The 115343-nt window shown below is 71.1% G+C and carries 99 protein-coding genes and 1 pseudogene (2 of these 100 running past the window's edge); 45 read left to right on the top strand and 55 right to left on the bottom strand.

Annotated features, from left to right (window positions below; genetic code table 11):
• The 4 genes from ACFY12_RS19995 to ACFY12_RS19980 form a co-directional block, all read left to right on the top strand.
• Positions 1 to 81, top strand: the 3' end of a protein-coding gene (locus tag ACFY12_RS19995) for a hypothetical protein (RefSeq protein WP_390717134.1). 456 nt of this gene lie to the left of the window's left edge; the window shows 81 of its 537 coding nt (coding positions 457-537); its start codon lies beyond the left edge, outside the window; its stop codon occupies positions 79 to 81.
• A gap of 81 nt (positions 82 to 162) precedes the next feature.
• On the top strand, positions 163 to 1398 hold the full coding sequence (locus ACFY12_RS19990) for a PLP-dependent cysteine synthase family protein (RefSeq protein WP_390717133.1): 1236 nt from the start codon (positions 163 to 165) through the stop codon (positions 1396 to 1398).
• Between the two features lie 5 nt (positions 1399 to 1403).
• On the top strand, positions 1404 to 2690 hold the full coding sequence (locus ACFY12_RS19985) for an MFS transporter (protein WP_390717336.1): 1287 nt from the start codon (positions 1404 to 1406) through the stop codon (positions 2688 to 2690).
• Positions 2691 to 2917: 227 nt separating this feature from the next.
• Positions 2918 to 4975: a phosphocholine-specific phospholipase C gene (locus ACFY12_RS19980; RefSeq protein ID WP_390717132.1), complete on the top strand. Its 2058-nt coding sequence runs from the start codon at positions 2918 to 2920 to the stop codon at positions 4973 to 4975.
• 179 nt (positions 4976 to 5154) lie between these two features.
• On the opposite strand, the gene ACFY12_RS19975 is transcribed toward ACFY12_RS19980, so the two are convergent.
• Positions 5155 to 5394, bottom strand: a complete 240-nt coding sequence (locus ACFY12_RS19975; RefSeq protein WP_390717131.1) for a hypothetical protein — start codon at positions 5392 to 5394, stop codon at positions 5155 to 5157.
• A 196-nt stretch (positions 5395 to 5590) separates the two neighbouring features.
• On the opposite strand from ACFY12_RS19975, the gene ACFY12_RS19970 reads away from it, so the two are divergent.
• A complete protein-coding gene (locus tag ACFY12_RS19970; RefSeq protein WP_390717130.1) occupies positions 5591 to 5815 on the top strand; it encodes a DUF397 domain-containing protein in 225 nt (74 codons plus the stop codon).
• A 334-nt stretch (positions 5816 to 6149) separates the two neighbouring features.
• Here the strand turns inward: ACFY12_RS19970 and ACFY12_RS19965 are convergent, their stop codons facing one another.
• Positions 6150 to 7328 carry an Ig-like domain-containing protein gene (locus ACFY12_RS19965; RefSeq protein ID WP_390717129.1) on the bottom strand — a complete coding sequence of 393 codons (1179 nt, stop codon included), beginning with the start codon at positions 7326 to 7328 and terminating at the stop codon, positions 6150 to 6152.
• 173 nt (positions 7329 to 7501) lie between these two features.
• Positions 7502 to 8719 carry a DUF6777 domain-containing protein gene (locus tag ACFY12_RS19960; protein ID WP_390717128.1) on the bottom strand — a complete coding sequence of 406 codons (1218 nt, stop codon included), beginning with the start codon at positions 8717 to 8719 and terminating at the stop codon, positions 7502 to 7504.
• A 231-nt stretch (positions 8720 to 8950) separates the two neighbouring features.
• Between ACFY12_RS19960 and ACFY12_RS19955 the strand changes: the two genes are divergently transcribed.
• On the top strand, positions 8951 to 10255 hold the full coding sequence (locus ACFY12_RS19955; RefSeq protein WP_390717127.1) for a streptophobe family protein: 1305 nt from the start codon (positions 8951 to 8953) through the stop codon (positions 10253 to 10255).
• A gap of 6 nt (positions 10256 to 10261) precedes the next feature.
• On the opposite strand, the gene ACFY12_RS19950 is transcribed toward ACFY12_RS19955, so the two are convergent.
• Genes ACFY12_RS19950 through ACFY12_RS19940 form a run of 3 tightly spaced genes read right to left on the bottom strand, consistent with a single transcriptional unit; the run spans position 10262 to position 14247 of the window.
• Positions 10262 to 11329, bottom strand: coding sequence for a serine/threonine-protein kinase (locus tag ACFY12_RS19950; protein ID WP_390717126.1), 1068 nt, complete (start codon positions 11327 to 11329; stop codon positions 10262 to 10264).
• Positions 11326 to 11886, bottom strand: coding sequence for a hypothetical protein (locus tag ACFY12_RS19945; RefSeq protein WP_390717125.1), 561 nt, complete (start codon positions 11884 to 11886; stop codon positions 11326 to 11328). Before ACFY12_RS19945 ends, ACFY12_RS19950 begins: the two co-directional genes overlap by 4 nt.
• Before the next feature lie 15 nt (positions 11887 to 11901).
• The gene (locus tag ACFY12_RS19940; protein WP_390717124.1) at positions 11902 to 14247 is read right to left on the bottom strand and encodes an FHA domain-containing protein; all 2346 of its coding nucleotides are present in this window, start codon (positions 14245 to 14247) and stop codon (positions 11902 to 11904) included.
• Positions 14248 to 14835: 588 nt separating this feature from the next.
• On the opposite strand from ACFY12_RS19940, the gene ACFY12_RS19935 reads away from it, so the two are divergent.
• Both ACFY12_RS19935 and ACFY12_RS19930 read left to right on the top strand, forming a co-directional pair.
• Positions 14836 to 17223, top strand: a complete 2388-nt coding sequence (locus ACFY12_RS19935; protein ID WP_390717123.1) for a glycosyltransferase — start codon at positions 14836 to 14838, stop codon at positions 17221 to 17223.
• On the top strand, positions 17220 to 18407 hold the full coding sequence (locus tag ACFY12_RS19930) for an acyltransferase family protein (RefSeq protein WP_390717122.1): 1188 nt from the start codon (positions 17220 to 17222) through the stop codon (positions 18405 to 18407). Before ACFY12_RS19935 ends, ACFY12_RS19930 begins: the two co-directional genes overlap by 4 nt.
• Here the strand turns inward: ACFY12_RS19930 and ACFY12_RS19925 are convergent.
• Positions 18383 to 19222 carry a TetR/AcrR family transcriptional regulator gene (locus ACFY12_RS19925; protein ID WP_390717121.1) on the bottom strand — a complete coding sequence of 280 codons (840 nt, stop codon included), beginning with the start codon at positions 19220 to 19222 and terminating at the stop codon, positions 18383 to 18385. The two genes, ACFY12_RS19930 and ACFY12_RS19925, sit on opposite strands and share 25 nt — an antisense overlap.
• A 167-nt stretch (positions 19223 to 19389) precedes the next feature.
• Here ACFY12_RS19925 and ACFY12_RS19920 point away from each other — a divergent pair, with 167 nt between their 5' ends.
• On the top strand, positions 19390 to 19611 hold the full coding sequence (locus ACFY12_RS19920) for a hypothetical protein (RefSeq protein WP_390717120.1): 222 nt from the start codon (positions 19390 to 19392) through the stop codon (positions 19609 to 19611).
• Between the two features lie 134 nt (positions 19612 to 19745).
• On the top strand, positions 19746 to 22514 hold the full coding sequence (locus ACFY12_RS19915; RefSeq protein WP_390717119.1) for a SpoIIE family protein phosphatase: 2769 nt from the start codon (positions 19746 to 19748) through the stop codon (positions 22512 to 22514).
• Positions 22515 to 22558: 44 nt separating this feature from the next.
• On the opposite strand, the gene ACFY12_RS19910 is transcribed toward ACFY12_RS19915, so the two are convergent.
• A complete protein-coding gene (locus ACFY12_RS19910; RefSeq protein WP_390717118.1) occupies positions 22559 to 23809 on the bottom strand; it encodes a hypothetical protein in 1251 nt (416 codons plus the stop codon).
• A gap of 90 nt (positions 23810 to 23899) precedes the next feature.
• The gene (locus tag ACFY12_RS19905; RefSeq protein ID WP_390717117.1) at positions 23900 to 25180 is read right to left on the bottom strand and encodes an OmpA family protein; all 1281 of its coding nucleotides are present in this window, start codon (positions 25178 to 25180) and stop codon (positions 23900 to 23902) included.
• 155 nt (positions 25181 to 25335) lie between these two features.
• Here ACFY12_RS19905 and ACFY12_RS19900 point away from each other — a divergent pair, with 155 nt between their 5' ends.
• A complete protein-coding gene (locus tag ACFY12_RS19900; RefSeq protein WP_390717116.1) occupies positions 25336 to 25887 on the top strand; it encodes a hypothetical protein in 552 nt (183 codons plus the stop codon).
• 17 nt (positions 25888 to 25904) lie between these two features.
• Here ACFY12_RS19900 and ACFY12_RS19895 read toward each other — a convergent pair whose 3' ends face one another.
• Genes ACFY12_RS19895 through ACFY12_RS19885 form a run of 3 tightly spaced genes read right to left on the bottom strand, consistent with a single transcriptional unit; the run spans position 25905 to position 29696 of the window.
• Positions 25905 to 26795, bottom strand: a complete 891-nt coding sequence (locus ACFY12_RS19895) for a hypothetical protein (protein ID WP_390717115.1) — start codon at positions 26793 to 26795, stop codon at positions 25905 to 25907.
• Complete coding sequence (locus ACFY12_RS19890) at positions 26792 to 28954, bottom strand: hypothetical protein (protein ID WP_390717114.1); 2163 nt, start codon at positions 28952 to 28954, stop codon at positions 26792 to 26794. The genes ACFY12_RS19895 and ACFY12_RS19890 overlap by 4 nt, the downstream gene beginning before the upstream one ends.
• A 13-nt stretch (positions 28955 to 28967) precedes the next feature.
• Complete coding sequence (locus ACFY12_RS19885) at positions 28968 to 29696, bottom strand: hypothetical protein (RefSeq protein ID WP_390717113.1); 729 nt, start codon at positions 29694 to 29696, stop codon at positions 28968 to 28970.
• A 16-nt stretch (positions 29697 to 29712) separates the two neighbouring features.
• Between ACFY12_RS19885 and ACFY12_RS19880 the strand changes: the two genes are divergently transcribed.
• Positions 29713 to 29847 carry a hypothetical protein gene (locus ACFY12_RS19880; RefSeq protein ID WP_390717112.1) on the top strand — a complete coding sequence of 45 codons (135 nt, stop codon included), beginning with the start codon at positions 29713 to 29715 and terminating at the stop codon, positions 29845 to 29847.
• A 94-nt stretch (positions 29848 to 29941) separates the two neighbouring features.
• Here ACFY12_RS19880 and ACFY12_RS19875 read toward each other — a convergent pair whose 3' ends face one another.
• From ACFY12_RS19875 to ACFY12_RS19860, 4 genes are all read right to left on the bottom strand, one after another.
• Positions 29942 to 30658 carry a Crp/Fnr family transcriptional regulator gene (locus tag ACFY12_RS19875; protein ID WP_390717111.1) on the bottom strand — a complete coding sequence of 239 codons (717 nt, stop codon included), beginning with the start codon at positions 30656 to 30658 and terminating at the stop codon, positions 29942 to 29944.
• Between the two features lie 437 nt (positions 30659 to 31095).
• Positions 31096 to 33153, bottom strand: coding sequence for an iron ABC transporter permease (locus ACFY12_RS19870; protein ID WP_390717110.1), 2058 nt, complete (start codon positions 33151 to 33153; stop codon positions 31096 to 31098).
• Positions 33153 to 34154 carry an ABC transporter substrate-binding protein gene (locus ACFY12_RS19865; protein ID WP_390717109.1) on the bottom strand — a complete coding sequence of 334 codons (1002 nt, stop codon included), beginning with the start codon at positions 34152 to 34154 and terminating at the stop codon, positions 33153 to 33155. Before ACFY12_RS19865 ends, ACFY12_RS19870 begins: the two co-directional genes overlap by 1 nt.
• A 181-nt stretch (positions 34155 to 34335) precedes the next feature.
• Positions 34336 to 35148 carry an ABC transporter ATP-binding protein gene (locus ACFY12_RS19860; RefSeq protein ID WP_390717108.1) on the bottom strand — a complete coding sequence of 271 codons (813 nt, stop codon included), beginning with the start codon at positions 35146 to 35148 and terminating at the stop codon, positions 34336 to 34338.
• Between the two features lie 509 nt (positions 35149 to 35657).
• On the opposite strand from ACFY12_RS19860, the gene ACFY12_RS19855 reads away from it, so the two are divergent.
• Genes ACFY12_RS19855 through ACFY12_RS19845 form a run of 3 tightly spaced genes read left to right on the top strand, consistent with a single transcriptional unit; the run spans position 35658 to position 36746 of the window.
• The gene (locus ACFY12_RS19855; RefSeq protein ID WP_390717107.1) at positions 35658 to 36299 is read left to right on the top strand and encodes a DUF2470 domain-containing protein; all 642 of its coding nucleotides are present in this window, start codon (positions 35658 to 35660) and stop codon (positions 36297 to 36299) included.
• On the top strand, positions 36296 to 36463 hold the full coding sequence (locus ACFY12_RS19850; RefSeq protein ID WP_390717106.1) for a hypothetical protein: 168 nt from the start codon (positions 36296 to 36298) through the stop codon (positions 36461 to 36463). Before ACFY12_RS19855 ends, ACFY12_RS19850 begins: the two co-directional genes overlap by 4 nt.
• Before the next feature lies 1 nt (position 36464).
• Positions 36465 to 36746, top strand: a complete 282-nt coding sequence (locus tag ACFY12_RS19845; protein ID WP_390717105.1) for a hypothetical protein — start codon at positions 36465 to 36467, stop codon at positions 36744 to 36746.
• 39 nt (positions 36747 to 36785) lie between these two features.
• Here the strand turns inward: ACFY12_RS19845 and ACFY12_RS19840 are convergent, their stop codons facing one another.
• The 17 genes from ACFY12_RS19840 to ACFY12_RS19760 all read right to left on the bottom strand — a co-directional run bounded on the left by ACFY12_RS19840 (position 36786) and on the right by ACFY12_RS19760 (position 55340).
• A complete protein-coding gene (locus ACFY12_RS19840; protein ID WP_390717104.1) occupies positions 36786 to 37010 on the bottom strand; it encodes a helix-turn-helix domain-containing protein in 225 nt (74 codons plus the stop codon).
• Positions 37010 to 37642, bottom strand: a complete 633-nt coding sequence (locus ACFY12_RS19835) for a DUF2975 domain-containing protein (protein ID WP_390717103.1) — start codon at positions 37640 to 37642, stop codon at positions 37010 to 37012. The genes ACFY12_RS19840 and ACFY12_RS19835 overlap by 1 nt, the downstream gene beginning before the upstream one ends.
• A gap of 95 nt (positions 37643 to 37737) precedes the next feature.
• Positions 37738 to 39045 carry an SPFH domain-containing protein gene (locus ACFY12_RS19830; RefSeq protein ID WP_390717102.1) on the bottom strand — a complete coding sequence of 436 codons (1308 nt, stop codon included), beginning with the start codon at positions 39043 to 39045 and terminating at the stop codon, positions 37738 to 37740.
• A complete protein-coding gene (locus ACFY12_RS19825) occupies positions 39042 to 40742 on the bottom strand; it encodes an SPFH domain-containing protein (RefSeq protein ID WP_390717101.1) in 1701 nt (566 codons plus the stop codon). The genes ACFY12_RS19830 and ACFY12_RS19825 overlap by 4 nt, the downstream gene beginning before the upstream one ends.
• 236 nt (positions 40743 to 40978) lie before the next feature.
• Positions 40979 to 41899 (bottom strand): 2-hydroxy-3-oxopropionate reductase, encoded by a 921-nt coding sequence (locus tag ACFY12_RS19820; RefSeq protein WP_390717335.1) that lies wholly within the window; start codon positions 41897 to 41899, stop codon positions 40979 to 40981.
• A 73-nt stretch (positions 41900 to 41972) separates the two neighbouring features.
• The gene (locus tag ACFY12_RS19815) at positions 41973 to 43175 is read right to left on the bottom strand and encodes an NAD(P)/FAD-dependent oxidoreductase (RefSeq protein WP_390717100.1); all 1203 of its coding nucleotides are present in this window, start codon (positions 43173 to 43175) and stop codon (positions 41973 to 41975) included.
• Positions 43172 to 44722: an NAD(P)/FAD-dependent oxidoreductase gene (locus ACFY12_RS19810; protein WP_390717099.1), complete on the bottom strand. Its 1551-nt coding sequence runs from the start codon at positions 44720 to 44722 to the stop codon at positions 43172 to 43174. Before ACFY12_RS19810 ends, ACFY12_RS19815 begins: the two co-directional genes overlap by 4 nt.
• Positions 44719 to 46839, bottom strand: a complete 2121-nt coding sequence (locus ACFY12_RS19805) for a molybdopterin oxidoreductase family protein (protein WP_390717098.1) — start codon at positions 46837 to 46839, stop codon at positions 44719 to 44721. Before ACFY12_RS19805 ends, ACFY12_RS19810 begins: the two co-directional genes overlap by 4 nt.
• Positions 46832 to 48211 (bottom strand): nitrate/nitrite transporter, encoded by a 1380-nt coding sequence (locus ACFY12_RS19800; protein ID WP_390717097.1) that lies wholly within the window; start codon positions 48209 to 48211, stop codon positions 46832 to 46834. The genes ACFY12_RS19805 and ACFY12_RS19800 overlap by 8 nt, the downstream gene beginning before the upstream one ends.
• A gap of 132 nt (positions 48212 to 48343) precedes the next feature.
• Positions 48344 to 49165 carry a PAS domain-containing protein gene (locus ACFY12_RS19795; RefSeq protein ID WP_390717096.1) on the bottom strand — a complete coding sequence of 274 codons (822 nt, stop codon included), beginning with the start codon at positions 49163 to 49165 and terminating at the stop codon, positions 48344 to 48346.
• Between the two features lie 136 nt (positions 49166 to 49301).
• Positions 49302 to 50042 carry an SDR family NAD(P)-dependent oxidoreductase gene (locus ACFY12_RS19790; RefSeq protein ID WP_390717095.1) on the bottom strand — a complete coding sequence of 247 codons (741 nt, stop codon included), beginning with the start codon at positions 50040 to 50042 and terminating at the stop codon, positions 49302 to 49304.
• On the bottom strand, positions 50042 to 50278 hold the full coding sequence (locus ACFY12_RS19785; RefSeq protein WP_390717094.1) for an acyl carrier protein: 237 nt from the start codon (positions 50276 to 50278) through the stop codon (positions 50042 to 50044). Before ACFY12_RS19785 ends, ACFY12_RS19790 begins: the two co-directional genes overlap by 1 nt.
• Positions 50279 to 50293: 15 nt before the next feature.
• The gene (locus ACFY12_RS19780; RefSeq protein ID WP_390717093.1) at positions 50294 to 51451 is read right to left on the bottom strand and encodes a cytochrome P450; all 1158 of its coding nucleotides are present in this window, start codon (positions 51449 to 51451) and stop codon (positions 50294 to 50296) included.
• Positions 51439 to 51861, bottom strand: a complete 423-nt coding sequence (locus ACFY12_RS19775) for a hypothetical protein (protein WP_390717092.1) — start codon at positions 51859 to 51861, stop codon at positions 51439 to 51441. The genes ACFY12_RS19780 and ACFY12_RS19775 overlap by 13 nt, the downstream gene beginning before the upstream one ends.
• An 81-nt stretch (positions 51862 to 51942) precedes the next feature.
• A complete protein-coding gene (locus tag ACFY12_RS19770) occupies positions 51943 to 53478 on the bottom strand; it encodes an amino acid adenylation domain-containing protein (RefSeq protein WP_390717091.1) in 1536 nt (511 codons plus the stop codon).
• Between the two features lie 41 nt (positions 53479 to 53519).
• Positions 53520 to 53888, bottom strand: a complete 369-nt coding sequence (locus tag ACFY12_RS19765; protein WP_390717090.1) for a cupin domain-containing protein — start codon at positions 53886 to 53888, stop codon at positions 53520 to 53522.
• Between the two features lie 207 nt (positions 53889 to 54095).
• Positions 54096 to 55340, bottom strand: coding sequence for an MFS transporter (locus tag ACFY12_RS19760; protein WP_390717089.1), 1245 nt, complete (start codon positions 55338 to 55340; stop codon positions 54096 to 54098).
• Between the two features lie 244 nt (positions 55341 to 55584).
• On the opposite strand from ACFY12_RS19760, the gene ACFY12_RS19755 reads away from it, so the two are divergent.
• Positions 55585 to 56448: a hypothetical protein gene (locus ACFY12_RS19755; RefSeq protein ID WP_390717088.1), complete on the top strand. Its 864-nt coding sequence runs from the start codon at positions 55585 to 55587 to the stop codon at positions 56446 to 56448.
• Positions 56449 to 56588: 140 nt separating this feature from the next.
• Here the strand turns inward: ACFY12_RS19755 and ACFY12_RS19750 are convergent, their stop codons facing one another.
• Entirely contained in the window at positions 56589 to 57395 is an 807-nt protein-coding gene (locus tag ACFY12_RS19750; RefSeq protein ID WP_390717334.1) for an ABC transporter ATP-binding protein, read from the bottom strand.
• Entirely contained in the window at positions 57392 to 59182 is a 1791-nt protein-coding gene (leuA, locus tag ACFY12_RS19745) for a 2-isopropylmalate synthase (RefSeq protein WP_390717087.1), read from the bottom strand. Before leuA ends, ACFY12_RS19750 begins: the two co-directional genes overlap by 4 nt.
• 197 nt (positions 59183 to 59379) lie before the next feature.
• Here leuA and ACFY12_RS19740 point away from each other — a divergent pair, with 197 nt between their 5' ends.
• Positions 59380 to 60069: a FadR/GntR family transcriptional regulator gene (locus tag ACFY12_RS19740; RefSeq protein ID WP_390717086.1), complete on the top strand. Its 690-nt coding sequence runs from the start codon at positions 59380 to 59382 to the stop codon at positions 60067 to 60069.
• 367 nt (positions 60070 to 60436) lie between these two features.
• A complete protein-coding gene (rsgA, locus tag ACFY12_RS19735; RefSeq protein WP_390717085.1) occupies positions 60437 to 61612 on the top strand; it encodes a ribosome small subunit-dependent GTPase A in 1176 nt (391 codons plus the stop codon).
• Positions 61613 to 61656: 44 nt separating this feature from the next.
• On the opposite strand, the gene ACFY12_RS19730 is transcribed toward rsgA, so the two are convergent.
• Complete coding sequence (locus ACFY12_RS19730) at positions 61657 to 62139, bottom strand: DUF456 domain-containing protein (protein WP_390717084.1); 483 nt, start codon at positions 62137 to 62139, stop codon at positions 61657 to 61659.
• A 670-nt stretch (positions 62140 to 62809) separates the two neighbouring features.
• On the opposite strand from ACFY12_RS19730, the gene ACFY12_RS19725 reads away from it, so the two are divergent.
• Both ACFY12_RS19725 and ACFY12_RS19720 read left to right on the top strand, forming a co-directional pair.
• Positions 62810 to 64195, top strand: a complete 1386-nt coding sequence (locus tag ACFY12_RS19725) for a protein phosphatase 2C domain-containing protein (protein WP_390717083.1) — start codon at positions 62810 to 62812, stop codon at positions 64193 to 64195.
• Between the two features lie 279 nt (positions 64196 to 64474).
• Positions 64475 to 64852: an ATP-binding protein gene (locus tag ACFY12_RS19720; protein ID WP_390717333.1), complete on the top strand. Its 378-nt coding sequence runs from the start codon at positions 64475 to 64477 to the stop codon at positions 64850 to 64852.
• Positions 64853 to 64892: 40 nt separating this feature from the next.
• Here ACFY12_RS19720 and ACFY12_RS19715 read toward each other — a convergent pair whose 3' ends face one another.
• Positions 64893 to 65993 carry a DUF2637 domain-containing protein gene (locus ACFY12_RS19715; protein ID WP_390717082.1) on the bottom strand — a complete coding sequence of 367 codons (1101 nt, stop codon included), beginning with the start codon at positions 65991 to 65993 and terminating at the stop codon, positions 64893 to 64895.
• 195 nt (positions 65994 to 66188) lie between these two features.
• The gene (locus ACFY12_RS19710; protein WP_390717081.1) at positions 66189 to 67028 is read right to left on the bottom strand and encodes a (2Fe-2S)-binding protein; all 840 of its coding nucleotides are present in this window, start codon (positions 67026 to 67028) and stop codon (positions 66189 to 66191) included.
• Positions 67029 to 67216: 188 nt separating this feature from the next.
• Here ACFY12_RS19710 and ACFY12_RS19705 point away from each other — a divergent pair, with 188 nt between their 5' ends.
• On the top strand, positions 67217 to 67912 hold the full coding sequence (locus tag ACFY12_RS19705; protein ID WP_390717080.1) for a GntR family transcriptional regulator: 696 nt from the start codon (positions 67217 to 67219) through the stop codon (positions 67910 to 67912).
• A gap of 61 nt (positions 67913 to 67973) precedes the next feature.
• Here the strand turns inward: ACFY12_RS19705 and ACFY12_RS19700 are convergent, their stop codons facing one another.
• From ACFY12_RS19700 to ACFY12_RS19690, 3 genes are all read right to left on the bottom strand, one after another.
• Positions 67974 to 68849 carry a hypothetical protein gene (locus ACFY12_RS19700; RefSeq protein ID WP_390717079.1) on the bottom strand — a complete coding sequence of 292 codons (876 nt, stop codon included), beginning with the start codon at positions 68847 to 68849 and terminating at the stop codon, positions 67974 to 67976.
• A 547-nt stretch (positions 68850 to 69396) separates the two neighbouring features.
• A complete protein-coding gene (locus tag ACFY12_RS19695) occupies positions 69397 to 70254 on the bottom strand; it encodes a hypothetical protein (protein WP_390717078.1) in 858 nt (285 codons plus the stop codon).
• Positions 70255 to 70580: 326 nt separating this feature from the next.
• A complete protein-coding gene (locus tag ACFY12_RS19690) occupies positions 70581 to 72332 on the bottom strand; it encodes a PucR family transcriptional regulator (RefSeq protein WP_390717077.1) in 1752 nt (583 codons plus the stop codon).
• Between the two features lie 379 nt (positions 72333 to 72711).
• Here ACFY12_RS19690 and ACFY12_RS19685 point away from each other — a divergent pair, with 379 nt between their 5' ends.
• The 7 genes from ACFY12_RS19685 to ACFY12_RS19655 all read left to right on the top strand — a co-directional run bounded on the left by ACFY12_RS19685 (position 72712) and on the right by ACFY12_RS19655 (position 84694).
• On the top strand, positions 72712 to 73605 hold the full coding sequence (locus ACFY12_RS19685) for an FAD binding domain-containing protein (RefSeq protein WP_390717076.1): 894 nt from the start codon (positions 72712 to 72714) through the stop codon (positions 73603 to 73605).
• The gene (locus ACFY12_RS19680; protein ID WP_390717075.1) at positions 73605 to 74189 is read left to right on the top strand and encodes a (2Fe-2S)-binding protein; all 585 of its coding nucleotides are present in this window, start codon (positions 73605 to 73607) and stop codon (positions 74187 to 74189) included. The genes ACFY12_RS19685 and ACFY12_RS19680 overlap by 1 nt, the downstream gene beginning before the upstream one ends.
• 5 nt (positions 74190 to 74194) lie before the next feature.
• A complete protein-coding gene (locus ACFY12_RS19675; RefSeq protein WP_390717074.1) occupies positions 74195 to 76576 on the top strand; it encodes a xanthine dehydrogenase family protein molybdopterin-binding subunit in 2382 nt (793 codons plus the stop codon).
• 173 nt (positions 76577 to 76749) lie between these two features.
• Positions 76750 to 78237 carry an NCS2 family permease gene (locus ACFY12_RS19670; protein ID WP_390717073.1) on the top strand — a complete coding sequence of 496 codons (1488 nt, stop codon included), beginning with the start codon at positions 76750 to 76752 and terminating at the stop codon, positions 78235 to 78237.
• Positions 78238 to 78276: 39 nt separating this feature from the next.
• The gene (locus tag ACFY12_RS19665; RefSeq protein WP_390717072.1) at positions 78277 to 79488 is read left to right on the top strand and encodes an XdhC family protein; all 1212 of its coding nucleotides are present in this window, start codon (positions 78277 to 78279) and stop codon (positions 79486 to 79488) included.
• A gap of 593 nt (positions 79489 to 80081) precedes the next feature.
• Entirely contained in the window at positions 80082 to 82859 is a 2778-nt protein-coding gene (mgtA, locus tag ACFY12_RS19660) for a magnesium-translocating P-type ATPase (RefSeq protein ID WP_390717071.1), read from the top strand.
• A 293-nt stretch (positions 82860 to 83152) separates the two neighbouring features.
• Positions 83153 to 84694 carry an AMP-binding protein gene (locus ACFY12_RS19655; protein ID WP_390717070.1) on the top strand — a complete coding sequence of 514 codons (1542 nt, stop codon included), beginning with the start codon at positions 83153 to 83155 and terminating at the stop codon, positions 84692 to 84694.
• A gap of 152 nt (positions 84695 to 84846) precedes the next feature.
• Here ACFY12_RS19655 and ACFY12_RS19650 read toward each other — a convergent pair whose 3' ends face one another.
• Complete coding sequence (locus ACFY12_RS19650) at positions 84847 to 86157, bottom strand: MFS transporter (RefSeq protein WP_390717069.1); 1311 nt, start codon at positions 86155 to 86157, stop codon at positions 84847 to 84849.
• Positions 86158 to 86595: 438 nt separating this feature from the next.
• Between ACFY12_RS19650 and ACFY12_RS19645 the strand changes: the two are divergent.
• Positions 86596 to 88241 (top strand): annotated as a pseudogene (locus ACFY12_RS19645) (AMP-binding protein).
• Between the two features lie 100 nt (positions 88242 to 88341).
• Here the strand turns inward: ACFY12_RS19645 and ACFY12_RS19640 are convergent.
• The 6 genes from ACFY12_RS19640 to ACFY12_RS19615 form a co-directional block, all read right to left on the bottom strand.
• Positions 88342 to 88722 (bottom strand): MmcQ/YjbR family DNA-binding protein, encoded by a 381-nt coding sequence (locus tag ACFY12_RS19640; protein ID WP_390717068.1) that lies wholly within the window; start codon positions 88720 to 88722, stop codon positions 88342 to 88344.
• A 63-nt stretch (positions 88723 to 88785) separates the two neighbouring features.
• Positions 88786 to 89334, bottom strand: a complete 549-nt coding sequence (locus tag ACFY12_RS19635) for a GNAT family N-acetyltransferase (RefSeq protein WP_390717332.1) — start codon at positions 89332 to 89334, stop codon at positions 88786 to 88788.
• A 25-nt stretch (positions 89335 to 89359) separates the two neighbouring features.
• A complete protein-coding gene (locus ACFY12_RS19630; protein ID WP_390717067.1) occupies positions 89360 to 90133 on the bottom strand; it encodes a hypothetical protein in 774 nt (257 codons plus the stop codon).
• 270 nt (positions 90134 to 90403) lie between these two features.
• Positions 90404 to 91870 (bottom strand): catalase, encoded by a 1467-nt coding sequence (locus ACFY12_RS19625; RefSeq protein WP_390717331.1) that lies wholly within the window; start codon positions 91868 to 91870, stop codon positions 90404 to 90406.
• 125 nt (positions 91871 to 91995) lie between these two features.
• Positions 91996 to 92958 carry a 2-hydroxy-3-oxopropionate reductase gene (locus ACFY12_RS19620; protein ID WP_390717066.1) on the bottom strand — a complete coding sequence of 321 codons (963 nt, stop codon included), beginning with the start codon at positions 92956 to 92958 and terminating at the stop codon, positions 91996 to 91998.
• Between the two features lie 116 nt (positions 92959 to 93074).
• Positions 93075 to 93914, bottom strand: a complete 840-nt coding sequence (locus ACFY12_RS19615; RefSeq protein WP_390717065.1) for a TIM barrel protein — start codon at positions 93912 to 93914, stop codon at positions 93075 to 93077.
• A gap of 136 nt (positions 93915 to 94050) precedes the next feature.
• Between ACFY12_RS19615 and ACFY12_RS19610 the strand changes: the two genes are divergently transcribed.
• The 7 genes from ACFY12_RS19610 (at position 94051) to ACFY12_RS19580 (ending at position 100203) form a co-directional block, all read left to right on the top strand.
• Entirely contained in the window at positions 94051 to 94320 is a 270-nt protein-coding gene (locus tag ACFY12_RS19610; RefSeq protein ID WP_390717064.1) for a hypothetical protein, read from the top strand.
• Positions 94317 to 94700: a helix-turn-helix domain-containing protein gene (locus ACFY12_RS19605; protein ID WP_390717063.1), complete on the top strand. Its 384-nt coding sequence runs from the start codon at positions 94317 to 94319 to the stop codon at positions 94698 to 94700. Before ACFY12_RS19610 ends, ACFY12_RS19605 begins: the two co-directional genes overlap by 4 nt.
• A 250-nt stretch (positions 94701 to 94950) precedes the next feature.
• A complete protein-coding gene (gene uraD, locus ACFY12_RS19600; protein WP_390717062.1) occupies positions 94951 to 95538 on the top strand; it encodes a 2-oxo-4-hydroxy-4-carboxy-5-ureidoimidazoline decarboxylase in 588 nt (195 codons plus the stop codon).
• Positions 95535 to 95930: a hydroxyisourate hydrolase gene (gene uraH / locus ACFY12_RS19595; RefSeq protein WP_390717061.1), complete on the top strand. Its 396-nt coding sequence runs from the start codon at positions 95535 to 95537 to the stop codon at positions 95928 to 95930. Before uraD ends, uraH begins: the two co-directional genes overlap by 4 nt.
• A gap of 6 nt (positions 95931 to 95936) precedes the next feature.
• Positions 95937 to 96884 (top strand): factor-independent urate hydroxylase, encoded by a 948-nt coding sequence (gene pucL / locus ACFY12_RS19590; protein ID WP_390717060.1) that lies wholly within the window; start codon positions 95937 to 95939, stop codon positions 96882 to 96884.
• A 160-nt stretch (positions 96885 to 97044) separates the two neighbouring features.
• Positions 97045 to 98430 (top strand): 8-oxoguanine deaminase, encoded by a 1386-nt coding sequence (locus ACFY12_RS19585; RefSeq protein WP_390717059.1) that lies wholly within the window; start codon positions 97045 to 97047, stop codon positions 98428 to 98430.
• A gap of 345 nt (positions 98431 to 98775) precedes the next feature.
• Positions 98776 to 100203 carry a nucleobase:cation symporter-2 family protein gene (locus ACFY12_RS19580; protein ID WP_390717058.1) on the top strand — a complete coding sequence of 476 codons (1428 nt, stop codon included), beginning with the start codon at positions 98776 to 98778 and terminating at the stop codon, positions 100201 to 100203.
• A gap of 326 nt (positions 100204 to 100529) precedes the next feature.
• Here the strand turns inward: ACFY12_RS19580 and aceB are convergent, their stop codons facing one another.
• The 3 genes from aceB to ACFY12_RS19565 all read right to left on the bottom strand — a co-directional run bounded on the left by aceB (position 100530) and on the right by ACFY12_RS19565 (position 103365).
• Positions 100530 to 102176, bottom strand: coding sequence for a malate synthase A (gene aceB, locus ACFY12_RS19575; protein ID WP_390717057.1), 1647 nt, complete (start codon positions 102174 to 102176; stop codon positions 100530 to 100532).
• 224 nt (positions 102177 to 102400) lie between these two features.
• Positions 102401 to 103012 carry an NTP transferase domain-containing protein gene (locus tag ACFY12_RS19570; protein WP_390717330.1) on the bottom strand — a complete coding sequence of 204 codons (612 nt, stop codon included), beginning with the start codon at positions 103010 to 103012 and terminating at the stop codon, positions 102401 to 102403.
• 134 nt (positions 103013 to 103146) lie between these two features.
• On the bottom strand, positions 103147 to 103365 hold the full coding sequence (locus tag ACFY12_RS19565) for a hypothetical protein (RefSeq protein WP_390717056.1): 219 nt from the start codon (positions 103363 to 103365) through the stop codon (positions 103147 to 103149).
• A gap of 225 nt (positions 103366 to 103590) precedes the next feature.
• Here ACFY12_RS19565 and ACFY12_RS19560 point away from each other — a divergent pair, with 225 nt between their 5' ends.
• Complete coding sequence (locus ACFY12_RS19560) at positions 103591 to 103926, top strand: DUF5955 family protein (protein ID WP_390717329.1); 336 nt, start codon at positions 103591 to 103593, stop codon at positions 103924 to 103926.
• Between the two features lie 31 nt (positions 103927 to 103957).
• Here the strand turns inward: ACFY12_RS19560 and ACFY12_RS19555 are convergent, their stop codons facing one another.
• Positions 103958 to 104761: an IclR family transcriptional regulator gene (locus ACFY12_RS19555; RefSeq protein ID WP_390717055.1), complete on the bottom strand. Its 804-nt coding sequence runs from the start codon at positions 104759 to 104761 to the stop codon at positions 103958 to 103960.
• Between the two features lie 458 nt (positions 104762 to 105219).
• Between ACFY12_RS19555 and allB the strand changes: the two genes are divergently transcribed.
• Together allB and alc are read left to right on the top strand one after the other, a co-directional pair.
• Positions 105220 to 106563, top strand: a complete 1344-nt coding sequence (gene allB / locus ACFY12_RS19550) for an allantoinase AllB (protein WP_390717054.1) — start codon at positions 105220 to 105222, stop codon at positions 106561 to 106563.
• Positions 106560 to 107723 (top strand): allantoicase, encoded by a 1164-nt coding sequence (alc, locus tag ACFY12_RS19545; protein WP_390717053.1) that lies wholly within the window; start codon positions 106560 to 106562, stop codon positions 107721 to 107723. The genes allB and alc overlap by 4 nt, the downstream gene beginning before the upstream one ends.
• A gap of 157 nt (positions 107724 to 107880) precedes the next feature.
• On the opposite strand, the gene ACFY12_RS19540 is transcribed toward alc, so the two are convergent.
• From ACFY12_RS19540 to ACFY12_RS19530, 3 genes are all read right to left on the bottom strand, one after another.
• Positions 107881 to 108108 (bottom strand): DUF6126 family protein, encoded by a 228-nt coding sequence (locus ACFY12_RS19540; RefSeq protein ID WP_390717052.1) that lies wholly within the window; start codon positions 108106 to 108108, stop codon positions 107881 to 107883.
• Positions 108109 to 108128: 20 nt separating this feature from the next.
• Entirely contained in the window at positions 108129 to 108752 is a 624-nt protein-coding gene (locus ACFY12_RS19535; protein WP_390717051.1) for a helix-turn-helix domain-containing protein, read from the bottom strand.
• Between the two features lie 85 nt (positions 108753 to 108837).
• Positions 108838 to 109290, bottom strand: a complete 453-nt coding sequence (locus tag ACFY12_RS19530; RefSeq protein WP_390717050.1) for a VOC family protein — start codon at positions 109288 to 109290, stop codon at positions 108838 to 108840.
• 195 nt (positions 109291 to 109485) lie between these two features.
• Between ACFY12_RS19530 and ACFY12_RS19525 the strand changes: the two genes are divergently transcribed.
• From ACFY12_RS19525 to ACFY12_RS19500, 6 genes are all read left to right on the top strand, one after another.
• Complete coding sequence (locus ACFY12_RS19525) at positions 109486 to 109953, top strand: ribonuclease domain-containing protein (RefSeq protein ID WP_390717049.1); 468 nt, start codon at positions 109486 to 109488, stop codon at positions 109951 to 109953.
• A 306-nt stretch (positions 109954 to 110259) separates the two neighbouring features.
• A complete protein-coding gene (locus ACFY12_RS19520) occupies positions 110260 to 110925 on the top strand; it encodes a bifunctional 4-hydroxy-2-oxoglutarate aldolase/2-dehydro-3-deoxy-phosphogluconate aldolase (RefSeq protein ID WP_390717048.1) in 666 nt (221 codons plus the stop codon).
• Positions 110926 to 111145: 220 nt separating this feature from the next.
• On the top strand, positions 111146 to 112024 hold the full coding sequence (locus ACFY12_RS19515; protein ID WP_390717047.1) for a transporter substrate-binding domain-containing protein: 879 nt from the start codon (positions 111146 to 111148) through the stop codon (positions 112022 to 112024).
• Between the two features lie 201 nt (positions 112025 to 112225).
• The gene (locus ACFY12_RS19510; protein WP_390717328.1) at positions 112226 to 112945 is read left to right on the top strand and encodes a GntR family transcriptional regulator; all 720 of its coding nucleotides are present in this window, start codon (positions 112226 to 112228) and stop codon (positions 112943 to 112945) included.
• 511 nt (positions 112946 to 113456) lie between these two features.
• Positions 113457 to 114431, top strand: coding sequence for a sugar ABC transporter substrate-binding protein (locus ACFY12_RS19505; RefSeq protein ID WP_390717327.1), 975 nt, complete (start codon positions 113457 to 113459; stop codon positions 114429 to 114431).
• A gap of 137 nt (positions 114432 to 114568) precedes the next feature.
• Positions 114569 to 115343, top strand: partial view of an ABC transporter permease gene (locus ACFY12_RS19500; protein WP_390717326.1) — the 5' portion only. It continues 200 nt past the right edge of the window; only the first 775 of its 975 coding nucleotides appear in the window; the start codon lies at positions 114569 to 114571; its stop codon lies off the right edge, out of view.

Below are 115343 nucleotides of genomic sequence, written 5' to 3'. Positions count from 1 at the left end.
GGCCGGAGCACCGGCGCACGCCGTGGCCGGGCGGGTAGCGGCCGGTCCGTCCTCGCCGCTCTGTGCCGGTGCCGGATATAGGAGTTCGCGGCCGTGCCCGGCCACCCGGCCGGGCCGAGATGAGCGTCCGACACCCTCCATCCCCCACGAAGAGAGCGAGTCATGCACGCCGTTCCCGCCGTTCACGCTGTTCCCACCGCTCCGGCCGTTTCCACCGGCGCCCCGGCCACCGGTATCCCCGGCCTGGTCGGCAACACCCCGGTACTGCACATCTCCGAACCGCTCACCCCGTCCGGGCGCGGCTTCTGGGCGAAGCTCGAAGGCCGCAACCCGGGCGGCATCAAGGACCGGCCCGGCCTCCACATGGTGGAACGGGCCCGCACCAGGGGCGAGTTGCGCCCCGGCGCGCGGATCATCGAATCCACCAGCGGCACCCTCGGCCTCGGCCTGGCACTCGCCGGCATGGTCCACCGCCATCCGGTCAGCCTGGTCACCGACCCCGGTCTGGAGCCCTCGATGACCCGGCTGCTGACGGCCTACGGCGCCCGGGTCGAGCTGGTGCCCGAACCGCATCCGGACGGCGGCTGGCAGCAGGCCCGCCGCGACCGGGTGGCCCAACTGCTCGCCGCGCACCCCGGGTCGTGGTGCCCGGACCAGTACAACAACCCCGACAACACCACCGCCTATCTGCCGCTCGCCCTGGAACTCGCCGCCCAGCTGGGGCATATCGACGTCCTGGTGTGCAGTGTGGGCACCGGCGGGCACTCCGCCGGTGTGTCCCGGGTGCTCCGCCAGCTCTACCCGGAGCTGCGGCTGGTCGGCGTCGACACCATCGGCTCGACCATCTTCGGCCAGCCCGCCCGGCCCCGGCTGATGCGCGGGCTGGGCTCCAGCATCTACCCGCGCAACGTCGCCTACGACCAGTTCAGCGAGGTGCACTGGGTCGCGCCGGGCGAAGCGGTGTGGACCTGCCGCCGGCTGGCGTCCTCGCACTACGCGACCGGCGGCTGGAGCGTCGGCGCGGTGGCGCTGGTGGCCGGCTGGTTCAGCCGTAACGAGCCGGCCGGCACCCGTATCGCGGCCGTCTTCCCGGACGGACCGCAGCGCTATCTGAGCACGGTGTACGACGACGAGTACTGCGCCGCACACGGTCTGCTCGACGCCCCGCCGGCGGACGGCCCGCAGACGCTGAGCCGCCTGGGGGAGCGGGAGGTCACCTCCTGGACCCGGTGCGCGGACGTGGTCGATCCGCTGAGCCTTCCGGGCGCGTCCGAGACCGGACGCCCGGGACGCCCCGGAAGGCCCGGCGCGCCGGTCCGGGCCGACGCCACCGCCAACGGCACCGTCGACACCACCGCCAACGGCACCGCCGATATCCCGCAGGAGGTGGCCCGGTGACAGGCATGATCGCGCAGGTGCGCTCCTACGAGCGCAGTGCCCAGCTGCTGATGGCCAATCAGTTCACCATCAACCTGGGCTTCTACATGCTGATGCCGTACCTGGCCGCCCACCTGTCCGGGACGCTGGGGCTGGCCGGCTGGCTGGTCGGACTGGTGCTGGGCGTGCGCAACTTCAGCCAGCAGGGGATGTTCCTGGTCGGCGGCACACTGGCCGACCGGTTCGGCTACAAGCCGCTGATCGTGGCCGGCTGTGTGCTGCGTACGGCCGGATTCGCCATGCTCGGGCTGGTCGACTCGCTGCCCGCGCTGCTGGCGGCGTCCGCGGCCACCGGGCTGGCCGGGGCGCTGTTCAACCCGGCGGTCCGGGCCTATCTGGCCGCCGCCGCGGGGGAGCGCAGGCTGGAGGCGTTCGCGCTGTTCAATGTGTTCTACCAAGCGGGCATCCTGCTCGGCCCGCTGGTGGGGATGGTGCTGACCGGCGTCGGTTTCCGGGTCACCTGCCTGGTCGCGGCGGGCATCTTCGCGCTGCTGAGCATCGTGCAGATCCGCGCGCTGCCGGGCCAGGCGGGCGGGGCCGCGCGGGCGGACGGTGCCGGCCCGCCGGCCGGTGTGCTGTCCCAGTGGCGCCAGGTGCTGGCCAACCGGCCGTTCCTGCTGTTCTCCGGAGCCATGATCGGCTCGTATGTGCTGTCCTTCCAGGTCTACCTGGCGCTGCCGCTGGAGGTACGGCGGCTCGGCGGCGACGGGCCGTCCGGTACGGCGGCGGTGGCGGTGCTGTTCGCGGTGTCGGGGCTGAGCACGATCCTGGGCCAGACCCGGGTGACCCGCTGGTGCAAGGAGCGGATGCCGGCCGGACAGGCGCTCCCCTGGGGCCTGCTGACCATGGGTCTGTCCTTCCTGCCGCTGCTCGTGGCCAGTGTGCTGCCGGTGCCGGCCGAGGGTCCAGGGCGCTGGGCGCTGGCGGCCGTCCCGCCCGCGCTCTGTGCGCTGCTGCTCGCCCTCGGGACGATGATCACCTACCCGTGCGAGATGGACACCATCGTCCGGCTCTCCGGTGACCGCCTGGTCGCCACCCACTACGGGCTCTACAGCACCATCTGCGGAGTCGGAATCACCCTCGGGAACCTGCTGACCGGCGGCGCCCTGGACGCCTCCCGGGCGGCCGGTCTGCCCGCCCTGCCCTGGCTCGCGCTGCCGGCCCTCGGTCTGGCCTGCAGCGCGGCCCTGTACGGGCTGCACCGTACCGGGCGGCTGAACCGGGCCGGCGAGCCGGCGCCGGTGACGGGCTGAGCCCGGAGGCGGCCGCCCCGGTGCCTCGTCCACCGGGGCGGCCGCCCTTCCGGCGCCGGCGAGTTCGACGCGTGGCACCGGCGAATTCGACGCATGGCTCCAGCGAGTTCGACGCGTGTACCGCGACACGTCACACATCCGACACCTGGCCTTCCCTGACGCTCCTTCCTCTTGGAACACTCTGCTGAACGCACTGCGAACCCCCCACCCGAAGAGGTAACGGACCCATGCCTGAACTGAATCGCCGGCGTTTCCTCCAGATCGCCGGCGCCACCGCCGGCGTCTCGGCCCTGTCCGGCAGCATCGCCCGGGCCGCGGCCATCCCCGCCGCGCGGCGCTCCGGCTCCATCAAGGACGTGGAGCACATCGTCGTGCTCATGCAGGAGAACCGTTCCTTCGATCACTACTTCGGCACGATGAAGGGCGTACGCGGCTTCGGCGACCCGCGCCCCGTCACGCTGCCGAGCGGCAAGTCCGTCTGGCACCAGCAGGGCGGTGGCAAGGAGGTCCTGCCCTTCCGGCCGGACGCCGAGGACCTCGGCATGCAGTTCATCGCGGGCCTCGACCACGACTGGGCGGGCGGGCACAGCGCGTTCAGCAACGGCAGGTACGACAACTGGATACCCGCCAAGTCCGAGCGCACCATGGCGTACCTGACCCGGAAGGACATCCCCTTCCATTACGCGCTCGCCGACGCCTTCACCCTCTGCGATGCCTACCACTGCTCCTTCCTCGGAGCCACCGACCCCAACCGCTACTACATGCTCACGGGTCACGTCGGCAACGACGGCAAGGGCGGCGGCCCGGTCCTCGGCAACCAGGAGGCGGGCTACGGCTGGACGACGTACGCCGAGCGCCTGGAGAAGGCCGGGATCTCCTGGAAGGTCTACCAGGACATCGGCGACGGCCTGGACGCGGCAGGCCACTGGGGCCTGAGCGACGACCCCTACCGCGGCAACTACGGCGACAACTCGCTGCTCTACTTCCACAACTTCCGCAACGCCAAGTCCGCTGATCCGCTCCACGAGAAGGCCCGTACCGGTACCAACGTCAAGGCGGGCGACGGCTACTTCGACGCCCTCAAAGCCGACGTCAAGGCCGGCAAGCTGCCGCAGATCTCCTGGATCGCCGCCCCGGAGGCCTTCTCCGAGCACCCCAACTGGCCCACCAACTACGGTGCCTGGTACATCGCCCAGGTCCTGGACGCACTCACCGCCAACCCGGACGTATGGGCCAGGACGGCCCTGTTCCTCACCTACGACGAGAACGACGGCTACTTCGACCACGTCGTGCCGCCCTACGTCCCGGCCTCCGCCGCGCAGGGCAGGTCCACCGTCGACACGGCCCTCGACCACTTCCCGGGCAACCTGCAGTACGCGGCCGGGCACTACGGCATGGGCGTCCGCGTCCCGATGATCGTCGTGTCGCCGTGGAGCACCGGCGGCTACGTCTGCTCCGAGGTGTTCGACCACACGTCGATCATCCGGTTCATGGAGGAGCGTTTCGGTGTCGAGGAGCCCCAGATCTCGCCCTGGCGGCGCGCCGTCGCGGGCGACCTCACCTCCGCCTTCGACTTCCGCGGCAAGGACACCGCCCCCGCGCACCTGCCGCCCACCGACGCCTATCAGCCGCCGGACCACGAGCGCCACCCCGACTACGTCCCGCACGCGCCCGCCGACCCGGCCCTGCCCAAGCAGGAGAAGGGCTCCCGGCCCACCCGTCCGCTGCCGTACGCGCCACTGGTGGACGGCAAGGCCGACCCGAAGGCAGGGACGTTCACGCTCACCTTCAGCGGCGGCCCCGACGCGGGCGCCTGCTTCCACGTCCGCTCCGGCAACCGCACCGACGGCCCCTGGACGTACACCGCCGAGGCGGGCAAGAAGCTCTCCGACACCTGGAACTCGGCGTACTCGAAGGGCAGCCACGACCTGTCGGTGTTCGGCCCGAACGGCTTCCTGCGCGTCTTCCGCGGCCCCGGCGGGACCGCGGGCCCCGAGGTCACCGCACGCCACGTCAAGGCCGGCGGCAAACTCAAGCTCACCCTGACGAACGCGGGTTCCGGTGACGCCCACCTCACGGTGACGAACGCGTACGGCGGCACGGACGAGACGTTCAAGGTGAAGGCGGGCGCCACCGTCGAGCACACCATCGACCTGCGGGCCACCAAGCGCTGGTACGACCTGTCGGTCACCTCCGACACCGACCGGACCTTCCTGCGCCGGTTCGCCGGCCACGTCGAGACCGGAGCGCCGGGCGTCAGCGACCCGGCGATCCTCACCTCCTGAGGTCCCGCGCACACCGCCTCCGCCGCGCACTCCGCTGCGCCGGGCTCGCTTCCCACGTTGTCGGCTTCCCGACGCCCGTAACGGGTACTTCTCCGTGACGGGCCTGAGAGTGCCCCGCCCGGGAGCGAGCCCGGACGGGGCCGTCGGTCGATCACTGCACGCACTGGTTGCCGGGAAAGCTACCCGGTCGACGATTCACCACCGATGGTCACCCCCGTGCCGCCGCACGCGTCGCATTCCGCCGTGGCGTACATGTACGGGCGGGTGCTGCCAAGGTCGTAGCGCTCCGTGGAGAGGAATCCGTGACCTTGGCATGTCGGGCACGGGTTCTCCCGCTCGACTTCCATGACGGACTTCAGCTCGAACTGCGCCTCGTAGAGGTCATGTCGGGCTGCACACACTTCGCACAGTGCGTTCATGCGGCCGTCCGGTCCTACCGGGCGTTCTCGTTCTTCGCACACACAGAGCGTCATCGGGCTCCCTACATGGGCATCTGGCTACCGCATGTCCAGCACCGCAGGTACCTGCGGCCGTTCTCTTCCATATCACGTGGCGTCCCTCCGTGATCACGGATTCTCCGGCCCGTTGCCGGTCACGCTATGAAGGAGTACACCCATGAGCACGCCCCCCAATCTCTCCGCCGTGGAGTGGGTCAAGAGCAGCTACAGCCAGGGGAACGGCGGAGACTGCATCGAATGGGCCCCCGCGTTCGTAGCTTCCGGCGTCGTCCCCGTCCGGGACAGTAAGGACCCGCACGGCCCCGCACTGGCCTTCCCCGCATCGTCCTGGTCCTCGTTCGTGACCAGCGTCAAGGGCGGCGTGCTCCCCACCATCGTCTGATCTCACACGACACCCCCGGCCCCGCTGCCTCGCAACAGGTGGCGGGGCCTTCTGACGCCCGGACATACCCAAAGCCCCGCACCCGCCCAGCAGTAGGACGGGCACGGGGCCAGCGCTTCGGATCGGATGGGGGGGGGTGTACGTAAGCGATCACCTGCCCGCAGGGGACCACTCACGCACGCCCCCACCCACCGTTTTTCCTCCCACTCCCGGGAGGGGCCGCTCCGCAGGACGAAGTCCGGAGGAGCGGACCCGCACCCGACAAACCCACGCCCGCCGCAGGCGCAACGGCGAAACGGAGGTACGGCGGGAAAGCCGAAAACGTGGGAAGCAGCTAGCGCAGCGCAGACCGCTTCTGCCACTCCGGCCAGGTCTCCTGCCAGACCTCCAGGCCGTTGCCGACGTCCGTCTTGACGGTGCTGGAGGTGCCCTTCACCTCGACCCTGGAGCCGATGGTCAGGAAGTCGTAGACCTTCTTCGCGTCCGAGGTGGTCATGCCGAAGCAGCCGTGGCTGTTGTTCTCCACGCCGAGGGACTTGTTCCACGGGGCGGAGTGCAGGAAGGTCCCGGAGGCGGTGAGGTGGGTGACCCACTGCGAGTCCAGCTTCCACTGGTCGCCGTAGCCGATGGTGGCGGAGTCCATCGTCTCGGCGGCGTTCTTGCTGCGTACGGTGTGGATGCCGCCGCGCGTGGGGTCCGTCGACGAGCCCGCGGAGCCGGTGACGCTGCCGACGTTCTTGTCGTTCTCGTACATGGTCAGGGTGTGCGAGGGGACGTCGATGACGGCCTTGCGGTCGTCGCCGATCTTGAAGTCCCAGTCGTAGTTCTTGGCGAACCAGCCGCTGTCCGTGCCGGAGTTGATACCGCCCAGTGAGCCCTTCACCGAGACCTTGGTGCCGGCCGGCCAGGGGTCCTTGGGGCGCCAGTCGATCCGGTCGTCGCCGCTCCAGTCCTTGACCCAGCCCCAGGCGCCCTCGACCTTCGGCTCGCTGGTGACCTTCAGCGCCTTCTCGATCTCGGCGCGCTTGTCCTTGTCGATCTTGTTGTCGAAGCGGATCGATATCGGCATACCGGTGCCGACGGTCTGGCCGCCGCTGGGGGTGTTGGTGAGCTTGTTCACCTTGTCGGCCTGCTCGGTGGTGAAGTTCGAGGTGGCGGAGGATTCCTTGCCCTGAGTCGACTTCGCGGTGGTCTTCACCGTGTAGGTGGTCTTCGGCAGGAGCTTGCCGTCCGACTTCCATGAGGTGCCGTCACCGGCGAGCCGACCGGTGACCTGGGTGCCCTTGTCGTCCTTGACGTCGACCGCGGTGAGCTTGCCGCCGGAGGCCTGGACGGATATCTGGGAGCCGAGTTTGACCGACTTGCCACCCGCGGCGGGGTTGACGGTCACCTTGGTCGCCGGTTCCTCCGCCTTCGAGGAATCGGCGCCCGTTCCACACGCGGTCAGCAGGCCGGCCGACGCTATCAGGGCGGGTATCAACCGGGTGGTGTGGCGACGGGGTGCGGCGTGCACGGGGTCCCTCCAATGCAGAACGACTGGCATTGGCGGAGGCCAGGCCCGGTGAGGCCGTAACCGTCAGAAGGCCACCCATGCCCCCGCCGCATAATCAGAGGGTTTGTCCGCGCTGATGGTTGTGCGGTGCATGGGATATTAAGGACACAGTTCGGTATCGGAGGCGGTGAGCGTCAGGACGGGGGTGCCGGCGTTTCGGTGGTCTCCTCGGTGGGCGGGGTCTCGCCGCCGGGGGTGTACCCGCCGGTGGTGTCGGTCGGGCCGACGGGGGTGGTGGGGACTTCCGGGGTCTCCGACGGCGGGGATTCGGTGGGGGGCGCACCGGGGGTCGTCGGCCCGGGCGAGGTGCCGGTGGAGCTCTCTCCGGGCGAGGTGCCGGTGGGCGGGGGCTGGGATGACGGGGGGCCGCTGGGGGTGTCGGTCGGCGGGGCCGTCGGCCGGTCGCTGGTGGGGCCGTGGTCGCCTTTGGGGCGTTTGAACCATTCGCCGGTTCTGGGGTTCCGTAGGGTGAATTCACGGACCGGGGTGCTGGATCGTTTCACGACGACCGCGTTGCCGGGCTGGTACCCGGGCCACTTCTGGCCGCGGGTCTGCCAGCCTTCCTTGAGCTCCTGAGGGTCCGTCAGCGGGTTCCCGCACATGCAGCGCACCTTCGGCTGCCCGAACGAGTCGACCATGACCGCGGTGCCGGCCTGGAGTACCGACTGGAAGGAGTAGGCCTTGCCGTCCTTGTAGCCGTGGTTGGTGACCCGGGTGTCATAGGCCAGTTGTACGGACGTGAGTGACCGCAGGTAGCCGGGGACCTCTCCCGCCTTCAGGCCCAGGACGCCGGCGAAGGCCTCGTTCCTGGCCGGGGCGCTCCGGAGGTAGCGGATCTGCTTCTCGGTGTCGCAGCTCGCCTCGTTCTGGGTGCCGCCGTAGAGGCCGGCCGCCGAGCCCCGGACGACGCTGGTCGCGTTGCCGGACTTCCTCGGGGTGGCGGACGGGACCGGGGTGGTGCCGTTCGCCGCGGAGGTGGTGAACGGATGCGGGCCGGTCGCCGCGGCCGGTTCGGCGAACAGTTCGCCGGCGGCCGCGCCCTCCGGCCGGGTGAGGACGAGGGTGACGATCACGGCCGCGACCACCGCGGCCGCGATGATCGCGATCCGGGGCGCGGACCTCCACCAGGGCTCGCCGCCCTCCTCGCCGCCGCCCCCGCCACCGCCCCGGCCCCCGGGGCCGCCGGGCGGGCGGGGCGGCCCGGGAGGAGTGGGCCGCCGCCGTCCCGGCGGGGCGCCCGTCCGTGTCGGCTCGCCCGGGGGAGGGGTGGGCGGAGCGCCGGACGGGGGGCCGGCGAGCGGGCCCGCGGGCGGCCCGGTGGGGCGGCTGTCCGGCGGCGGGGTGGCTGTCACGGGTCCCCCTTCCGGCGCTGAAGGGCCATCTGGTGAGAAAAGTGCCGGTATGTGGTGAGGCGATACGCCATTGTGTGCCCGTGATGGGCACTGTCCGCAAGCGGAGTGGCACACCCCGTGCTTACGGTGGAACGTGCCCGCGGGCACTCCGGCCTCCGTGACCGTGCTGCCGTGCCGCGTGCGTACGCCGGACCCGCGATGCCGTCCCCGTCCCGCGAGGAGACCGTTCAGATGCCAGGCCACGCGCCCACCGAGCCGCCGGGGCCGGTACGTGCCCCCGGCCTCCCGCCCGCCGTGACGGCCTGGGCGGAGGCGCTCGGTACGGCCCTGGCGGGGATCGTCACCATGATCGTGGTCGCCGCGCTGGGGCTGTGGGCGGCCGGTGCCGGGGATCTGCCCGGCGGGGCGTTCCCGTCGGTGGTCGCGGCCGCCGTGGTGGTCGCAGCCGGCGGCTCGCTCCGGCTGTCCGGCGAGGCCGGGGTCTTCGGGGAGGCGGACGCCGGGCTGGACGCCGTACCGCTGTCGGTCACTGTGGCCGGTGCGCTGGTGCTCGCCGCCGTCTTCCTGCTGCCGCTGCGCCGGCATGCCGTGGTACGCACCTCGGAGCTGCTCGGCCGGATCGGCCGTACGGCGGTGTGCTGGCTGGTGCTCCTGCTGGTGGTCGCGCTCGCCGCCCGGCACGACTTCCGGATCCTGGTGGGCGACGACCTCGTCGACCAGATCGGCGCGGAGCTGGGCAGCACCCCCACCGTCGGGTTCCGCGCCGATGTGGGCGCGACGCTCGGCTTCGGGCTGCTGTGGCTGCTGGCGTTGCTGGTGCTGGTCTTCCTCGTCTCCCGCCGTGCCCCGCTCTCCTCCCCGCTGCTGCGCTTCCAGAACTCGTTCCGGCCGCCCGCCTTCGCGATGGTGCTGACCCTGCTGGCCTATGTGGCGATCGCGCTCGTCATCGGCGTCATCGAGCTGATCACCCGGGACCGTCCGGCCGAGACCCTTGCGGTGCTGCTCCTCGGGCTGCCGAACCTGGCCTGGATGGCGCTGGGCGTGGGCACCGGCGGTGGCTGGGTCGGGCATGCCGACAAGGCCATCGGCCTTCCGCTGCCGAACGTCCTGGACCTGGTGCTGCGCAGGGACGGGACGCAGACCCTCGACTTCGGCTCGGTCGCCGAGCGGGACGGCCGGGCCTGGCTGCTGGTGGCGGTGGCGGCCGTGGTGCTGCTGACCGCCGCCTTCACCGCGGCGGTCCGCTCGCCGGCCCGGCTGCCGGCCTGGCGGCACGCGGTCGGGATGGCCGTGGCGCTCGGCCTCACCCTGCTCGCCGTCGGACTGCTCACCCGGATCACCGCCCACTACGGGATCTCCCTGATCGGCGTCGGCGACCTCGGCGGGAACCTGGGCGGCGAGGTCGTCGTGCGGCCGCAGCTCCTCCGCCTGGTGGCGGCGGGCCTCCTCTGGGGCCTGGTCACCGGCTTCCTCGGCAGCCTGCCGGCGCGCCGGGTACGGCATCCCGGGCAGGTGTCCCCGGGGGACGTCCAGTAGTGCTCCTCAGCCCTGGCCGCTCTCCGGTCTTCCCGGGCGGCCGGGGAACACCGCGGTCGCCCAGTGCGGCGGCGGTGGGGGAGCGGCGCTGCGGCGGCGGGCGGTCCGGTCCGGGCTGGGTGTCACCTGGGTCGGCGGGTGGGCCGGAGCGGTGGCGGCCGGTGGCTCGGGCGCGGGGGCGCGGCCGGCCGCGCGCAGCGCCTCGACGAAGCCACGGCAGGTCTCGTAGCGCTGGTCGGGCGCCTTGGCCAGGGACCGGGCGAAGACCTCGTCGACGGCCGGTGGCAGGTCGGGGCGCAGCTCGGTGAGGGCCGGCGGCGGGTCGTACTGGTGCGCCCACAGCAGCGCCATATCGTCCTCGCGCCGGAACGGCGGTCCGCCGGTGAGCATCTCGAAGAGCACACAGGCCAGGCTGTAGACATCGCACCGGCCGTCCACCGGGCGGCCCGAGATCTGCTCGGGTGCCACATAGTCCAGCGTGCCGACGAACTGTCCGGCCCTGGTGAACCCGGTCGGTGACAGCGACTTCTTCGTCAGCCCGAAGTCGGTCAGGTAGACGTGCTCGGGGCGGTCGGGGTCGGTGCCCTCGGCGATCAGGATGTTGCCCGGTTTGACGTCCCGGTGCACCAGGTCGTGGGCGTGCGCGGCGTCCAGCGCGGAGGCCACCTGTGCGGCGATCCGGCAGGCGGTGTCCAGGGGCAGCGGCCCGTCCCGGTCGAGCAGCGCCGCCAGATCCCGCCCCTGTACGTAGCGCATCGCGATGTACAGCAGCCCTTCGGCTTCACCGGCCTCGAAGACCGGCACGATGTGCGGATGGTCGATGGCCGCGGCGACACGTGACTCATGGGCGAAGCGCCGGCGGAAGGTGTCGTCCCGGGCGAGCTCGGGTGCCAGCAGCTTCACCGCCACGGTGCGGCCGAGCCGGAGGTCCTCCGCCCGGTAGACCACCGCCATCCCGCCCCGGCCGATCTCGTCGTCCAGCCGGTACCCGGCGATCCGGCGGCCGCGCAGCCCGGAGGAGTCGGGCGCGGTGGAGCGCTCCCGGTGGGGAGGTTCGCCGTTCGCGGGGTTCACGGGACCTCACCCGGCGGTCCCGACGGCCTCGGCGGGTACGCCGGCGGCGATTCCTCTCCGGAGCCCCGGGACGACGGCCCCGACCCCACCGCGTACGTCTGGAGCGACACCCCGTCGCAGTAGCACCACCGCTCGTGCCGCGTGTCGTAGAGCCAGACCGCGTCACCGTCCACGACCACGCCCAGCCGGGTGCCGAGGGTCCGCTCGGCGAACGCCTCGCCGTCGAGCTGCCCGGCGGCCAGCTCCTCGACCAGCTGCCGGTACCTGGCCAGTTCGCCCTCCACCTCGCCCAGCAGCGGCCGGGGGTCCGCGGCGCGGGCGGCGGGCTGTGCGGCGGCCGGCGGTTCGCGCGGTACGGACAGCAGCAGCCGGCCGTCCACCCAGGCCGACCAGCCGTTGGAGCACAACGCCTGCGCCCAGTCGCCCCGGCGGTCGATGACCTGGACGGGCAGCAGCGGATCGAGCGGTGAGCTGGGCAGGGTCGCGTCCGGCGCCGGCCAGGACGCCATACCTCGCGGCGGGACGATATGGCTGGGGAGGAATTCTGGTGAGGTCACAGGCGGCTCCTCGGGCTACTTGCGCATGATTTCCGGCTCGTGCCGCCGCAACAGCCGGGCCACCAGGAATCCCGAGACCAGGGAGAGCACCACCAGCATGCCCATGTCGAGCAGCCAGATCCCGGGGGTGTGCTGGAACAGCGGATCCGCGGTGAGGTTCTCCGGCATCAGCCGGTGCAGGTCGATGGTGCCCGCCATGGCGCCGAACGCCCACCGGGACGGCACCAGCCACGCCAGCTGCTCCAGCCCCGGTACGCCGTGCAGGGAGAGCAGCGCGCCGCAGAACACGACCTGGATGATCGCGACGAGGACCAGCAGCGGCATGGTGGCCTCCTCCTTGCGTACCAGCGCGGAGACCACCAGGGCGAGCATCATGGCGGTGAACGCCAACAGGGCGACGGCAAGGGTGAGTTCGAGCAGCGGCGGCAGCAACACGCCTTTGCCGCCGGGTGCGTTCAGCCGCACACCGCCCAGCCCCACCATCGTGAGGACGACGGCCTGCACCACCGTGATCAGCCCCAGCACCAGCACCTTGGACATCAGGTACGCCGTACGGGACAGGCCGACGGCTCTCTCCCGCCGGTAGATCGTCCGCTCCTTGACCAGCTCGCGCACGGCGTTGGCGGCGCCGGTCAGTACCGCCCCGACGCTCAGGATCAACAGTGTGTTGAGCGTCGAGTCCGGTGTGAGGGCGGAACCCGCCAGGGCGCGCGCCATCGCGCCCATCACGAACGGCAGCGCGACCATGATGACCAGGAAGGTGCGGTCGGAGCCGAGCGCCGCCGCGTACCGCCGGACCAGGGTGCTCAGTTGCGCGCCCCAGCTCTGCGTGGCGGGCGCCTCCACCGGGGCCTTCGGCGGCTCCGGGGCGCGCGGAGGCTGGTGGGAGTCCATGGCGATATAGCGCTGGTGCAGCGGTGAGGCGCGGTACCGGCCCGCCCAGTCCTGGCCGCGGTCGTTCTCGAAGGCCTCGAACGCCTCCGGCCACTGCGCGTACCCGAAGTACGGCAGCGCGTGCTCCGGCGGCCCGTAGTACGCGACCGACCCGCCCGGCGCCATGACCAGCAGCCGGTCACAGACGTCCAGGCTCAGCACGCTGTGCGTGACGACGATGACCGTACGGCCGTCGTCCGCCAGACCGCGCAGCATCTGCATCACCGACCGGTCCATACCGGGGTCCAGACCGGAGGTCGGCTCGTCGAGGAAGAGCAGCGAGGGCTTCGTCAGCAACTCCAGGGCCACGCTCACCCGCTTGCGCTGGCCACCGGAGAGACTGTGGATCGGCTGGTTCACCCGCTGGTCCAGGCCCAGTTGGTGGACCACCTCGTCGACCCGTGCCTGCCGTTCGGCCTTCGCGGTGTCCTCGGGGAAGCGCAGCCGTGCCGCGTAGCCGAGGGCCCGGCGCACGGTCAGCTGCTGGTGCAGGATGTCGTCCTGCGGCACCAGGCCGATGCGCCGACGCAGCTCCGCGTAGTCGCGGTAGAGGTCGCGTCCGTCGTAGAGCACCGTGCCCTCGTCCGCGGGGCGCAGCCCGGTCAGCGCGTTGAGCAGCGTCGACTTGCCCGCGCCGCTCGGCCCGACCACCGCCAGCAGCGACCGCTCGCCCACCGGGAACGACACCCGGTCCAGCAGCGTCCGGCGGCCGCCGTCGACCCGTACGGCCAGGCCCTGTACGTCCAGCGACACCTCGCCGGTGTCGAGGAATTCCTGTAGTTCGTCGCCGACCAGGGCGAACGTGGAGTGGCCGATGCCGACGATGTCACCGGCGGACATCGGGGCGCGGTCGACCGGCCGGCCGTTGAGGTAGGTGCCGTTGTGGCTGCCCATGTCGACGATCTCCAAACCGTCGGGACCGGCGTGCAGCTCCGCGTGCCTGCGGGAGACAGTGAGGTCGTTGACGACCAGGTCGTTGTCGGGTGCGCGGCCGATTCTGGTGGTCCGGGCGGCCGGTATCGGCCGTACGGCGCTCGGTTGACGGAAGGTGTGGGTGCCGGCGGGGTGCGAGACGGCGGAGGGCTGCTCGGCCCGGGACGGCCGGGGTGCGGAGGAGAGCACCGCGCACGGTCCGTCGGCGGGGTTTCCGAACCGGATGACGCTGCCCGGCCCGACCCCGGTCTCTTCCGTGATCCGCCGACCGTCGGCGAAGGTGCCGTTCGTGCTGCCCTCGTCCGCCACCAGCCAGTGGCCGCCCTCCGCGCGCAGTACCGCGTGATGCCAGGAGACCCTGGCATCACGGAGGACGACCTCGCTGGTGGGGTCCCGCCCCACGTGATAGACGCGGCCGGGGCTCATCACCTGAGTGCCACCGTCGGACTCGACGACGAGTTCCGGCGCGGTGGGCGTCTCCGGCCGCTCAGCCATATTCAGAATGTTACGGCGCGGAGCCGGGCCCCGCCTGTTGTCGCGGCCTCGCCGCAGCGCACAAAGCCCCTGCTCAAAACGGTATTTCGAGCCCTGCGCGGTACGGCGGTCCGGGACCACGGGTCGTGTTCCGGGCGAACACGGGGCGTTACCCGCGAAAGGCGGCAGACGGCACAGGGGGCCAGGGGTGGCGGAACCGCCCGGACGATTCGCCGTAATGACAGCGTTACCCCGATGTAGGTGTGGTGTCACAGAGGGCGTCGAGGGTGGTGTTGCCGACCGTCCCGTTTCGCGGGAGAGTCGGCACCCGAACCTTCGGTCCGCCCCCACGATCCGATTCAGGATGGGACCTTCCTATGCGACCCATGCCGGAACGCCCTTGTGCGTTCCCCGACTTGGTGCCCGTTTTAGTGCCCGTGCGCCCGTGCGCCGTCGTCCGTCCCGCGGAGAGACGGAGAGCGAGAGCGACCGCGACTTGTTATCTGTCATGTAACTGACAGAAACCCGGCTCGGCTGACGGTCCGGAAGCCCCTGCGCGGCCTCCGGACCCGCTTTCGCATGTCTCCCCGCACGAAAGGACCTTCCCAGGTGCTCACTTCGCACCACGACCCTGCCCAGGGCTTCCCCGCGGCCCTGCTCGACACCACGGACCACTCCGCCCTCGACAGCTCGCCCAGCGACCTCCGCACCGGCGGCCATGTGCTGGTCGCCGGCGCTCCGGGGCCGCGCCTGGAGCGGCTCACCCGGACCCTGCGCGCCACCGGCCACGAGGTGAGCCACGCCCCGCCCGGCGAGATCGGCCGGCGCATGGGGCAGACCCGCCCGGACGCCGTCGTCGCCCTCGACGCCCACCGCGCGCCCGGCGAACGGCACGACAGCGGCCTCGACCTGATCCAGGAGGTGCGCACCGCCCCCGCCGGACGGGCGCTGCCGCTGCTCGTGGTCACCCCGGCGCCGGAGCCCGCCGGGGTGGTGAACCTGCTGCGCCACGGGGCCGACGACTGCGTACCCGAGGCCGCCGACCCGGACGAGCTGTCCGCCCGTATCGAGGCCAAGCTCCGCCGGGTCCCCGTACCGGTCGAGAGCCTGCCGCGCGACCCGCGTACCGGGCTCTACTCCCGGCCGCACTTCCTGGACGAGCTCGGCCGCGAGCTGCGGCGCCCCGAAGCCGCCCGGCGCGGCGGGGCCGTCGCCGTGGTCGGGGTGGCCGAGATGGCCGCCCTGGAGGCCCGCCTCGGGCAACGGATCCGCCGGGAGGTCGCCGAGCGGCTGGCCGGGGCCGCCGAGCAGCTGGGCAGTGTCTGCGACCGGCTCGGCTGGGACGACGACGGCCGCCTGCTGATGCTGCTGCCCGGCGTCGACGAGGAGACCGCCCGCCGCGGCCTGGAGAAGTTCGCCGGGGCCGTGGCCGGTACCCGGTTCGTCGTCGCGGACGAGAACGTCCGCCTCACCCCGGCGATCGGCTGGCTGCCGCTGACCGGCTGCACCGAGGGCACGCAGGCCATCGGCCAGGCCCGGGACGCCGTCCGGGAGGCGCTCCGGTACCGGGACCTGCGGCCGGTCAGATACGCGCCCTGGATGCGCGGCGCACCGCACCGCCACCGGCGCCCGCCACTCAGCAGGCTGATCCGCCCCGTCCTCTCGGCGCTCTCGCCGGTGCTGGCCCTGCTGCTCGGCGTCGGCGCCCCGTTCGTGCTCTACCAGCAGGCGTACACGCTGGGCTGGGACCTGGCGTCGGCGATGTACTGGGTGGTGGTCGCCGGGCTGGTGCTGTCCGCGGTGCTGATCGTGCTGGAGTGCCTGTTCTCCCTCGACGCGGCGGACCGGCCCGAGCGGCCCGGAGCGCCGTACCCGCCGGCCAGTGCCGTGATCGCCGCGTATCTGCCCAATGAGGCCGCGACCATCGTCGACACGGTCGAATCCTTCCTCCGCGTCGACTACCCGGGCGAGCTGGAGATCGTGCTGGCGTACAACACGCCGCACCCGCTGCCGGTCGAGGACACCCTCCGCGAGATCGCCGCCCGCGACCCGCGGCTGGTTCTGCTGCCGGTCGCCGGCTCCACCTCCAAGGCGCAGAACATCAACGCCGCGGTCACCCGCGTCCGCGGTGAGTTCGTCGGCATCTTCGACGCCGACCACCACCCCGCCCCCACCGCCTTCCGGGACGCCTGGCACTGGCTGTCCAACGGCTACGACGTGGTCCAGGGCCACTGCGTGATACGCAACGGCGAGAGCTCGCGGATCGCGAAGCTGGTGGCGGTGGAGTTCGAGGCGATCTACGCGGTCAGCCACCCCGGCCGGACCCGGCTCTACGGCTTCGGCGTCTTCGGCGGCTCGAACGGCTTCTGGCGCACGGACCTGCTCGCCCGCACCCGGATGCACGGCTCGATGCTCACCGAGGACATCGACTCCACCCTGCGCGCCCTGGCCGAGGGCGCCCGGTTCGCCGTCGACCGCACCCTCATCTCGCGCGAGCTGGCGCCCACCACCCCGAAGGCGCTGTGGAACCAGCGCTCCCGCTGGGCACAGGGCTGGCTGCAGGTCTCGCTCAAGCACCTGTGGCCGGGGCTGCGGTCTCCGGTGTTCACGGCCCGTCAGAAGCTGGGCCTGCTCGTCCTGCTGGGCTGGCGGGAGGTGCAGCCGTGGCTGACCCTGCAGATCCTGCCGATCCTGCTGTACTCGGTCTGGAAGGCCGGCGGTCCGCAGCACCTCGACTGGGCGGTACCGGTGTGCGTCCTGGCCCTGCTCGTCACCCTGGCGGCCGGGCCCGTACAGGCGCTGTTCGCCTGGCGGCTGGCGGTCCCCGAACTCCGCTCGCGCCGCCGGTGGTTCTGGTCGTACTTCGTCGTGTCGACCGTCTTCTACAGTCACTTCAAGAACATGGTGGCCCGGCAGGCCCATCTGAAGGAGGCGCTGGGCGACCGGCAGTGGCGGGTCACCCCCCGGACCGCCACGAAGGCGGTGGCCCGCCGATGAGCACGGCCGCCGCACCGGCCCGTAGCCGAGCCGGTGCCATCGACGGTCTGCGGGGACTGGCCGCGCTGAGCACCGTCGTCTTCCACGTCTGGCAGCAGTACGTCCGCCACGACGCACAGGGCAGCCATCCGCCGATCGACAATCCGCTGGTCGGCGCGGTCCTCTCCCTGGAGGTCATCGACCTGTTCTTCGTGCTGTCCGCGTATCTGCTGACGCTGCCGTACGCGCGGGCCGCCCTCGACGGCGGCTCGGTCCGGCCCGCCCGGCTGTTCCTCTTCCGGCGGGCGATCCGGATCCTTCCGCTGTACTTCGTGGCGGTCCTGGTCGTCTGGGCGAGCCGCAATCCGACCCTGCCGGGCAACTGGCGGGACCTGGTCGAGCACCTCACCTTCACCCATGTCTTCGACCAGCAGCGGATCTTCTACACCATCGGCCCGACCTGGTCGCTCTCGCTGGAGGTGCTGTTCTACCTCGTCCTGGTGGCGCTGGGTCCGCTGGCGGTCCGCGCCTGCCGCCCGCTGCGGCGGCGCGGCAGCCGGGTGGCGGTGTGCGCGGCGGGCTGCGCGCTCCTGTTCGTGGTGCCGGTCGTCTGGCTCGCGGTCGCCCGCTACGGGCTCGGGGTGCCGTACACCGACTGGGTGGCCTACTTCGGCCCGCAGGCCCGCTTCGGGGGGTTCGCGGCCGGGATGGGGCTGGCCGTGGCGACGGCCGCGCTCGGGGACCGGGGCCGCCTCGGCCCGCGCGGCGCGCTGCCGTTGGCGGCCCTCTCCCTGGCCGGCCTGCTCGCGCTCGCCATGCCCTCCGGGCCGGAGAGCTTCGCCGCCACCTTCTACCACCCGATCGCCTCCGCCCTCTGGACGGTGCTGGTCTTCAGCACCGTCCACCTGCGACGGCCGCACGCCGTGCAGCGCCTGCTGACGGCCCGTCAGCTCACTGCCGTCGGACTGATCAGCTACAGCCTCTTCGTCTGGCACGAGCCGGTGATGCGCCAGCTGTACCAGGCCGGGGTGCTCCCCGCCGGCCCGTCGGGCTTCCCGGTCGCGCTGCTGATCGTGTACCTGGTGGCACTGCCCGTGGCGACGGTGAGCTACTGGCTCCTCGAATACCCGGCCGGCCTGCTCGGCCGGCTCAGGGACCGCCGCGGCCGGCGGCGCGAGTTCTATCCGGAGCCCGCCGCCCGCTGAGCGTCCGCGCCCGCCGCCCGCTGATCGTCCGCGGCGGTCCGGCGGTCTTCGCCGGGGACTCGTGCCGTGCGCACCGGGTCCCCGGCGAAGATCTTGTCCAGGTGGTAGTCCAGGGTGCGCCGTACGTCGTCCAGCGTGCGGCGCCCGTGCAGTACGTCGGTGCCCAGCCCGACCGCCCCCGCGACCAGGAGATCGGCCTCGCACCGGGCGTCGAGGCCGGGCGCGGTGCACCCGGCCGCCTGCGCCGTCTCGATCAGCCCGGCCACCATCCGCTCCAGGTGCTGCTCGGCGGAGAGGAAGACCTCGGCGAGTGCGGGGTCGGTCAGGCTCCGGACGTAATAGGCCGTGAACACCCGGAGTGCGGTGGTGCGTTGGGCGTCCACCGGGAGGAACTCGTCCAGCACGGCGCGCAGCAGAGCGCGCGGATCCGAGAGGTCGTCCGTGATGCGCGAGCGGGCGATCCGTTCGTTCTCCTCGTGGAGCAGATGCAGCGCGCCCACGAGCAGCTGATGCTTGTTCTCGAAGTGGTACTGCACCGCCCGCAGCGACACCCCGGCCTCCGCCGCCACCTCCCGCAGACTGGCCGCGTGCAGTCCCCGCTCGGCGGCGATCCGCCACAGCGCCTCGGCGATCTGCCGGCGCCGGCGGGCCTGGGCACCGCTCGCCGCGGCCGGCCGTCCGGCCGCCGGGGGAGGCGTCTGCTTGCGCCGCCGGTAGGCCTTGGCCTGGCAGCCGCGCGAGCAGTAGAGGGCCGGCCGGCCGCGCCCCGCGGGGGTGAGGGCGGTACGGCACATCCGGCACACGGGGCCGCTCACGGACTTCCTTCCCGCTTTCTTTTCCTCACGCACATTTCCCCTTTTCAGCACCTGAATTTGTGTGACGTAAATCGAATTTACTGCGGCATTCGGTCATATTCCGTAACTCCCCAATGATACGTTCGTAACGTCCCGACGAGGGATTCGGAGACCATGAAGGGGGACCAGTGAAGTACGACGTCCTGCAGATCATCGGCGCGGTCATGATGGTGTTCTTCGCCCAGGGGGCGGTCCGGCTGCTCTTCGACCACGACAACACCGGAGTCCTCGGCTGGCTCGGCGGTGGCTTCGGGGTCGTCCTGGGCGCCCACGCACTGCTCGTCGCCGTCGGAGTGCTGCTGACCGGCTGGTCGCACACCCGCGCCAAGGCCCTGGGCCGACGGAACTGACGCTCCCGGCATGTCGCGAGGTCTCGGCATGTCACGAGGGCGGTGCCGCTCCGAGCCGTGAACCCGTCGTATGGTCATGCGATATCCGGCGTGGTGCGTATCGGACGCGCGGGGGCGCGGGGTACACATGGGGTATGGCCCGAATTCCCGGCCGCTTTCCGTGGCCACCTTCGGGGCGCTGGTTCACCGGTCGGCGCCCGGGCCGCAGCAACCGGCGTGAGCGGGGTGACGGCTCGCCGCAGCGCTCCGCGCGGCGCCTGCGCTCGATGGCGGGCGGCCGCAGTGTCGCCGGCCAGATGTTCGTCCTGCAGATCCTGATCGTGGCACTGCTGGTCGTGGCCGCGGTGACCACGCTGCTCTTCCAGTCCCGGAGCGACCGGTTCGAGGGCGCCCGCGCCCGCTCGCTCGCCGCGGCCGAGACCTTCGCCCACAGCCCCGGCCTGGTGGACGTCCTGCGCGGGCCCGACCCCAGCGCGGTGCTCCAGCCGCTGACCGAGGCCGCGCGCAAGGCCGGCGGCGTCGACTTCATCGTCGTCATGAACCGGGACGGCATCCGCTACACGCACCCGCAGCCCGGAGAGATCGGGCGGCACTTCGTCGGCACCATCAAGCCCTCGCTGGAGGGGCGCGTCACCATCGAGAGCGTCCACGGCCCGCTGGGGAACGAGGTCCAGGCGGTCGTCCCGGTCAGGGACGCCAAGGGCGCGATCGTGGCCCTGGTGTCGTCCGGCCTGAAGGTCTCCCGGGTCAGCAGCGCGGTCGACCGCCAACTCCCGGTCGTCCTCGGCGCCGGCGCCGCCGCGCTCGCCCTGGCCACGGCCGGAACGGCACTGGCGGTCAGACGGCTGCGCCGGCAGACCCACGGACTCGGCCCGGCCGAGATGACCCGGATGTACGAGCACCATGACGCGGTGCTGCACGCCGTGCGCGAGGGCGTGCTCATCGCCGACGCGGACGGACGGGTCGTCCTGGCGAACGACGAGGCGCGCCGCCTCCTCGGCCTGGCACCGGACGCGGAGGGGCGCCGCGTCGCCGACCTCGGGCTCTCCCCCCGGATGGCCGATCTGCTGATCTCCGGCCGGGTGGCCACCGACGAGGTGATGCCGGTCGGGGACCGCCTGCTGGCCGTGAACAACCGGCCCACGGACCGCCGGGGCGGCCCGCCCGGCAGCGTGGCCACCCTGCGGGACTCCACCGAACTGCTCGCCCTCGCGGGCAAGGCCGAGGCCGCCCAGAGCCGGCTGCGGCTGCTCTACGAGGCGAGCATGGGGATCGGCACCACCCTCGACGTGCAGCGCACCGCCGAGGAACTGACCCAGGTCGCCGCCGTCTGGTTCGCCGACTACGTCACCGTCGACCTCTCCGAACCCGTCCTGAGCGGCGGGGAGCCACCGGCGGGCTCCTACCGCGAGGCGCCGGAGCTGCGCCGGGTGGCCCTCTCCGGCATCCGCGACGACCACCCCCTGTACCGGGTGGACGAGGTCCACACCTACCCCCCGCCCACCCCGATGGCCAGGGGCTTTGTCACCGGACGGTCCGTGCTGGTCAGCGATCTGACGGTGGACGACGACTGGCGGGCCCAGGATCCCGAGCGCTTCCACCTGGTCGAGACCCACGGCTGCCGGTCCCTCATCACCGTCCCCCTCCAGGCGCGCGGCGTGCTCCTGGGCGTGGCCAACTTCTGGCGCACCCGGGAGCGGCCGCCCTTCGAGGAGGGGGATGTGTCCCTGGCCGAGGAGATGGGTGCCCGCGCCGCCGTCTGCATCGACAACGCGCGCCGCTACACCCGCGAGCACGCCATGGCCGTCACCCTCCAGCACAGCCTGCTCCCGCGCGGCCTGCCCGAACAGAGCGCCCTCGATGTCGCCCACCGCTACCTGCCCGCGCAGACCGGGGTGGGCGGTGACTGGTTCGACGTGATCCCGCTGCCCGGCGCCCGCGTCGGCCTGGTCATCGGCGACGTGGTCGGCCACGGGCTGCACGCCGCCGCCACCATGGGCCGGCTGCGTACCGCCGTGCAGAACTTCTCCACCCTCGACCTGCCGCCCGACGAACTCCTCAGCTATCTCGACGAGTTGGTCAACCGCATCGACCAGGAGGCCGCCGCGGGGAACGAGGAGGCCGTCCTCGCCGGCGCCACCTGCCTGTACGCGATCTACGACCCCGCCGCCGGGGTGTGCAGCCTCTCCCGCGCCGGCCACCTCCTCCCGGCGCTGGTCCGTCCCGACGGCACCGTGGAGTTCCCCGAACTCCCCGCCGGACCGCCGCTCGGGCTCGGCGGACTGCCCTTCGAAGCGCTGGACGTGCGCCTGTCCGAGGGCAGCAGCATCGTCCTGTACACCGACGGTCTCGTCGAGGACCGCGACCGGGACATCGACACCGGGATGCGCACCCTTGCCACCGCGCTGGGACACCCCGGGCGCACCCCGCAGGAGACCTGCGAGGCCGTCCTCGGCGCCCTGCTCCCGGACCGCCAGCGCGACGACATCGCCCTGCTCGTCGCCCGCACCCGCCTGCTCCCGTCCGACCGCATCGCGGAGTGGGAGGTCCCCTCCGACCCGGCGGCCGTGGCCGACGCGCGGGCGGACCTCTCCCGGCAACTGACGCGCTGGGGCCTGGACGACATGGCCTTCACCACCGAGCTCGTCCTCAGCGAGCTGATCACCAACGCCATCCGCTACGCCACCGGCCCGATCCAGGTACGCCTCCTGTACGTCCGCACCCTGATCTGCGAGGTCTCCGACACCAGCAGCACCTCCCCGCATCTGCGCTACGCCGCCGACGAGGACGAAGGCGGCCGGGGCCTCTTCCTCGTCTCCCAGCTCACCCAGCGCTGGGGCACCCGCTACACCCCCGACGGCAAGATCATCTGGGCCGAACAGGCGCTGGGGCGCACGTGGTAGAGCCGTCCTCGTGCCAGGGCTTGTCCGTGAGCCTGTCTGTGGGCCTACACCGCCGCCTGCCGGTCGATCTGGGTGATCAGTTCGGTACGGCGGGCCCGCAGTTCGGCCGGGGCGCAGGTGACGGAGATCCGGTGCGCCTCGATCAGCGGACCGAGCTCCGGCGGGGGTTCGACCACACCGGAGAAGAGTGGCGCCGGCCAGGCAGCCATGGGTGTCTGCGCCGCCTCGCCGCCCGGAAGAGCGGCCGGGGTGGGCGGCGTGGGTCCGGCCTGGCCGTGGAGCATCCGGGCGGTGAGGATCGCCGCCTCCCAGACGCGCATGCTCTCCAGGCGGACGTGTGAGGCCAGTTCGTCGCGGAGTGCGCACAGATCGCTCCAGGCCTGCTCATGGTCGCGCAGGGCCGCGCCGCTCCTCCGTACCAGCCAGGCGTAGGTGCCCCGGGCGCGCAGTACGGCGCGGCGGGCCTCGGCGGCGCTGTCCGCGTAAGGGTTGTGGGCGACGACCTTCATCGCCACCGCGGTGATCGCGAGGACCAGCATCAGCACGGCCACCCAGCCGGGTGCGTACCGGGCGCCCTCGACCTCCCCTTCCCCCACTCCCGTGTCGCGCGCTCGCAGCATCGCCCACACGGTGACGGTGAACAGTACGGCGGCGAGGTAGAGGACGGGCAGCGCGAGCGAACCGAGCAGGGCGAGCGCGGGACGGCGCTCACGGAGCGCGTGCAGCCGCTCGCGTATCCCGTGCAGCGGCGCGGCGATGGCGTGCCCCGACAGCATGAGCGCCAGGGCCAGGACGACACCGGGCAGGAAGGAGACCGTCTGCTCGATCAGGGAGACGGATTCCTCGCTGACGGTGAGGTACTGGAAGACCCGCATGAAGTACCACGCGTCGAACACGGCCATCGCGGCGATGACCGGCCAGCGCAGCACCCGGATCCACATCTCGCGGCGACGGCGGTCGTGGGCCCCGTCCTCCGCGTGGCGGGCCGCGACCTTCGCCCGCTCCGCCACGGCCGACCGGAGTGTGGCGGCGGCCTCGAAGCGCGCCAGGAACTCGACCGCCTCCTCCGACCGGGCGTGGGCGGTGATCGTACGGGCCCGCGCGGCGGCCAGCTGCTCGCGGTTGTGGCTGACGAGTTCGGCGACCTCGCGGGCCGCGCGCAGCAGCATCCGCATCTCGCCGTTGTCCAGGTGCTCGGGGTCCCGTTCGGGGCCCTGCTCGGCGCTCTTGACCAGGTGCCGGATGTCGCATCCGCATCCGTGGTGGCAGGGAGTGCCTTGGTGGTTCCGGTACATGAACGCATCCTTCGCTGCGATATGTGGGGCGGAGAGAGGTGTGGGTCGGATGGAGAGGTGTGGGTCGGAGGTATCGGTATGCGCGTCCGGTCAGCGGCGCACCGTCACGGCGATCTCCACCCGGCGGTTGCAGGCCATGGCCGCGTAGTCCGGAGTGCCGTTCCGGTATTCGGGGGCGCAGCTGGGCCGGTCGTCCGAGTAGCCGCGGGCGGAGGTCACGCTGATCCCGCGCCGGACGAGAGCGGACCGGACGGCCTGGGCGCGGGCCGAGGAGAGCTGCCTGCCGTGCTGTTCGCTGCCGCGCGAGTCGGTGTGCCCGGAGACGGCGACCGAGAGGGGGCGGAGCTCCTTGATGCGGCGTGCGACGTCGTCCAGCGTGCTCTGTGCCGTCGGGGAGAGCTCCGCACTGTCGGTCGTGAAGAGGACGGAGCCGGGGAGCGTAAGGGTGGTGACCTTCCCGGCCGGCCGTTCCGAGACGGCCGGGAAGGCCACCGCGGGTTCGGCCTTCCCGGTCTCCCCGGCCTTGTCGTCCCTCCCGGCCTCGGCGGGTTTTCCGGCCTCACGGGTGCGGGCGGTGGCGGACACCGTGCACCGCGCGGCCCCCGACGCCTCGCACAGCCCGGTCCAGAGCGAGGTCAGCCACGCGGTCTGCGGGGACGATGGCGCCGTGCCCCGGGCAGCGCGGCCGATACCTGCCAAGGTCACCTCGGCGCCCTTCAGAGGGGGAAGCTCGCCCGCCGTGCGGCAGCGCCGTACCACCGCCTCGATCTCCGCCGTGCCGTCGAACCCGGCGGAACGCAGGTCGGCACAGCCGGTGTTGGCCAGTCCGTCGGTCGCCACGACGATCCGGCGGCGGCCGCGACCCGGGCCGAGCTGGTCGGCGGCCGCGGCGAGGGCGCCGAGCACATCCGTACGGGCGGTGCCCGGCGCCGTGACGGACAGCTGCCGCAGCCGCTTCTCCAGGCAGCCGCGCCGGACGTGCCGGCGGTCCTCGCGCAGCGTGTCGTTGCCCTTCACCGGTGTGACGGAGACGCGGTCCACCGCCCAGTCGACGGTGGCCCGGGTGCCGTCGAAGCCGGCGGCGGAGAGCCGGCCGCCCTCCAGCTCCGGCAGCGCGAGTCCCGGGGTGGCGAGCAGGGTGGCCGCCCAGTCCGGTACCCGGGCCCCCGGTGCGGTGGCCGGGTCCGGGCGGGTGGACGAGCTGCGGTCGACGAGCACGACGGTCCGCGCCGGGGCGTCGCGTGCCGCGTCGGAGGCACCGTCCAGCCAGGTGCAGGGCCGGGCCTGGGGCATGTCGAACGCGCCGCAGCCGCCGGCTGCCATGACGGCGGCCAGCGCCATGGCCATGGCGAGGAGTCGACGGGGAGACACTCGGGTCTGGTGGCTCACTGGGCTCACTGGGCTCTCCAAGGGAAGGGAATCCGCTGAACGGAATCCGCTGAACGGAATCCGCATTTGTGACTGTTCTCGGGCAGCGCCGGGGGAGTTACTGGGGGCCTTCGACCACTCGGTGTCAGGAGGTTCCCGTGTCCCGCTCCATCCCCGTCACCCGCAGCACCGCCGGAGGTTCCGCCGCGGACGAGGAGACCGCCATCGGCCTTGGATCAGGGCTGGCCGTCTACACCTCGCTCCAGGCGTCGGCCCAGTTCGCCGACACGAAGGTCGGCATCCTCGGCGCCGCCCAGGCCGCGCTGATGGCCACGGCCGTCCCCCAGGGCGGTGTGGTACGCGAAGCCTGGGCGCGCGGCGGGCCGGCGGCCTGGATCGCGGTCGCCCTGCTGGTGCTGCATGTGACGGCGTTTCTGCCCGGTGTGTACTGCGTCGTCCAGGCGCTCCGCCCCCGGCTGGCGCCGCCCCCCGCCCCGAACCGGTTCAGCCTGCCCCTGCTGGCCGCGGCCGACGGCACCCCGCCGCCGGCGGACGAGAACAGCGAGCGGGAGGAGATCTGGCAGCTGATTCCGGTGCTGGCCCGGGTGGTGATGGCCAAGCACCGGTACATCGCCCGGGGGGTGGTGTGGACGGGGCTGATGGCCGTGGCCGCCGGGCTCTCCTTCCTCGCCGGGCCGCTCCTGGCCTGAGCCGTCGGAAGGGCCGTTCAGTTCCGGGCCGGCCGCGGCAGCGGTCCGGCCGGCCCGTCGCCGGAGCCGTCCTCGCCCGGCAGGGACAGGCCGAAGAGCCGCATGGCCTGGCCGAGTTGCTGCTCGTTCTTCGCGACGAACTCGAACAGGTCCCGCGCCTCGTACTCCTTGTGCTGCCGTCCCAGCAGCTTGACGTACCGGTCGAAATGCTCCTGGCGCAGCCGGAACATACTGCCGACCTCGGTGGCCGCCTTGTCCGGCTGCTCGGCCAGCAGCACCGCCCACGGCGTGAGCCAGGAGCTCGCCTCGTCGTCGGGCCGGACACCGGCCAGACCCCCGGCGAGGAACGCCCGCCACTGCTCGGACACCTCGCTCAGCAGCCGTACCTGGAGCGCCGACTTGGCGTAGCGGTGCTCGATCTCCTGGAGTTCCAGGGCCGCCCTGCGCTGCTGTTCCAGCACCTCGGGCGCGGGCCGGAGAAAGGCTGTGGTGCGGCACCTCACCAGGCCGTTCTCGAAGCATTCGCCCTTGCCCAGCTCCTGGTTGACGGCGTGCTCGGCCTCCGCCACGCGGAACGGCTCGTAGCGGCCGGCGATGGCACGGACCCGCTCGGTGAGCAGCTGCGGCAGGGCCGAGCGGTAGCCGTCGATGGCGCGGCTCAGCGCGGAGTGGTCCAGCCGCCCCTCGGCACACCACTCGCAGCGGATCTCGACCTGGAAGTCGAACCCGCCGCCGGCGGCCGGGGTTTCGAACGCGACGGTGGATTCCTGGTGCACCGCCGTCAGCTCCGGAACGTTCACGTTGACGTTCACCTCGGCGGACTCGAAGAGCGGTGCGGCGGCCTGCGGCTCGCGGCCGAGGAGGGCGCGCAGCCAGACGAGCGGGCCGCGGCGCGAGGTGCTGGTCATGTCGTCGACCACCTTTCCCGTACGTGGGTTTCGATCTGTGCGGCCGCGTCGGCACCGATGCCCTGGTGCGCCCACAGCGGCAGGTAGAAGAGGAACCGGCTGCGGAGCTCGTCCGACCGGGCGTCGTCCCCCGGCGGCAGCTCGGCCACGAACGCGGCCAGCGCCCCGTCGAGCCCCGGCTCGTCCCCGGCCCGCTCCACCCACAACCGCAGGGTGTCCCAGCCGCGCCGCCAGATGGCGTGGTCACCGCTGAGCAGGACGTTCCGGGTCAGCCGCAGCAGGTGCGAGCGCGGGACCGGCTCCTTCAGGAAGCCGGTGATCGCCAGGTCGCCGCGGAACCTGCTGAGCTGCTGGAGACACATCGCGGCATCCTCGCGCAGCAGGTAGTGCGGTGAGAGCGACCAGTCCGCCAGCCGTTCCAGGGTCTGGGTCCGCGACCCCGCGGCGTAGATCTCATGGACGGCGGCTCGTACGCTCTTCCGCTGCGACTGCGCGATCCGCTCCAGATTGTCCAGCGCCTCGGCGGGGAACAGGACACCGATCGCGGTGCCGTACGCCGCCTCGGCGCAGGCCTGGTAGTCGCGCCTCCTGGACCAGTTCCGGAGCAGCCGCTGCACCCGGGGAGCGAGCAGGGCGTCGTCCGCCGCCCGTTCCAGCGCCCACGCCGCGGCGAACCGCCGCCGGGCGGCGTGTTCACCCTTGTCGGTCGCCCAGCGGACGAGCGGCTCCTCCTGGACATAGGTCCAGTCGAAGGTGGCCAGCAGGCCGACCGTCTGGGCCGCCGCCACCCGGATGTCCTCCTCGCCCCGGGTCACCAGGCTGTCCAGCCACTCCAGCAGCGGCCTCCGCGCCCCGCTGTGGTCGTGCCACAGCACCTCCAGCACCGCCTCGCCGAGGCCGCGCTGGCTGACCCGTACCCGGCACTCCGGATGCCGGGCCTCGACCGGGTTCCCCTCGCGGTCGGTGAACCCCACGTCGGAGTCGTCCAGCCAGTCCTTGAGGCTCTCCTGGAACAGCGGCATCTCGGGTACGGAGGACGGTGAGCGCACACCGTGCAGCAGCTCCGCCAGCCGATGGGACTCCCGGCTGACGCGGCTCAGGGGCGTGCCGTCGAGCACCACACAGGCCAGCAGGAACGCCCGGGACCACAGGGAGACCTGCAGCGTCCCCGCGGTGCCGTCCCCGGACGGCGCCGGCGGGCGGAGCAGCCGGTCCGCCCTGGCGCGCAGCCGGGCCTTCAGCCCCTGGACGATCCGGTCGGTGTCGTGGCCGTCCCGCTCGCCCTGCGCCAACTGCCGGGCAAGGCCGGCGATTTCCGCCATGGAGGTGCGTCCGCGCAGCTCTTCGCGCAGGGCCTCGTGCTCCAGCAGCTTGCGGCAGCTCTCCGGCCGGTCGTCGAGCAGGGCCGTCAGATGACGGCTCAGCACCTCGAACCGCAGCTCCTCCGTGTTCCGGTGCTCGACGACATGATCGTCCAGGCCGTCGACCGGCACCTGGTCGTCGACGATGATCACCAGCGGGGACCGCCCGTAGGTCTCCCCGCGCAGGAGGTTGAGGAGCTGCCCGCGCAGCGCGGACGCCCAGGGCCGGCCGTCGCCCTCGACGACATGACCCCGGCCGGACTGGAGGCCGCCGTGCCGGAGGTCCTTGTTCAGCAACCGCTTCAGGTCCGCTTCCGGGTCCAGGTAGACGACCTCGGCGTCCATCACCTCCTGCGCGGCGAGCAGCGCCGTGGTCAGGCGCCCGGAGCCGGGAGCCCCGCGCAGTACCGCGACGCCATGGCGGATGAGGTGCCTGCTCAGTTCACCGTGGGAGCCGGGCTCCACGTACAGCTCGCGCAGCCGGTCCAGGTCGGCGTCCGAGATCCGTCCGTCGGCCGGGTCGGCCTGAGGAGCGGCGCCGTAGTAGTAGGTCTTGTGCATCGTCCCGGCGGCGTCCCCGCTGCCGAAGCCGGTGACGCCGCCGGAGAGCAAGGGCACGCGCAGGCCCTGCCGGCGCAGCCGGCGGATATGGTCGGCCTGCTCGGCGAGTTCCTCCTCCGCCTGCTCGTGCCCTTGCCGGTTCTCCTGGTCCTCGAAGCCGGCGGACGGGCCCAGGGACGGGTCCTCCGCCAGCTCGTTCACGGGCTCGTCGACGGAGCCGGTCGTGTCGTCGTCCACGCCTGACGCTCCGTCACCCGTAGTACTTCTTGTGGATGGTCCTGGCCGCGTCGCCGCTGCCGAAGTGGACGACGCTGTCGTCGATCCGTCCCACGGTGCTCGTGTTCGTGGGTGTGCCGGCCGGTGCGGGCGCGGCGTCGCCGCCCGGGCCGCCGTCCGGCTGCGGGCCCGTGACGAGCGGCCGCAGCTCCTCCGCATCGTGCTCCGGTACGTGGATCCAGCCGTAGCCGGTGAACTCCTTCTGCCGGATGTGCGCCCTGACGTACCGCTGCGGGTCGAGGCCCTGCCCCCGCAGCCGGACGACGTCCTGGTAGAGCCGGTCGGAGATGATGACCACGAGGTCGGTGGAGTCCATGGCCTCCAGCACCCGCTTCAGCTGGGGTGCGTTGAGGTAGCGGGCCACGGCTATCGGGGCGGGGCCGGAGTAGCCCAGGGCGGCGGTGCGCGCCACACCGGTGTCGATCGCCAGCCGGAGCCGCATCCGGTCCCCTTCGGCCCGGTTGGCGTTGCGTTCGCCCAGCCGGACGGCCAGGTGCCGTACGAAGTCGCCGAGGACCACGGCCTCCGGGGTGTCCGGCGGCAGTACGGCGAACTCCTGGTCCCCCTGGGCTTGGCGGGACCAGGCCGTCCGGTCGAGGCCGCTGAGCTCTGCCGACTCCTCCAGCGCCTGGACCAGGTCGGCCTGGATCACCTCCTGACCCGGAGTATCGAGGCGGCTGTACTTCTCCACGTCGGCCGCCATGCACAGATGACGGGTGATGATCTCCCGCGAGGAAGACGAGGAAGACGAGGGGGACGAGGGGGACGAGGAAGACGGTGAAGACGATGAAGAGGAGAACGGGGAGGGGGAGGGGGGCTGTGCGGCCATGGACTCGGTCACCTGCCTGCCGTAGTTGAGCGGGTTCGGGCGTCAACTGTGCTGCCAGAGGCGGGAAATACCGAGCGGATCGTAGAAATACGGGTTTCGGCCGTAGTGGCCGGTCCGGGTCAGGGAACGGGTGCTTCCATCCGGGCGACCTCCCTCAGCCGGGCCACGTCGAGCACGGTGGTGCGCCGGTACCCCGTGGTGATCAGGCCGTCCCTGCGCAGTTCGGCGAGCGCCTTGTGGATCGTCACCTCCGCGGAGCCGGTGAGCGCGGCGAGTTCCGGCTGGGTGAGGTCGACGCCGATGACCAGTCCGCGGGGCACCCGATGGCCGTACGAGCCCGCCAGCTCCGCGAGTACGCGGGCGAGCCGCACCTTGACCGGATAGCCGCCGAACTCGATGCGTCGGCGGTTGGCCCAGCGCAGCCGCTGGGCGACGATGCCCGCTATGGCCAGCGCCGCGTCGGGATGAGTACCGAGAAAGAACCGCAGGTCGGCTTCGCGGACGATGCTGGCCACCACCTCTCCGCACGCGGTGACCGTGGCCGACCTCGGAGCGTCGTCCATGGCCGCCATCTCGCCGACGATGTCGCCGCCCACCCGGATGGCGAGCAGCGCCTCGTGGCCGTTGTCCAGGCGAGCGGTGACCTTGACGAATCCGGAGCGCAGGAGCACCACATGGTGGGAGCGGTCGCCCTCGCGTATCAGGATGTCCTGGGGCAGATAGCGGCAGCGGGTACCGAGCCGGAGCAGCTCACCGCGCGCCTGCTCCGGCATGCCGCCGAGGAAGCTGCGGGCCGGCCACTCCTCCCGGCCCTGCGTTTCGTGCTGTGTGCTCAAAGGCGCTTCCCTCTTCTCCTCAGCTGCCACCGTGATCCGCGATCCGTGATCCGTGATCCGTGAACGTGATCCGTACGAATCGCCGGACCCAGAAGAGCAGTTGGGAGGGGAACAGGGCAGAGTGCGCGCACGGCCGACTTGATGCGCTGGGCGCGCGCTGGGGCGCACACCGCACCGGTGAGCCCCCAGCGCCGTGGTACCCGCCTACGACGTCCGCCGTGGGGCCTCCGGGTCATGCTCCTGCGTGAAGAACACCTCCAGGTCGGCTGCTCTGACATCTCTCAAACGCACCTGGTCACTCATGCCACGGAGTCTGCCACCGGCTGCTGACAATCCCGGGACGACTACTCGCCGCCCACGCCCATGACTGAAGGGCGGCTGCCCGGCAGCGAGGACGTCACGCTCGAAGTTCTGGCTCGCCGTTCCGTCAGGGGTTCTCAGGCGTCCCGCGTCCGCCGCAGCAGCCACACCAGATACGGAGCACCGACCAGCGCGGTCACGATGCCCACGGGAATCTCCGTCGGCGCCAGCAGCCAGCGGCCCAGCGCGTCCGAGGCGACGACCAGGACGGCACCCAGCACCGCGGCCATGGGCACCATCCGGGCCGTACTGTTGCCGACGATCCGGCGTGCCAGGTGCGGGGCGACCAGCCCCACGAAGCCCACCGCGCCGACCGCCGCCGCGGTCCCGGCCGCCAGTACGGCGCCCGCACCGAGGACGAGCAGCCGGGCGCGGCCCAGCTCCAGACCGAGGGCGCGGGGCAGTTCGTCACCGAGCGACAGCATGTTCACCGGCCGGGCCGCCGCCACCAGCAGCACCGCGACCGCCACCGGCAGGGCCAGCCAGCCCAGTGCCGAGAAGTCACGGGCGTAGGTGCTGCCGGCCAGCCAGGTGAGCGCGGCGGAGATGTTCATCTGCGCCCCGACCACCATGATGTGCACCAGCGCCATGGTCGTGGCGTGCGCACCGAGGCCGACCAGGACCACCCGGGTCGGGTCGAGGCCGGTGCGGCTCCCGCCCCTGGTTCCCCTGGCCACCAGCACCACCAGGCCCAGCATCACCACGCCCCCGACGCCCGCGGCGATCGGCAGGGCGACCAGCGGAGCCGAGGGAACGACGAGGATGACCAGCGTCGCGGCCACGGACGCACCGCCGGTCACCCCCACAAAACTCGGCTCGGCCAGCGGATTGCGCACCACCGCCTGGACCGCCGTCCCGGCCACCGCCAGGCAGCCGCCCGCCACCGCCGCCACCAGGATGCGCGGCAGCCGGTACGACACCACCGCATCGGTCATCTCCTCGCCCGAACCGAGCAGAGACGCGGCGAGCTGCTCCCAGCCGATCCGGACATCGCCGATCCGCAGCCCCACCGCGACCGCCACCACGAGGGCGAGCAGCCCGACGCCCAGCGCGACGGCGTAGCCGGGCCCGCGGCGCTGCTCGGCGACGACGACCGCCGCCCCCGTGTCGGCGTCTCCGGTGCTCACCCGGCGGGCGAGCGCCATGAACACCGGCCCGCCCATCAGGGCGGTGACGACCCCGACCGGAATCTCCGCGTACCCGGCCGACGGCGGCAGCGTCAACTGCGCGGCCGCGTCCGCGGCGAGCACGAGGGTGGCCGACAGCAGCGCCGCCGTCGGCAGGAGCGCCGCATGCCTGCGGATACCGAGCATCCGCACCGTCACCGGAGCGATCAGCCCGACGAAGCCGATCGGCCCGGCGAGCGTGACCGCCGACGCGGACAGCAGCACCGCGACCAGGAACGCCGCGGGACGGATACGTTCCACCCGTACGCCCATGGATTCGGCCGTCTCGTCACCGAGCGCCATCATATCCAGCGGGCGCGCCAGCGCCGGGGCGAGCAGCGCGCCGACGGCGATGACGACCCCCAGGGTGAGCGGCCGCGTCAGACCGGACTGCATCAGCGTGCCGTTGCCCCAGAAGAACAGCCCGCGGGTCGCCTGCACATCGAGCATCTGCAGGAACTCGGCCGCCGACGTACACGCCAGCGCGACCGTCGCCCCGGCCAGCAGGACCCGGCCGGGAGTCAGTACCCCGCCACTGCTCAGCAGATGAACGAGAGCGATCGCGAGCAGCCCGCCCAGGAACGCCGCGCCCCCGGCGGGGACCGGGCCCAGGCTCACACCGGTGAACGCCACCAGCACCACGGCCAGATACGCGCCGGCGTTCACCCCCAGCGTGTCGGGAGCCGCCAGCGGATTGCGGGTCGCCCCCTGGACGAGCACTCCAGATACCCCGAGCGCGACACCGACGACCAGCCCGGTGAGGGTACGCGGCAGCCGCGAGCCGAGCAGGACGTCCGCGGTGTGGGGATCGCCGTGTCCGGTCAGCAGGTCCAGGATGTCCCCGACCCCGACCCCGGAGGCACCCAGACCGAGGTGGACCACCCCGACCAGGAACAGGACGAGCGACAGGGCGCCGCCCACGAGCAGGGCCCGTGGGCGGCGCCGGAGCAGATCGGTGGACGCGGGCATCAGACCTTCAGGGCCTTGCCGGTCTCGTCGAGGACCTGGACCGCCGACAGCGGGCCGCCGAAGAGCCAGGTGCCGGGGTCGAGCGGGAGGGCCTTGTCCTTCTCGACGAAACTCAGGCCCTTCCAGACCGCGTTGCCGGCGAGCTCGCCGGTGAACGGGTTGTCCTTGGCGGCGGCCACGTACAGGAAGGTCGCGTCCGGCTCGACCTTGGTCAGACCCTCGACCCCGACCGTGGTCATGCCCCAGGCGTCGGGCTTGCCCCGCCACCCGTTCTTCAGGCCCGCCAGGTTGAGGACCTGCGCGGTGTACGCGTCATCGGCCAGCACCCGGATCGAGGCCGTGCCGTTGGCGGTGAACCCCTGGGCGACCGCGTACTTCAGGCCCGCCTTGCCGGCCTTCCCCAGCCGCTGCTTCAGATCCGCGGCCTTGGTGTCGATCCGTCCGAGGACCTCGGTGGCCTTGTCCTCCTTGCCCACCGCCTTCCCCAGCTCGGTGAAGTTCTTCTTCACCGTCGCCAGCTGCGGCTTGGTCGTGTACTTGAACGACAGCACCGGGGCGATGTCCTTCAGCGGCTTGAGGTTCGCCTTCGACCGGTCGTCGTCGACCACGATGAGATCCGGCTTCAGCGCCCTGATCTTCTCCAGGCTCGGCTCGTTGCGGTCACCCACGTCGGTGACGTCCTTCGGCAGGCCGGCGCCCTTCGCGGTGATCCAGGTGCCGTAGCCCTTGCTGTCGGCGTTGCCGACCGGGGTGACACCGAGCGCGACCAGTTCCTCCGTGTACGTCCACTCCAGCGTCACCACCTTCTTCGCCGGCTTGTCCAGGGCGACCTGCCCGCGCGCGGTCTCGACGGTGATCTTGCCGCTGCCGCCGGTGTTCCCTCCTGTCTGTCCGGTCTTCTCCGCTGTCTCCCCGACCGTCCCGGACCCACAGCCGGCCGCGGTCAGCACGAGCGCCACGGCCGTACCGCCCGTGGCGAGAACGCGAAGCAGTTTCTGCATGGTGCGATGTCTCCTTCGTGCCGGTGAAGCGCATGACGTGAACGAGGTGCGTGACGTGAATGAGGTGCGTGACGTGAACGGCGAACGACGCGTGGGGGGTTGCCGCGTACGACGTCTCGGGGGCCGGGAATCGGAGTGTGGGGGCCGGGAATTCGGGTGGTGGGGGGGGCCGGGACGCGGATCAGGACGCGGCGGCATCCTGTTCCGACTCGGGCCGCCGAGGGAAGCAGGCGAGGTAGCCGGTCGCGGGATCGCGGACGACGTCGACCCGCAGACCGAAGGCACGGTCGATGGTCTCTGGCGTCAGCACGTCCTCCGGCGGCCCGTAGGCCGTGACCCCGCCGTCGGCCACGACCACCACGTCATCGCCGTACGCCGCCGCCTGCATCAGGTCGTGCAGCACCACACCGCAGGCGATGCCGTGCTCGCGGGCCAGCCGCCGGACCACATCGAGCACCTCGAACTGGTGCCGCAGGTCGAGGTAGGTGGTCGGCTCGTCCAGCAGCAGCACGCCCGCTCGCTGCGCCAGCACCGTGGCCAGCCAGGCGCGTTGCCGCTCGCCGCCCGACAGTTCGTCCAGGCGCCGGTCGATCAGCGGGGCGGCGTCGGTGACCCCGAGCGCCCAGTCGATCGACTCGACGTCCTCACGGGTGTGCCGGGCGAACGCCCCCCGGTGGGCGTACCGGCCGTGCCGCACCAGCTCACGAACCGTGACCCCGGCCGGCACCAGCGACGACTGAGGAAGGAACGCCAGCCGCTGGGACAGCTCACGCCGGGGGAGTGAAAGCAGCGGCGCGCCGTCGATGCGTACCTCGCCGCGGAGCGGCGGCAGCAGCCCGGCCACGGTGCGCAGGAGGGTGGACTTACCACAGCCGTTGGGGCCGACCAGGACGGTGATCACACCTTCCCGCAGCGAGAGGCCGACCTCTCTGAGCACCTGGCGTCCGCCGTGCCCGACGTCGAGGTCCTCGGCCACCAGGCGGACGTCGCCCATGGACACCACGCTCCTTCCCCCGCCGCCGGATTGACGGCGCCACCATACAACTGAGGTAAGGCACACCTAAGGGGTGTCGCATCGATCCTCCGGTTCGCGACCGTGTCGAGATCTCACACACCACCATGCACCCCCTGCGCACACTCAACACCTCTTGCACATCCGGCACTTGAGGGTATGCCCACGATCCGGCCGGCCATTAGCCGGCCATTATCGGGGCCGGGGGCCGTGACGGCCCGATCGGGCGGCCGTGCCGCGGCTTTTGCGCCAAGGTCGGCCGCGGGGTTGGCTCTCGGCTCCGGAGTTCGCTAACTTAGGCAAGCCTAACCTAATGAACCTCGACGGGCTGGAGGTCCGATGAGCCCTGCCGACACCTCTGCCACCGAGCCGGCCACCGATTCGGCTGCCGAGCCGACCGCCGCGGAGCGGATCCGCTCGGTGCTGAGCCGTGCCGGGTCGCTGACCCTCACCGCGGACGGCTACCGCTGCGATCTGGTCGGCCGGGCCGGTTGCGGATCCGGCTGCCGGCCGACAGCCCGCTGGCCGCACGGGTCATATGCGCCCCACGTGGCACCCTGGCCGTACTGCTGGAGTTCACCGATGTCGCCCCTGCCGCGGTCCGTGACCGGGTACGGGCCCGGGTGACGCTCTCGGGATGGCTGACTCCGGATGCCGCCTCGGGGCGTGGCGCCGACGGCGAGGCCGGCGCCGGCGCCGATGGCGAAGGCGGCGGGGGATGCGGAACCGACACCCCCACCCTCCGTCTCGACGCCGTCCGCGCCACCCTCGAAACGGCCGACGGCACGGTCGCCGTCGGCCTCGACCAACTCGTCCTGGCCGCACCGGATCCCCTGGCCGCCGACGAAGCGGCGATGCTCACCCACCTCGCCGACTCCCACGAGGACGTGGTGGCACAGCTGACCCGGCTCTCCGACCCGCGGCTGCTGCACAGCGTCGTCCGCGTGCGTCCGCTCTCCCTCGACCGGTACGGCATCACCCTCCGCTACGAGTACGCCCGCGGCCACCGCGACATCCGCGTCCCGTTCCCGAGGCCGGTGCGGGAGCCCGCCCAGGCCGGCGAACAGGTTCAGCGCCTCCTCGCCGCCGCCCGAACCTGCCCGCGCCGCCGCCGCGCGTCCTCCCGGCCATGACCCCGCACCGTGCGACGCACCCGCCCACTGGCCCGCCCGCCGACCCGCCCGTCCCGTACGACCTCGTGGCGGCGATCATCCGCGCGGCGCCACGGGCGGCCGCCCTCTACACGCCACCGGAGGAACCCGTGCTCACCGTGCCCACACCCCGCCAGGCCGCCTGACATGACGGCGTTCCACGAGGAGGAGGCGGCGGACCGGCGCCGGGCCGAGGTGTTCCTGGAGGCGTTACGGGCCGGCGAGACCGTGGCGCACGCGGCGGCCCGGGCCGGTGTGTCCACCACGGCCCTCTACCGGCACAGAAAGCGCAATGCGTTGTTCGCCCAGCTGATGGAGCAGGCGCAGAAGGCGGGGCGGGAGACCCGGGCCCGCGACCGTGAGCGCAGGCGAGCCCCCTTCCGGGCCATGCGCTATCGGCTGGTCCCGCGAGATCCGCAAGACCCGTGACGCCCGGATGATCCGGGCGAACCGGAGGCCCCGTGCGCCTCACTGAGACGTGAAGGTGAGCAAGTCCCCTGGCTGGCAGCCCAGTTCGCGGCAGATGGCGCTGAGCGTGCTGAAGCGGATCGCTTTCGCGCGGTCGTTCTTCAGGATGGAGAGGTTGGCGACGGTCACCCCGACCCGTGCGGCCAGTTCGGCCAGGGTCATACCGCGTGCCTCCAGCAGACGGTCCAGATGGCACTCGATCTGATGCGGTTCCTCCGGCGGCATCAGACCAGTCCTTCGGTGTCGGCACGCAGGCGGGTGCCGCTGCGGAACGCCCCGGCCATGGCGCCGATGAGGAGCGCCAGGAACACCGGCTCGATCGCATAGGTCTTGGCGGGTGAGATCGCTTCCGCCATCGGCGTCCCCCGGGCCAGGAGATTGGTGGTCATCATGTCCGCCAGCGGGACGAGGAAGCCCATCAGGAAGAGGGCTCCGGCGACGACGGCGAGGCGCTGGGCGTTCTTCGGCATGAAGAAGTCGCCGTCCCGGAAGGTGCGGGCGATCCGGAGGACGGCGGCGAGGATCACGACGATCAGCAGGCCGTTCAGGAGCCCCGGAAGGACGAGGAGCACGCGCTGTCCCAGGCCGGGGGCGGTGAAGGTCAGCTCGGCGAGGCTGGAACTGCGCAGCGTCACGGCTCCGGACAGCGCGGTGCCGGGCGGCTGCGCGGCGGCGTCGACGTGCACTTCGCGGGAGGTGAGCGGCGACAGGGGGCCGGTCACCTGGAGGACCGGGAGCAGGATGTGGAAGAGGCCCACGAAGAGCAGGGCCAGTGCGACGGCTGCTACCGGTATGTAGCTGTCCGCCTGCGTCCACCAGGACCTGTATTTCCGCGCCCACCAGGATGTGTACGTCATGGCCTCGAACCTTTCAGCGGCATATCGTTTTTCGATGCTATCGAAAAACGATATGCCGCTCAAGGTGGGCGGCGACGTCCTCGCCGGTGCCCGGCCTACTCGCCGTCCGCCGGCCGGAGCGCCGTGCTCACCGGCGGCAGGGCCGTCAGCCGCGGCAGCAGCTGGGCGGTGAGCAGGGTGGCGAGCGCCGAGGTGTCGGTGCCCGTGCCGGTGCCGTCCGTGCGGACGACCACCGGCTGCGGGGCCTTGCCGGCGAGGATCGCACCGACTTCGAGCCGTCGGCGGGCCAGTTCGTACTGGAGCACCGCGCGGTTGTCGCGGTACGCCTGCGCCAGGCGGCGCTGGGCACGGGCCTCGTTCTCGGCGGAGATCAGACCGCTGCGGCCGCGGGTCTCGATCTCGAAGCGGACCTTCTGCGCATTGGTCTCCTGCTCCTCCAGGAGCTGGGCCACCTCCTCACGGGCCTTGTTGAGCGCGGCCTTCACCTCGACGATGCGCGCGTCGCGCACCTTCTTCGCCCGCTCGATGTCCATCTGCAGACTGTCGATGCGCCGCTTGCGCGTCAGCCCCCACTCCTGCTCGTACGCGGTCCGCTCCTTGGCGACCCGTTCCCGGGTGGCGAGGTGCTGCTGGTACTGGGCGGGCAGCTGGACGTCGGGGATGTTGGAGCCGGTGATGCGCACCCCGTAGCGGGAGAGCTGACGGTTGAGCAGCTCCTGCATATCGTCCACGTCCGAGCCGCGCAGGTCGTACGCGCGCTCGGTCCGCACCTGGCGGCCGCGCTGGCGGATGGCGTCCTGCACCGCGCTGGAGAGCACCAGGTCGAAGTTGCCCGCCCCGATGCTCCGGACGAACAGCACCGCGTCGGTGATCTTGAACTTCAGGAAGAACTCGATCGAGCGGAGCGGTACGTTCTCCCGGGTGGGGCAGGCCACCACCGGCGCCGAGTAGGGGATCTCGGTGGCGGTGTCCACCACGAAGTCGACCCGCGACCACGGGTGCCACAGGTAGTGCCGGCCGGGCTCCAGGGTGCGGGTCACCGCCCCGTAGCGGGTGAGGACGCCGGTCGTGCCCTGCTCGATCTCGGCGATGGACGAGCGCCACCACCACAGCAGACCGGCCGGCACCAGAACCGTACCGAAGGCGTAGCCGACGGTGGCCAGCACGCCCCGGGTCAGGCCGGCCAGGCCGTCCGACGCGCCCAGATCCAGCATCACGCCGGTCAGCAGCGCGAACACGCCGAGCCACAGCAGCAGCATCCACCACAGCCGGCGCCGGTGGTGGCGGGGGATGATGACGGGCACCAGCTTGCCCGCCTCGCCGCTGCGCAGCAGCTGGCGGATCTCACTCCAGGGGGCCACCTCCTCGGAGATGACCGACCTGCGGTTCTGTGCGGTGCTCACTCGCCGCCCTCCTCGGTTGCGTCGTCTCCGTACCCCGGTGCGGTCGGTTCGTGCCCCGTCTCCGGCTGCCCGCCTCCGGCAGCGGCGGCGGGTACGGTCGGCCGTTCGGCCTCCAGCAGAGCGGCGATCTCCGCCTCGCGCCCGGAGATCCGGTCGGCGACCTCCGCCAGACGTGCGCGCACGGCGGCCATGTCCTCGTCCGAGAACAGCTCCGTGCCCCGCTCGCCGACCAACTCCCGTGCCAGCGCCAGGAAGTCGACCCCGGCGGCGTCATCGGTCCCGGACGAGCCGCCGATCCGGACGAGCCGGGGCAGATGGTCCGCGACCTCTTCCAGCGTGTCCAGCACCTGCTGCTGGTAGCGGTACTCCAGGATCTCCGGGGCCTCGGCCGCGGTCACCGCGCGGATGTCCAGCGCCTGCGCCTCCAGCAGCGCCGCGTTGGCCTTGGCCTCCGACTCGGCCTGTACGTACCGCTGCCGGGCGAGCGCCTCGGCCCGGTTGGTCTCCCGCTCCACGGCGGTGTCCATCTGCGCCTGGTACTGCGCGATATCCGCCATGATCGCGGAGAGCGTCTCCTGACGGGAGGCCAGCTCCTTGGTCAGGTCACCCTCGTCCTGTTCCTTGCGCAGGTGGAGCGCGTACTCGTGGGTGTAGGCGTCCTTGGCGACCCGCACCATCTCCGGTGCCGCCAGGTCCATGCGGTAGCCGCGGTCGGAGGGCTCGGCGTGCGTGATGTTGGCGTTGGTCAGCTCCACCGCGGGCCGGAACTGCTGGTTCAGCTGCTCCAGCAGCCGGCCGGTGTCCTCGCCCACCATGTCGTAGATCCCCGCGGCCTCCTGCTCGTAGATGAGGCTGCGGATGGTCTCGCTGACCGCGTTGCTCAGCTTCTCGTCGAAGCCGCGCACCGCGCCCAGCGTGTAGACGAACTCCACCGGGTCGCTGATCCGGAACTGGATGAACAGGTCGATGGACGCCTTCACCCCGCCCTTGGTCGGCGCTTCGCGCACCGGCGCGTTGAACGGGTACTCACGGGTGGTGTTGATGAGGTACGACACCCGCTTCCAGGGATTGAGCAGGATCACCCGGCCCGGGCCGACCACCTGCTCCAGCTTCCCGAAGCGGGTGATCAGCGCCTGGCAGCCGTCCGGCACCATCACCATGCCCTGCCGCCACCACACGAAGGCGACCGCCGCCAGCGACAGCACCCAGTAGTGGATCCCGAAGAGCGGGTGGGTGACCACGTCGCCGCCGGCCGCGGCGACGACACCGCTTCCCACCACTCCCACGACCAGCAGCAACAGCACCGGCAGCATGCTCAGCAGCGAGCGGCCGCGCGGCATCACCATCGGGCAGATCGCATGGACCTGCCGTCCGTCCTCGCGCCGCTGCTCGCTGCGGTTGAGTGCCTCCCGCGCCTCGTCCAGCGGCACGGTCTTCTGCGTCATGATCGTGTCGATGCTGCCGCCCTGCTCGCGGGCGGCGGGGAAGTCGGCGGGGTCCATACTGTCGCCCGTCGACTCCCGCGCCTCGCCGTGGCCTCCGGCTGCCCCGCCGGCCCCGGCCGCCGCCTGCTCCGCCGTCAGCCGGCCGGCATCGATTCCGGTACGGCGTCGCAACTCCTCCTCGGCGGCACCGCGCAGCCGGGGGTTGTCGGACACCGCCCGTGCGAACTTCCGCACGCTCTGGCTACCTGCCACAAATTCCCCTTTGTTCCCTGTTTCTTCGTTTCTTCCGTGGCCTGCGGATGCAGGGCCCGTGCTTCCTTCTTCCTGCCCATCCCATCGCACGGGGGCGCTCAGGGTCGAAGCGGGGGCGAGTCCACGGACGCGGCGGGGGCGGCGAGCGGCAGGGCGCGAGCAGTGGGTGGCGCGGTCCGGGGCCACCGGGGCCACCAGGGCTACCGGGGCCACCGGGGCCACGGGGACGACCGGGGTTACCGCTCGCGGTCGTATCCGCTGAGGAGTTCCACGCCGCGGAGCACGGCGGAGTGATCGAGTTCCGCGTCACCACGGGCCACCGAGGAGGAGATGAGCTGTGCGGCGGTGCTGCCGAGCGGCAGGGCCGCGCCGATGGCGCGAGCGGTCTCCGTGACGATGCCCATGTCCTTGTGGTGCAGTCCCATCGTGAAACTGGGCGTGTAGTCGCGTGCCACGAAGTTGTGCTTCTTGCGGGCGAGGACCTGGGAACCGGCGAGCCCGCCGCCGAGCACGTCGAGGGCCGCCTCGAGCGCCACACCCGACTTCTCCAGGAAGACCACGGCTTCGGCGCAGGCCTGCATATTGATCGCGAGGATCAGCTGGTTGGCGGCCTTCACGGTCTGGCCGACACCGTGCGGCCCGCAGTGCACGACCGTCCTGCCCAGGGCTTCGAAGACCGGCCGGGCGTCCTCGAAGTCGGCGGCCTCCCCGCCGACCATGATCGACAGAATGCCTTCGACCGCCCCCACCTCACCACCCCCGACCGGGGCGTCCAGGACGCGGATGCCGTGCGCGGCGGCCCGCTCGGCCAGTTCCGCGGAGGTCCGCGGGGCGACGGTGGACATATCGATCAGCAGCGTCCCGGGCCGGGCCTGGGCCAGAACCCCCTCGGGGCCGTAGGCGACCTCCTCGACCTGGGGGGTGTCCGGAAGCATGGTGATGACCACGTCCGCCTCGCGGACCGCCTCGCCGATCGACGCCACGGCCCGGCCGCCCGCGGCCAGCAGCGGGCCCTGCTTGCCGTCCGTGCGGTTCCAGCCGTGCACGGTGTACCCGGACCGGGCGAGGTTGACGGCCATGGGGCTCCCCATGGTGCCCAGACCGATGAAGCCGATCGTCTTCAACGCGAACTCCTTGCTGTGCTGTGGTGTACGGATGCGCTGTGGTGTACGGAGCCTGCGGGGGGCGCGGTCGTCCCGTCTCCGGGGACAGGGATCGAGGGGGCGGGGATCAGGAGAGGAGGAGCTGTTCCAGGTCCGCGGGGGGCTGCCGGCCGACGAAGGACGCGAGGGTGCGTGCGCAGCCGGTGCCTCCGGCGAGCATCCCGCCGAGGAGCACGCCGGTGTCCGGTCGCAGGAAGACCTTCGCGTAGTGGGTGCCGCCCTCGGCGAAGACGACGTCGAGCGCCTGGTCCTCCCCGGGGCGGGTGGCCCCGAAGGCGGCCACGTTCACGCCGAAGAGCTTCAGCGCGGTGAAGGTGTCGGCGCCGTCGAAGGGCTCGGTGCGGCGGCCCGTCAGCTGGTCCGCCACGTTGTCCGCCATCCGGTATCCGGGGGCGACCAGACCATGGCAGCGTCCCTGGACGGAGGCGCACTCGCCGATGGCCCAGATGTGCTCGTCGCGGGTGCGGCAGTGGCCGTCGACGGCGAAGCCGCCGCGTTCGCCGCGTTCCAGCCCCATAGGGGCCGCCAGGTCGTCCCGGGGGCGGACGCCCGCGGCGAAGACCACGAGACCGGTCTCCAGGCGGGTGCCGTCGGAGAGTGTCACCCCGCGAACCGTGCCGTCGGCCCGGGCGTCGACCGACGCGGTGGCGGTGCCGCAGTGCAGCCGCAGGCCGAGGCCGGTGACCTGCTCGTGGAGCACGTGTGCCGCGCCGGCGTCGAGCTGGGCCGGCATCAGATGCGGAGCGGTCTCCACGATGTGCGCGCGCATCCCCAGCAGGCGCAGGGCGTTGGCCGCTTCCAGGCCGAGGAGCCCGCCTCCGATCACCACGCCGGGCCGGCCGGCGCGGGCGGCCGCCCGGATGGCGTCGAGGTCGTCGAACGTGCGGTAGACGAAGCACCCGGTCAGGTCATGGCCCGGGACCGGGGGCACGAACGGGCGCGAACCGGTGGCCAGGACCAGGGCGTCGTACGCGATCTCGTCCCCCTCGGCGGTACGGACCGTACGGGCCGCCCGGTCCACCGACACCGCCGGGCAGCCGAGGCGCAGGTCCGCACGGGAGCCGTCGAAGAAGTCCTGCCCGCCGAGGGCGAGGTCGTCCTTGCTCTTGCCGTCCAGGTAGGAGGAGAGCGCGACGCGGTCGTAGGCGGGGTGGCGTTCCTCCGCCAGGACGACGATGCGCCAGGCGCCCTCGCCGTCCATGGTCCGTAGCCGGTCGACGAGCCGGTGGCCCACCATGCCGTGGCCGACGACGACGAGCGTCCGCGTCACGATGCTTCCTTCAAGTCGTTCTGTTCGTTCAGCCCGTTCAGCCCGTTCAGCCCGTTCAGCCCGTTCAGTTCGTTCGGGTCGTTCGGGTCGTCCCGTTCGGTCAGTTCGTTCCCGGGCTCGCGGGCCCAGGCGCCGCACAGGTCCCGCACGCGCCCGCCGCAGCCGCCGCACCCGGTCGTGGCGCGGGTCGCCGTGGCGAGCGCCGTGACGGTGCGGGAGCCTGCGCGCCAGGCCTCGTGGAGGGCGTGTTCCGTGACGCTGTTGCAGAGGCACACCACGGCGTCGCCGCCCGCCGCGGCCTCGTCCGACGCGGGTCTGGGCGGCCAGGCGAGGAGCAACCCCAGCCGGTCGGTGGGGAGTTGCTGCCGCAGCCGGTGCAGGCGGCCGATCGTCGCGGTGGCCTGCGGCAGGCCGAACAGCACGGCACCGACGACGCGGTCGTGGCGCAGCGCGAGTCTGGCGTACCGCCGGCCCGCCCGGTCGGTGAGGGTGACCAGACGGGTCCCGGGCTGTGCGAAATCGGCCGGTGAGCCGATGCAGGACACGTCCGCCGCCTGGGTGCGCAGCCGGAGCACCGGCGGGACGGCCCGGTAGGCCGTGCCCCGTCCGGTGAGGATCCGTGCGAGGGCGTCGGCCTGCTCCAGGGCGGTTTCGGTGCCCGCCATGGCCCGGCCGTCGTGTTCGGCGCAGTCGCCGAGGGCGTGGATGTGCGGGTCGCCGGTGCGCAGCCGTTCATCGACGGCGACGCCTGTGCCGACGCCCGTGCCGACGTCCAGGCCCGCCTCGCGGGCGAGCCGGACGTCGGGGGTGGCGCCGGCGCACAGGACGAGGGTGTCGGCCCGGAGGGTGGTCCCGTCGTCCAGTTGCAGGTGGCCCGGCGTACGCCGCACGGCGGTGCGGCCGCCGAGCACGGTGACCCCGGCCCGCTCCAACTCCTCGGTGAGCATGCCGCCGCAGAGGTCGCCGAGGCGTTCATGCAGGGGAGCGGGGCCGCCGCACACCAGCGTGGTCGTGGTGCCGCGGGCGGCCAGCGCGCTCGCGGTCTCCACCGCCCGTGCCCCGTCCCCGAGCACGACCACGGTCCCGCCGGTCCCGTCGGTGATCCGGTCGCAGTCGGCCGCGGTACGCAGGGTGGTGACGCCGTCGGCGAGGCCGCCGTCGGGGGTGGTGACGCCGGGAATGCCGGGGACCGTGGGGAGCGCCTCCAGCGCCAGGACCAGCGTGTCGTACGGGAAGACGGTCTCGGTCCCCCCGATCTCGGTCCCCCCGGTCTCGGCCCCGCCGGTCACGGCCCGCACCTGCCGCCGTGCCCGGTCGATACCGGTCACCACGACGTCCGTACGGACCCGGATCCCGGGCGCGGGCGGCAGGCGCAGGTCCCTCGGGGCGCGCAGGGCCTCGATGACGGAGAGCGGCGACGGCGGGTGGCGGTCGGCCCCGGGTTCGGTCCCCAGGACGGTCAGGGCTCCCTCGTGCCCATGGTGGCGGAGCCGTTCCGCGAACTGGTGGGCCGTCGGGCCGTTGCCGAGGACGAGGACGTGGCTCACGGTGTGGCTCCTGGCAGAGGATCGAGGCGCACGGCGCACACTTTGAATTCGGGCATACCGCTGCGCGGGTCCAGTGCCGGGTGGGTGAAGAGATTGGCCCGGCCGTCACCGGGAAAGTGGAACGGGGCGAAGACGGTGTCCAGGCGCATCGTCGGATCCACCCGCACCCGGGCCGTCATGCTCCCGCGGGCCGAGGAGATCCGGGCCAGGCTCCCGTCCGCCACACCGGACCGGACGGCGGTATCGGGGTGGACCTCCACGAACGGCTCGGGAACCGCCCCGGCCAGCTCGGCCACCCGGCGGGTCTGCGCCCCGGACTGGTAGTGCGCCAGGACCCGGCCGGTCGTCGCGTAGAGGGGGTACGCGGGGCCGATCTCCTCCGCCGGTCCCTGATGGTCCACCGCGGTGAACCGTGCCCTGCCGTCCGGGTGCGCGAACCGGTCCAGGAACAGCCTGGGGGTGCCCCGGTGTCCGCCGGGCGCGTCCGGGCAGGGCCAGTGCAGGCTCTCCCCGGCGTCCAGGCGCTGGTACGAGATCCCCGAGTAGTCCGCCCGGCCGCCCCGGGAGGCGGCGCGCAGCTCGTCGAAGACCTCCCGCGGGTCGGTGGGGTAGCGGCAGGCGGGTTCCCCGAGCCGCACCGCGAGATCCCGCAGCACCTGGAGATCGCTGCGCACCCCGGGCGGCGGCGACAGCAGGGAACGACGGCGCAGCACCCGGCCTTCCAGGTTGGTCAGGGTGCCTTCCTCCTCGGCCCACTGCGTGACGGGCAGCACCACATCCGCCATCCGGGCCGTCTCGGACGGTACGAAGTCGGCGACCACGAGGAGGTCGAGGGAGGCGAGCCGGTCGGCCAGGTGAGCGGAGCGGGGGGCCGAGACGACCGGGTTCGAGCCGAACACCAGCAGACCGCGGGGGCCGTCCTCGCCGCCCAGCGCGTCCAGGAGTTCATAGGCGCTGCGTCCCGGGCCCGGCAGCCGGTCCGGTGCCACGCCCCAGACGCCGGCGACGTGGGCGCGCGCCGACGGGTCGGCGATGGAGCGGTAGCCCGGCAGCTGGTCCGCCTTCTGCCCGTGCTCCCGGCCGCCCTGGCCGTTGCCCTGCCCGGTGAGGCACCCGTATCCGCTGCCGGTGCGCCCCGGCAGGCCGAGGGCGAGGGCGAGGTTGATGAAGCCCGCCACGGTGTCGGTGCCGGTGCTGTGCTGCTCCACCCCACGGCCGGTCAGTACGTAGGCGTTCTGGGCCCCGGCGAGCATCCGGACGGCTCGGCGCTGGTCGGACGCGGGCACACCGGTGAGCGTCTCGACCCGCTCCGGCCACCAGGCCATCGCCCGGCGCAGCGCGTCGTCGAAGCCGTGGGTGCGCTCGTGGACGTACTCCCGGTCGAGCAGCCCCTCGACGGCGGCGATGTGCAGCAGGCCGAGCGCCAGCGCCAGATCGGTGCCGGGCGCGGGCTGGAGATGCAGCGCCGCACGCTGGGCGGTGGCGGTCCGCCGTGGATCCATGACGATCAGCTCGGCCTGGTCGAGGTGCTGCATCAGGGGCGGCATGGTCTCGGCGACGTTGGCGCCGGCCAGCAGTACCGTCCGGGCTTCCCTGAGGTCGGTGACCGGGAAGGGCAGCCCCCGGTCCAGGCCGAAGGCCGCGTTCCCCGCCGCGGCGGCGGACGACATGCAGAACCGGCCGTTGTAGTCGATCTGGCTGGTGCCCAGGGCGACACGGGCGAACTTGCCGAGGAGGTAGGCCTTCTCGTTGGTGAGACCACCGCCGCCGAACACCGCCACCCCGTCCGGGCCGTGCCGGTCACGGATACCGCGCAGGCCCTCGGCGACCCGGTCCAGCGCGACGTCCCAGGAGGCCTCGGCGAGCCGGCCGTCGGGGCGGCGGACCAGCGGCCGGGTCAACCGGTCGGCAGCGGAGAGGACTTGGGGAGCGGTCCACCCCTTCTGGCACAGCCGGCCGCGGTTGACGGGGAAGTCGGCGGGCCGCACCGTCACCTCGGCGGCCCGGGCACCGCGCAGCCGGGTACCGCACTGCAGCGCACAGTACGGGCAGTGGGTCTCCGACTCCGGTACGGATCCGGTGGCCGACTCCTCTGTGGAAAGAGGTGGTTCAGACACGGCTGACTTCCCTGGTGGCCCCTGCGGGGTCCGCGCTGCCCGCGCGCCTCCGGCGCAGATAGACGGCCCGGATCACCACCACGCACAGCGCGTAGTAGGCGAGGAAGGCGAGGAAGGCCGGAGTGCCGGAGCCGGAGCCGTCCGCGTAGGAGAGTTTGAAGGCGAGGTTGATGGCGGCGCCGCCGAGTCCGCCGATCGCGCCGGCGATGGCGATGACCGCGCCGGACAGCCGCCGGGCCCGGGCGAAGGCGCCGTTGGCGTCGTGGCCGGAGGTGATCTCGTCCTCGGCCGCCTTGGCGAAGACCGCCGGGATCATCTTGTACGTCGATCCGTTGCCGAGGCCGCTGAGTACGAAGAGCGCGGTGAACCCCGCGACGAACAGGCCGAAGGAGTTCCGTTCCGCGGCGACGATGAGCACGGCGGTGCCCGCGCCCATACCGAGGAAGTTCCAGAACGTGACCCGCGCGCCGCCCAGGCGGTCGGCCAGCCAGCCGCCCAGCGGGCGGGAGAAGGAGCCGAGCAGCGGACCGAGGAAGGTGTAGCCGACGGCCTCCAGCGGCGTGGCACCGAACTCGTTCTGCAGGACGAGGCCGAAGGCGAAGCCGTAGCCGATGAACGAGCCGAAGGTGCCGACGTACAGGAGCGATATCCACCAGGTGTCGCGGTGCCGGACGGCCTCGCGCTGGGCGCCGGGATCGGTCCGTACCGCGTCCACGTTGTCCATCTTCCACGCGGCCAGCAGCGCGATCAGCACGATCAGCGGCAGGTAGACGGCCGCGACGTAGGACGGGTGGGTGTTTCCGGCGACGGAGATGACCGCGAGCCCGATGAGCTGGACCGCCGCCACGCCGAGGTTGCCGCCGCCCGCGTTGAGGCCGAGGGCCCAGCCCTGGTGGCGCTGCGGGTAGAACGCGGTGATGTTCGTCATCGAGGACGCGAAGTTGCCGCCGCCGACTCCGGCCACCGCGCCGATCGCCAGGAACACCCAGAACGGGGTGCCGGGCCGCTGGACGAAGTACAGGGCGAGCAGTGTGGGGACGAGCAGGATCCCGGTGGCGAACACGGTCCAGTTCCGCCCGCCGAACCGGGTCACCGCGTAGCTGTAGGGCAGGCGCAGCAGCGAGCCGACGACCGTCGGGGTGGCCACCAGGAGGAACTTCTGGCCGGGGTCGAAGCGGAAGCCGATGTCGGGGGAGAGGAACAGGACGAGTACGGACCACAGCGTCCATACCGAGAACCCGATGTGTTCGGAGAGGACGGACAGGACCAGGTTGCGGCGGGCGACGCGGTGGCCGCCCTTGTGCCAGGCGTCTTCGTCCTCGGGATTCCAGCCGGTGAGCCAGCGGCCCCCTCCGGCGGATGTGTCGGCCATGGTGTGCTCCAGGTGGTGAAGGGTTCCGGGACGGGCCGGGCCCCGGCGAGAGCTGCTCACCGGGGCCCGGCCCGTGGGGCGGCCCGAATCGGAAGTGCCGGCGCAGGAGTTGCCGGCTCAGCGGATTCCGGCTCAGAAGTTGAGGTCCAGCGCCTTGACCTTGTCCCGCGCGCGCTCCGGGTTGCTGTCGGGGAAGACGAAGCAGCGGGTGTTCTTGAGCTTGTTGTCCTCGACCTTGGCGGTGGAGAAGATCACCACGGGCACCCGCTCGCCCTTGTTGAGGAAGTCCGCGCGGAAGTCGATGATCGGCGCATCCTCGCCCCAGCGGCCGAGGAAGTCCTCCACGACCTCCTGGTCGGCGTAGATGTGGCGGATGTGGTGGCCGACGTAGCTGTCCGGCTTCTCGGTCGCACCGACGATCGCGATGTCCTTCCAGTTCGCGTGGGCGACGGTGCCGTCCTCCTCGATGAGGTGGATGGCCACCGGGCAGGTGTCGTAGTACGCCTGGATGAACTTCACGGCGTCCGCGCCCACCGGCGAGTAGGCCGCGTTGGACTGGTCCACCTGGCCGATCCACGCGGTGGCGGTGGAGGCGCCCTCGCCGGCCTGCGGGGCGGGGGTCGGGTGGGTGGTGACGGGGCGCAGGGCCCAGAACCCGTAGGTGCCGCCGTCGACCTCGCCGAAGCCGACGTTGGCGTACCCGGAGGTGAAGTGGGGGTTGGCGAAGGCCGCGGCGAGGTTCTCCACCGGCTTGCCGGCCGCCAGGAGGGCGGCGTAGCCCTCGATGCCCAGCGCGTCGGCGAGCTTGCTGCCGGGCGAGGCGTGGTCCGCGAGGAGCTCCGTGGCGGCCTTGTTCGCGAGGACGACGAGGCCCTCGGCGTCGGTCACCAGCATGGCGGGCGAGGCCCAGTTGAACAGGTCGAGAAGCTGCTCGGAGGAGGGGTAGTTGGACATGGTGGGGTACACCCTTCTGTGGTGACGGGATTTCTCTGGTGGGGGGAGTGCGGTTACAGGGGCCTGTGGTGACAGGGTGGGGGCCTGCGCCCGCAGTTGTGTGGGGGGCTGTGGTTGACGGGGCGAGGGCCTGTGGTTACAGGACCTTGCGGCTGTAGTTGAAGACCTGGCCGGTGGGCCCGTTCGACGGGAACTCGGAGATGGAGACGATCCACTCCGCCACGGTGCGCGGTGCCTTGAGCCAGTCCGTGCGGAAGCCGTCGTTGATGGCACGGATGATCTGGTCGCTCACCTCGCCGTCAACATCCGCGAAGGTCATGGAGGTTGCCACCGGCCCCGGCCGCACCTCGTTCGCCACGACACCGTCATCGGCGAACTCGGCCGAGCAGGCGCGCATCAGTGTGGTCATCGCGGCCTTGCTGGCCGCGTACGCCCAGCGTTCGGGCTGGTAGCCGTTGGCCAGACTCGCCCCGACGAAGGTGTACGACCCGCCGCCGGCGAGCTTGAGCAGCGGAGCCGTCGCCTGGACGAGACTCAGCGCCGTGTGCACGTTGTTCTCGTAGGCTTCGGCCGCCACCTGCCATGCGACCTCGGCGAGGCCGGCCGGATCCGGTGAGACACCGGAGTTGAGCACCACGGCCTTCACCCGGTCGGCGGTCGTTTCGGAGACGGAGGCCAGAGCCGTCCGTACGGCCTCGTCGTCCCGCAGGTCGGCGATGCAGTCGAGGTAGCCCTTCTCCTGTGCGAGACGGGCGTTCCCGCGCCGGGAGAGCCCGACGACGGTGTACTCCCGGCGCAGGAACTCCGCCGCGACGGCCGCGCCGATCCCGGACGAGGTGCCGGAGACCACCGCGACACGGGAGGTGTCCGCGGCCATCAGGCAGCCTGGAACACGGTCGTGTTGATCGCCCGCAGGGTGCGCATGGACTCGATGTTGATCACGCCCGGGTCCAGCTTCTGTCCGTGCAGGCGCTCGATCTCGATCACCATCTGGACGAACTGGAGGCTGGTCACCAGGCCCGACTCGACGAGATCCGTGTCGTCCTGGATGTCGACCGGCTCCTCGTGCAGGCCGCCGAGCCACTCCCGGAGCGATGTGAGCTTGTCTTCCACAGCTACCTCTTTCTCTTACTTTGCCGTGAACTCGACGGAGAACTCCGTCGGGTGGGCGAACGACTGGCTCTCCATGGCCATCCGGTCGCGGGTGATGACCACGTCCGAGCAGCGCTCGACGAGCCTCTCGACGAGCAGCGAGAACTCCGCCTTCGCGAGCATGGCTCCTGGGCAGGCGTGCGCTCCGACCGCGAACGGAATCGAGCCCTTCGGGCTGCGGCCGGCCCGGAACCGGTCGGGGTGGTCGAACACCCGCGGATCCCGGTTGGCTCCGGCGACGGACGCCAGCACCGCCGAGTGCCGCGGTATGCCGACGCCCTGAACCGTCAGGTCGTCGTGCGCGAACCGGACGATCGTCTGCACCGGTGGATAGAGCCGCAGGACCTCTTCGATGAACTCGTCCCGGACCGCCTCGTCCCGGAGTTCGTCCAGGCTGAAGATGCCGCGCCCCATGCAGTACACCAGCGAGGTGATGAAGGCGCTGCTGGTCTCGGTGCCGGCCAGGAAGAACAGCAGTGCCGTCGAGCGCACTTCGCTGTCCGTCAGGGTGATGCCCTTGCGGTCGCGGGTCCGCTCGATGGTCTCCAGGAGCGAATGGTCCCCGGCCGTCCTGGCGGCCCGCTGCTCTTCGATCAGCCGCAGCAGCTCGGTGACGTTGGTGTGGGTCTGGTCGGTCTCCTCGGTGGGGTAGTCCAGGAGCCGGGCCAGCGGACGGGTCAGCTCGTGGAAACGGTCCTCCAGGGAGGCGTCGATACCGAGGAGGGTGCACACGATGCCGTAAGGGACCTTGTGCGCACAGGAGTTGTAGAAGTCGTCCGTCTCGGTGCCGACGACGCTGTCCACGAGCGCGTCGATCAGCCCGGGCATCAGCGTCTGCTTGTACTCGGCTATCCGTGCGGCGGACAGGACAGGGGCCAGCAGGGCGCGGAAGGCGCGGTGGGCGGGGCCGTCGGCATCGAGCACATTGGGCCCGAAGGCCCGGGCGCTGGCCTTGAGCGGGTGTTCGGCCACGATCCCGGGGTGGGTGAGCGCCTCCTGCACCGCGGCGTTGCCGGTGACGGCGAACAGGCCGCTGTCCAGCCGGTGTACGTCCGTGCCGGCCGGCAGACGCCGGTACCAGTACGGCTGCGCCAGCAGGCTCGCAGGGTTCTCCGTCACGGTCATTCCGGGCATGTGACGGTCCCTCCGACACCCAGAGCGCTGATTCCGGCCAGCAGACGCATCGCATCCAGCCATTCGGAATCGGTCAGCCCCATCGAGCCGGGAGCGGTGTAGTGCGCGGTGAGCGTTCCGGTCTTTCCGCCGGGGGCGGTGAACGTACAGTGGAACGTCGTTCTGCCGTCAGGGGCGGCCGTGTTGCCGGATCCCAGGGTGAGATCTCCGTAATCGATGGTGATCTCGCCGGTGAAATTACGGCGGATGAGTTCGAAAGTCAGTCGTAGGCGTTCCGCGTGATCTGGCTGTTTCGCATATCTGTCGAGAAGGGCGTTCGCCGCTTCCATGACCCGCTCGATCCGGCGCTTGCTCTGAATGGATTCCAGCGCTACCGAGATTTTTTCTGCAGCGTGACTTTGCGTGCTCAACGTGACGTCCTTGCGTGGATGCAGGGTCGGAAAAGAGTGCTCGGAAAAGAGTGCGTGGAACGAAGGACTGCTGGACGGCTTTCAGGAGTGGTAGCCGAAGAGCGCCGAGAGTTCGCGCTTGTCGATTTTCGTGTTCTCCAGCAGCGGCATGGCGGAGACGAAGTGCACCTTGGACGGCACCATATAGGCGGGCAGCGTTTCTCTGAGCCGGCCCAGCACGTCCTGCTCCGACAGGGCGGTGTCGGGCGTTTCGGCGAACAGGATGATGCGCGGGGTACCGCCGCGGTCGGGGATCGGGACGACGACCGACCGCTTGCTTCCCAGGGCGTACACGGCCGACTCGATCTCCGCCGGCTCGATCCGGTGTCCGGCGACCTTGATCTGGGCGTCCTTGCGCCCGGCGAAGCGCAGGGTGCCGGACTCGTCCAGCCGTCCCTGGTCGCCGGTCAGGTACACCCGGCGCGGCTCCCCGCCGATCTCGATGTTCCGGAAGGCGGCCGCGGTCGGTCCGGGCGCGTCCAGGTAACCCAGCGCGAGCCCGGTGCCGCCGATGGCGATCTCACCCGGCTCGCCGTGCGGCACCACGGCGCCGTCCCGCACGATGTGCAGGTCCGTACCGGGGACCGGAAGGCCGGCCGGAATACCGCCCGCCGCCCTGGTGTCGGCCTCGGTGATGCGGTGGGTGCTGGCGAACACACAGGATTCGACCGGCCCGTACCCGTTGTACAGCTCGATGCCGGGGTGGGCGTCGAAGAGCCTTCGGCAGCTGGCGGGAGAGGGCTTGTCTCCCCCGAGGAGGACGGCGCGCAGACCGGCGAGGCAGTCGATGTCGCCGCCCGCGAGGACATCGAAGAGCGACGGGGTGAGGAAGAGGTGGGTGGCGCCGAAGTCGTTGACGTAGGCGCGGATCGCCGGAGGCAGCAGCAGGTCTTCCGGGTGGCAGACCGCGGTGCCGCCGGTGAGCAGCATGCCCCACAGCTCCAGGGAGAAGGCGTCCCAGGCCACCGCCGCCGCGTGGATCATCACCGGTGCCGCGCCGAAGTCCATGAAGGGCTCCGGGGTGAACAGCCGGGTCGTCGCCTGGTGGGGGGAGAGGACCGCCTTCGGGGTGCCCGTGCTTCCGGACGTCCAGAAGACCGTCGCGCACGCCTCGGGCCCGATGTCCGGCAGCGGGTCGTCCGGGGTGCTCCGGCCCGCCGGCCGGTCACGGAGATCGCTGAAGGTGACGTGGTCGATGGCGGCCTGGTCCAGCCGGGCGGAGCCCGCGGTGTCCGCCAGGACGACCTGGGGGCGCATGGCGCGCAGCAACTGGGCGATGCGCGGCGCCGGCCACCTCATGTCCAGGATCCCGTAGGCGCCGCCGGCCATCAGCACGCCCAGGATCGCCGAGGTCAGGCCCGGTGACCTGCGCGCCACCACGGGAACGACGGTGCCGGGCCGGACCCCGAGTGCGATGAGGCGCCGGGCGATGTGCCGGGCCTCGGCGGCGAGTTCCGCATAGGTCATCGCCTCGGATGCGGAGACGACGGCGGTGCGGTCGGGTAACCGCTGGGCGACCCGCGCGAACGCGTCATGGATGGTCGCCGCCTCATTGGCCCGGCCGTACATGCTGCTCATGATCGATTCCCCCGTTCGATGCTGTCGCCGACCGTCCGAGGTCAGTCGAACTTCATCGACGACGGAACGATCGAGCCCGGCGCGAGATCGAGCCGTGGGGGAGCGGAGAATTCGAGGAGAACAGCTCCCTCTTCTCCGACAAAGGTGGCCGTGTGCCGCTGGCGCGCCGGTATGTAGGCGACGTCACCGGCGTTGAGTTCGTACTCGGTCCCTTCGCAGACGAAGCGAATGGAGCCCTCGGTGACCACGACCCACTGCTCGTTCTCGTGCCAGTGCGGCGGGAGATTCAGATCCCCGGACTGGTCGGCCACGACCTTGAGGCAGGACATCTCCTGACCGAACGCGAAGCGTCGGGCCAAGGCGATTCCCTCGGCCTTCAGCTCCTCATGGTCGTCCCAGTTAATCTTCATCGGTCCCCGCCTCTGGTCGCATGCCGAACTGACGCCGCGGGAGCGTTTCGAGCCCGCCCGGCTGGTCTTGCGGCGGCCTCTTCCCGAAGCGGTTTTGACGGTACGTGATCTACTGGCCCACGCTCAACGGGTGTTTCAAATACCGGACACATCCGGGAGGCGATAGGCGTGGTGCGTCGGGAAGTTGGCGACGGGGAACGCGCCCGCTTAAGCGTTTCGGGAATACTCCGGTCCCGCGGCCGGCTCCGCCGATGGTGCTTGCGGTGCGGCAGCGGCGCGGTCCGGAAGCCGGAGCGCGAAGAGGACCGGCACGATGAAGACGGCGAGCAGCGCGTAGAAAGTGGTCCGCAGACCGGCCGAATCCGCCAGCCAGCCGAACGCGGGGGAGCACAGACCGCCCGCCGCCATCGCCAGCCCCAGCGTCAGTCCGCTGGCCGTTCCCGGACGGGTCGGCAAGTAGTCCTGCGCCAGCGTGACTTGAGCCGAGAACGGCAGGAACATCGCGACGCCGAACACCACCGTGCTCACGATGAGGACGGGGAACGCGGGGGCCCAGGCGATGCCCAACAGGGCGGGCAGGGCGACGAGATAGCCGATCCGGATCGAGGTCATCCGGCCGTACCGGTCGCCCACCCAGCCGCCCAGCAGCGTGCCGACCGCTCCGGCCGCGGTGAAGCAGGTGAGGACGGCGGCGCCCGCCCCGGCGGACTGCCCGAGATCGCGCTGGGTGTGCAGCGACACCATCGAGGTGACCATCACGTACGGGATGGACCAGCCGACGATGACCGCCACCAGCCGGACGAAGGAGCGCCAGTCGTCCTTGCGGTCGGCATCGGCCGCCGACGCCTTGGACGGCTTGCCGGTGACCAGCGGCGTCGAGGGGGCGTACCCCCGCCACCGCATCCACGGTCCCCGCAGCACCCAGAGCACCGCCATGACCAGGGCGGGGATCGCCAGGAGGTAGCTGCTGTCGAAGCCCATGGCGCCGATGACCAGGGTGACCAGCGCCGGGGCGAGGGACCCGCCGAGCGTGCCGCCGACGGAGAAGACGCTCATGGCCTTCTGCGAGGATCCGCCGGCCGCCCGGGCCTCGCTGGTGGCGGGCGGATGGTAGGCGGCGATGCCGATGCCCGCCAGGGCGACGCACAGCCAGGTGAGGAGGTAGCTGCCGGAGAGCCCGGCCGCCACCACGCCGAGGGCCGCGGTCCCGAAGCCGGCCGGAACCAGCCAGGACCGTGGCTTGCGGTCGGACAGCACCCCGAACAGCGGCTGGAACAGGCTCGATACGCCGCTCGCGGCGAACGCGAGGCCGGAGACCTCGGCGTAGCTGTAGTGGCGCTGGGACATCAGGAGCGGCAGCATCGCGGGTATCGCGCCCTGATACAGGTCGTTGACCACGTGCGTACCGGCCAAGAAGCCGAGTTGCCCTTTTTTCATCCTGAACCCGTTCATCTCGTTCGTTGTCTTGCTTTGCCGTGCAGTGTCTTGCGTTGTCATGCCGTGTCTTGCGTTGTCGTGCGGTGTCTTGCGGAGTGAGGCTCTGTATACCTCAGGTACTCAGGTCCTCAGAGGTGTTACCTTAGCGAGCGACATACACCGCGGCAATGTCCTTCCTGACCAGGTGAGTTCATCCCAGTCGGCCGCGCCCGGCCCCGCCCTCCTCCCGGCCGAGGCCTTCCCCGTAAAGGAACTTCCCATGACCTTGACTTTCACGACCGGTGTCCGTACGTCAGAAGGGCTGGCGGCACTGGATGCCGAACCCACCCGGCTCGTCGAGACACTGGACGGCATCTGTACCCGGTGGGCCGAGAGCACCGGAGCCGGTGCCCTGACGGTTCCACCGCTGCTCCCGGTCGCCGACCTCGCCGGGCTCGATGTCTTCGAGAACTTCCCGCAACTCGCCCTCGTCTCCTCGGCCCTGGACGTGTCCACAGCCGGGACGGACCGGATCGGCCAGGAGGCCGCCTCGGGGCACTTCGGTGCCGGCACCCTGGGCCCGGCCGGACTCGCCCTGCCCTCCAGCGCCTGTTACGGGGTCTACCTGCACCACCGGAACCGGGAGGTCCCGGAGGAGGGCGCACTGGTGACGGTCCTGGGGCAGTGCTTCCGCAACGAGGACCACTTCGACGGGCTCCGCCGGCTCAAGGCCTTCCGGATGCGCGAGGTCGTCGCCCTCGGAACCCCGGAGCAGATGTCGGCCCATCTGGAGCGCTCCGCACGTTTCATCGGAACCCTGGCCGAGGAGATCGGCCTCCCCCTGGAACGGCGCACGGCCTCCGATCCGTTCTACGACCGGACGTCGGACCGCGCCACCTTCCAGCAGGTCGTGCCGGTCAAGTACGAGTACGTCTACCAGGATCTGGCCATAGCGTCGGTGAACACCCACTACACCTTCTTCGGCGAGCGCTGCTCCATCGCGCTGCCGGGCGGCGCCGCGGCATCCACCAGCTGTGTCGGCTTCGGTGTGGAACGGTGGCTGCACGCCCTGGCCGATCACTTCGACGGGGACTGGGACCGGGCGCAGGACGCCGTCGAACGCGCCGGGAAGTCGTTGTTCTGACTTCTGTGTTCTGAAGTTCTGTGTTCGTGTTCTGAGTTCTGCGTTGTTCTGCGATCCGAACGGATCCGAACGGATCTGCCGGAGGTGCCGGTGGTGCGCACGGGGGCGGCGCACCACCGGCGGCTTGTCCGCCGGCCGGGTTACGGCCTGGCCGGTCGGCGGGTCCGTACACTCCACCGGCCGTCGGCGCGGGTGAGGTGGATCGGGTGGTCGAAGCACTTGCCGACCTGATCGCTGGTCAGGACGTCGTCGACCGGCCCCGATGCCAGGCAGCGGCCGTCCCGCAGCAGCATGGCGTGCGTGGTGCCGGGCGGCAGCTCCTCCAGGTGATGGGTCACCAGAACCGACGCCAGCTCGGGGTAGGTGTGCTGGAGCGTGTCGATCCGTTCGATGAGCTGCTCCCGCCCGGCGACGTCGAGACCCGTGGCGGGCTCGTCCAGCAACAGCAGCCGCGGACTGGGCATCAGCGCGCGAGCGATCAGTGCCCTGCCGCGCTCGCCCTGGGACAGGGTGGGCCAGCGCGCGGCGCGGCGTTCGCCGAGACCGAGCAGGTCGATGAGGCGGTCGGCCGTGGCGGCCTGCTCGGGCGTGGGGCTCCAGCGGGGGACGCGTTCAATCGTGTTGGTCAGCCCGGTCAGGACGACGTCCCGCACCTTCAGGGGCGAGCGCAGACCGTGGCGCGGGTCCACATGCCCTACGTAGGACCGCAGTTGGCGCAGGTCGACCCGGCCCAGCTCGTGTCCCAGGACTTCCACCGTGCCCCGGGTGGGATGGGCGAGCGCGCCCAGGAGGCTGAGCAGGGTGCTCTTGCCGGCGCCGTTGGCGCCCAGCAGTGCCCAGTGCTCTCCCGGCCGTACCGTCAAGGACACGTCGTGCAGGATCGGGTTGCCTTCGCGGACCAGGTCGACCCGGTCCACGCGCAGTACAGGGGATTCGGTCACGGTCAGGCCTGCCCGGCCCGGTTGACGGCCGCGAGAACGGCGTGCACCGAGGCGGCGAGGATGGAGGTGTCCCACCCGGCTCCCCAGTGCGTGGCCCCGTCCACCCGGCACTCGGCGTAGGCGACGGCGGGGCTGCCGGGCCCCACGGTGGTGGCGTGCTCGGCGTAGTTGAGGATGTCCACGGCGATCCCGGCGGCCCCGAGGGCCTGGGTGAGGGCCGACAGGGGGCCGTTGCCCGTCCCCTGGTACGACCGGTCCTGCCCGTCCGTGCTGAGCACACAGGTGAACTCGTGCTCGCCGGGCCCGGTTTCGGCGGTGCGCCACGAGCTCAGGGTGACCGGACCGTCCTGGGCCGGGCTGATGTAGGTGGTACGGAACAGCTCCCACAGGTCCTTGTGCGAGAGTTCCTGTCCGCTGGCGTCGGTGGCGCGCTGCACCGTACGGGAGAAGTCCGGACGCATCGCCTTGGGCAGGTCCAGGCCGTGGTGGGCGTGCAGCAGGTGGGCGATACCGCCCTTGCCGGACTGGGAGTTGATGCGGATGACTTCCTCGTAGGTGCGGCCGATGTCACCCGGGTCGATGGGCAGGTACGGCACCTCCCAGGGCGCCTCCTCGGGCGGCATGCCCAGCTCCGCGGCCTGCTTGGCGTGATGGGCCATGCCCTTGGAGATGGCGTCCTGATGGGTTCCGGAGAAGGCCGTGTGGACGAGGTCGCCGACGTAGGGGTGGCGCGGGTGGATCGGCAGCCGGTTGCAGTGCTCCACCACCTCGCGTACGGCGTCGATGTCGGAGAAATCGATCATGGGGTTCACGCCCTGCGCGTACAGGTTCAGTGCCAGGGTGACCAGGTCGACGTTGCCGGTCCGCTCGCCGTTCCCGAACAGGCAGCCCTCCACCCGCTGCGCCCCCGCCAGGACGGCGAGTTCGGCGCAGGCGACGCCGGTGCCGCGGTCGTTGTGCGGATGCACGGAGAGGATCACCGCGTCGCGCCGCGCCAGGTGGCGGTCCATGTACTCGATCTGGTCCGCGTACACGTTGGGGGAGGCGATCTCCACCGTGGCCGGCAGGTTGTGGATCACCGGCCGGTCCGGGGAGGCCTGCCACAGCTCCGTCACGCTGTTGCAGACCTCCAGGACGTAGTCCGGCTCGGTGAGGTTGAAGACCTCGGGGGAGAACTCGAACCGGATATCGGCCCCTGGCCGCTCCTCGGCACGCCGCATCAGGTAGGTGGCGGCTTCCAGGATCATTCCGTGGAGCTCGGTACGGGAACGTCCCAGGACCACGTTCCGCCACGTCGGTGCGGTGGCGGTGTAGAGGTGCACCACGGTGCGGGGGAGGCCCTCGATGGAGTCGATGGTGCGGTCGATCAGGTCGGGGCGGGCGGCGGTGAAGACGGAGATGGTCACGTCGTCGGGCACCGCGCCGCTGGTGGCCAGATGGCGGACGAAGTCGAAGTCGGTCTGGCTGGCGGAGGGGTAGCCGACCTCGATCTCCTTGTAGCCCATGGTGACCATCAGGTCGAACATCCGGCGCTTGCGCTCGGTGTCCATGGGCTCGGCCAGCGCCTGGTTGCCGTCGCGCAGGTCGACGGGTACCCACTGGGGGGCCCGCTCGAGCCGGCGGGACGGCCAGGTCCGGTCCGTCAGGGGCAGCGCCACCCGGGCGTGCGCGGGCTGGTAGCGCTGGTGCGGCATCGCGCTCGGCCGCTGGGGGTTCCACGCCGGAGCGTCCGCGGGAACGGGCCCGGACGGGGTACGCAGGGTGGGGAACGTATGGGTCTGGGATGAAGCCATGGCGGCGGAAGTTCCTTCGGTCAGTCATCTGGCACCTGATGACCGGCACGACCCGGCACCCGCTGCGGGGAGCCGGTCGGTCAGACCCCGCAGCGGCGGCCGAGAAGAAGAAGTCCGCGCAGCGACATGCCAGGTACAGTAACCACAGCCGAACACCTCAGACAACCCGAGAAGTAAAAGAGAAGGTGAAACGTCGCATGTCACTAGGCGCTTTGCGGCCAACTCCCCTGGTCGAGCAGGCCACTGAACGCCTGCGTGAGCAGATCACCGGGGGCGAGTGGACCGTCGGCACGAAACTCCCGGGTGAGAACGCCCTCGCCCAGGCCCTCGGGGTGGGACGCTCCACCGTCCGCGAGGCGCTGCGCGCACTCGCCGGCGCGGGGCTGGTGCAGGCACGCCAGGGCGCCGGCGTCTTCGTCATCGCCACCAAACCCCAGGAGGACTGGCCCACTCAGCTGCGCCGAGCGGCCATCACCGACGTCTACGAAGTCCGGATGCTCATCGAGGTCGAGGCCGCGCAGATGGCCGCACAGCGCCGGACGGACGACGACCTCACCGCCCTCAACGCGGCCCTGGCCCACCGCAAGGAGGCCGCGAAGGCGGGGAACGCCGAGTTCGTCGATGCCGACATCGCCCTGCACGCGTCCCTCGTCGCCGCCGCGCACAACCCCGTACTCACCGCCCTGTTCAGCGAGTTCGTACCGGTGCTGCGCCAGGGCCTGGTCGATCTGGTGGACCTGCTCAACCTGCGGACCGACGAACCGAACCACGGCGACGACGGCCACACCGTCCTGGTGGAGGCGATCGCCCGGGCGGATGCCGAGACGGCGGGGCGCACCCTGCGCGAAGAGCTGAAGCGGACGCTCGACCGGCTGCACGCTGTCTGACGACTGGCTCCACGCTGTTGACGACCGGCGCCACGCTGTCCGATGCGTCGTACGGCAGCGAGAAAATGCTTGGCGCATCCCCGAACCGTCGGGCTAGGGTGAAACCGTTCCTTGTGGCGGCCGACCGCGGCCGCCCGTCAACCGTGTAGGCCGGGAGGTGAGTACTGATGACCGTCGTTGCGATGGGTGCTGTCCGCACCCAGAAGTTCATCACTCTCGTTCCCGTGGTCTCCGGCTGACTCGACTCTCTTCTTCTCTTTCTCGCATCGCACCGCATCGTCCATCGCGTCTTCGCGCGCGTTGTCTGTCGTGTGTGTGGGGGTGCGCAGCCGGGACTGCATCCTTTCCTCCCTGAAGGGGCTTCCCGTTGTTCGACCTCGATCTTTCTGCTGCGCACCCGCTGACCGCCTACGGCTGGGACGACGGGTTCGCGCAGGGTTTCACCCCCTATGCCGGGCAGGGGTTCGTGCCCGGCCGTATCGTCCGCGTCGACCGCGGCCGGGTGGATGCCGTCGTGGCCGACGGCGACGGCATCCGGACCGTTCTCGCGGACACGGCGCTGGTGGCGACGGGCGATCCGATGCGGGTGCCGTGCACCGGTGACTGGGCCGTGATCGACCTGGAGAACGGGCGCAGCGGCGATCATGTCGAGGGTGTCGTACGGGCGTTGCTGCCGCGCCGTACGGCATTCGTCCGGTCCGCGTCGTCGAAGCGTTCCGAGGGCCAGGTGCTGGCCACCAACATCGACGCCATCGTCATCTGTGTATCGCTCGCTGACCAGTTGGACCTCGGGCGGATCGAACGGTTCCTCGCGCTGGCGATGTCCAGCTCGGCGGACGAGGAGCCGGTGCGCCGGGCCACGAGCTCCCCGGAGGGCGGGGCGTGGCCGCTCGTGGTACTGACCAAGGCCGACCTGGCCGGCGACCGGGGCGGGGTGGCACATCTCGTCGCGGACGCCGAGTCCGTGGCTCCCGGGGTGCCGGTGGTGGCGGTCAGCTCGGAGACGGGGGAAGGACTCGATGTGCTGTCCGCCGCGCTCACCGGTGTGACGTCCGTACTGCTGGGCCAGTCCGGTGCGGGCAAGTCCACCCTGGCCAACGCCCTGGTGGGGGAGAGCGTGCAGACGGTGCGGGCGATCCGTGACCGGGACGGCAAGGGGCGGCACACCACGACCACACGGGATCTGCACGCGCTGCCGGGCGGCGGTGTGCTGATCGATACACCGGGGCTGCGCGGCGTCGGGATGTGGGACGCGGAGGGTGGACTGGCGCGGACGTTCTCGGACGTCGAGGCGCTGGCCGAGGAGTGCCGCTTCCATGACTGCGCGCATGACGCGGAGCCCGGGTGCGCGGTACAGGCGGCCGTGGAGAGCGGGGAGCTGGCGGTGCGGAGACTGGAGAACTACCGGAAACTGCAGCGGGAGAACCGGTGGATCGCCGCGAAGACGGATGTCCGGCTGCGCGCCGAGCAGCGACGCGAATGGCGGCAGAAGCAGGCGTGGGGCAGGCACATGATGGAGCGGAAGCGGGGGACGCGGGGGTGAGGTGAGGCCCTGAGGGGCGGCCCGCCGCGGGTGGGCCGCCCCCGTCAGCCCGCGATCACGGCTCCGATCCAGGCGCCCACGACGAGCAGACAGGCCAGCAGCTCGATCAGCACGCTCAGCCCGATGGCGCGCATGACCGTACGCGTCGAGGCCCAGGCATCGCCATGGCTGCCGAGCCGGACCCGTTCCAGCAGGTAGAGCCCGCCGAGCGCGCCCAGCGGGGCCCCGATGACGGGGATCACGAAGAAGCCGGCGATCCCGGCCGCGCCCGCCAGGAACAGCGTGCGGTACGGCGCGCCCGCAGCCCGCGGATCGCGAGCCGGCAGCAGCCATTTCAGCGCCTGGTCGAGCAGCAGGACGGCGGTGGCGCCCATCAGCACCACCCAGGCCAGAGCGGACTTCTCGGTCAGCGTCCACCACAGCACGCCGGCCCACACGATCAGCGGCCCGGGGATACCGGGCACCAGCACGCCGATCAGCCCGAGCAGCATGACCAGCCCGACCGCGATCAGCTGCCACGCATTCATCCGCCGGCCTCACTCCCGGCGGGCGTACGCGCCGTGGCGGCTCGTACGCTGCGCTCTCCCATGCCAAAAGACTGCCGGACGCTGCCGGGAAGCGCTTGCCGACCGGGGCGGTGCTAGGGCCTGTGTCGGAAGTCCCGTCGTCCGCCCGAAGGGCGGGCCCCGCGGCGTCCGGTGCACTCCGCTCTCTTCGCTCGCTCCGTCTCGGCTCCTTGATTCGTCCTTCGGAAGCCGAGCGCGATCGCAAGGCGGAGGGTCGCCCCGATACTGGGCGTATCGGGGCGAGCCCGACAACGCAGATGGGGGTCCCCCCGCGCCGTTCAGGCGTGGGGGAGTGCGTGCCGGGCGTCGCGGGGCAGGCGGGACTTCCGACACAGGCCCTAGGGGACGCACGGAGCGGGCCGGCCGTGTGCGAAGGATAGGGCGCCGGGTGCGCGGAGGCATGCGGAAGCGGGCGTTCGGGGGCCTGGGGAGCGCAGGGGGACGGCGGCCCGGGGGACGCAACCGGCCGTGGCGCGGGGCGACTTCGCCCGCCCGGCCGCGGTGACCGCCGGGATCCGGGGCCTGTCTCCCCGGTCTCCGTGCCCCGGTGGTGTCGGTGCGGGGCGGCCGCCCGGTCGAGCGTCGGTGCGCGCCCTGTTTCGGTGGCGGCCGGCCAGGGAGAATGCCCGCCATGAATGGACAGGGGGCGGCACGGCGCGGTCGCGAGGACGACTGGTGGCGGCAGTTGTACGGCGAGGACGGGCGAACGGGGAGCGGACCGTCCGACGCGCCGGACACCCTTGACGACCGGGTCGCGTCGGCGCTGCGCGCGCTGGGGCCGCCGGCGCGGAGGAGGCGGGGAGGGCGGGCGGAGCCGTCGTACGAGCCGGCACCGGAGCACTCCGTACCCTCCCCGGCCCGGCGGAAGCCCTGGGAGCCGCCCGTACGGCGCCTGCCGCCGCCCCCCGTGCCCTCGGCGCCGATCCCGCTCCAGGCCACCGGCCCCGATGCGCGCCCGGGCCCGGCCGGGTGGAGCGCACCGCCGCCGCTCGGCACGGACTTCGTCGGCGCCCGCCCGTTCACGTACGGCCCGGAGCCGCTCCCGTACGGCCTTGAGCCGCTCGCGTACGGGCCCGAGAGCCGCACGCACGGACCCGAGCCGTCCGGCTACGAGCCCGAGCCGGCCACGCTGCCCGCCGCCGATCCGGCCGCACTCGACGAGCAGGTGCCCGACACCGCGCTGGACGGCGCCCACTACGGCTCGCTGACCCTTCGCGCCGCCTCCCAGCGCGGCGACTCCGCCCGCCACCGGGGGGAGGTACGCCGCGACACCCTGCTCACCGCCCGCTTCGGCACGGGCCGGCACGCCCTGATCCTGGCCGCCGTCGCCACCGGCGGGCCGGCCGCCGACGGCGCCCACCGTGCCGCCCGCGATGTCTGCGCCTGGATCGGCGGCGCGGTCGGCCGCAGCTACACCCGACTGGCCGCCGACATCCGTTCGGACAACTGCGGCGCGCTCAAATCGGGGCTGCAGCGGCTCACCGACCGCGGTCTCGGCAAGCTGCGCGGCCGGGAGCGGGAACGGGGCGCTCCGGCGGAGCCCCCCACCGCTGCCCTGCGCTGCCTTCTGCTGCCCGCCGACCCCGACTGCCGTACCCGGGTGTTCTTCGGCGTCGGCGAGGGCGGTCTCTTCCGGTTGCGCGACGGCGCCTGGCAGGACCTGGAACCCGCCACGACGGAACACGACCCGCACGACGCACCACCTTCCGAACCTTCCGACGGCGGCTCGCCCCGCCCCGCTCCGGGACTCTCTCTCGGCCCCCGCACGCTGGAACGGCCGGTACCCGCCGAGCCATTCCTCTTCCGCACGGTGTTCACCCGTCCGGGTGATGCCCTGCTGCTGTGCAGCGCCGGTCTGGCGGAACCGCTGCACGAGGAACCCGCGTTCGCCGCCCGCCTCGCCGTCCAGTGGTCCACGCCCGAACCCCCGGGCCTGGTCCCCTTCCTCGCCGCCGCCCAGCTCCGGGCCATGGGTCATACGAAGGACCGCACGGCCGTCGGCGTGTGGGAGTCGTAGGGCGATGCGGCCAGGGCGCTGCTGACGGGTCTCCTCGACGTCCCGCGGTCCGGAGCGGCCGCGCGTCGTGGCGTGGCGCACAACCGGGCGAACCGAAGCATGGGGACAGATCGGGTGGGCATGCTGACCGTGAGGCTGTTCGAGAACCGGACGCCGATGTCCGTTTGGGGGGCGGGGGAGAGTATGCGTCAGCCTGTGCGGCGCGAGGAGCGGGACAGAGAGCAGGAGCCGGCCGAGGGGAATCGCGGCGGAGGAGTCGCCGCGCGAGCCCCGGGTGTGCTGCGGCGGCGAGTACGGCACGCGGATCTGCGTGCGGTCGGTGAAGTACGCCGGGAGCTACGGCAGTTGCTGAGCCGCTGGGCGGCGCCGGGCGGTGGTGAGCTGGCGGAGGTTGCCACGCTGCTCACCAGCGAACTGGTCACCAACGCCCTGATACATGCCGACGGCGGTGCCGTGGTGACGGCCAGGGTCGGTGACCGGCTGCGGGTCGAGGTGCGGGACTGGGCGCCGGGGCGCCCCGAGGCGGGGCCGGCGACCATGGAGGGGACGTCCGGCCGGGGGCTGTTGCTGGTACGTGCCCTGGCCGATGCCTGGGGTATTCGCGCCGAGGGGTTCGGCAAGTGTGTCTGGTTCGAGCTGGGTGGCGGACCGGCCTGACCCGTATGCGGGGGTGCCGGTCGGCCCGGTCCGCCACCGATCAGCCGAATTGCCGTTCGATCTGGGCGAGTTTCTCCTCGAGGGAGTCCAGACGGGGGAGGGTCTGGGTGTCGTCCTCGGCGGTGAGGTCCACGGCCCGCCGGGGTCCGGGAATGCCGTCGACGGTATCGGTAAGCGCATCGGTATCAGCGCCTGGTACGGCCTTGAGGGCCGGACGGGAACGCACGGGCAGATCTGCGGTGGGCGGGGGCGGCTGTTCGCCGCCTATGGCAGAGTCCGCGCCGGCCACCTCGGCAGGGGCCGCCGACGCGGACGTGACCGCCAGTTGCCGGCCGCCTGCCCGGCCGATGCTCCAGGAGCGGTGCTGCCGGTTGATGGCTTTGATGCGCGCGCGGTCGATCTTGTCCTGCTCGCGTCTGCGCATCCGGTTGAGCGCTTTCTGGCGCCGGTCCTCACGGACCTCCTCGACCGCCTCGTCCAGGGACCGTACGCCCTCCAGCAGCATCAGCGACCAGGCCGCGAAGGTCTCACGCGGGGCCCGCAGCCAGCGCACGACCCGGATCTGCGGCAGCGGACGGGGAACCAGGCCCTGTTCGCGCAGCGCCGCACGGCGGGTCTGCTTGAGCGCCCGGTCGAAGAGGACCGCGGCGGAGAGCGACATTCCGGCGAAGAACTGCGGGGCGCCCTCGTGGTCCAGGCCGCGCGGTGCGTGCACCCAGTTGAACCAGGCCGCGGCGCCCGCGAACGTCCACACCAGCATGCGGGAGCCGAGTGCGGCGTCACCGTGGCTGGCCTCCCGTACGGCGAGTACGGAGCAGAACATCGCCGCGCCGTCGAGCCCGAAGGGCACCAGGTACTCCCAGCCCCCGGTGAGGCTCAGGTTCTGGACGCCGAAGCCGACCAGTCCGTGAAAGGACAGCGCGGCGGCGACCGCGGCGCAGCAGAACAGCAGCAGATAGGAGGCGGAGGACAGGACCGTCTCCTTGCGGCGGCGGCGTTCCTCGTTGCGTTCCCAGGAGTCGTCACCGCCTGCCGTGGCGGTGCGTTTGCCGCGCAGGACCACCACTGCGGCGGCCAGCACACCGACCAGCAGCAGGATGCCGGGAATCAGCCAGTTCAGCGATATTTCCGTGGTTCTCATGTCCTCGATCCCTCGTATCGGCTATGCGATTGCGCGCGCCATCCTGGCGGAATTCGGCCCTCCCGCAGAGGGTTTCGGGGCAAGAGAACGCCAATGAGGTGCAGGGAACGGGAGATAGCGAATGTTGTCTCGAACTCCCTTTTAAATCAGGGGAGTTGAGTTCGAATGGAATGACTCGAAAGAGTGGCGTGTGGGTCAGGTGGTTGCGGTGAGGCGCCTGATGCGGTCCGCGTCGCAGGTGCGCGGGCAGGTGACGCAGGTGTCCTCGGGGCGCAGGGTGTAGAACATGCAGCAGCTGGCCCGGTCCCGGGTCGGCAGCGAGGCGCCGTCCGGGCCGGTCAGCGTACGGAACCCGGCGCCACCCACGTACGGGGCGGTGGTGCCCGGCAGCAGCCGCTCCAGCTCGGCCACCGCACGCCGCTCCTCGCCGAGCAGGTGCCCCAGGTACCAGAGCCCCTCGACGATCTCGTCGGAGGCCATGCCCCACAGCGCCCGCGGACCGCGCCGCATCCGCGTGCGGAACCCCTCCAGTACGGGCTGGAGGTGAGCGGCCACCGCCGCCCGCACCTCGGCTCGCAACGCCTCCTCGTCCGGCACGACCCGGGCCCCGGGCAGCTGCGCCGCGGGATCGTCCGGGAGGCACCCGAAGGAGCCGATCCGCACCGCCATCCGGCCCAGCTCGCGCTGGAAGCAGACGTCCTGCACCGGCAGCCGCGGGACCCGGCGGTGCAGGAACCAGGGGATGGTGATCAGCAGGCAGGCGGGCCAGGCGTAGCGGTGCAGTGCGAAGGCGGCGACCACATCGGGGCGGGCCTGCTGTCCGTACTCCCGCACGATCTGGGCGGCCTCCCAGGCGAGGAAGGTGTCGAGGGGCTCGCCGCCGGCCGCGAGCCCGGCCGCGCGGACCCAGCCGTCACCGGCGGGCGGAGCCGCGTCCCAGGTGGTCACCCGCAGCGTGGGGAACACCTCGGAGAGTCTGGCGTAGGCATCGGTCACGGGATGCGGAGCGAGCGGGGCGACGGGGGCAGACGTCATGCGGAGACCACCGAATCGCGATCGTTAGCAGGTAAGCCTTACCTTATCCGAAGACTTTACCCGGGCTTGCCCGAAGCCAGTCCTGAGCGGCTCACGGGGCCTTCGCACCGGCTGCCGGATTTGCACCGTGGCGCCGGCCGCCTAGGGTGCTGGCAACGTCAGGAGGACAACGTCAGGAGGAGCGGCACGTGAGGGAGCAGGGCACAGCGGAACAGCGGCCACGGGTCTGGCTGCCCGCGCAGGCCGGTCCCGTCACACCCCAGCGGCACTCCGTCCGCGCCCAGGTGCTCTCGGCCCTGCGTCACGCCCTGGTCGCCGGGGAGCTGCTCGCCGGCGAGGTCTACTCCGCGCCCGCGCTCGCCGAACGCTACGGCGTCTCCGCGACGCCGGTCCGTGAGGCGATGCAGCAGCTGGCCGGCGAGGGCGCGGTCGAGGTGGTGCCCAACCGCGGCTTCCGGGTCGCCGAGCACAACTCCCGCGACCTCGCCGAGCTCGCCGAGGTCCGCGCCATGCTCGAGGTGCCCGCCATCGTCCGGCTGGCCCGGGCGCTGCCCCCGGAGCGCTGGGAGGAGCTGCGTCCGCTCGCCGACGAGGGGGTGGCCGCCGCCGCGAGCGGGGACCGCGTCGGATACGCCGAGGCCGACCACGACTTCCACCGGGCGCTGCTGTCGTTCACCGGGAACCGCCGGCTCACCGAGGCCGCCTGCGATCTGTTGCGCCGCACCCAGTGGTTGGCGGCCGGCGGCGTCCGGCCGCGCACCGCCGAGCTGCTCGCGGACGCCTCGGAGCACACCGCGCTGCTGGACGCGCTGATCGCCCAGGAGTACGCGGTGGCCGAGCGGATCGCCCGCGAGCACGTCTCGGCGGCGCGTCACCCGCATTGACGGCTAGGACGCCGCGGGTTGACGGCTCGGACGCTGGGGATTGACGGCCCGGTGCCGGCCCTCAGCCGGACAGCACCTCGGCCAGGGGGAGTGCCGCGACATCGGCGGCGGGCCGGGAAAGGTAGAGCTCGGCGTGGTAGAAGCCGTCGGACTCCTTGCCGGCGATGGAGACTCCGCGTGCGGCCAGCGCCTGCAGCGCCGCCTGCCGCTCGGCGCCGTCCGCGAACCGCCGCTGGCGGAACGTACGGGTGGTGAGTCTCTCCGTCACCAGGCCGGCCCGGGTCAGCAGGGCGGCGACCGGCCGGTAGGACACCTCGCGCAGGACGAACGCGGCTACCCAGGGTGGCGATGCCACACAGTCGAGGAGCCGGCCGAAGGTGCGCTCGGTGATGTAGCCGACGCCACCGGTGACGGTGATGAGGTCGGTGCGCTCCAGTGCCCGCCGCAGCGCCGGGCTCGGGCCGTCCAGTTCGAGGTTCTCCGCGAAGCCGTGGTCGAGCAGACCGACGTCGCGTGCGTAGCCGACGGCGTGCTCCGCCGCGTCGAGGCCCGTCACCCGTACGGCACGGCCGCGCCGCCGGTTGGCAAAGAACTTACGGTCCTCCGCACCGAGTTGACGGGACGTCGGAGCGTCGGGGCGGTATCCGGTGTAGCGGTGGTAGAGGTCGGAGAGGGACAGCCGGTGGTTGAGCAGTGCCGCGTTCACCCCGTATGAGCAGCACAGGTCCACGACGTTCAGCGGCGGGCGGTCGCTGCGGTGCCGCTGCAGGGTCTTCGCCACGGCGCGGAACACCGCCTGGCCGTGGTGCGGAATCTGGTAGTCCAGGGGTTGCAGTGTGGTGAAGTAGCGGCGGGGATCAGGGCAGTTGTAGATCGCCTCGAAATCCGCCTTGTCCCAGTCGGTTCCCGCGGTCGTCTTCGTCACTCCTGCTGCCACGGCGCCTCCTGAAGGGCTCGGTGAGTGGGGAGGGGACCCCAGCCGGTCCTGGACCAGCATCCAGTCCCCGCTGCCGCGTCACAGTGCGACTTGCGGCCATTCCGGTGCCAGTGGGGCCTCCTGGGGCGCCGCTGCCCCCGGGGCCTTCGCTTATGGTCCCACCTGACGTTTCGCTCGGCGCGTCGAAGCCCGGACGGCGCGGTCACCGACACGCCCCGGCCGATCCGCCGGGGAGACCGTCGCGATCCGGCCAATCGCCGCTCGGAGCCGCATGGCCGATGACGAGGGGTTGACGATGAGCGGGCCGCCGCGCCATGGAGGCGGCACGCAGGAACGGTCAACCACCCGCCGGATGAGGGCAGTTGGCCGTCCTGCGGGAACGCCCGTACGTCAGCGCTGAGCGCTCTGCCGCCGGTGCTGAACCTTCCCACGCCGGTGCCGAACGTTCCCACGCCGGTGCTCCGCGATCACCTGGTGCTCCGGTGTGCCCGCCCGGCGGCCGGCCGCATCGGGACCGGCCGTTCCCGCCGCAGCGGCGGCCGTCGCGCTACGTAGTCGCCGTGGCCGTCGAGAGCTGGCCGGCGAGCCAGGTGGGGATGCCGCCCATGAGCCGGAGGAGCCGGGCGGCCTCGGCGCGCAGCCGGTCGGCTTCGTCCTCCGGTGCGGCGTCCGCCAGTGCCGCCAGGGCCGGTGCCGTACCGACCAGGAAGCCCAGCTCCTCACGGATCCGCAGCGACTCGGCGAACCCGTGCCGGGCCTCCGCCGGCTCGCCGTCACGCAGGGCGAGCCCCGCCAGATGGCGCCATGTGAAGGAGAGCAGCAGGGCGTCGCCCTGCGCGGTGGCGCCGGCGTGGGCGCGGCGGTAGGCCGCCCGGGCGGCGTCCGGGCTGTCGGCGACGTGCTCGGCCATCAGCCCGCGGCGGAAGTCCAGCAGCGGCCGGCCGGCCGCGGTGGGGGCCAGCAGCGCGGCCGCCCGGCCCAGCGCCGAGCGGGCCTCGTCGGCCCGGTCCCGTACGCCCAGGACCGTGGCGGCGTAGGCGAGATGGCCGCGCTCACAGGCCGCGCCGCCCCGCTCGTCGTCGTCCCCGGCCAGCGCCTCGGCCGCCCGCAGCGCGTCCTCGGCCTCGGCCCAGCCGGCGGCCGTGAACATGCAGCGCTCCACCAGGAGCGCGGCGCGGCGAAGCGCTGTGGGGGCGTGCCGCACGGCGTGTGGTTCCAGGAGCGCGGCCGCGTCGTCCCAGCATCCGCGGGAGCGCAGCCGCCATACGGCGCGGTCGAGCGGATCGTCCCCGCCGGCCGTTCTGGCCGCCGGTACTTCCGGTGCGGTCGCCGGTCCCGGTACGACCACCGGAACGGGATCCGCGGAATTCCTGGCCGGCCCCGCGGAATCCGCGGATCCTGGCATGGCGGTATCCGCCACATTGCCCTCCCCGAGCGCGCCATTGAGCTGGAAATCGAGCTGGAAACTGGAAGCGGTGCGCGAATCTCAGCACGAATTCCGCTGCCGGGCCAAGGGGCTGGGTGAATGATTTCACAATCGCCGGGCGGGCGGCCGGCGCGCGCCGCACGGTCCTGAGGGGCCGTACGGCGGCGCGCCGGGCCCCGCGCCCCGGCGCGCGCCGGTGACACCATGCCGCCCGATCGAGTGACGCCGAACGGGCCACCCCGGCAGTTCGGCGGCGGCCCCGGCAGTTCCCCGGCGTCGCGGGGGGGGGAGAGAGAGAGACGCCGTCAGCTCATCCGCAGTGCGAGGAAGAAGTCGAGCTTGTCCTCCAGGCGGGACAGGTCCCGGCCGGTGAGCTGCTCGATCCGGCCCACCCGGTAGCGGAGCGTGTTGACGTGCAGATGGAGGCGGGTGGCGCAGCGGGTCCAGGAGCCGTCGCAGTCCAGGAACGCCTCCAGCGTGGGGATCAGCTCGGCGCGGTGCCGGCGGTCGTAGTCGCGCAGCGGGTCCAGCAGACGGGCGGTGAAGGCCCGGCGGACGTCGTCGGGGACGAAGGGCAGGAGCAGGACGTGGGACGCCAGCTCCTCGTGGCCGGCGGCGCAGACCCGCCCGGGACGGGCCGCGGCGACCCGACGGGCGTGCCGGGCCTCCTCCAGGGCGCCACGCAGTCCCTCCGCCGAGTGCACCGAGGCGCTCACCCCCACGGTCAGCCGTCCGTCGTCCGCCAGGCCGCGGCCGAGCGGCCCCTGGATGAGGGCGAGCAGCTGTTCGGCGTGCAGGCCCTTCGCCGAGGAGTCCCCGGACTCGTCCGGGACCGGCAGCGGAACCAGCGCTACCGCCTCGTCGCCGGTGTGCGCCACCGCGATCCGGTCGGACGGCTCCGGACCGGCCGCGCCGGGATCGACCAGCATCTCCTCCAGCAGGGCCTGCGCCACCGGCCCGCCGGGCACGTCGCCGCCCTCCCACTCGACCCGGGCCACCACGATCTGCCAGTGCGGGGCGGTGCCCAGGCCGGGCAGCAGTACCGGGGCCGCCACCCGCAGCCGGGCCGCGATCTCGGCCGGCGGCGCACCGGTCTGGACGAGCTCCAGGACCTCCTGGGCGAGCCGCCGCCGGACCGTACGGGCGGCATCGCGCCGGTCGCGTTCCACGGCGATCAGCTGGGTGACGCCGTGCAGCAGGTCGAGGCGCTCCTCGGGCCAGTCCCCGGCGTCCGCCTCCACCGCCAGCAGCCAGTCGCTCAGCACCGTCTGGCGCAGGTCACGGCCCTCGTAGCGGATCGGGAAGAGCGAGTACGTCGTGCCGGACGGCCCGCCCGCGCCGTCGCCCGGCCTGGCCGTATGCGCGGGGGAGACCCCCAGCCCCTCGTCGAGGCTCTGCGCGCCGCCCCCGGCCTCGATCGTGACCCGGTGCGGGCCGCGGCGGCCGGTGCGGGCGGCCGCCAGATGCTCACCGGCGAGCCGGGCGGCCAGGTCGGCGGAGAGCGCGGGGCCGGCGTCCGCCAGCGTGGAACCGGCGATCTGCCGGCCCGTGGGGGAGAGCACCCAGGCCCGCAGGTCCAGGTCCGAGCCCAGCAGGTCCAGCACCACCTCGGGGCCGCCGCCCGCCGGGCCCGACGTCATCAGCCGCCGGTGACGCTCCACCACGGCCGCCAGGTCACCGGCCCGCTCACCGGAGACCTGGCGTACGACGTGCTCGGTGATGGAGGCGAACGAGACCGCCTCCTCGACTGCGAACAGCGGCAGCCGGTGCCGGGCGCAGGCCCGCACGAGATCGTCCGGGATCGCGCTCATCTCGGCCTCGCCCGCCGCCAGCCCGGCGACGCCGGCCGCGGCCAGGATCCGTACGAACCGCTCGGAGTCCGCCGGCTCGCGGCGCCAGGCCAGACCGGTCAGTACCAGCTCGCCGCCGGAGAGGTAGCGGCTGGGGTCACGCAGGTCCGTGGTCATCACGCCGCGTACCGTGCGGTCCAGCTCGTCCTCACCGCCGAGCAGCCGTAGGCCCAGTGTTGGGGTGTCCAGGAGTGCGCGGAGCCGCATGACCTCGCCCGCCGTCCTTTGCTGTCCGATGTTGCCTGATGTTGCCGGTGGAAATCCGCGAGGTTTCAGAGCCTCGTCTTTCGTTCGAATCTACAAGACAGGTGGCGTGGCCAGCCAACCGCTTCATGTGTTCGGTGACTGCACCCGGTGGGTCCCCCGAGCGTTCACTAAGCCCAACCGCGTGAACAAGACATGAACGGCTCGATGGCGACGAAGGCACCGAGCCCCCGCGCCCTCACCGTGAGTAACCAGGAATCCGCGTCCTCACCATGAGCGGCGAACGCCCTGATTCCTCGCCGATTCCGCTCCGAATCCCTCGCCGGACTCCTCGCCGGACTCCTCGCCGAACCGCTCGTAGAACTCGTAGAAGAGGCCAACCATGGACTTCCTTCGCCCCGCCAGCTGGGGGGAGGCGCTCGCCGCGAAGGCCGAGCACCCCACCGCTGTGCCCATCGCGGGCGGCACGGACGTGATGGTCGAGATCAACTTCGACCACCGCCGCCCCGAGTACCTGCTCGACCTGAACCGCATCGGTGACCTGGGCGAGTGGGAGGTCGGCGAGAAGACCGTACGCCTGGGCGCCTCCGTCCCCTACACCACGATCATGGAGAACCTGCGCGGCGAACTCCCGGGCCTGGCCCTGGCGTCGCACACGGTCGCCTCCCCGCAGATCCGTAACCGCGGCGGTGTAGGCGGCAACCTCGGCACCGCCTCCCCGGCCGGCGACGCGCACCCCGCCCTGCTGGCGGCCGGCGCCGAGGTCGAGGTCGAGTCGGCCGAGCGCGGCACCCGTCGCATCCCGATCGACGCGTTCTACACCGGCGTGAAGCGCAACGCGCTGGCCGCGGACGAGCTGATTCGCGCCGTGCACATCGAGAAGGCCGACGGGCCGCAGCAGTACTCGAAGGTGGGCACCAGGAACGCCATGGTCATCGCCGTGTGCGCCTTCGGGATCGCACTGCACCCCGGGACGCGGACCGTCCGTACGGGCATCGGCTCGGCCGCCCCGACGCCGGTACGGGCCCAGGCCGCCGAGGAGTTCCTGAACGCGGCGCTCGAAGAGGGCGGCTTCTGGGACAACGGCAAGATCATCCCCCCGTCGGTCGCCAAGGAGTTCGCGGACCTGTGCTCCGGCGCCTGCAACCCGATCGACGACGTCCGGGGCACCGCGAGCTACCGCCGCCATGCGGTCGGCATCATGGCCCGCCGCACGCTGACCTGGACCTGGGAGTCGTACCGCGGCACCGCCGCGCACACGGAGGGAGTCGCCTGATGCGCGTCCACTTCACGGTCAACGGACGTCCGCAGGAAGCGGACGACGTCTGGGAGGGCGAGAGCCTGCTGTACGTGCTGCGCGAGCGGCTCGGTCTGCCGGGTTCCAAGAACGCCTGTGAGCAGGGTGAGTGCGGATCGTGCACGGTTCGGCTCGACGGCGTGCCGGTGTGTTCCTGTCTGGTGGCCGCCGGTCAGGCCGAGGGGCGCGAGGTCGTCACCGTCGAGGGGCTGGCCGGCTACGCCAAGCAGCGTGCCGAGGGCGGCGGTTGCGCCTCCGGTGCCTGCGGTACGTCCCTCCAGGACGCTCAGCAGTGGGCCGCGAAGGGCCACGACTCGCAGACCGGTGAGGGCACCGAACTCTCCCCGATCCAGCAGGCGTTCATCGACGCCGGCGCCGTCCAGTGCGGCTTCTGTACGCCGGGTCTGCTGGTCGCCGCCGACGAGATGCTGGAGCGCAACCCGAACCCGGCCGACGCGGACATCCGCGAGGCCCTGTCGGGCAACCTGTGCCGCTGCACCGGCTACGAGAAGATCATGGACGCGGTCCGCCTCGCGGCCGCCCGGCAGGGAGAGGCGGTCTGAGCAAGATGCCCACCAACGGCGCTCCCACCAAGATCACCCAGGGTTCCCGGACCAAGGGCGGCATCGGCGAGTCGACCCTCCGCCCGGACGGCACCCTCAAGGTCACCGGCGAGTTCGCGTACTCGTCCGACATGTGGCACGAGGACATGCTCTGGGGCCAGATCCTCCGGTCGACGGTCGCGCACGCCGAGATCGTCTCCATCGACACGAGCGAGGCCCTCGCCACGCCGGGCGTCTACGCCGTCATGACGTACGACGACCTGCCGACCGACGTGAAGAACTACGGCCTGGAGATCCAGGACACCCCGGTACTCGCCCACGGGAAGGTCCGGCACCACGGCGAGCCGGTCGCCCTCGTCGCCGCCGACCACCCGGAGACGGCCCGCCGCGCCGCCGCCAAGATCAAGGTCGACTACCGCGAGCTGCCCGTCATCACCGACGAGGCCTCCGCGGCCGCCCCGGACGCGATCCTCGTCCACGAGGACCGCGACGATCACCACAGCCGCCACGTCCCGCACCCGAACATCGTCCACCGCCAGCCGATCTTCCGCGGCAACGCGGCGGAGGCGGCGAAGAAGGCCGACGTCATAGTCTCCGGCGAGTACGAGTTCGGGATGCAGGACCAGGCCTTCCTCGGCCCGGAGTCCGGCCTCGCCGTACCGGACGAGGACGGCGGCGTCCACCTCTACATCGCCACCCAGTGGCTGCACAGCGACCTCCGCCAGATAGCCCCGGTCCTCGGCCTGCCCGAGAGCAAGGTCCGCATGACGCTGTCCGGCGTCGGCGGCGCGTTCGGTGGCCGCGAGGACCTGTCGATGCAGATCCACGCCTGCCTGCTCGCGCTGCGCACGGGCAAGCCGGTCAAGATCGTCTACAACCGGTTCGAGTCCTTCTTCGGGCACGTCCACCGTCACCCCGCCAAGCTCCGGTACGAGCACGGCGCCACGAACGACGGCAAGCTCACCCACGTGAAGTGCCGCATCGTGCTCGACGGCGGCGCGTACGCCTCCGCCTCCCCGGCGGTCGTCGGCAACGCCGCCTCGCTGTCGATCGGCCCGTACGTCGTCGACGACGTCGACATCGAGGCCGTCGCCCTCTACACCAACAACCCGCCCTGCGGCGCCATGCGCGGCTTCGGCGCGGTCCAGGCGTGCTTCGCGTACGAGGCCCAAATGGACAAGCTGGCCGCCGAGTTGGGCATCGACCCGGTCGAGCTGCGGCAGCGCAACGCGATGGAACAGGGCACGATCATGCCGACCGGGCAGCCCGTCGACTCCCCGGCCCCGGTCGCCGAGATCCTGCGCCGCGTCAAGGCCCGCCCGCTGCCGCCGGAGCGCCAGTGGGAGTCCAGCGAGGGCGCCGACGTCCGCCAGCTCCCCGGCGGCCTGTCGAACACGACCCACGGCGAAGGTGTCGTACGCGGTATCGGCTACGCCGTCGGCATCAAGAACGTCGGCTTCTCCGAGGGCTTCGACGACTACTCCACCGCCAAGGTGCGCATGGAGGCCGTGGGCGGCGAGCCCGTCGCCACCGTGCACACCGCCATGGCGGAGGTCGGCCAGGGCGGCGTCACCGTCCACGCGCAGATCGCCCGTACCGAGCTGGGCGTCACGCAGGTGACGATCCACCCGGCCGACACGCAGGTGGGCAGCGCCGGTTCGACGTCCGCCTCCCGCCAGACGTATGTGACCGGGGGTGCCGTCAAGAACTCCTGCGAGCTCGTACGCGAGAAGGTCCTGGAGATCGGGCGCCGCAAGTTCGGTACCTACCACCCGGCCTGGGCGACCGCCGAACTCCTCCTGGAGGGCGGCAAGGTCGTCACCGACGGCGGCGAGGTCCTCGCCGACCTGGTGGATGTCCTCGAAGGCGAGGTCGTCGAGGTCGAGGCCGAGTGGCGGCACCGGCCGACCGAGGCCTTCGACCTGCGCACCGGCCAGGGCAACGGCCATGTCCAGTACTCCTTCGCGGCGCACCGCGCCGTCGTCGAGGTGGACACCGAACTCGGCCTGGTCAAGGTCATCGAGCTGGCCTGCGCCCAGGACGTCGGCAAGGCGCTCAACCCGCTGTCCGTCGTCGGCCAGATCCAGGGCGGTACCACCCAGGGCCTGGGTGTGGCGGTCATGGAGGAGATCGTCGTCGACCCGAAGACCGCGAAGGTGCGCAACCCCTCCTTCACGGACTACCTCATCCCGACCATCCTCGACACGCCGGCCATCCCGGTCGACGTCCTCGAACTGGCCGATGACCACGCGCCGTACGGGCTGCGCGGCATCGGCGAGGCCCCGACCCTGTCGTCCACCCCGGCCGTCCTCGCGGCGATCCGGAACGCGACCGGGCGGGAACTCCACAAGACGCCGGTCCGGCCCGAGCACCTGACCGGCACCTAGCAAGCCTCCGGGGGCGATCCCCCCGGACCCCGCCCCACGCAGTCGCTGCTGTCCCCACACAGCCAGCACCCCGTTCGTCTCGGGCCGTCCCCCGGGTCGTGCAGCCGGAACACCATCCCAAATCTCGCGTCCCCCCTCGCGAGTGCCCCTTTGAACCTTGGGAGTCAGGCACCATGACCCAGCAGTCCACCGAGCCGAGGACCACGGCGGAAGACGCGGGCGCCGGCTCGCGTCAGCCCGCCGGCCGGTCCTGGCTCGACCGGTACTTCCACATCTCCGACAGAGGGTCGACCGTCGGCCGTGAGGTGCGTGGCGGCGTCACCACCTTCATGGCGATGGCGTACATCGTCCTCCTGAACCCGGTGATCCTCACCACGGCCAAGGACATCACCGGCGCCACGCTCAACGCCGATCAGGTGACCACGGCGACCGCGCTCGCCGCCGCCGTCACCACCCTCGTCATGGGCTTCCTGGGCAATGTCCCGCTCGCCCTGGCCGCCGGACTGAGCGTCTCGGCCGTGCTGTCGTTCCAGGTCGCCCCGCAGATGACCTGGGGGAACGCCTGGGCGATGTGTGTCATCTACGGCGGTGTGATCGTGCTGCTGGTGGTCACCGGTGCGCGCGAACTGATCATGAACGCGATCCCGTTGCCGCTCAAGCACGCGATCACCATGGGCATCGGCCTGTTCGTCTGCCTCATCGGCCTGGTCCAGGCGGGCTTCGTCACCTCGATGCCGGGGCCGGGCGGTATCGCCGGTGCCAAGCCGATCCAGCTCGGCACCGCCGATATGCTCACCGGCTGGCCCGTGCTGTGCTTCGCCTTCACCGTCCTGCTGATCTTCCTGCTCCAGGTCCGCAGGGTTCCCGGGGCGATCCTCATCGGCATCGTCGGCGGTACGGTCCTCGCCGCGGCCGTCCATCAGCTCGCCGGGCTGACCCCCAAGGACTGGGGCGGCCGCAACGCCCCGGTGCTCTCCGGTTCCGTCGTCTCCTCCCCCGACTTCGGACTGCTGGGCCAGGTCTCCTTCAGCGGCCTGGGGAACGTCGGCGGGATCACCCTCGGCGTCATCGTCTTCACGCTCGTCCTGGCCGGCTTCTTCGACGCCATGGGCACCATCATCGGCATCGGCCAGCAGGCCCACCTCGCCGACCGGGACGGCAAGATGCCCGGGCTGAACAAGGCCCTGGCCATCGACGGCGCCGGCGGTATGGTCGGCGGCTTCACCGGCGCGTCCGGCCAGACCGTGTTCGTCGAGTCCACCGCGGGCGTAGGCGACGGCGCGCGCACCGGCTTCGCCAGCGTCGTCACCGGCCTCGGCTTCGCGCTCTGCCTGTTCTTCACTCCGCTGGCGCAGATCATCCCCACCCAGGTCGCGGCCGCCGCCCTGGTGGTGATCGGCTCGATGATGCTGGCCAACGCCAAGCACATCAACTGGGACGACCCGGCGACCGCCATCCCGGTCTTCCTGACCACCGTCCTCATGCCGTTCACGTACTCCATCACCGCGGGGATCGCGGCCGGTGTGATCGCACACGTGGCGATCAAGGCGGTCCAGGGCAGGTGGCGTGAACCGGGCTGGCTGATGTGGGTACTCGCCGTGGTGTTCCTGGCGTACTTCTCGCTCAACCCGATCGAGAGCTGGCTGGGCATGCACCACTGACCCGCCGCTTCCGCCCGCCCTAGCCGTAAGGAGACCGACATGCTGGACATCGCCGAAGAGCTGCACCGGTGGGTCGAGCAGGGCCGCGAGTTCGCGGTGGCCACTGTGGTGGCCACCCACGGCAGCGCGCCCCGCCAGCCCGGAGCCGCCCTCGCCGTCGACCGCGACGGTACGGCGATCGGGTCGGTCTCCGGCGGCTGCGTGGAGGGCGCGGTCTACGAGCTGTGCCAGGAGGCGCTGGAGACCGGCCGGCCGGTCCTCGAACGCTTCGGGTACAGCGACGAGGACGCCTTCGCCGTGGGCCTGACCTGCGGCGGCGTCATCGACATCCTCGTCCACCCGGTACGGACGAGCCTCCCGCGCTCCGCGGGCGACGGCGGAGCGGCGGGGGGCGACGGAGCGGCAGGGGGGACGGCGGACCGCACCTCCGACACGCTCGCCGCCGGGCTGGCCGCCGCCGCGCGCGGGGAGGCGGCGGCGGTCGCCCGGGTCGTCCAGGGCCCCGCCGGACTCCTCGGCCGTGCCCTGCTGGTCCGCCCCGACGGCAGCCACACCGGCACCCTGGGCGGGCACCCGGCCCTGGACCGTACGGCGGTCGCCGAGACCCGGGCCCTGCTGGACGCCGGACGCACCACGACACTGGAGATCGGCACCGAGGGCGCACACTGCGGCACGCCGGTCGTCCTCCTCGTCGAATCCTCCGTCCCCGCCCCCCGGATGATCGTCTTCGGCGCCATCGACTTCGCGTCCGCGCTGGTCAGAGTCGGCAAGTTCCTCAACTACCACGTCACCGTCTGCGACGCGCGGCCGGTCTTCGCCACCAGGACCCGCTTCCCGGAGGCCGACGAGATCGTCGTCGAGTGGCCGCACCGCTACCTCGACTCCCAGGAGCTCGACGCGCGTTCGGTGCTCTGCGTCCTCACCCACGACGCCAAGTTCGATGTCCCCCTCCTGGAGCGCGCGTTGCGGCTGCCCGTCGCCTATGTCGGCGCCATGGGCTCCCGCCGCACCCACGAGGACCGCAACCGCCGCCTGCGCGAAGCCGGCCTGACCGACCTCGAACTCGCCCGCCTGCGCTCGCCCATCGGCCTCGACCTCGGCGCCCGCACCCCCGAGGAGACCGCGCTCTCCATCGCCGCCGAGATCGTCGCCGACCGCCGCGGCGGCACCGGCACTCCGTTGACCGGCGCCCACACGCCCATCCACCACGACCCGGCCCGCCCGATGCAGCGGATCGGTTCGGTGGCCTGAAGCCGGGCCGTACCCCCACCATTCCGCGCCCCGTGCCCGCACTTAACGAAAACTTGGCCAAAAGGATGAGGGGGCACTCCGGAAGATATGGCAGGATACGGAGGCGACGGCGTCCTCTGAGCGGCGCCTGGAAGTATCCGCGCGAGCAAGGAGGTGATCGGGATGAGTCCCGAAGGAAGTCCTTGCCGCAGCGTTGCAGCGATCTGACGTATCTGACGTAATTTCTCCTTGAGCTGATTCCCCGGAGTGGCCGTATGCCCTCCGAGGCTGCTCCGCTGTGTGCCTTCACCCTTGACATCAGGGCGCTGAGCTCTGCCTTTCCGAGCCCGCCCGTCCCCCTTTCCGTTTTCTCCGCGCGGAGGCCATTCCGGCCTGCCCGGCTGTGTGTTCAGCCGACGGCGGGGCCGCGATAAACCCTGCCGTCACGCCGGATGACATCTGCGGAATGCACCGCATTCCCGCGCTCTCGGAATTCCGCATGCCCGAATTCCGGCATGCCCGCATGCCTCCCGTATGCCCGCATGTCGATGAGCGTCGCCACCCGGCTATTCGGCCTGCCGGTCTGCCCTCCCGCACGTTCGGAGGTTTTTCTCATGACGAACAACCTGCTCACCCCTCAGAAGCTCGCTCCGCCGGGCCGCCGCCCGCGCCGGGAGCGCCGGGCCGCCGAACTGGCCGCCCGTACCCGGCTGGTCGCCGAGCGGCTCGCCGAGATCAGCGCCCGCCCGGCCGACCAGGTCCTGGCGGACCTCGAGACCACGCCCAACGGCCTCTCGTACGGCATGGCCGTCGGCCGGCTGGAGCGCGACGGCGCCAATGTCATCGCCCATGAGCCCGCTCCGCGCTGGTACGCCCAGTTGGCCAGGGCGTTCTGGAACCCGTTCATCCTCGTCCTGGCGGTGCTGGTCACCGTCATGTACGCGCAGTGGCTGCAGGTCGCAGACGAGGAACCGTTCGACCCGAAGATCGCCATTCTCGGCGCGATGGTGCTGATCAGCGTCGGACTGCGGTTCTGGCAGGAGTACCGCGCCGGCAGCTCCGCCGCGTCCCTGCGCGCACTGGTCACCACGACCACCACCGTCCAGCGGCTGGCCGGCCACGGCCGGCTGCCCGCCACCCTGGAAATCCCCATGGACGGCGTGGTCCGGGGCGACCTGGTCAAACTGGCCGCCGGTGACCTGGTCCCCGCCGACCTGCGGCTGCTCACCGCCAAGGACCTGATGGTCAGTCAGGCCGCCCTCTCCGGGGAGTCGCTGCCGGTCGCCAAAGCCGACACCCCCGCCGGCTCCGCCGGAGGGACCCCCAGCACCCCCGACAACGGGCAGCGCACCACCCGCGACCCGGTCGAGGCCGACAACCTCGCCCTGGCCGGTACCTCGGTGACCTCCGGCACCGCGACCGGCGTGGTCGTCGCCACCGGCGCGGACACCTACTTCGGCTCCATGGCGTCCGCCCTCACCGGCGAGCGCCCGGAGACCGGCTTCGACACCGGTGTGAAGAAGGTCAGCCTGCTGCTGATCCGCTTCATGCTGGTGATGGTCCCGGTGGTCTTCCTGATCAACGGCCTCACCAAAGGCGACTGGGCCGAGGCGTTCACCTTCGCGGTGGCCGTCGCCGTCGGCCTGACCCCCGAGATGCTGCCGATGGTCGTCACCACCAACCTGGCCCGCGGCGCGGTCGCCATGGCCCGGCGCAAGGTCGTCGTCAAGCGGCTCAACGCCATCCAGAACCTCGGTGGCATGGACGTCCTGTGCACGGACAAGACCGGCACCCTCACCGAGGACCGCATCGTCCTCGACCGCTACCTCGACGTCCACGGTCAGTCCGACGACGAGGTCCTCCAGTACGCCTACCTCAACAGCCACTTCCAGACCGGGCTGCGCAACCTGCTCGACCGGGCCGTCATCGACCGGGTGCACGAGGCCGAGGAGGTCGTCGTCAACGCCCGCTTCGCGCTGGTCGACGAGATCCCCTTCGACTTCGCGCGCCGCCGTATGTCGGTCGTGCTGCGCCGCAACGACCTGGACGGGCCGGCCGCCGGACGCGCCCCTCAGGAACACCGTCTCATCACCAAGGGCGCGGTCGAAGAAGTGCTCGCCCTGTGCACCCATGTGAGCGACGACGGCCGCCGTACGGAGCTGACCGACGCCCTCCGCGTCCGCGCCCTCCGCACCGCGGCGGACCACAACCGGCACGGCCTGCGCGTCCTCGCCGTGGCGACCCGCACCCTCCCCGCCACGTCCGACACCTACACCGTCGCCGACGAGAACGACCTCACCCTGATCGGCTTCCTGGCCTTCCTCGACCCGCCGAAGCGGGACGCCGCCCAGGCGCTGCGGGCGCTCGCCGACAACGGCATCGCGGTCAAGGTCGTCACCGGCGACAACGAACTGGTCGCCGCCCGGGTCTGCGCGGAGGTCGGCATCGACGTCGGCACCGTCGTCACCGGCACCGCCATCGACCGGCTCGACGACCTCGAACTCCTCGAACTCACCCGTACGACCACCCTGTTCGCCAAGGTCAACCCCGTACAGAAGGCCCGGATCGTCCGGGCGCTGAAGGCCGACGGGCACACCGTCGGGTTCCTCGGCGACGGCATCAACGACGCCGCCGCACTGCGCGACGCCGACGTCGGCATCTCCGTCGACACCGCCGTCGACATCGCCAAGGAATCCGCCGACATCATCCTCCTGGAGAAGGACCTCACCGTCCTCGAACAGGGCGTCCTGCGCGGCCGGCTGACCTTCGGCAACACCATCAAGTACCTCAAGATGACGGCCTCCTCGAACTTCGGGAACGTCTTCTCCGTACTGGTCGCCTCCGCGTTCATCCCCTTCCAGCCCATGCTGGCCATGCAACTCCTCGTCCAGAACCTCCTGTACGACATCTCCCAGCTGGCCACCCCCTGGGACCGGATGGACCGCGACTACCTGCGCACCCCGCGCAGCTGGGACGCCCGCGGGATCGGCCGCTTCATGCTCGTCCTCGGCCCCACCAGCTCCCTCTTCGACATCACCACCTTCCTCCTCATGTGGCACGTCTTCGGCGCCAACTCCGAGGTGCACCAGGCCTTGTTCCAGTCCGGCTGGTTCGTCGAGGGCCTGCTCACCCAGACCCTCGTGGTCCACATGCTGCGCACCCGGCGCATCCCGTTCCTGCAGTCCCGGGCCACCCTCCCGGTCATGGTGATGACGGCCCTCATCATGGCCGTCGGCCTCTACCTGCCGTTCTCACCCCTGGCCGGAGCACTCGGCATGCAAGCCCTTCCGCTGAGCTACTTCCCTTGGCTGGTCGCGACGTTGGGCACGTACTGCCTGCTCACCCAGGGCGTGAAGACGTGGTACGTCCGCCGGTTCGGCGAGTGGCTCTAAAGTGGTCCACTGCGTGCACGCAAGGGATCATGTACACCCCCACCGGTCTCCTCCCACCCACCCACGGGAGGGGGCGCACCGCAGAACGAAGTTCGGAGGGGCGCACCCGTGACGTACAGCCCCGCGCAGCGGAAACGGCCCGCCGCCAGGCGCCACGGCGGGAAAGCCAAAAAACAAACGGGGCGCCGCGACGGGCGCAACGGCGAAACGGAAGGTACGGCGCCGCAGCCAAGAACGTGGGAAGCAAGCCAAGCGCAGCGGACCGGCGCAGCAATGAGCACAGGAGAGAGAACATGCGGACACCGATGACGATCGCGGACTTCCTCGACCGCGCCGAGCTGGGCTTCCGGGACAGTCCGGGGGTGGTCGACGAGCCGCGGCAGCCGGCCCCGCCCGTGCCCGAATCGACCTACGGGCGGTTCGGCGACCGGGTCCGTGCCTGGCAGGCGGGGCTGGACGCCCTCGGGGTGGGAGAAGGTGAGCGGGTGGCGGTGGCCGGCCATAACTCCGCACGCCTGCTGGAGTTGCTGTTCGCGGTGCCGATGAGCGGCCGGATCTGCGTGCCGGTGAACTTCCGGCTCAAGCCCGACGAGGTCGATTACGTGGTCCAGCAGAGTGGGGCCTCGGTCCTCCTCGTCGATCCGGAACTCGATGCCGCACTCTCCGGCGTCAAGGCGCGCCACCGCTTCGTGCTCGGCGAGCAGACCGAGGCCGGGCTGATGCGGTTCGGCGTGGAGCCGCGTCCGTGGTCGCACCCGGACGAGGACGCCACCGCGACGATCAACTACACCTCGGGCACGACCGCCCGGCCCAAGGGGGTGCAGCTGACCCACCGCAACATCTGGGTCAACGGCATGACCTTCGGTCTGCACACGCGGGTGTGGGAGGGCGATGTGTATCTGCACACCCTGCCGATGTTCCACTGCAACGGCTGGGGCATGCCGTACGTGATGGCGGGCCTGGGGGTGAAGCAGGTGGCGCTGCGCAAGGTCGACGGCACCGAGATCCTCCGTCGCGTGGACGAGCACGGGGTCACGGTCATGTGCGGCGCCCCGGCCGTCTGGAACATGGTGCTGGACGCCGCGGCGACATGGGACGGTGAGATCCCGGGCCGCGACCGGGTACGGATCATCTGCGCGGGGGCCCCGCCGCCGACCAGGATGATCCAGCGCGTGGAGGAGGAACTGGGCTGGGAGTTCACCCAGCTCTACGGTCTGACCGAGACCTCGCCGCTGCTGACCTTCAACCGGATCCGGCCGGCCGACGTGGGCCTGCCCGCCGAGGAACGGGCCCGCAAACTCTCCCGCGCGGGGCTGCCGGCTCTCGGTGTCAAGCTGAAGATCTCCGAGTCCGGTGAAGTACTGGCCCGCTCGAACACGGTGCTCGACGGGTACTGGGAGAAGCCGGAGGAGACGGCGGCCGCGCTCGAGGACGGCTGGTTCCACACCGGCGACGGCGGCACGATCGACGATGCCGACGGCCATGTGACGATCTCGGACCGGAAGAAGGACGTGATCATCACCGGGGGCGAGAACGTGTCATCGATCGAGGTGGAGGACACGATCTTCAGCCACCCGGCGGTCGCCGAGGTCGCCGTGATCGGCGTACCGCACGAGAAGTGGGGCGAGACGATCAAGGCCCTGGTGGTGCTCGCCGAGGGGGCGACGGCCGAGGAGGCCGACATCATCGCCCACTGCAAGCAGCGCATGGCCGGCTACAAGGCGCCCACGACAGTGGAGTTCCGCGAGGCCATCCCCCGCACGGCCACCGGCAAGATCCAGAAGTTCAAGCTCCGCCAGCCGTACTGGTCCGGGCTCGACAGGGGCGTCAACTGAACCGGCGCGTCAGCTGAACCGGCGCGTCGACGGAACCCGGGAGTCGACGGAACCCGGGAGTCAACGGAGCCCGGGAGTCAGCTGAATCGGGGAGTCAGCTGAATCGGGGGCCGCGAGCGCACCTGCTCGGTCGCGGCCCCCGGCCGCGCCGGTCAGTGCGGTGTGGCCGCAGAGACTCGGGCGTGCGGTGTCGTGGCCCGGGCCCTGCCCGGGGTGCGGCGTCCGCGCAGCGACTCCCCGGCGGTTTCCGGAATCAACAGCATCGGCACCAGTGCGATCAGACCGGCAGCGGTCATGTACCAGCCCAGCATCAGGTTGCTGTGCGTCGCCGCGATCAGCGCCGTGACGACCAGCGGCGTGGTCCCGCCGAAGGCCGATGTGGAGACGTTGTAGCCGATCGCAAAGGCGCTGTAGCGGACCTGGGTGGGGAAGAGCGCGGGCAAGGTGGACGCGATACAGGCGAGGAGGATCACCAGCAGCAGACCGAGGACGGTGAGGCCGACCACGATGGCCACGAGGTTCTTCGTGCCCATGAGCATCACCATGGGCACCGAGAGCACAATGAAGCCGATACAGGAGGTCAGCAGGGCCGGCTTGCGGCCGATTCTGTCGGTGAGCGCACCGATCGGCGCGATCACCGCGAGCATGCCGATCATCACCATCACCGGCAGCAGACCACTGATGAGCGGACTCAGTTTGAGGACGCTGTTCAGATAGGTCGGCATATACGTGAGGACGCCGTAGTCCGCGACATTGAGGAGCAGGACGAACCCCATCAGCAGCAGGATGTGCCGCCAGTGCTGCATGGTCTCGCGGAAAGGAACCTTGGACGTCTCGCTGTGCCTGGCCAGCTCGTCGAAGACCGGGCTGTCCTCCAGGCGGGCGCGAAGGTAGAGGCCGATCGCGCCCAGCGGCAGGGCGGCGAGGAAGGGAAGCCGCCAGGCCCAGGCGTTGATCGTGTCCTGGCTCACCCACAGAGACATCGTGGTGGCGAGCAGCCCACCGAAGATCAGGCCGATCAGCGTGCCGAACTCCAGGAAGGCTCCGTAGAACCCGCGCTTCCGGTCCGGTGCGCACTCGGCCATATAGGTCGCCGCGCCACCGTACTCGCCGCCGGTGGAGAATCCCTGGACGAGCCGGCACAGGATGAGCAGTACCGGCGCCCACGCTCCGATGGTGGCGTAGGTCGGGAGGAGCCCGATCGCCGCGGTGGACACGGACATGAGGGTGATAGTGAGTACCAGAACCCGTTGGCGGCCGATCTTGTCTCCGAGGGGACCGAAGACCATACCCCCGACAGGCCGGACGGCGAAGGAGACCGCCAGTACGCCAAAGGTCGACAGCAGCTTCATCGTCGCATCGTTGTCAGGGAAGAACGCATTGCCGATCGACGCGGCGAGATAGCCGTAGACGCCGTAGTCGAACCACTCTATGGCGTTGCCCATGGCCGATGCGGCGGTCACTCGGTGCAGGCTGCTCCGGTCCAATACGCGGGGACCGGAGGAATCGTCTACGCGGGGACCGGCAGAATCGTCCCCCGCGACGGGTGCTGCGGAGTCCCGCACAGGTGCGCCGCGCGTCGCATCGTGATCCTTGTGATCGCTAGGCGATGAGTCCATGCCTTCTGGTACCTCCAAGAACGGGTGGTGTCGCTTCGTCGCTCAGCCGTGGTGTTCGTGCCACGCACATACGCGAGCCGCAGCCTGCGGGAGCGGGTGGCAGAACCTACGCGTTCCCGCTGAGGCTTGAAGTACTCGCTCGTGTCCGGATTGCGTTGCTGAGACTGTCTCCGCGGCCACGCCTCGTGACCGCGTAGTGCGGGGAGTGTCCGTTCGAGCTGGTCGAATGGGGGCATGTAGGGACGCGATGACTGGCACCACGTACCGGGAGGACAACCACCGATGAACCCGTCGCACCAGGAGCTGTCGTACACCAGCGGAGCCGCCGAACGGCCACTGCTCGGGCACACCATCGGCGCCGACCTGGACCGGACCGTCGCCCGGTTCGGCGACCGTGAGGCGCTGGTCGAGGCGGTGAGCGGCCGCCGCTGGACCTACCGCGAACTGGGCCGCGCCGTCGACGAGGTGGCGCTGGGCCTGCTCGCCAAGGGAGTCGGCAAGGGCGACAGGGTGGGCATCTGGGCGCCCAACTGCGCCGAATGGGTCCTCGTCCAGTACGCCACCGCCAAGATCGGGGCGATCCTCGTCAATGTCAACCCGGCCTACCGGGTACACGAGTTGGCCTACGTCCTCCACCAGGCCGGTATCACCGTCCTGGTGTCAGCCGTCCACCACAAGACCAGCGACTACCGCCGCATGATCGAGCAGGTGCGCGCCGACTGCCCGGCGCTGCGCGACGTCGTCTACATCGGCGACCCGGTGTCCTGGGGCGGACTGCTGGCCGCCGGCGCCGCCGTACCGTCCGCCCGGCTCGGCGAATGCGAGAAGAGCCTGACGGCCGACGACCCGGTCAACATCCGTACACCTCGGGCACCACCGGATTCCCCAAGGGAGCCACCCTCTCCCACCACAACATCCTGAACAACGGCTACTGGGTCGGCGAAACCCTCGCCTACACCGAGCACGACCGGGTGTGTCTGCCGGTGCCCTTCTACCACTGCTTCGGCATGGTGATGGGCAATCTCGGCGTCACCTCGCACGGCGGCTGCATCGTCATCCCGGCCCCCGCCTTCGATGCCGCCGCCACGCTGAAGGCCGTCCAGGACGAGCGCTGCACCTCCCTCTACGGCGTCCCGACCATGTTCATCGCCGAGCTCGGCCTCCCCGGCTTCGGCTCGTACGACCTCTCCTCGCTCCGTACGGGCATCATGGCGGGCTCACCCTGTCCGGAGGAGGTGATGAAACGGGTGGTCGCCGAGATGCACATGTCCGAGGTGTCCATCTGTTACGGCATGACCGAGACCTCACCGGTCTCCACCCAGACCCGCCGCGACGACGATCTGGAGCACCGCACCGCGACCGTCGGACGGGTACTGCCGCATATCGAGGTCAAGGTCGTCGACCCGACAAGTGGGGTGACCGTGCCGCGCGGCACACCGGGCGAACTGTGCACCCGCGGCTACAGCGTGATGCTCGGCTACTGGCAGGATCCCGAGCGCACCGCGGAGGTCGTCGACGCCGCCCGCTGGATGCACACCGGGGACCTCGCGGTGATGAACGACGACGGCTACGTCCGGATCGTCGGCAGGATCAAGGACATGATCATCAGGGGCGGCGAGAACGTCTACCCGCGGGAGATCGAGGAGTTCCTCTACTCCCACCCCAAGATCGCCGATGTCCAGGTCGTCGGCGTACCGGACGAGAAGTACGGTGAGGAGATCGCCGCCTGCGTCATCCTCCGCGACCCCGAAGGCCCCCTCACCCGCGACGAGTTGGCCCGCTACTGCCGCTCCCGGCTCGCGCATTACAAGGTGCCGCGCTACCTGGAGATCCTCGACGCCTTCCCGATGACCGTCAGTGGCAAGGTCCGCAAGGTGGAGCTGCGCGAGCGGCTGGCGAAGGAACTGGGGGCGGTGCAGCAACCGTAGGGACTTCTGACGCAGGTCTGACAAAGACTTCAGAGGCCGCCGGCGGCGAGCCGTGGCCGGTGCCGGCGACCATGGCCGGTACCGGAGAGGTGACGGTGACTCAGCGCTGCTGCTCGCCCGGCCAGTCGAGCAGCAGTCGCTGAGCGCGCGGCAGCGAGGCCACGACCAGGTCGTAGGAGTCCTCGATCATGTCGAGAACCATGCGGTCGGCCAGCTTGCCCGCCAGGGACACGGTGTTCCAGTGCCGCTTGTTGAGGTGGTAGCCCGGCACCACCTCCGGATGCTCCGCCCGCAGCCGTTCGGCCAGCTCGGGCTCGCATTTGAGGCTCACGGTGAGTGGGGTGTCCGTGAGTGTGGTGAGGGCGAAGATTTTGCCGCCCACCTTGAAGGTCGAGACATCTGGATGCCGGGGAAAGGGGAATTCCTCGGTCGCGCTGTTGAAGCCCAGGCAGGTGGACCGGAGGGCGTCTGCGTCGATCATCCCGCCATTATCTCCGGCCCGCCGGCTTCACGTTTTCGTCGGCTTCACCGGCTTGGTCACCCGTCAGGTGCCTGGAACCGGACGGCTCGCCTCCCGTCGCATGGCGACCCGTGGCCACCGGTCCAGGCCCAGGTCCGCCTCATGGGCGCGGATGGCCCGGAGGCCCGGGCCGAGCTCGGCGTCAGTGAGGGTCCGGAACCCCAGCCGGGTGTAGTACGGAGCGTTCCACGGCACTTCGGCGAAGGTCGTCAGGGTCAGCGCGGCCGGGCCGCCGTCCTTCCCCCCTTGCCTTGAGGGCAGGGGAGGTACCCCCATCGCCCGGTCGATGAGTGCCCGGCCGAGGCCCCGGCGGGCATGGTCCGGGTGCACCGAGACCTGCTCGATATGGGTGCAGCCGTCGACCGGCTCCCAGAGCAGATAGGCCACCGGCCGGCCGTCCTCGTACGCGGCCAGCGCGCGCCCCGCCTGGCGGAACGCCCTCAGCTCGGCCATCGACGGCGGCTCGTCGTCGGCGATCGCCGCCATCCCCAGCTCGCGGAACAGCTCTCCGGCGGCTCGCTCGATGGCCTGGAGAGCGCGCAGCTCGCCGTCGGCCGGTATCTGGATGATCAAGGGTTCGGTTTCCTGCCGCATGGGTTCAGCATTCTGCCGCACCGTACTTGATCAGCTCGTCGGCCGGGTCGTTGACTGGCTGCGGGGTGCCCGTGAGGTCCATGACGAACAGCGGGATGTGCAGTTCGTCGGCGCGGGCCCGGGCGTCGTGGGCGTAGCCGGCGAGGGAGAAGAAGACCGCTATGGCCGAGTCGTTGAGACCGTTGAGCCAGACGCATTCGACCTCGCGCAACTGGGTGGCGCGGGTGGTGGGGTCGACCTGGGCGACCACGCCCCTGCCGCGCAGGTCCACACCTGAGGCGGTCCGTTCCTGGGCCCGTGCCACATCGGTGTAGCCCAGCCACTTCAGATACTGCTCCGCGGCCGTGACGCAGTCGCGGGCCGTACGGATCGTGACCGGGCGGAAGGCGGGCCGCAGGACGGCGCGCGGGGTGTCGGTGGACGGCCTGGGCGCCGGTGCGGACGCCGGTGTCGGTGCACGGGTGGGGCTGGGTGCGGGCCGGCCGAGGGTGTTGAGGTGGGGCGGCGGTGGGCCGGGCGCCGGGGCGACCGGGACCCGGACGACCGTGCCGCAGGCGCAGCCGGACTCCGGCGCCGGCCACTCGTCCTGGCGTCCGCAGACCGCGCAGCGCACTTCCACCCAGGAGGCCTGCCAGGTGCGGTGCCGTATCTCCACGGGCACCCCGCCCCGGAGTACGGGCATGGTCAGCGGGGCACCGCAGGCGCACGGGAAGGTGGGCGGGGTGAAGGCGTTCTCGCGGCGGCACGTGGGGCACCGCACCGGCACGCTGTCGGCCATGGTCGGCTCCTGGCGGATGGGCAGAAGGCGGATAGGGCGGGCAAGCGGATCTCTCCGCTGCCTGCTCCTATCGTCTCTCCAAAACCCGCTGGCGGTGGCCGATTTGCGCCGAGCATGCGCGTTCTCAGGGAGAAATCAGGGGAGTCGGGGGCGCATGCGGGGTGCACAGCGCCGTGCCCGTGCCGTGGATTCCGTCCGGCGGTGCGAGAAGTGGGCGCGACAGGACATCGCACCGCCGGACGGAGCCTGTGGGGGAGGGGCGGCAGCCGGTCAGTCCTCGCGGAGTTCGTGGACCCTGGCCTCGACGCGCTTGCCGTAGTCCGGGTCGGCCGCGTGGAAGTGCGCGAGGTTCTTCTCGATCACATCGTCGCGGCTGACCTGGGACAGACCGCCGGCGATGTTGTCCACGAGGCGCTTCTTCTCGTCCTCGGACATCAGGCGGTAGAGCTCTCCGGCCTGGAAGAAGTCGTCGTCCTTGGCGTGGGCCGGGGCTGCGTGGGTGCCCGTGTGGCCGGAGACGGCGAGCGGGGCGGAGAGCGCCTGGTCCGTCTGGACCGGACCGTCGTAGGAGTTGGGCTCGTAGTTCTTGGCGTGCCGGTCGTAGCGGTTGGTCGCCATGAGACCGTCCCGGCCGTAGTTGTCGGCCCGGCCGCCGGAGACGGCCTTGGGGGCGTTCACCGGCAGTTGGGTGTGGTTGACGCCCAGGCGGTAGCGGTGCGCGTCGGCGTAGGCGAAGAGCCGGCCCTGGAGCATCTTGTCCGGGGACGGGCCGATGCCGGGCACGAAGTTGTTGGGGGAGAAGGCCGACTGCTCGACCTCGGCGAAGACGTTGTCGGGGTTGCGGTCCAGCACCAGACGGCCGACCCGCCGCAGCGGGTGGTCCGCGTGCGGCCACACCTTCGTCAGGTCGAACGGGTTGAAGCGGTAGCCGGCCGCCTCGGCCGCCGGCATGATCTGCACGTACAGGGTCCAGGAGGGGTAGACGCCCCGCTCGATGGACTGCAGCAGATCGGTCTGGTGGCTGTTGGGGTCCTTGCCCGCCAGCTCGGCGCCCTGCTCGCTGCTCAGGCAGCGGATGCCCTGGTTCGTCTTGAAGTGGTACTTGACGAAGAAGGCCTCGCCCTCGGCGTTCGTCCACTGGTAGGTGTGCGAGCCGTAGCCGTTCATATGGCGGTAGGAGGCCGGGATGCCGCGGTCGCCCATGAGCCAGGTGACCTGGTGGGTGGCCTCGGGGGCGTGTGCCCAGAAGTCCCAGACGTTGTCCGGCTCCTGCTTGCCCGTGAACGGGTCGCGCTTCTGCGAGTGGATGAAGTCGGGGAATTTGATGGGGTCCTTGATGAAGAACACCGGGGTGTTGTTGCCGACGAGGTCGTAATTGCCCTCCTCGGTGTAGAACTTCAGGGCGAAGCCGCGCGGGTCGCGGGCCGCGTCCGGGCCGCCCAGGTTGTCGGCGACGGTCGAGAAGCGGATGAACGTCTCGGTGCGCTTGCCGACGGTGCCGAGGAAGGCGGCGCGGGTGAAGGCGGTGACATCGTCGGTCACCTCGAAGTAGCCGTACGCGCCGGAGCCGCGGGCGTGCACCACCCGCTCCGGTATGCGCTCGCGATTGAAGCGGGCGAGCTTCTCCAGCAGGTGCTGGTCCTGGAGGACGATCGGGCCGCCGGGGCCGGCCGTAGCGGAGTTCTGGTTGTCGGCGACCGGGGCGCCGGCCTCCGTAGTGAGAAAGCGCGCCGTCAGCGTGGGCTTCGACATGGTGACCTTCCATACGGGAGCGCGGAAGTTCCCCTCCGCATGTCGGAGCGTAGGAAGGGCTCCGACCAAACGTCAACAGTTTGTTGAAACAATGCCGGCTCGGCTCTCCCTCAGGAATCGGTGGTGTGTCCCGAGAGGCGTTCGACGCCGCGCAGGAGAGCGGAGTGGTCCAGGCCGCCGTCGCCCTGGGCGCGCAGCGACGCGACGAGGCCGGCGACGACGGCACCGACGGGGAGGGCGGCGCCGACGCTGCGGGCGGCGTCGGTGACGATGCCCATGTCCTTGTGGTGCAGGTCGATACGGAAGCCGGGCGTGAAGTCGCGGGTGCGGAAGTTGTCCTTCTTGCGGGTCAGGACGGTGGAGCCGGCCAGGCCTCCGTTGAGGACGTCGAGGGCGGCGGTCAGGTTCACACCGGACTTCTCGAGGAAGACCACGGCCTCGGCGCAGGCCTGGATGTTGACGGCGACGATGAGCTGGTTGGCGGCCTTCACGGTCTGGCCGGAGCCGTGCGGGCCGCACAGCACGATGGTCCTGCCCAGCGCCTCGAAGACCGGCTTCGCGGCGTCGAAGTCGGCCTGCTCGCCGCCGACCATGATCGACAATACGGCCTCGATGGCGCCGGCCTCACCGCCGGAGACGGGCGCGTCCAGGACGCGGATGCCCTTGTCCTCGGCGTTCTTCGCCAGGTCGACGGAGGTCTGCGGGGTGATCGAGGACATGTCGATCAACAGCGCGCCGGCCTTGGCGTTCTCCAGGATGCCGTCCGGGCCGTAGCAGACCGCCTCGACCTGAGGGGAGGCCGGGACCATCGTGATGATCACGTCGGCGTCCTGGACGGCCTCGGCGATCGATCCGGCGGCGGTGCCACCGTTCTTGGCCAGGCGGTCGAGTTTGTCCTGTTCGAGCGTGTACCCGGTGACCGGGTAGCCGGCCTTGATCAGGTTCTCGGCCATGGGGGAGCCCATGATGCCGAGGCCGATCCATGCGACCGCCGGGCGGGAGGAAGCCGGCCGGGATGGGCGGGAGGAAGCACGACGGGATGGGTGGGAGGAAGCGGTGGGGTGGGTGCTCATGGGGATGCCTTCTCTCGGGCTCTTCTCGGACTCTTTCTCGGGCTCTTCTCGGGTCGGACTCTTCGCGGCTCTGGCATCTCGGAGCTCTCGCGGGTTCGGAGCTCTCGTGGGTGATGTCAGTGAGCGGCCCGCAGCGGGTGCGGCAGCCACGCGAAGGCGCTCGCGCTCGGGCGGTCGCCGGCCTTGTACTCGAGGCCGACCCAGCCGTCGTAACCGGCCTTCTTCAGGCGGCCGAGCAGGTCGACGAAGTCGAGGTCGCCGGTGCCGGGGGCGCCGCGGCCGGGGTTGTCGGCGATCTGGACGTGCCCGGTCCTGGCGGCGTAGGTGTCGATGACCGACGGCAGGTCTTCGCCGTTCATCGACAGGTGGTAAAGGTCCATCAGGAACGCGGTGTTGGCCAGGCCGGTCGCCGCGTTGACCGCGTCCACGACCTCGACGGCCCTGGCGGCCGAGACGATCGGGCAGTGCGGGGACTCGGGTGCATTGAGCGCCTCGATCAGCAGCGTCCCGCCCGCCTCGGCCACCGCCCGGGCGGCGAAGCCGAGGTTCTCCAGCGCCAGTTCGTCCTGCGTGGCCGGATCCACCCCCTCGACCCGGTTGCCGTACAGGGCGTTGAACGTCGTGCAGCCCAGCGACCGCCCGAATGCGACAGCCACCGGAACATTGGCCCGGAACTTCTCCGACTCCTCCCCGGGAATCGAGAGGGCTCCGCGGTCGGGGCCGGGCAGCCGGCCGGCGTAGAAATTCAGTCCGACCAGCTGTGCGCCGGCGTCCGTGAGCGCAGTACGCAGCGCGGCCAGCTCGGAGCGCTCCGGAACAGGGGCGTCCACCCACGGCCACCACAGCTCCACCGCTGTGAAGCCCGCCGCCCGTGCGGCCGCCGGCCGCTCCAGCAACGGAAGCTCGGTGAACAGGATCGACAGATTGACGTTGAAGCGCGTGTCCGTGAAACCCATCAGAGCCCGAGCTCCTTCCGTATAGTGGAATTCTTTTTCCTCTGAATGGAACACTGCCTGGCGTGCTCGGAGGCTGTCAAGGGGGCCTGGGGGCAATTTCTGGTGGCCGGGCCGAACCGCGCGTAGGTTGAGCGGCGTGCGATTGAGAGTTGAGTTCACGACGGAGCCGTTCGACCTGGACGAGGCGCCCGCCCATGCGCTGGTGGCCCGGGACGTCGTCACCGGCGCCGGGCTGGACGCCGTCGATGTCGGGCCGTTCGGCAATACCGCCGAGGGTGACGCCGGCCGGGTCCTCGATGCGGTGTCCGCGCTGCTGCGGGAGTCGCTGCGGGCGGGCGCCACCCGGGTCTCCCTCCAGGTCAATGTGATCGGGGACGCCGGGGCGGGCGAGGAGGGCGCGACGTGACCGGGCCCGCCGACCACCCGTTCGTCCAGGCGGTCAAGCCGCTGGTGGATGCGATGGGCGGAGAGATGGTCGCGCCGGACCAGGCCCGGGGCGACGATGTCGTACTGGCCTGGGAGGGGCGGGACCGGGTGGCCGTACGGCTCCCGCATCTGTCGGATTCGCTCGACCACATCCTCGCCGAGCTCCAGCGCCGGCACGGTATGCCGCTGGCGGAGCTGGACCGCAGGACCAAGCAGTCGGTGGTGCGGATTCTGGAGGCCCGTGGCGCTTTCTCGATCCGGCACGGCGTCGAGACGGTCGCCGGCGCTCTGGGTGTCAGCCGCTTCACCATCTACAACTATCTGAACAGGGAGAACGCCGCCGCGAAGGATGCGGACTGAGGCGATCCGGCCGCAGTCTCCCTTCCCCGCGTCTCGGGTACGGGAGGCGCTCCCGCCCGTACCGTCCCGCCCCGTCCCGTCCCGTCCTCCCCCGCCTTCCTCGCCAACCGCCGGAGCCGTCGTCCGTTTTCCCCGGACGGCGGCTTTTGCGTTGCCGAGTTTTCAACAAAGTGTTGACGTGGTGTTGCCAGAGGTCTTAGCTGTTTCCAGCCAAGCAAAGCTGTCCAGCACCAGGCCACGGAGGCTTCCCGTGTCTTCGAGCACACAGCGTTCTCCGGGGGGCGTCCCCGTAACCCCGGCGGGACTCGCCCGGTTCAACACCTCCGACGACAGCGCGGCCCGGGCCGTACTGCACGAGGTGTGCGCGAGCCGGGCGTGGGGGAGGGGGATCCTCGCCCGGCGTCCCTTCGCCACCGCCGGCGACCTGTACGCCGCGAACGACGCCGCCATGGCGGGGCTGACCGCGGCGGACCTGGCCGAGGCGATGGCCGGGCATCCGCCCATCGGCCGGCCGAAGCCGGGCGACCCGACCTCGCACCGCGAGCAGAGCGGGATGGCCGGCGCCTCCGACGCGCTCAAGGCGGAGATGCTCGAGCTCAACCTCGCCTACCAGGAGAAGTTCGGGCATGTGTTCCTGATCTGTGCCTCCGGCCGTACCGGGGAACAGATGCGTGACGCGGTCCGTAACAGGATCGACAACACGCCGGAACACGAGCGAGAGATTGTTCGGGTGGAGCTCGGCAAGATCAACCGCATTCGCCTGGCCCGTATCGCGGAGCACGCGGAAGGCGCGGACGGCCGGGAGAACGCGCGGAACGTGGAAGGAGACGCCGTATGAGCAGCGCGACGGGTGCCCGGACCTCGGTGTCCACGCACATCCTGGACACCAGCGTGGGCCGCCCCGCGGAGGGCGTCGCCCTCACGCTCTCGGTGCGCTCCGGCCACGACGCCGACTGGACCGTCCACGGCTCGTCCGCGACCGACACGGACGGGCGCTGCAAGGATCTGCCGGCTCTGCCGGAGGGCACCACCCACGTACGGCTCGACTTCGCCGTCGAACCGTACTTCGAGAAGAAGCGAGCCGATGCGCAGCAGGACGCCCCCGCGAATCGGGACAGCGGTCCGTTCTTCCCCGAAGTAGTGATCACCTTCGCCGTCGAACCCGGCGAGCACTACCACGTACCGCTGCTGCTCAACCCGTTCGGCTACTCCGTTTACCGAGGGAGCTAGCAGAAGATGACAGACATTTCCCGCCCGGCCCGCCCTGTGCTTCTGGGACAGAACCAGTACGGCAAGGCAGAGAACCGTGTCGTCAGGATCACGCGGGAGGGCGCCACCCACCACATCAAGGACCTGAACGTCTCCGTCGCCCTCTCCGGCGACCTGGAGGAGGTGCATCTCTCCGGCTCCAACGCCAACTGCCTGCCCACCGACACCACCAAGAACACCGTGTACGCCTTCGCCAAGGAGTACGGGATCGAGTCGGCCGAGCAGTTCGGCATCCACCTGGCCCGGCACTTCGTCACCAGCCAGGAGCCGATCAAGCGGGCCCGGATCCGTATCGAGGAGTACGCCTGGGAGCGGATCGAGACCTCCGACGCCAGCTCGAAGTTCATCGGCGCCGACGAGGTCAAGCACTCCTTCGTCCGCAAGGGGCAGGAGGTCCGCCTCACCGAGATCACCTACGACGGTGAGCGGTGGCAGGTCATCTCCGGTCTGAAGGACCTGGTGGTGATGAACTCCACCAACTCCGAGTTCTGGGGCTACATCAAGGACACATACACGACCCTGCAGGAGGCGTACGACCGCATCCTCGCCACGCAGGTGTCCGGCCGCTGGCGGTTCAACTGGACCGATGACGAGCAGCGGATGCCCAACTGGGAGCGGTCGTACGAGCAGGTGAGGAAGCATATGCTGCACGCCTTCGCCGAGACCTACAGCCTCTCGCTCCAGCAGACCCTCTACCAGATGGGTTCGCGCATCATCAACCACCGCACCGAGATCGACGAGGTGCGGTTCTCCCTCCCGAACAAGCACCACTTCCTGGTGGATCTGGAGCCGTTCGGGCTCAAGAACGACCATGAGGTCTACTACGCGGCGGACCGCCCGTACGGCCTGATCGAAGCCACTGTCCTGCGCGACGGTGCCGAACCCCGGATCCCGGTCGACCTGACCAACCTCTGAACCTGTTCTTCCGCCCTTTCCTCCACCCTCTCGGCACCCGGGGCCATCGCACGGCTCCGGCACTCAAATCCTCCTAGGGTCCTGCCGTGCCCTCCCCCAAGCTCTCGGCTCCGCTCGAGCAGGGGGTACCCCCATCCCCCCACTGAAAAGAGGAAGCACGATGGCACCTTCGGCAGCCCAGCGCATCGTCATCGAGAACTGTGCGATCGCGACCGTGGACGCCGACGACACCGAGTACGCGTCGGGGTACGTCGTCGCCGCCGGCAACCGGATCGAGTCGGTCGGCGCGGGCAAGGCCCCCGAGGGGCTGGAGAACGTGGTCCGCCGCATCGACGGCACCGGTCACCTGGCCACCCCGGGCCTGGTCAACACCCACCACCACTTCTATCAGTGGATCACCCGGGGCCTGGCCACCGATCACAACCTCTTCAACTGGCTGGTCGCGCTCTACCCGACCTGGTCCCGTATCGACGAGCCGATGGTGTCCGCGGCCGCGCAGGGCTCGCTGGCGATGATGGCCCGCGGCGGTGTCACCACCGCCATGGACCACCACTACGTCTACCCCAAGGGCTCCGGGGACCTCTCCGGCGCCATCATCCGCGCCGCCTCCGAGACGGGCGTCCGCTTCACCCTGGCCCGTGGCTCCATGGACCGCAGCGAGAAGGACGGCGGCCTGCCACCGGACTTCGCCGTGGAGACCCTCGAAGGCGCGCTCGCCGCCACCGAGGAGACCGTCAAGAAGCACCACGACGCCTCCTTCGACGCGATGACCCAGGTCGCCGTCGCCCCCTGCTCCCCCTTCTCCATCTCCACCGAACTGCTCCGGCAGGGCGCGGAGCTCGCCCGCCGGCTCGGCGTACGGATGCATACGCACGGCTCGGAGACGGTCGAGGAGGAGAAGTTCTGCCACGAGCTCTTCGGCATGGGCCCGACCGACTACTTCGAGTCCACCGGCTGGCTGGGCGAGGACGTGTGGATGGCCCACTGCGTCCATATGAACGACTCCGACATCGCGGCCTTCGCCCGGACGAAGACCGGTGTCGCCCACTGCCCGTCGTCCAACGCGCGGCTGGCCGCCGGGATCGCACGGGTCCCCGACATGCTCGCCGCCGGCGTCCCGGTCGGCCTCGGCGTCGACGGCACCGCCTCCAACGAGTCCGGCGAACTCCACACCGAGCTGCGCAACGCCCTGCTCATCAACCGCCTCGGTGCACACCGGGAGGCCGCGCTCAACGCCCGCCAGGCTCTGCGCCTGGGCACCTACGGCGGTGCGCAGGTCCTCGGCCGCGCCACCCAGATCGGCTCCCTGGAGCCGGGCAAGCTCGCCGACCTGGTGCTCTGGAAGCTGGACACGCTTGCCCACTCCTCCATCGCGGACCCGGTGACCGCACTCGTCCTCGGAGCCGCGGCACCGGTCACGCTCTCCCTCGTCAACGGCCGGCCGGTCGTCGAACACGGCCGTCTGCTGCACGTCGACGAGGACGCCATCGCCCGCACCGCACGGGCCGAGGCCCAGCGTCTGGCCCGGATCGCCGCCGAGGGCTGAGCACGACGGCGGCACCGCGCAGCCGACGCCACACCCCAGCACACCGCGCAGCCGACACCACACCCCGGCACCGCACCGCCGACGCCACACCCCAGGACTCGGCCGGGAGGGACGGCTCCCGGTCGACCTTGTGGATCCGGGCGGATCCGAGTGGGTCCGAGTGGATCCCGCTCTTCGTTCCGCTCGGATCCACAAGCGCCGGACGCCGGGGTGCGGGGCCTCCCCGTATCCCCGCGCCGGTCGGCGCCTTCCCCGGGTCGGAATCGGCCCGCACCACCTGGCAAGACCTCCGTGACAGCCTCGCCTCGCCGCGTCCGGCGAAGCAGAAATCGAAGGAGGCCCGCAGTGGCCGCACCTACCGGGCAGAAGTCGGAGGGGGACCGGAAACATCCGGTCGACGAGACCCTCCCGCCCTTCAAGATGTTCACCAGCGGCCTCCAGCATGTGGCCGCCATGTACGCGGGCGTGGTGGCTCCACCGATGATCGTGGGCCCGGCCTGCGGCCTGAGCACCACCGAGACCGCCTATCTCATGGGTGCCGGCCTCTTCACCGCGGGGATCGCCACGCTCCTCCAGACCCTCGGCTTCTGGAAGGTCGGCGCCAAACTCCCCTTCGTCAACGGTGTTTCGTTCGCCGGTGTCACCCCGATGGTCGCCATCGGCGAGACCGCGGGCCCCCACCACGCACTGCCGGTCATCTTCGGTGCGGTGATCGTCGCCGGTGTGCTCGGCTTCCTGTTCGCTCCCTACTTCTCCAAACTCCTGCGCTTCTTCCCGCCGGTGGTCACCGGCACCGTCATCACCCTCATCGGCATCTCGCTCCTCCCCGTCGCGTTCAACTGGTCTCGGGGAGGTAACTCCCAAGCCCCCGGCTATGGTTCCCTCACGAACGTCGGAATGGCCGCGCTGACCTTCCTGATCGTGCTCGTCCTGCGCCGGGTGCTGCGCGGCTTCCTCCAGCAGATCGCGATCCTGCTCGGCCTGATAGCCGGCACCCTGATCGCCATCCCCGTCGGCATCACGGACTTCTCCGCCCTCACCAAGGCGGACCTGATCGGCTTTCCGACGCCCTTCCACTTCGGCGCCCCGCAGTTCGACATCGCCGCCATCGTCTCGATGTGCATCGTGATGCTGGTCTGCATGACCGAGTCGACAGCCGACATGCTCGCCCTGGGCAAGATCGTCGACCGCCCGGCAGACGAGCGCACCATCGCGGGCGGCCTGCGCGCCGATACCCTCGGCACAGCCCTCAGCCCGCTCTTCAACGGCTTCGCCAACAGTGCCTTCGCCCAGAACATCGGCCTGGTCGCGATGACCAAGGTACGCAGCCGCTTCGTCGTGGCGACCAGCGGTCTGATCCTCCTGGTACTGGGCCTGTCCCCGGTGGCCGCTTCCGTCATCTCACTGGTCCCGCTGCCGGTCCTGGGCGGCGCGGGCATCGTCCTCTTCGGCTCGGTGGCCGCCAGCGGCATCCAGACCCTCACCACCGCGGCGCTGGAGAAGGGCGACAACGCCCTGATCGTGGCCGCCGCCATCGGCATCGGCCTGATTCCCATCGCCGCGCCGGACTTCTACCACCACCTTCCCAAGGACCTCCTGGTCGTCCTGGATTCCGGTATCAGCACCGGGTGTCTGGTGGCTGTCGTGCTCAACCTGGCCTTCAACGTTCCGCTGCGCCGTCCGCTGCGCTTGGCCGGCTTCCCACGTTTTCGTCTGCGGCGCCGTACCTCCGCATCGCCGTTGCGCCCGTCGCGGCGCCCCGCTCGTTTTTGATGGTCCTCGCCGTGTCGCCTGCGGCGGGCTGTTGCCGCTGCGCGGGGCTGTACGTCACGGGTGCGCCCCTCCGAACTTCGTTCTGCGGTGCGCCCCCTCCCGCGGGTGGGTGGAAGAAGACCGTGGGGGTGCACGTAAGGCACCACGCTCACGCAGTGGACCACTTACGTACACCCCCACCCAGGGTTATTACTCCCACTCCCGGGAGGGGCCGCTCCGCAGGACGAAGTCCGGAGGAGCGGACCCGCGCCCGACCAACCCACGCCCGCCGCAGGCGTAACGGCGAGCAACAAGCACGGCGCCGCAGCCGACAACGTGGGAAGGCCCTAGCGAAGCACCGCGTACGCGGGCAACGTGAGGAAGTCCACGTAGTCCGTGTCGAGGGAGACCTTCAGGAGGAGGTCGTGGGCCTGCTGCCACTTGCCGGCGGTGAAGGCCTCGTCGCCGAGCTCGGAGCGGAGGGCGGCCAGTTCCTCGGCGGCGATCGCGCGGGTCAGTTCCGGTGTGGCCTTGACGGTTTCTCCGGCGTGTTCGAACTCGACACCCGCGTTGATCCACTGCCAGATCTGCGAGCGGGAGATCTCGGCGGTGGCCGCGTCCTCCATGAGGTTGAAGATGGCCACCGCGCCGAGGCCGCGCAGCCAGGCCTCGATATAGCGGATGCCGACCTGGACGGCGTTCACGAGACCCGCGTACGTCGGCTTGGCGTCGAGGGAGTCGATGGCGATCAGGTCTGCGGCGGAGACGGAGACGTCCTCGCGGAGGCGGTTCTTCTGGTTCGGCTGGTCGCCGAGGACGGCGTCGAAGGAGGCCATGGCGATCGGGACCAGGTCGGGGTGAGCCACCCAGGAGCCGTCGAAACCGTCGTTCGCCTCGCGGTCCTTGTCGGCGCGGACCTTCTCGAAGGCGACCTTGTTGACCTCGGGGTCCTTGCGCGAGGGGATGAAGGCGGCCATGCCGCCGATGGCGTGCGCACCACGCTTGTGGCAGGTGCGGACGAGGAGTTCGGTGTAGGCGCGCATGAACGGGGCGGTCATCGTGACCGCGTTGCGGTCCGGGAGGACGAACTTCGCCCCGCCGTCACGGAAGTTCTTGACGATGGAGAAGAGGTAGTCCCAGCGGCCGGCGTTGAGACCGGAGGCGTGGTCGCGGAGCTCGTAGAGGATCTCCTCCATCTCGTACGCGGCCGTGATGGTCTCGATGAGGACCGTGGCGCGGATGGTGCCCTGGGGGATGCCCACGTAGTCCTGGGCGAAGACGAAGACGTCGTTCCAGAGGCGGGCCTCCAGGTGCGACTCGGTCTTGGGGAGGTAGAAGTACGGGCCCTTGCCGAGCGAGAGAAGGCGCTGGGCGTTGTGGAAGAAGTAGAGGCCGAAGTCGACCAGCGCGCCGGGGACCGGGCGGCCCTCGCACTGGAGGTGGCGCTCGTCCAGGTGCCAGCCGCGCGGCCGCATCACAACGGTCGCGAGCTCCCCGGCGGGCTTGAGGGCGTACGACTTGCCGGAGGCCGGGTCGGTGAAGTCGATGCGGCGCTCATAGGCGTCGATCAGGTTGAGCTGACCGGTGATGACATTCGCCCAGGTGGGGGCGGAGGCGTCCTCGAAGTCGGCGAGCCAGACCTTCGCGCCCGAGTTGAGCGCGTTGATGGTCATCTTGCGGTCGGTGGGGCCGGTGATCTCGACCCGGCGGTCGTTGAGCGCGGCCGGGGCCTCGGCGACCCGCCAGCTGTCGTCGGCGCGGATGGCCGCGGTCTCCGGGAGGAAGTCCAGCGTGCTGGTCCGGGCACTCGCCGAGAATTCAGTGCGGCGCTCGGTGCGTCGGGCGAGCAGTTCGTCGCGGCGCGGGGTGAACCGGCGGTGCAGTTCGGCGACGAAGGCGAGCGCGGCGTCGGTGAGGACCTCGCCCTGCCGTTCGGGGGTGTGCGCGGGGTCGGTTTCGACGATGGCCAGCGGGGACGGCGCTGGTGCGGACATGAGCTGTCACTCCATTCAGCGGCGGTGCCTGGCGGCCGCCGGGACACCGGGCGGCACCGGGTGCCGCGGGCTCCGGCAAGCGGTCGCGGGCGCCGTGTGGATTTCAGGGCGCTTCTGACCAGTGGAGACTAGTTTCCTTATCGCGGAAGTTCAATGGATTGTTGACGTCGAGATTCTTCGGTGCGAGAGAAGTGGTGATCGAATGTCTCTCGGTGCCATCCCGCTCACTCTCCATCACCGCTCTGTGTCGCCTCCGTCGCTTCCAGGCGTTGCAGGTCTTCCGGTGTGTCGATGTCGTACGGCTCGGCGATGTCGGAGCACTCGACGAGGGTGAGGGCGTCCGTATGCCGCTGGAGGTAGGCGCGTGCGCCGCGGTCGCCCTCCGCGGTCGCCGCGATCGCGGGCCAGCGGGCGGCACCGAAGAGGACCGGATGGCCGCGCCGCCCGCCGTACGAGGCGGCCGCCAGGTCCGCGCCCGTCGCGTACGCGGCGATCAGCCGGGCCACCGCCGCGGCGCCGATGCCCGGCTGGTCGACCAGGGACACCACGACCGCGTCCGCGCCCGAGCCGGCCAGCGCCGCTAGGCCCACCCGCAGTGAGGTGCCCATGCCCTGGGGCCAGTCCGGGTTCTCCGAGACCTCGTACGAGGAGAGGTCGGCTCGTGCGCGTACGGAATCGGCGGCCGCGCCCAGCACGATGTGTACCGGGTCGCAGCCGCCGGCCCGCAGGGCCCGTGCGGCGTGCTCGACCAGCGGCCGTCCCCGGTGGTCGAGCAGTGCCTTGGGCCGTCCCCCCAGGCGCCGGCCGCCGCCCGCGGCGAGCAGCAGGCCGGCCACCTTCCCTTCGGGCCGTGCCGGTGCCGGTGCCGGCGGTTCGTTCGCGGCGGCCGAAGGGGGCTTCGTCGGTGTCGGTGTCGGTGCCATGGGGACTGCCTACCTCATGGCACCGTGCGTCGTGGTCCGTTGGGTGCTCAGGCCGCGTCGCCGGATACCCGCGGGCGGGGGATGCTCGCCCGGAAGCGCTTCCCTGGCGGGTGGGTGCGTTCGTCCGGCCGGTGGCGTTCGGCGATGTAGCGGTGTATGTGGTCCAGGGTGATCTCCGACGCGTCGGACAGGCCGTATGCGCGGCAGATGAGCTGTACGACGCTGACGTCGGGTGGGTTCGGGCCGGGTCCGGTGCAGGGCTCCATGGCGTTCTCCGATCCAGTGATATGCCGGATATTTCCTCGGTGGGGAGAATGCACCGTCCGCCCTCCGCGTACGCCCCGGACCGGGGACGCCCATGCCAACGGGTGCCGCGGGGAACGGGCGTGCTGGCCCCGGGGGCCGACCGCTGATCCGATTTTTTCGCGCTCCGTGTGGCGCGGGCAGCGCAGAGTGGCGTTAACTGTCTCGCGATGTGGGCGGCAACGGTCTTGGAGGACGCCGTCGTTGTGGGACAGCCGCAGAGGGACGGACGAGTGAGCGAGGGTGCGTGCGACCCACGCGTCCAGGAACTGCGCGGGGCGGTGGCCCGGTTGCGCCGTCAGCTGGCCGTGCTGCCGGCGGAGTTACCGGACCGCGCGGCCGCCGATGACGAGCTGGCCGCGCTGGACGCGATGGTCAGTCAGGGGCTGCCGGAGGTGCCCAGGCTGCGCCGTTCGCTGCTGCTGATCGCCGGGGCGGTCGGCTCGGTGAGTGCGCTGTCGCCCGCGCTCAGCGAGGTACGTGAGGGCATCGACCGCTTCGGGGGACTGCCGCGCGGTCGGTGAGCGAGGCCCCATGGCCGGTGAGTGAAGTGCCTCAGGCCGGTGTCTGGTTGGCCAGCGCCACGGACAGCTGCGCCGCGACGTCCTGGAGCACGGGCACGATCTTCTCCGTGGCCGCGTCGGTCACCCGTCCGGTCGGGCCGGAGATCGAGATCGCCGCTGAGGTGGGGGAGTTGGGCACCGGCACCGCGAGGCAGCGGACGCCGATCTCCTGCTCGTTGTCGTCGACGGCGTACCCGAGCCTGCGCACGTCGGCGAGCGCCTCCAGGAAGCGGTCCGGGTCGGTGATGGTCTTCTCGGTCGCGGCGGGCATCCCCGTACGGCCGAGGAGCGCGCGGACCTCCTCCGGCGCATGGTCGGCCAGCAGGGCCTTGCCGACGCCGGTGGAGTGCGGCAGGACGCGGCGGCCGACCTCGGTGAACATCCGGACCGCGTGCCGGGAGGGGACCTGCGCCACGTAGACGATCTCGTCGCCGTCCAGCAGGGCCATATTGGCGGTCTCGCCGGTCTCTTCCACCAGGCGGGCCAGGAACGGCCGGGCCCAGGTGCCCAGCAGCCGGGACGCGCTCTCGCCCAGCCGGATCAGGCGGGGGCCGAGTGCGTACCGGCGGTTGGGCTGCTGGCGTACGTAGCCACAGGCGACCAGCGTGCGCATCAGGCGGTGGATGGTGGGCAGCGGCAGGCCGCTGCTGCCGGAGAGCTCGCTCAGGCCGACCTCGCCGCCGGCGTCGGCCATCCGCTCCAGAAGGTCGAAGGCGCGCTCGAGGGACTGGACGCCGCCGCTCGCGCCCGCGGGCTTGGGGTCGGCGGCGGAGGTGCTGGCGCTGGACGACGGCACGTCGCGTTCCTTTCAGGGCGGGGCGGATCGGTCCCGGCCGGGACGGGTGGGTGCCGGGTCCGACCGGAGCAGCCTACCGGTCGCCCCTACGGTGGCACACGGCCTCCCGCACTCCCGATCTCGTGGGCGTTCTCGCCGGTCAGGCCCGCATTGTCCCGGCGTATGGGCCGCTGGGCAGGCGCCTGGCGGTCTTCTTCCGGCGGGTTCGACGGGCCTGACCGCGTTTTGCTGAGTGAAACCCATTGTCCATTTGGTGGAATCTTCCGCATCCTGGTGATGCGTCGTGGGCGGTTCCGGATGGCGGTCGCGTCGGTGGCGAGGGAGGGTCTTGACGGGTCGGGGTCCGGAGGGAAGACTCTTTCAACAGTCTGTTGAATTCAGACGTATGTTCCCTTCCGGTTCCTTACGGTTCACTCCGGGCTCCGGATTCCGACCACGATACGAGGAGGAGGGGCCGGGTGCCCGAAACAGCACTGGTACTGCGCTCCACGCGCGTCGTCACCCCACAGGGGACGCGCGCCGCGTCCGTCACCGTCAAGGACGGCACGATCGACGCGGTGCTCCCGTACGGCGCCCAGGTTCCGGCCGGGGTGCGGCTGGCGGACCTCGGGGACGACGTGCTGCTGCCCGGCCTCGTCGACACCCACGTCCACGTCAACGACCCCGGCCGTACCGAGTGGGAGGGCTTCTGGACCGCCACCCGCGCGGCCGCCGCCGGCGGTATCACCACCCTCGTGGACATGCCGCTCAACAGCCTCCCGCCCACGACCACCACCGCCCACCTCGCCACCAAGCGCGCGGTCGCCCGTGGCAAGGCGCATATCGACGTCGGCTTCTGGGGCGGCGCCGTCCCCGGCAACGCCAAGGACCTGCGCCCCCTGCACGACGCCGGGGTGTTCGGCTTCAAATGCTTCCTGTCGCCCTCCGGCGTGGACGAGTTCCCCGAGGTCGACCAGGAGCAACTGGCCCTCGCCCTCGGCGAGATCGCCGGCTTCGACGGCCTGCTGATCGTGCACGCCGAGGACCCGGGGCACCTGGCCGCGGCACCCGCACCGCACGGTTCCAAGTACGCCGACTTCCTCGCCTCCCGCCCCCGGATATCCGAGGACGACGCCATCGCCGGGCTGATCGGTCTCGCCCGGCGGCTCCACGCCCGGGTGCACGTGCTGCACCTGTCCTCCGGTGACGCGCTGCCGCTGATCGCCGCCGCCAAGCGCGAGGGCGTCCGGATCACCGTCGAGACCTGTCCGCACTTTCTGACCCTGACCGCTGAAGAAGTCCCGGACGGCGCAACGGAGTTCAAGTGTTGCCCGCCGATCCGGGAGGCCGCCAACCGGGACGCGCTGTGGGCGGGACTGGCCGACGGCACCATCGACTGCATCGTGTCCGACCACTCGCCGTCCACCGCCGACCTCAAGACCGCCGACTTCGGCGCGGCCTGGGGCGGTATCTCCTCCCTCCAGCTGGGCCTGCCCGCCATCTGGACCGAGGCCCGCGGGCGCGGCCACTCCCTCGACGAGGTGGCGCGCTGGATGGCCACCGCCCCGGCCGCGCTGGTCGGCCTCGGCCGGAAGGGCGCCATCGAGCCCGGCCGGGACGCCGACTTCGCGGTCCTCGCGCCCGAGGAGACCTTCACCGTCGACCCCCAGGCCCTCCAGCACCGCAACAAGATCACCGCGTACGCGGGAAAGACCCTGCACGGCGTCGTACGGTCCACCTGGCTCCGCGGCCGGAGGATCAATGACGGCGCCACCCTCGCCGACCCCACCGGCGAACTACTCGAACGGACCCAGCGCGCATGACCACCAACGCCGACATACCTCGCTACACCGGAGACGCCGACCCCTACGGAGGCGGCGACCCGTACGCCGACTACCGCACGCCCGGCCCCGCCGGTCCGCACTTCACGCACCTTCCCGACCTCGCGGACCGCCGGCTGGGCGCGAGCGTGATCGCCGCCAATGACGAGTTCTTCGCCGAGCGGGAGAACCTCCTCAAGCCCGGGCCCGCCCACTTCGACCCCGAGGTCTTCGGTCACAAGGGCAAGATCATGGATGGCTGGGAGACCCGCCGACGGCGCGGCAGCGGCGCGGCCCGCCCCTTCCCGGCGGACGAGGACCACGACTGGGCGCTGATCCGCCTCGGCGCGCCCGGTGTCATCCACGGCATCGTCGTCGACACCGCGCACTTCCGCGGCAACTACCCGCAGTCCGTCAGCATCGAGGGCACCTGCGTCGAAGGCGCCCCCTCGCCCGATGACCTGCTCGCCGGCGACGTCACGTGGACCACCCTCGTCCCGCGCACCGCCATCGGCGGCCACGCGGCCAACGGCTTCGCCGTCGACACCGGCCGCCGCTTCACCCATCTGCGCCTCAATCAGCACCCCGACGGTGGTATCGCCCGCCTCCGCGTACACGGCGAGGTCGTCCCGGCCCCCGACTGGCTCACCGCACTGGGCACCTTCGATGTCGTCGCCCTGGAGAACGGCGGCCGGGTCGAGGACGCCTCGGACCGCTTCTACTCCTCGCCCACCCACACCATCCAGCCGGGCCGCTCCCGCAAGATGGACGACGGCTGGGAGACCCGGCGCCGCCGCGGCAGCGGCAACGACTGGATCCGCTACCGCCTCACCGAACAGTCCCGGATCCGCGCGGTGGAGATCGACACCGGCTGCCTCAAGGGCAACGCGGCCGGCTGGGCGGCCCTGTCCGGACGCGACGGTGAGCGCGGTGAGTGGCGGGAACTGCTGCCCCGTACGCGCCTCCAGCCCGACACCGTCCACCGCTTGCTGCTCGACGACGCACCCGCCGCCACCCACGTCCGGCTGGACATCTTCCCGGACGGCGGCATCGCCCGCCTTCGGCTGCACGGTTCGCTCACCGCGGAGGGAGCGCGCCGGCTGGCCGCCCGTTACGAGCAGTCGGCCAAGGGCGTGTCTGATGGATCGGCAACCCCGAGCTGACCCATGAGACACGCCCTGCCCCAGGTTAGGGCCTGTCTCCCCGATCTCCGTGGATCAGCCTGCGGCGTCTGGTGCCGGGCACATCGACCGCGCCCGGGCAACGATGTCCGACCGCGCCCGGGTTCGGTGACCGGCCGCGCCCGGGCACGGTGTCCGCTCAACGCGATGTGGCGATGACGACCAGCAGGCTCATGAACGCCAGCAGCACATGGGTCGCCACGACGTAGATGAACACCCGGACGTAGACCCCGCGGGGCGGTTTGTTCTCGACGTAGGGGCGGGCCGGGGCTGCCCCGGCGGAGGAGGACGAAGAGGACGAGGGGGACGGTGTGGCGGCGGGCGGTGCGGTGGAACCGGTGGACGGGGGAGTGGGGTGGTCGGTCACGGCGTGGCTTCCTTCCCTGTTCACAGGCCGCGGCGGGGCGCGGCGTCGCCCAGGCACAGCTCGGCGGCGCCGCTCTGCAGCAGCGTGTGGACGAACAACAGGTCCGTGCCGCCCCGTGAGGCGGCGGCGATACGGTGCGGGGTCAGCGAGTCGAAGTGCGCCGCGTCCCCCGGGCCCAGCACATGCGCCGCGGCGCCCAGGGTCAGCCGTAGCCGCCCTTTGAGGACGTACAGCCACTCCTCACCGGGGTGCACCCGCACCAGCTCGCGCTGTGCCCGCTGCGGCACATGCACTCGCAGGGCCTGCATCGCCCGGCCGGCGCCCCCGGCGGTCCAGTACGTCCAGCCGCCGGCCTCGGACGGCTCCGCGCGGTCGGCCCGTACGACCGGATCCCGCTCGGCAGCGGTCTCGCCCAGCAGGTCGGATACCGTGGTGCCGTAGGTACGGGCGAGCGCTAGGAGCATCGGCAGCGAGGGCTGACGCCGGCCCGTTTCGAGCCGCGACAGATGCGCGGGCGAGAGGCCCACCAGCCGAGCCGCGGTCTCCAGCGTGAGACCGCTGCGTTTCCGCAGGTCGCGTAGGCGCGGCGGGACGGTGGAGAGCTCCTCCGGAGTGCCGGAGGGCTCCTCGGGGAGCTCGGTCATATCCCCGGTATAGCGATCCTTCGCCTGCCGGGCAAAGTTTTTGCCTCAGAGGCAAATGAACGCAAATGAAGTGCGAGCGCCTTCCTCAGTCGCTTCCTTCAGCTGTTCCCTTCGACTGGCCGTTCCCTTCGACGCCGTCCCCACTGTCCTCGGGGTACCAGCGCAGCTCGACGGTGTTCCCGTCCGGGTCCGCGACATAGATGGACCGGGCGACGCCGCGCGCGCCGTACCGGTCGACCGGGCCCTCCAGCACGGTGAAGGTCCCGGAATCGATGACCTCCTGCCAGTTCAGCGGGTCCACGACAAGGCAGATGTGGTCCATGGTGGACGAGCCGGCCGCGCCGGACTCGGCGGCCGGACGGGCCATCAGATCGATGAGCGTGGTCGGGCTGATCCGTACCGACGGGAACGCGACCTTCCCGGCCCGCCACTCCGCCAGCCGGACCGGCTCCAGTCCGAGCGGTCCGCAGTAGAACTCCAGCGCGCGCTCGATGTCCGCGACCTTCAGCACCAGGTGGTCGAAGTCCTTGACCCGCATGGGCGATCCTCCAGTGATGTGTGACGGCGGTCCGATTCAACCGGCCCGGCCGGGAATCGGGTACACCGGAACGCGTCGGCGTGTGCCTCCGGGGCCTCCTGCTGGGATGGCCGGTTCGGGCTCTTGTGAACTTCCGGGAAACTTCTCCCTCTTGATGTTGACAGGAACATGTCTACGCGCGTCATTCTGGACGGTATGAGAATCCCCCCACGGATCACCAGGCTCGGCGCCGTGAGCGCCCTCGCGTCCACCCTTCTCCTCGGCGGAACCGCGGTCGCCGCCACGCCCGCCACCCCCGCTGTCGCCACGGCCCGTTCGGCCGTGGCAGCTTCCTCGTACGCCACGGCGGCGTACGGGAAGGCCGTGCACATCCAGGACGTCGGCAAGATCTGCTACTCCCGGCTGCCCTCGCAGGCTCATGACACGCTCGACCTGATCGCCCAGGGCGGGCCCTACCCGTACCCGAAGGACGGGACGGTTTTCGACAACCGTGAGGGCGTCCTTCCGGCCCACGACACCGGCTACTACCACGAGTACACCGTCAAGACACCGGGCTCGCCCGACCGTGGTGCGCGTCGCATCGTTACCGGTCGGCAGGCGAACGAGGACTACTACACCGCCGACCACTACAAGTCGTTCGACCTGGTCGACCGCGGCTGCTGACACCCGAACACCGGCAATTCCACGGGCGGCCGGGGTGCGTATGCGCCCCGGCCGCCTTGCTGTGCGCACCCCGAAACGGGATTGTCAGTGGGGCCCGGTAGCGTTTCGGTGGATCGGAAGAAACGAGAGGAACGAGAAGAACGAGAAGAGGGCGGGCATCGGCGGAAAAGAGACCATGTGCGGTCACCTGCTGCGGCGTGTCCCAGAAAATGTCGTATCGGCCGTGCCTGGGGAACCGGACAGGCCGCGGAGACCGGAAGGCTCACGGATGTAAGCCTCGGAGACAAGGAAGGACGGCGAACTGCCGTGTACCGCTGGGAGATCACCCGGGCCGCGCTGGCGCAGCGGGTTTTCGCCATCGTCCGCAGCGAGACCTACGACGAGGCGAGCGCCACTGCCGACACCTTGCTGTCGGCGGGTGTCACGAGCCTGGAGATATCCCTCACCACCCCCTTCGCTCTGGAAGCGGTGACGACGCTGACGCGCGAACTGGGGGACGACGCGGTCATCGGCGCGGGCACGGTTCTTGACGGGGCATCGGCTCGGATGGCGGTCGACGCGGGCGCCCGCTTCCTGGCCTCGCCGAGCCTCGACGCCGAGGTCATCCGTACCGGCCACCGCTACGGCATACCCGTCTTCCCCGGTGTGTCGACGCCGACCGAGATGGTCCGCGCCCTGGAGCTCGGCGCCGACGCGCTCACGCTGTTCCCCGCCTCGGCGCACTCCCCGTCCTGGCTCAGGGAAGTCCGCGCCGCCCTGCCGCATGCGCCGGTGCTGCCGACGGGCGGGGTGACGGTCGACGGCGCGCCGGAGTGGATCGGGGCGGGCGCCGCCGCTGTCGGCATGGGTACGGCCCTCTCCGAGGGGGACCGTGACACGGTCGCCAAGCGCACCACCGAACTCCTCGACCGCCTCGCCGAGGCCGCCGCCCAGGATCCGGGCGAAGCCGCCGCGGGCCGCTACGGAGGCTGATGTCCCGTCAGCGTAGGTCGCTGTAGGACGCCTTCCGCTTCCGCCGGCTTCGCGAGCCAACCCCGCACTGCCGGTTCGGGGGCTTCACCGGCGGCGAACGGGTCTGCCACCCTGAGCGCTCCGGTCACCCGTAGCCAGGCCTGCAGGCCAGGCCTGCAGCCAGGCTCGCAGCCAGACCCGTAGCCAGACCCTTAGCCAGAGCTGGAGCCAGAGGAGCCCTATGCGGAGCAGTCCTGCGAAGCGCGCCGTCCCCCTCTCTGCCCTCGCCTGCCTGCTGGCCGTCACCACCGTCGCGCCGGCAGCACCCGTGGCTCCCGTGGCCTCCGCCGCGCCGCGTGCCACGGGGGCCCGGGCGGTGGGGCTCGCGGCGGCTGCCGGCAAGAAGGAGTCGGCCCTCGACGCCGTTCCGCGGCGCGGGGTGCTGCGCGTCTGCACGACCGGCGATTACCTCCCCTTCACCCATCGCGATCCCCGGACCGGCAGCTACCGCGGCGTGGATATCGACATGGCCCGGCATCTCGCCAGGAGCCTGGACGCCCGGCCCCGGTACGTGGCCACGACCTGGGTCACCCTGGTCGACGACCTGTCGGAGGGCCGCTGCGATATCGCCATGGGCGGCATCTCGATCACCCTCCGGCGGGCCCGTGCCGTCTCCTTCAGCCTGCCGACCCGGACGGACGGCAAGACGCCCCTCGTCCGCTGTGCCGACCGGGACAGGTACCGGACGCTGCGGCAGATCGACCGGCCCGGCACCACCGTCGTCGTCAATCCCGGCGGTACCAACGAGGAGTTCGCCCGCGCCCACATCAAACGAGCCACCCTCAAGGTCCACCCGGACAACACCACGATCTTCGACGAGATCATCGCGGGCCGCGCGGATGTGATGATGACGGACGCCGGCGAGACCCGCTACCAGGCGAAGATCCACCCCGAGCTCTGCGCCGTCCACCCCGACAAGCCCTTCACCTTCTCCGAGAAGGCCTACGCCCTGCCCCGCGGCGACGCCGAGTTCACGGCGTATGTGGACCAGTGGGTGCATCTGGCGACGCACGACGGCACCTATCGCGGGTATGAGGACGCCTGGATGAATCAGAGGTAACCAGGAGTGATCTTGAGTAACTGGAAGTAGTCAGGGGTGGGCGAGTCGTCTCCCCGCTCGGGGCGCGGTGCTCCCGATGGTGCTTGTCCGGACAATGTGACCTCTGGACTTCCCGTCATCTGCCGGGGCGGATACGCTCGCGAGGTGGGGAAACGCGATACCGAACAAGCCCTGGGCGCCGAGAGCCCCGTCCAGTTCAGCGTGGACCGGAACAGTCCGGTCCCGTTGTACTTCCAGCTGTCGCAGCAGCTCGAGGCAGCGATCGAGAACGGCAGGCTGGCGCCCGGCAGTCTGCTCGGCAATGAGATCGAGCTGGCCGGTCGGCTGGGGCTCTCCCGGCCGACGGTGCGGCAGGCGATCCAGTCGCTGGTCGACAAGGGGCTGCTGGTGCGCCGCCGGGGTATCGGCACCCAGGTCGTGCACAGTCAGGTCAAGCGGCCCCTGGAGCTGAGCAGCCTCTACGACGATCTGGAGGCGGCCGGGCAGAAGCCGGCCACCCGCGTCCTGCTCAACACCACCGCCGAGGCCGACGCCGAGGTCGCCGCGGCGCTGGGCATCGCCGAGGGAGCGGAGGTCGCGCTGGTCGAGCGGCTGCGGCTGGCGCACGGTGAGCCCGTCGCGCATCTGCGCAACCACCTGCCCGCCGGGCTGCTGAGGCTGGAGACCGCGGAGCTGGAGGAGACGGGTCTGTACCGGCTGATGCGGTCGGCCGGGATCACCCTGCACAGCGCACGTCAGTCCGTCGGCGCCCGCGCGGCGACCGCGGAGGAGGCGCGGCGGCTGGACGAGTCCGAGGGGGCGCCGCTGCTCACGATGCAGCGCACCACGTTCGACGACACCGGGCGGGCGGTCGAGTTCGGCTCGCACGTCTACCGGGCGTCCCGCTACGCCTTCGAATTCCAGTTGCTGGTGCGGCCCTGAAGATTGCCGGTGCGGCACGGAACTCGCTGGTACGGCTGGTACGGCCCTCCAGCGGCCGGGAGCGGCGCCCGTCAGCCGCGGCCGGTGACGCGTACGGTGTGAGGCTGATGCCGAGGCCGGCGCGACGTTCGATCGTCAGAATGTTCTGACAAAGGATTGACGTGGCTCATACCCCGCCGTTACAAACTCCTCCAACCGCATTCCGGCGGCCGTGGAGAAAAGGCGGTTCCACGATGACCAGCGTGCGTACGACCGGCGTCCGGGAAGTCGGGACCCCATGAACCGGGACAGATCACTGGTAACGGATACTTGGTCGCTTGGGCCCGGTCGGCGGGCACCGGCGGACGGTATCGTCCCCGGCCGGACCGGGAACCCCACGCGGCGCAGACAACCGACGCGCGGCGAAGCAACACAGCCGACACGGCGAGATCAACAGCCGACACGGCGAGATCAGCGGGAAGGGCGAGTCCTCGTGGCAAGGGTTCGGAGAAGGGGACGCGTCGTCAGCGCCGTGCTGGCGGCGGTGCTCGGCGCCTCCCTGGCGGGGTGCAGCAGCACCGGAGGCAAACGCGCCGAGGAGGAGCGCGCCGCCAAGGCTGCCGGCGGAAAGGCCGCGGTGAACACCCCGAGGTGGACATTCGCGATGGTCACCCACTCGGGAGACGGCGACACGTTCTGGGACATCGTGCAGAACGGCGCACAGCAGGCCGCAGCCAAGGACAACATCAAGTTCGTCTACGGACATGACGAGGAGGCCCAGCGGCAGAGCCAGCTGGTGCAGTCCTATATCGACCAGAAGGTCGACGGGCTGATCGTCTCGCTGGCCAAGCCCAACGCCATGAAGGACGTCGTCACCAAGGCCGTACGGGCCGGGATCCCGGTGGTCACGGTGAACTCCGGGGCCGAGGTGTCCAAGGCGTTCGGCGCGCTCACCCATATCGGGCAGGACGAGACGGTGGCCGGTGAGGCGGTCGGTGAGGAGCTGAACCGGCGCGGCCGCAAGAAGGCCCTCTGCGTCCTGCACGAGCAGGGCAACGTCGGCCATGAGCAGCGCTGCGAGGGCGCGGAGAAGACCTTCAAGGGCGAGCTGACGAAACTGTACGTCGAGGGCACGAACATGCCCGATGTGCAGTCCTCCATCGAGTCCAAGCTCCAGGCGGACCCGTCCGTCGACGCCGTCGTCACCCTCGGAGCGCCCTTCGCGCCCACCGCGGTCAAGGCCAAGGAGCAGGCCGGCAGCAAGGCCGAGATCGACACCTTCGACCTCAATGCCCAGGTCGCGGCCGGCCTCAAGGACGACTCCCTGGGCTTCGCCGTCGACCAGCAGCCCTACCTCCAGGGCTACCAGGCGGTCGACCTGCTGTGGCTGTACAAGTACAACGCCGACGTCCTCGGCGGCGGCAAGCCGGTGCTCACCGGACCGCAGGTGATCACCAAGAAGGACGCCGCGGCCCTGGAGGAGTACGCGAAGCGGGGGACCCGATGAGCGACACCCACGCATCCGCCGGCCGGTCCGCCGGGGGCGGGGACACCGACGGCCGGAACGCCGAGGGCAAGGACGGCGGGAACGCCCAGGGCAAGAAGGACGAACGGCTGCTGCGCCGCTCGCCGGCACGGCGCCTGATGAGCCGCCCCGAGCTGGGCTCGATCGTCGGCGCCGCCGCGGTCTTCGTCTTCTTCTCGGTCATCGCCGAGCCCTTCCTGAGGGCCTCCAGCCTGTCCACCGTCCTCTACGCGTCCTCGACGATCGGCATCATGGCCGTCCCGGTGGCGCTGCTGATGATCGGCGGCGAGTTCGATCTGTCGGCCGGTGTCATGGTCGTCAGCTCGGCGCTGATCTCGTCGATGTTCAGCTACCAGATGACCGCCAACACCTGGGTCGGTGTCGGGGTTTCCCTGCTGGTCACCCTCGCGTTCGGGGTGTTCAACGGCGTCCTGCTGACCCGGACGAAACTGCCCAGCTTCGTCATCACGCTGGGCACCTTCTTCATGCTGACGGGCCTCAACCTCGGTTTCACCAAGCTGATCAGCGGCACCGTCTCCACGAAGTCCATCGCCGACATGGAGGGCTTCGAGTCCGCCCGTGCGGTCTTCGCCTCGCATCTGACCGTCGGCGGAGTCGACATCCAGATCACCATCCTGTGGTGGATCGGGCTGGTCGCCCTCGCCACCTGGATCCTGCTGCGCACCCGCGTCGGCAACTGGATCTTCGCGGTGGGCGGCAACGCCGACGCCGCACGGGCGGTCGGCGTCCCGGTCACCAGGACCAGGATCGGCCTCTACATGGGCGTCGCCTTCGCCGCCTGGATCTCCGGACAGCACCTGCTGTTCTCGTACGACGCGATCCAGTCCGGCGACGGCGTGGGCAACGAGTTCCTCTACATCATCGCCGCGGCGG

The organism is Streptomyces sp. NPDC001339, from assembly GCF_042895955.1.
In the GTDB taxonomy this organism is placed as follows: Bacteria; Actinomycetota; Actinomycetes; order Streptomycetales; family Streptomycetaceae; genus Streptomyces.
Note: the sequence above shows the minus strand (reverse complement) of the source record. Positions and strands in the feature narration are given on the sequence as shown.

What these genes read in the sequence shown, in the direction of transcription:
- aceB (WP_390717057.1), bottom strand. Translation starts at nt 102,176, where the DNA reads ATGTCCGCACCAGCGCCGTCCCCGCTGGCCATCGTCGAAACCGACCCC.
- ACFY12_RS19755 (WP_390717088.1), top strand. Translation starts at nt 55,585, where the DNA reads ATGACCTTGACTTTCACGACCGGTGTCCGTACGTCAGAAGGGCTGGCG.
- ACFY12_RS19530 (WP_390717050.1), bottom strand. Translation starts at nt 109,290, where the DNA reads ATGCGGGTCAAGGACTTCGACCACCTGGTGCTGAAGGTCGCGGACATC.
- ACFY12_RS19860 (WP_390717108.1), bottom strand. Translation starts at nt 35,148, where the DNA reads ATGGGCGACGTCCGCCTGGTGGCCGAGGACCTCGACGTCGGGCACGGC.
- ACFY12_RS19800 (WP_390717097.1), bottom strand. Translation starts at nt 48,211, where the DNA reads ATGGCCGACACATCCGCCGGAGGGGGCCGCTGGCTCACCGGCTGGAAT.
- ACFY12_RS19535 (WP_390717051.1), bottom strand. Translation starts at nt 108,752, where the DNA reads ATGACCGAGCTCCCCGAGGAGCCCTCCGGCACTCCGGAGGAGCTCTCC.
- ACFY12_RS19515 (WP_390717047.1), top strand. Translation starts at nt 111,146, where the DNA reads ATGCGGAGCAGTCCTGCGAAGCGCGCCGTCCCCCTCTCTGCCCTCGCC.
- ACFY12_RS19655 (WP_390717070.1), top strand. Translation starts at nt 83,153, where the DNA reads ATGCGGACACCGATGACGATCGCGGACTTCCTCGACCGCGCCGAGCTG.
- ACFY12_RS19525 (WP_390717049.1), top strand. Translation starts at nt 109,486, where the DNA reads ATGAGAATCCCCCCACGGATCACCAGGCTCGGCGCCGTGAGCGCCCTC.
- ACFY12_RS19790 (WP_390717095.1), bottom strand. Translation starts at nt 50,042, where the DNA reads ATGGCCGCGGACACCTCCCGTGTCGCGGTGGTCTCCGGCACCTCGTCC.
- ACFY12_RS19870 (WP_390717110.1), bottom strand. Translation starts at nt 33,153, where the DNA reads ATGCCCGCGTCCACCGATCTGCTCCGGCGCCGCCCACGGGCCCTGCTC.
- ACFY12_RS19565 (WP_390717056.1), bottom strand. Translation starts at nt 103,365, where the DNA reads ATGGAGCCCTGCACCGGACCCGGCCCGAACCCACCCGACGTCAGCGTC.
- ACFY12_RS19690 (WP_390717077.1), bottom strand. Translation starts at nt 72,332, where the DNA reads ATGCGGCTCCGCGCACTCCTGGACACCCCAACACTGGGCCTACGGCTG.
- ACFY12_RS19840 (WP_390717104.1), bottom strand. Translation starts at nt 37,010, where the DNA reads ATGCCGCCGGAGGAACCGCATCAGATCGAGTGCCATCTGGACCGTCTG.
- ACFY12_RS19885 (WP_390717113.1), bottom strand. Translation starts at nt 29,696, where the DNA reads ATGGCGGCCGACGTGGAGAAGTACAGCCGCCTCGATACTCCGGGTCAG.
- ACFY12_RS19715 (WP_390717082.1), bottom strand. Translation starts at nt 65,993, where the DNA reads ATGAGAACCACGGAAATATCGCTGAACTGGCTGATTCCCGGCATCCTG.
- ACFY12_RS19630 (WP_390717067.1), bottom strand. Translation starts at nt 90,133, where the DNA reads ATGGCCGACAGCGTGCCGGTGCGGTGCCCCACGTGCCGCCGCGAGAAC.
- ACFY12_RS19915 (WP_390717119.1), top strand. Translation starts at nt 19,746, where the DNA reads ATGGCCCGAATTCCCGGCCGCTTTCCGTGGCCACCTTCGGGGCGCTGG.
- uraH (WP_390717061.1), top strand. Translation starts at nt 95,535, where the DNA reads ATGAGCAGCGCGACGGGTGCCCGGACCTCGGTGTCCACGCACATCCTG.
- ACFY12_RS19910 (WP_390717118.1), bottom strand. Translation starts at nt 23,809, where the DNA reads ATGTACCGGAACCACCAAGGCACTCCCTGCCACCACGGATGCGGATGC.
- ACFY12_RS19845 (WP_390717105.1), top strand. Translation starts at nt 36,465, where the DNA reads ATGACGGCGTTCCACGAGGAGGAGGCGGCGGACCGGCGCCGGGCCGAG.
- ACFY12_RS19770 (WP_390717091.1), bottom strand. Translation starts at nt 53,478, where the DNA reads ATGAGCAGCATGTACGGCCGGGCCAATGAGGCGGCGACCATCCATGAC.
- ACFY12_RS19640 (WP_390717068.1), bottom strand. Translation starts at nt 88,722, where the DNA reads ATGATCGACGCAGACGCCCTCCGGTCCACCTGCCTGGGCTTCAACAGC.
- ACFY12_RS19725 (WP_390717083.1), top strand. Translation starts at nt 62,810, where the DNA reads ATGAATGGACAGGGGGCGGCACGGCGCGGTCGCGAGGACGACTGGTGG.
- alc (WP_390717053.1), top strand. Translation starts at nt 106,560, where the DNA reads ATGACCACCAACGCCGACATACCTCGCTACACCGGAGACGCCGACCCC.
- ACFY12_RS19765 (WP_390717090.1), bottom strand. Translation starts at nt 53,888, where the DNA reads ATGAAGATTAACTGGGACGACCATGAGGAGCTGAAGGCCGAGGGAATC.
- ACFY12_RS19835 (WP_390717103.1), bottom strand. Translation starts at nt 37,642, where the DNA reads ATGACGTACACATCCTGGTGGGCGCGGAAATACAGGTCCTGGTGGACG.
- mgtA (WP_390717071.1), top strand. Translation starts at nt 80,082, where the DNA reads ATGACGAACAACCTGCTCACCCCTCAGAAGCTCGCTCCGCCGGGCCGC.
- ACFY12_RS19990 (WP_390717133.1), top strand. Translation starts at nt 163, where the DNA reads ATGCACGCCGTTCCCGCCGTTCACGCTGTTCCCACCGCTCCGGCCGTT.
- ACFY12_RS19980 (WP_390717132.1), top strand. Translation starts at nt 2,918, where the DNA reads ATGCCTGAACTGAATCGCCGGCGTTTCCTCCAGATCGCCGGCGCCACC.
- ACFY12_RS19850 (WP_390717106.1), top strand. Translation starts at nt 36,296, where the DNA reads ATGACCCCGCACCGTGCGACGCACCCGCCCACTGGCCCGCCCGCCGAC.
- ACFY12_RS19730 (WP_390717084.1), bottom strand. Translation starts at nt 62,139, where the DNA reads ATGAATGCGTGGCAGCTGATCGCGGTCGGGCTGGTCATGCTGCTCGGG.
- ACFY12_RS19985 (WP_390717336.1), top strand. Translation starts at nt 1,404, where the DNA reads ATGATCGCGCAGGTGCGCTCCTACGAGCGCAGTGCCCAGCTGCTGATG.
- pucL (WP_390717060.1), top strand. Translation starts at nt 95,937, where the DNA reads ATGACAGACATTTCCCGCCCGGCCCGCCCTGTGCTTCTGGGACAGAAC.
- ACFY12_RS19675 (WP_390717074.1), top strand. Translation starts at nt 74,195, where the DNA reads ATGCCCACCAACGGCGCTCCCACCAAGATCACCCAGGGTTCCCGGACC.
- ACFY12_RS19670 (WP_390717073.1), top strand. Translation starts at nt 76,750, where the DNA reads ATGACCCAGCAGTCCACCGAGCCGAGGACCACGGCGGAAGACGCGGGC.
- ACFY12_RS19930 (WP_390717122.1), top strand. Translation starts at nt 17,220, where the DNA reads ATGAGCACGGCCGCCGCACCGGCCCGTAGCCGAGCCGGTGCCATCGAC.
- ACFY12_RS19685 (WP_390717076.1), top strand. Translation starts at nt 72,712, where the DNA reads ATGGACTTCCTTCGCCCCGCCAGCTGGGGGGAGGCGCTCGCCGCGAAG.
- ACFY12_RS19975 (WP_390717131.1), bottom strand. Translation starts at nt 5,394, where the DNA reads ATGAACGCACTGTGCGAAGTGTGTGCAGCCCGACATGACCTCTACGAG.
- ACFY12_RS19615 (WP_390717065.1), bottom strand. Translation starts at nt 93,914, where the DNA reads ATGGGTTTCACGGACACGCGCTTCAACGTCAATCTGTCGATCCTGTTC.
- ACFY12_RS19955 (WP_390717127.1), top strand. Translation starts at nt 8,951, where the DNA reads ATGCCAGGCCACGCGCCCACCGAGCCGCCGGGGCCGGTACGTGCCCCC.
- leuA (WP_390717087.1), bottom strand. Translation starts at nt 59,182, where the DNA reads ATGGCTTCATCCCAGACCCATACGTTCCCCACCCTGCGTACCCCGTCC.
- ACFY12_RS19665 (WP_390717072.1), top strand. Translation starts at nt 78,277, where the DNA reads ATGCTGGACATCGCCGAAGAGCTGCACCGGTGGGTCGAGCAGGGCCGC.
- ACFY12_RS19620 (WP_390717066.1), bottom strand. Translation starts at nt 92,958, where the DNA reads ATGAGCACCCACCCCACCGCTTCCTCCCACCCATCCCGTCGTGCTTCC.
- ACFY12_RS19970 (WP_390717130.1), top strand. Translation starts at nt 5,591, where the DNA reads ATGAGCACGCCCCCCAATCTCTCCGCCGTGGAGTGGGTCAAGAGCAGC.
- ACFY12_RS19710 (WP_390717081.1), bottom strand. Translation starts at nt 67,028, where the DNA reads ATGACGTCTGCCCCCGTCGCCCCGCTCGCTCCGCATCCCGTGACCGAT.
- ACFY12_RS19880 (WP_390717112.1), top strand. Translation starts at nt 29,713, where the DNA reads ATGATCTCCCGCGAGGAAGACGAGGAAGACGAGGGGGACGAGGGGGAC.
- ACFY12_RS19940 (WP_390717124.1), bottom strand. Translation starts at nt 14,247, where the DNA reads ATGGCTGAGCGGCCGGAGACGCCCACCGCGCCGGAACTCGTCGTCGAG.
- ACFY12_RS19695 (WP_390717078.1), bottom strand. Translation starts at nt 70,254, where the DNA reads ATGCCAGGATCCGCGGATTCCGCGGGGCCGGCCAGGAATTCCGCGGAT.
- ACFY12_RS19795 (WP_390717096.1), bottom strand. Translation starts at nt 49,165, where the DNA reads ATGTCCAACTACCCCTCCTCCGAGCAGCTTCTCGACCTGTTCAACTGG.
- ACFY12_RS19760 (WP_390717089.1), bottom strand. Translation starts at nt 55,340, where the DNA reads ATGAACGGGTTCAGGATGAAAAAAGGGCAACTCGGCTTCTTGGCCGGT.
- ACFY12_RS19585 (WP_390717059.1), top strand. Translation starts at nt 97,045, where the DNA reads ATGGCACCTTCGGCAGCCCAGCGCATCGTCATCGAGAACTGTGCGATC.
- ACFY12_RS19680 (WP_390717075.1), top strand. Translation starts at nt 73,605, where the DNA reads ATGCGCGTCCACTTCACGGTCAACGGACGTCCGCAGGAAGCGGACGAC.
- ACFY12_RS19895 (WP_390717115.1), bottom strand. Translation starts at nt 26,795, where the DNA reads ATGACCAGCACCTCGCGCCGCGGCCCGCTCGTCTGGCTGCGCGCCCTC.
- ACFY12_RS19865 (WP_390717109.1), bottom strand. Translation starts at nt 34,154, where the DNA reads ATGCAGAAACTGCTTCGCGTTCTCGCCACGGGCGGTACGGCCGTGGCG.
- ACFY12_RS19740 (WP_390717086.1), top strand. Translation starts at nt 59,380, where the DNA reads ATGTCACTAGGCGCTTTGCGGCCAACTCCCCTGGTCGAGCAGGCCACT.
- ACFY12_RS19780 (WP_390717093.1), bottom strand. Translation starts at nt 51,451, where the DNA reads ATGCCCGGAATGACCGTGACGGAGAACCCTGCGAGCCTGCTGGCGCAG.